Genomic DNA, 103,891 nt, shown 5'->3' with positions numbered 1-103,891 from the left:
GTAGAGCTCGATAAACTTGGGCAGAGACAGACCCGACTGGAACTGGATCCGATTCATAGCCATGGCAATCAGAGCTGGTACATGTGTATCAGTCTAGGCGACAGGCAGCAGGCGGCGGATCTTGCTACCTAATCAAGAGACAAGAAAGGCGGTGAGGAAGGAGAAGGCGGTGAAGGTGGTGAAGGCGGCGAAGGCTGACCCAGCACCGATGGTGATGGCACAGCCGGAGGAGCAACCGGTCGATCGGACCCAGGATGATTTTGATAACTATTATCGTTTTTTGCACAGTCTGAGCAGGCCGGCCGCGGTGCCTGTTCCACCAACCTGGATCTCCCCCTTGATGACCCTCTCCCTGGCCCGCCTGATCGCTCCCGCCGCCTTCGGCCTGCTGCTGCCGGTGGCTCCGCTGGGCGCAGCCGCTGCACAGCTCAACCTCGATGGCATCAACCGCTATGCCGCCAGTGGCGCGGCGATCAGCCAGCCGCAGGTCACCAGCATCACCCAGTTCTCCGATGTGCAGCCCACCGAGTGGGCTTACCAGGCGCTCGCCAACCTGGTGGAGCGTTACGGCTGCGTGGCTGGCTATCCAGATGGCAGCTTCCGTGGCAAGAAGCCGCTGAGCCGCTGGGAAGCTGCCGCCCTGCTCAACGCCTGCCTCGACCGGATCACTGAGGTGACCGACGAACTCCGCCGCCTGATCAAGGAATTCGAAACCGAGCTGGCCGTGCTGAAGGGCCGCGTCGATGGTCTCGAAGCCAAGGTGGGTGAGCTGGAGGCGAGTCAGTTCTCCACCACCACCAAGCTCAGCGGCCTGGCCACCTTCGTGGTGGGAGCCAACGCCTTTGGCGGCAGCGCCGATGCCCTGCTCGATCAGACCCGGGCCGAGGTGGGCTCCACCACCTTCAACTACGACGTGCAGCTGGTGCTTGACACCAGCTTCACCGGCAAGGATCTGCTCCGCACGGTGCTTCGGGGCGGCAACTTCGGCAGCAGCGCCTTCGGCGGCGCCGGACCCACCGGCAATCTCTCGATCATGGAGATCGCGTTTGAGGAGGATGCCGGCCCCGATGCGCTGGGGATCGACAAGCTCTATTACCAGTTCCCGCTCAGTGCCAATTTCACCGCCACGATCGGCGGGAGGCTCGGCCAGGAAGACATGTTGGCGGTATGGCCCACCGCCTACGTGACCGATCCGATCCTCAACTTCTTCTTCCTGAACGGCATCCCATCCAGTTACAACAAGAACGCCGGACCTGGCGCGGGCCTCTGGTGGCAGAGCGAAGGCTGGAGCCTCAGTGCCGCCTATGTGGCCGCCACAGGCTTCCTGGGGGATTCCGGAATCGGAGGGATCGGCAACGGCAACAGCCAGGGCACCGCAACCGCCCAGCTTGCCTATGCCAGCGAACGCTGGGCCGTGGCTGCGATCTACAACTACATCCAGCAAGGTGTCGCCATCTCCGGTGCCACCCCATTGACAGCCGCTGTGTTCGAGGACAATCCCTCCAGCAGCACCAACGCCTTCGGCCTCAGTGGCTACTGGCAACCGGCTGCATCCGGCTGGCTGCCCTCGATCAGCGCCGGCTGGGGGATCAACAGCACGAGCTACGACGACACCCAGCCCGATGGCAGCGTCAGTACCAGTCAATCCTGGATGGTGGGTCTGCAGTGGAGCGATGTGTTCTGGAAGGGCAACGCCCTGGGCATGGCGGTCGGCCAGCCGATCTTCGCCACCGCCCTGGAAGGAGGGGGCAGCCCGAACGACGGCAATTTCGTGTGGGAATGGTGGTACAAGGTTCAGGTCACCGACAACATCTCGGTAACGCCGGCTCTGTTCTATCTGAGCCGGCCACTCGGCCAGGAGACGCCATCGGGAGACAGCTTCAACCAGCTGGGCGCCCTGATCAAAACCAGCTTCAGCTTCTGAGCGAACGGCCCCACGCCGATCAGGATGGAACGACGTCTCCGCCAACCCCATGAGCCTGCTGCGCGAAATCATGCAGACGTTCGGGCGACAGAGGCGCCGCGATCCGGCCACCAATCCGGCCTACACCGCACAGCTGGCCTGCTGCTCCGACGACGAGCTGCTCTACGAATGGACCTGGCTGGAGCGCCGCCTGGAGGAGTCTTCCCTGGCCAGCGGCCCGGAAGCCCTGCTCCAGCGGCAGGAGGCCAGCCTCTGGCGCGGTGACCTGGTCCGTGCCATGGACCACCGTGCCCTCTCGCCGGTGCCGCAGCGGGGGCCGATCGACCCCGCCCACCACGCCTGGGAGGTCAGGGACGAGGCCATCCGCCTGGCCTGGCGCCTTGGGCGCAGCCAGGCTCCAGACTGATCCGATCCGATCTCCCGCCATCTTCCCCAGGCCATGAGCAGCATCACCAGCCGTCCCAGCCCATTGCCGGTCACGATTCTCACCGGGTTCCTGGGAGCCGGCAAAACCACCCTGCTCAACCACATCCTCGCCAACCAGGAGGGGTTGAAAACAGCCGTGCTGGTGAATGAGTTCGGTGAGATCGGCATCGACAACGACCTGGTCATCGCCACCGGCGAAGACATGGTGGAACTCAGCAACGGCTGCATCTGCTGCTCGATCAACGGCGAACTGCTCGAAGCTGTGGAGCGGATCCTGCAACGCCCCAACCCGGTGGATTACCTGGTGGTGGAAACCACCGGACTGGCCGATCCGCTGCCGGTGGCGATGACCTTTCTGGGCAGTGAACTGCGCGACAGCACCAGGCTCGATTCGATCATCACCCTGGTCGATGCCGAAAATTCTGACCAGGCCCTGCTGGGCAGCGAGGTGGGCCGGGCCCAGGTGGTCTATGGAGACATCCTGATGCTCAACAAGGGAGATCTGGTATCCGAGCAACAGCTCCAGGCCCTTGAGCAGCAGCTGCTCAGCATCAAACCGGAGGCCCGCATCCTGCGTTCCGTGAAGGGGGTTGTGCCGCTGCCACTGCTGCTGAGTGTCGGGCTGTTCGAATCGGATCGGGTGGTGGCCCAGCCAGCCACCGTGCCTCACCACGATCATGACCACAGCCACGATCACGGGCACGATCCCAATCACGGGCACAGCCACGATCACGGCGATCACCATGGCCACGACCATGCGGACTCCAGCCATCCGGCCGATCACCTGGCGATCGAAGGCTTCACCTCCCTCTCGTTTGCCGCCGATGGACCGTTCGGCCTGCGCAAGTTCCAGAACTTCCTGGACAATCAGCTCCCGGCGGGGGTGTTCCGGGCCAAGGGGATCCTCTGGTTCAACGAGAGCGAGCGGCGCCATGTGTTTCATCTGGCCGGCAAACGCTTCTCGATCGACGACAGCGACTGGACCGGTGCCCGCAAGAACCAGCTGGTGCTGATCGGCAAAAACCTCGATCACACCACCCTGCGGCAGCAGCTCAGGGCCTGTGTGGCCAAGGATGCCGGCAAGGGTTTTTCCTGAGTCAGCCCCTCTCCGGGGCAGATCCGCCGCCATCGACACAATTCAGCCGTGGAACCTGGTTACGCTGAGACGACATTGAGCCGGGGCCATGGTCGATTTTCTGCTCTTCGCCGGGGTCCTCGCCCTGTTCGGTCTCGCCTTCTGGCTCACCGCCAACTCTGACGACGACAATTCCGGTGGAGGGTTGATGCAGCCAGCCCTGGTGCCGGTGCGGGTCAGATCCCGCCGGTGAGGGCTCCAGGGGGCCTGAGCCGCCCCAGGCTTCATCCCTTCGTCACATTTGTCACGTCAAGCCGAACCCTTTGGTCGCAGACGTTGATCACACGATTCCTACGCTCCGGAGATTGATCCAGCGCCCTCAAAGCGCATCAATCTCAGGATGAATCGATTTCCATTCACGTCCCTTCAGATTGCCACCACCGGCCTGTTGGCCGTTTCCATCGGCGGCGCCATCAGCGCCGGCCTCGCCCAGCAATCCCCGGCCAACCGCAAACCGGCTGAGATCGGCGTCTACTCCGGTCGTCACTACAACACCGACAAGGAGCTCTACCGCCAATTCACCGCCCGCACGGGCATCAAGGTGAACGTGCTGGAGGCCAAGGACGACGCCCTGCTGGAGCGGCTCAAGAGTGAAGGCAACAAGAGCCCCGCCGATGTGCTCGTACTCGTCGACGCTGCCCGCCTTGACGCCGCCACCGATCAGGGCCTGTTCCAGCCCAGCCGCTCGGCCGCTCTGCAACGGGATGTGCCGGCCAACCTGCGGGACTCCAAGGGTCGCTGGTATGGCCTCACCCGCCGCGTGCGAGCGGTGGTGGTCAACCCCAAACTGGTGAATCCCGCCACGATCCGCACCTATGCCGATCTGGCCAGGCCGGGCCTGAAAGGCAAGCTCTGCCTGCGGGAACGCAAGAGCCCCTACAACCAGTCGCTGGTGGCCAGCCAGATGATCCTGCGCGGTGATGCGGCCACCCGGACCTGGATGCGCGGCATGGTGGCCAACGTGAAGCAGCCCTTCTTCACCTCCGACACGCCCCTGGCGCGGGCTGTCGCCAGGGGGGATTGCGGCGTGGGGGTGGTGAACTCCTACTACGTGGCCCGGATGCTCTCCGGTGAAGGCGGCGCCGACGACAAGCGTCTGGCCGAGCAGCTCAAAGTGGTTTACCTCAATCCGTCCCACGTCAACATCAGCGGTGCCGGCGTCACGCGCCATGCCAGGAACCCCCAGGGAGCGATCAGGCTGATCGAATTCCTGGCTTCCCCCACCGGCGGCCGCGGCTACGCCGAAGCCAACAACGAGTATCCGCTCAAGGGCTTCGGGGACAACCCCATCCTCAAGCGGTTCGGCACATTCCGGGCCGATGGCGTCTCGGTTGAGCAGATCGGATCGAGGAGCAAGGCGGCCACCTTGATGATGGAATCGAACGGCTGGAAGTAGAAACAGCCGATGGTGTCACTGACAGCAGCTTGGGTCTCGGCCCCGCCCCGGCGATCACCCCTGGTGGTGGCTGTGCTGCTGGTCTGTGCGCTGGCGTTGCTGCCGGTGCTGGTGCTGCTGGGTTATGCCCTGCTCGGCACCGGCCTCGGCAGGCTCAGGCTTGGTGCGGAGGGGGTGGAGCAACTGCTCAACACCCTGGCCCTGCTGGTGGCGGTGGGGCTGATCGGCGCCGCCCTGGGAACGGCCAACGGCTGGCTGACCGCCTGCTGCCACTTCCCTGGCCGGCGCTGGCTGCGGCTGGCCCAGGTGATTCCCCTGGCGGCACCGGCCTTCGTGCTTGCCGCCGTGCTGGTGGACCTCGGCAGCCGCTGGGGCCTGCGGGTCCATGGCCTCGGCTGGGCCGTGCTCTTGCTGAGCCTCACCACTTACACCTATGTCTTTTTGCTGTCCACCGAGAGCTTCTCGGTGAGTGGCCGCCGCCAGCTGGAGGCCTGCCGCAGCCTCGGGGTGGGACCCTGGGGCAGCTTCCGGCGGGTGGCTCTGCCGCTGGCCCTGCCATCGATCGGGGCCGGCGTTGCCCTCAGCGGCATGGAGGTGGTCAACGAGCTGGGTGCGGTGGAACTGCTCGGCGTCCCCACCCTCTCGCGGGGCATCCTGCAACGCTGGCAGGGGGAAGGCGACCTGCAGGGCGCCGTGGGGCTGGCGCTGCTGGCCCTGGTGATGGTGAGCCTGCTGGTGGGAGCCGAACGCTGGCTGCGCCAGCGCAGCCGACGCTGGAATCTGGGCAACGAGGGCGCCAGCCCCCTGCAGTGGCAGCTGCGGGGTTGGCGACGGGCCACCGCCCAGCTGCTCACCCTCCTGCCACCCCTGGCCAGCCTGGCGATTCCGCTCACCTGGGCCTTCGTGAGCCGGGACCAGCTGCAGAGCGATTCCCTCGACGACCTGCTGGCCCTGAGTCTGCGCAGCTTTGGCCTGGCCCTGGCGGCAGCCCTGGTCACCGTGGCGGCCGCCCTGCTGCTGTCGATCGCCCGGCGCTGGATTCCCCAGCCCATCCTGCGGAAGCTCACCTTCGCGGCGGGCATGGGCTATGCCATCCCCGGCACCGTGCTGGCCCTGGCCCTGATGCTGATCGGCGGTCCACTGGGATTCAGTCCGCTGCTGCTGCTGCTCTGGGGCTATGGCGATCGCTTCCTGGCCGTCTCCAAGGGGGGGCTGGACGCTGCTCTCGAGCGCATCCCGCCCAGCGTCGATGAAGCCGCCACCGGGCTGGGCTGCAGCTGGCTGCAGGTGCTGCGGCGCGTGCATCTGCCCCTGCTGCGGGGTCCCCTGCTGGTGGGTGGGCTGCTGGTGTTCGTCGACACCGTCAAGGAACTGCCGCTCACCTTTTCCCTGCGTCCCTTCGACTTCGACACCCTGGCGGTGCGGGTCTACCAGTACTCCAGCGACGAGCGGGTATCCGCCGCCCTGGTGCCGGCCCTGCTGATCCTGGCCCTGGGCCTGCTGGCCTCCCTCGCCCTGATGCCCAGCCTCGAAGATCCCGATTCAGGTGTTCAGCAACGCTGAGCCATCCAGCCGGCGGATCACCACCACGCCGGGCCGGGGGGGACGGCCGGGGGCGCCGGTGGGCCAGTTCGAGCCGAGTGACACCTGGCGCAGCTGGGGAAAGCGGACGCCCTCGCGATCGACCAGCTCGAAGGACTGAAACTCCTCCATGCCGGCCCGATGGGTGCCATTGGCCTCGCCAGGGTGCTGCACAGCCAGCAGCAGGCTGCGCTCGGCCGGATCGAGGGCGAGACCGCAGAGCTCACACTCGTTCGGGCCGATGGCGAAGCAGAGGGCCTCACCGGCGCCGCCCCCCTGGCGGGGCAGCAGCCAGCAGCTGTTGTTGCCGAACAGATCGGTGGAGGAGGAGCCACTGCTGCGATCGGTCACCATCCAGAGGTTGCCGGCCCGATCGAGGGCCAGGTTGTCGGGGTTGGTGAAGCCCATGCCCCCCGCCCAGGGTTCACCGCCGGTGGCCACCATCCGCCAGCGGAATCGCCCCTCGCTGGCGGGCCCGGCTTCACTCAGCCGCATCACGAAACCGTGGGGCCAGGTCATCTCCCCCTGCGGCCCCTGGAACATCGCCGGGTCAGCGCCGCCCTCGCTGTCGGAGCTGCCGGAGGTGAAGGCGATCAACAGGTCACCCGTCACCGGATCGAGATCGGTGTCCTCCGGCCGGGCCGTGGGGGTGGCGCCCACCGCATTGGCCGCCAGGTGAGCATCGATCAGGATCGCCCCCTGTTGCTCCTCACCATGACCTGGATAGAGGGCGGCCAGGGTGGGGAAGCGCCGCACGTACGCCCCCACCCCGGCATCGTCCAGGAAGGCGACGCCGCCGGCCTGGAGCCGGTCGGGGTTGGGAAGCATCACGGGCACCGACAATCCGGCGTTGCCGAACCCCGAAGGCAGGAAGGGATCGAGGGGAGTGGAGGGCAGCAGCGGAATCCAGCTGCCGCTCCCATCGGCGAAGAATCGGGCCACCTCCAGCCGCCCCTGGCCGAACAGACGGGAATTGCGCTTGTCGCGCCGATCCTTGACCAGCCCGGCACTCACGAACCGGTAGAGGTGGCCGCCGCGGCGGTCGCAGCCGGAGTAAACCACAAGCGGCTGCTCCGCCTCGGCCCGCACCGCCACCGCCTCATGGCGGAAACGGCCGAGGGCGGTGTGCTTGGTGCCGGGGTCGGTGGGATCGGCCGGATCGATCTCCACCATCCAGCCGTATTTGTTGCCGGCCAGGCCATACACGTTGCCCAGTCCACTGAAGGATCCGGGCCGGCAGGCCAGGGGCCGCTCGCGGGGGTGCTGGGAGCTGCCGTCGGCATACACCGGCTCGACAACATGGGTCTGGAAGTTTTCCTCGGCGCTCAGCACCGTGCCCCAGGGGGTGGTGCCGCCGGCGCAGTTGGCAAATGTGCCGATCACCCGATCGGCGAGGCCGTCGTCGTAGCCGAGCCGCTGGCGGCGGCGGAACACGCTGGCCGCAGGCCCGCTCACCTTGAGGCGTTGCTCCGGCCGGCTCAGGCCACTGATGCCGGTGATCCGACGATCGAGGGGGCCGGGGGAGCGCAACCAGCCCCCGCCGGGTGCCGCCGTCAGGCTGGCCACGCCGATGCCGAGGTCGGTCATCGCCTGGTCCACAACGCCACGCAGCAGGGGCCAGAGGGGGTCCGCCGCCGCCAGGTCCGTGCAGTCGATCCGCCCACCGCGGGGCTGAAGTGCTTCAGCAAGCTCCGCAAAGGGCAGCGGCTGACCCACCACCTCAGCGAACCCCTCCAGCCAGGGGCGCTCGCTGATGTACTCGAAGTTGATGGTGAGCAGGGCCCGGCCCGGGCCCTGGGGGGTGAGGGCCAGGAAGTCGTTGTTGTAGCCCACCCGGCTGTCACCGAGGGGATCACCCCAGGCCAGCAGCAGGTCGGAGCGGAAGCCCTCCGGCACCACCAGCCGGTCCTCAACAACCTGGCGCCCATGGCGCCGGCGCTGCTCAGCGGCGGTGAGGCCATCGCTGGCCAGGGGGAGAGGGGCCAGAACCGGCTGGAAAGGCAAGACGGCAGCGGTAGGGCTGCGGGCAACGACAGGGCCTGATCGCAGCGGTCCTGGAGCCGCCAGGGCTGCACCGCTTAAGCCGAGCAGAGCCAGAAAGCGGCGGCGGGGAAGGGTCATCGGGGCGCCCGGCAGCGGGGGGCGATGCGGGCCAGGCGGTTCGCCTGGAGTGGATTGAAATTGTCATCGCTGACCAGCAACAACGTCGGTCGTCCATCCGACAGCGGCGGGCCAGCGGCGAGACCTTCCCAGTTCTCTGGAGTGAGACCGGCAGCCAGCAGGTCCCACTGCTGCAACGGGCCCGGAGCGGGGACGGCGGGCCCAGGGGTGGGCAGCAGCACCAGACGGCTCCACCAGCGCGCCGGGGCCTCATAGCCGCGGATCAGTCCGAGCAGACCAGCCGGAACTCCAGCCCGGCCACTCTCTCCGCGGAAGGCGAGCAGGTCGGTGAGGCCCCAGCGGGGGCCGCCGAGGGGAAGGTCGAACGACCCAAGCGGCTGAAAGCCAGGCGTCTGCGGCGACAAGCCAGCCACGGCGCCCGCCAGGGGGCCGAAGCCCAGCAGCCGGACCTGGCCGGGCGGATCCTGGAGCAAGGGCCGCTCTGCAGCCAGCAGCAACGTGTGGAACTGGGGCGGCAGCAGGGTGAGCGATTCCGGTCCCTGGTTCACATCCAGCCCCCGTCCCGGCTGGGCACGCCAGTCGTCCGGGAGCTCCAGGGACTGGAGCAGCCGGCCGCTGCGCCGATCGAAACGCATCAAGCGGGCGGGTTGCTCCGTGGTGCGGCGCCCCTCACTGACGATCCAGAACTCCCGGTCCCGCAACACCAGCCCCTCGCCGTCCAGGGGTTGCTCGAAGGGCTGACCGTTGGCCGCGCTGAGCGGCAGGCGACGACCGAAGACAGGCGGCGGCGCAGCGGGAGAGCCCAGGCGATCAACGCCGTGAAGCGGAACCAGAAAAGGAAGCGGCGCATCACTGAGCAGCCAGAGGGTGGTTCCGTCTGAATCGAGGGCAGCGGCGGAAAAACCACCCAGCGGTTGGCCGTCACGGCCTTCGCGCGGCAACGGCACGTCGCCGATCAGCTCCCAATCACTGGGTGCAGGGCAAGGCATCACCCAGACCATGGCGGCGGGCTGAGGCGGCAAGGGAGACGGCGTGATGGGAACCAAGGGAAAACACACCGGACCGGTTGTTCACGATGGCCGAAATCCCCTGAACAGGAGGCGGGGGATCGCCAGGAATCCAGCACCGAACAGGCAGTACCGAACAGGCTTCACCGATCAGTCATCAGAAGCTGGCCCACTGATCCGGCTTCAGGCTGGCCTGGACTGTGAAACCTCCCTTGCCGTCGGGCGTGAGCACGTAGGCGATTCCCTGGGGATCTGGATAGATGCCGGTTGCCGCCTCAAAGAGATCATCATGGCCAACAACCACGGTATTGGTGCCCGGCCTGGGAGGCGCCATGAGGAAGGGCAGCAGATTGGCCTTCATCTCAGCCATCTGAGCGTCGGTGTAATCCTCGAAGGGAAGAAAATCCAACTTGGCAGACTGTTGATGCCGTCCGAAGGCCAGATCAGCCGTCTGCCAGGCGCGGCAATACTGGCTGCTGTGGACAGTGCCGACCGGAATCATCAGCGTCTGGAGGGCCTTGCCAATCTCTCTGGCTTGTTCGATGCCGGCTGCGCTGAGTTTGCGCTGGGTTTCGCAACTCGCCAGGCTCATCTTCGGATCGGCCTGGTCTGCGTAGTCTTTGGTGGTCTGGGCATGGCGGAAGTAAATGATGTTCCCGCCCGAGCGCAATGCCGCCAGCAGCTGCTGGGAGCCGAGCCTGTTCACGAAGGCGGCATTGGCCTTTTCACCGGCACTCATCTCCTCAACCTTGGCCGCAGCCTCAACACCTTCGCCGCCCTGGCTCAGAAGCCAGCCGTCGGACTCGACAGGGAGGCCAACAATTGCTCCACTGCCGAATGATGCTGTTTCAACTGGAACCCTCATAGTGGCAGAAAAGACCGGAGTGGCAGCGCCAACGATGCCAAGCCCAAGAAACAAGGCGATTGAAGTGTTTACTGGATGCATGACAAAGGGAAAGTTCTTAATTCTAGACAATCGCGGCAATCGCGGCAATCGCTCCAATCTCAATACTCAAAAGATACCCAATCGCTTGAGCAATGATACAAGATGTGTTACCGCTCAGTGTTACGTGGTTCCCTGATGCCGGGACACTCAGTTGTCAGAGCAGAGCAATGCCGTGCCGAGCCCGGGCTCGAACGGAGCAATGCCTCCACGCCTCGGTGTTCAGTTCGCTACTCCAGACGGTTACATACTTTCGTTCAGGCATACCCGCAGCCGAGACAATGATTATCCAGAAGCAAGGCAGACAGGATGGATGGATTTGCAGAGGAGCAAGAATTCGTAAACCGAATTCTCCAACTCACCCAGCTCCGGGATTGGTGCATGGAAAGGCTATCGGTTCTTTCACTCAGAGCCGACCCGGATGATGCGCGGTGCCTCACCAGTGAACATCTGGAAATGCTGGTGGAAACAAATGCCTGGAAAACACTGTGGGTTGATGCGAGATGGCGAGGACAAAATCACCAGGGGTGAGCTAGAACATGCGAGGAGCTTCACGCCTCAGTTGAGCCAACCAGCTGATCAGTCGCTCATCTGTCAGGTCCGGCTCACTGTCTTCATCAAGTGGAAGCCCGCAGAACAGGCCATTCACAAGGCTCTTCGATTCAGAGTAGATATAGCCTGAAGGAGATACTTTGCCAACAATTGTTGCCCCAGACTGAAGAAATGCTGTGTACAACTCTTCCATGGCATCACAGAAATAGGCAGGATAAGATAACGAATCACCCAATCCCACGATGGCCACGAAGCGTCCTGCCATCTGCAGATCAGGAATCAACTCCAAGTGACTGTCCCAGGCTGTACCTGAACGCATCGAATCGGCTGCTGTATTCCAGGTGGGCACACAACAGATCAAATCTGACCCTCCGGCCAGATCCTCAGTGACCGCGAGATCATCCACATCCTTCAGCATGGCCGTTGAGCCGATCAGCTCCGCCGGGCGGGTGGCGACAGCTTCCGTTTTCCGGTGGTGGTAGCGAAGAAAATGCAAACAGCCATTGAGTTGAATCAGCACCTGTGAAGTTCCAGTCGTTGAATCTATGCCTTGGCAACTGAAACAAACAATATCGAGCGACATCTACTCCATCGATGTGACATCATTCAGTTTCATGAAGAGAAGACTGAAGGACAGGCCGCAAACACTGCCCCTAGAGCCATGATCGCCTGCATCTATCAATCCACAAGCTCAGATTCGATCATCCAGATCTGAATAGTTCTCTAGGCAATCTTGGCAAAATGGAGACAAGCCCTGGGTGGATGATCCAGGGCATCACCAATACTGGATTCACTGAATGCCAGTCAAGCCTGATGTCAGGCAGGTTCGCCTGGGAGTCGTAGGCCTGAATCCAGCTGCCAGATCCACTGAAGATGGGGTTACCTGGGTCTGTGACATTGCGCTGGGCCTGGGGTTTGGGATGACCAAATACATCCCTTGGGAGTTGACGGCTCAACATCAGCAGATGATCCATCTCTGTCAATTGAGCAGGTGATTCTGGCTCTGCAGCCAGGGCAGTCCCGACCGTAAGCGGCTATGACTCATCCACTTGCTTGCTGGCATCACCGGCCCGGCGTGAGGCCCGCTAGATCCGCTACTCATCATCACAGCCCTCAGCCTCTGAAGCCTTCAGCTCAGCAGCCTTTACCTCAAGCTCCGCTTGAGCCTTGCGGATCCACTCCAACAGAGTGGAGCGGCCGTGCATCTCTTCCGGGAGTTCATCGACCCGCCTGCCCTAGCGATAATGCCAATTCTCCTTGTCATCGATGAACTCGAACTTGCACAGCGGCCCACACATCTCGCCATCCTGCTGCCGCTCACATCTGGGCATCCGCTCGTGGCTTGTGGCCCTTAAAATGCTGGCACTGGCTTACAACTTGGTATGGTCAGGCACCACTTGGCCAGGTTCGCCATCCCCGGCCTTTGACAGAGCCGACCTCGTAAAAGGCATTTTCGAGACTGGACGCCGAGTTGACATTGGTAGAAATCGCTCATTAGGGTGCTAGTTGCCTGTGAGAACCCATAAGCAAGCGGCAACCCAGCAGGCATTCTCGATCTGGTGCCTCCTACAAGCAGGCATGGGACCAGGTAGGTGGGAACTGGGAAGCCAGGTGCAGTAGGCGTACAGGAGTAGCAGAACGATCATCCTGGGGCGTACGGCTTCTGCAGACGTTGATCCTCCTGCCGGTTGACTGCGTGAATAGTCTCGAGATGAAGTTTAGCGGCCTGATCCGGAAAAAAAAGTGCAGTGAGTTGTCAGTAAGCCACTCGACAGCTATCGGCGTGAAGTGCAGCGTCTGGTCGGGATTCCAGGGGGGGGGAGGAGGTGGACTTGACCAGCGCCATTAGTCCTACTGAGAACAATGCAGCGACAGGGGGTTTAGGCGGAATTGGGAGCGGCTGTGGAGGGCCTGGGCGCTGATCAATACGCAACAGCCTCCTGACCGGGTGCCCGCAGCTGGGCTTGGATTGTGTAAAGTGTCTCCGATGAAACCTGGTATGCCTGCGTGGCCATTCTTAACGGCGACAATCTTAATAATATCCTGTTCGGCACCGCCTTCATGGATGTTATCAAAGGCTTTGCCCTTAACGATTTAATCAACGGAGCAGGCGGCACCGACTTCATCGAAGGCGGAGCAGACGATGACATCCTTCTCGGCGGTGGCGGCAACGATACCATCTATGGCGACAATGAAGCAGGAGGCGCTGTAACAGGCAACGACCTCCTCGATGGCGGGGCCGGCGATGACTTGATCGATGGCGGCAGGGGCAACGACACCATCTATGCCAACGAGGGCAGCGACAGAGTGTTTGGTAGCGAGGGCGATGATGAATTCTATTTGCATGGCGACGGCCTCGGCGGAGATGTTTTTCTCTCCGACTCGGGTGGCATCGATACAGTGAATTTTTCGCTTGCAGGGGCCGGCGTCAGCGCAGAACTATCCAGTGCATCGTCTGGTGTCATTCGGTCTTTCAATGTTGATGGGCGGACGATTCGTTTGGGAGCCCTTGGTGTTGGAGGTCTGCCGTTCATCCAACCCAGCACGTTTGAAAACGCAGTCGGCAGCGCTTTTAACGACAGGCTTGTTGGCAACGAAGTTGCGAACATTCTTCAAGGTGGCGATGGCAACGACCGGCTTTTCGGCGAGGGCGGCGACGACATGCTGTTTGCGGGCGCTGGGACGGACTACCTAAGCGGCGGGATTCAGTCCACGCTTCACGAAATAACTGTCAACTCTTCTATTGATGTTGCTCCTGAATTTGCGCCGATAGATAACTTCAAGCTACAGTTCGAGTCGTTCGATCCGGGCGGCGACCAAGCGCCGGGGTCTGGAACAAGCACCCGTGTCCGCGTTTCGTTCGACATCTTCACGAACGACAGCGTCGATATTTCAGATACGACATTCTTCTTTAATGTCTCTGTGAATGGGGTCAATACCCCCTTTTCCTTCGAAAGCACCCCAGCCTTTGTCCTTAATGAGTATAGCGAGGTCGTCGCCACGGGCACGCTTGGAGGCAAGTTTGCAAAGACATTCGACCTGATCGTGCCTGGCCTTGTTTTGGGCGGCAGCAATGTGATTGGGATACAGGTTTCGGCGTCAAATAATTATAACGATGTCATAGATGGACCTCAAAACGTAAGCGACCTGCTCGCCCAGCAATTCACGGTCGACAGCAGCGTGACGCCCTTCTCCGGCAACGATACGTTGGACGGCGGCGCCAACGGGGCAGGCGTGACGACCATGCGTGGCAGCGACGGAGACGACACCTATATCGTGCGCGACGCAGCTGATCTGGTTCAGGAAAACACGGACGACGGAACAGACATCGTACAGACAGATATCAGCTATACGCTTCCCTTCGCAGTGGAGAATCTGGTTCTGCTGGCCGACGCGAACATCAATGGAACTGGTAACGACTTAAACAATACGATTACGGGGAACAACGGCGACAACGTATTGCTCGGGGGCTTTGGTAATGACACGCTGATCGGCGGATTGGGCAACGATGTATTGGGCACCAGCGATCTGAGCAGCGAGTTGGGCGACGACGTGATGATGGGCGGCGGCGGCAACGACCTCTATTTCCTCCGCGATGCCGGAGATGCCGTGATTGAGTCGCTGGCGGGACCAGCGGGTGGTGTCGATACTGTCATTTCAACCATTTTCAATTACACGCTCGGCGCGAACATAGAGAATGCCGAGCTGTTTCCAACGTTCGGGTTAAATCTCACGGGTAACGCGCTGGACAATCGCCTCACTGGAAATCTGGGCAACAACGTCCTGAATGGCGGTCTGGGCAATGACACCATGACTGGCGGCGATGGCAACGATACCTATTTCGTTGGGCAGACTGGTGATCTGGTTGTCGAAGCCAACGGGAGCTTTTCGGCCGGATCGAGGGATTGGGTGCAGTCGTCCCTTGCGACCTATACGTTAACGAACCATGTCGAGAACCTGACCCTGTTGACCGGAGCAGTTACGGGCATTGGCAATACCCTCGACAACGTCATTACCGGCAATTCTGCGAACAACTCACTCAGCGGTGGCAACGGCAACGATACCTTGAACGGTGGACTTGGTGTCGACACGATGAACGGCGGAGCCGGCATTGATACCTATGTCATTGATACGCTGGGCGATGTCATTTTTGATTCGTCTGGTATCGATGCTATCCAGGCCAATTTCAACGCGACGCTGAGCATCTTCTCGCAGATTGAGAACCTCACCCTGACAGGCTTTGCCTTCCAAGGCTCTGGCAATGGGTTGGCGAACCGCATTGTGGGCACGTCGCTTGCGAATTCCCTCATCGGAGAAGCTGGCAATGACACGTTGGAGGGCGGCTCGGGCAACGACCTCTTGACCGGCGGGATCGGCAATGACCGGCTCGATGGCGGGATTGGCAACGACACGATGACCGGCGGCGACGATAACGACGTCTATCTCGTGGATGCGACCGGCGACACGGTTGTCGAACTGCCAGGCGGTGGCACCGCCGATCGAATCGAGAGCACAATTACCATCGCGGCGCTGGCGGCGGAGGTGGAGCAGCTGACGCTCTTGGGAGCAGCAAACCTCAACGGCACGGGCAATGCGCTAGCCAATCGGATAGTCGGCAATACCGGGAATAACATCCTGGACGGCGCTGCCGGTGTGGACATCATGGTCGGCGGTGCGGGCAACGATGTCTACAAAGTTGATGTGACTGGCGAATCGGTCGTTGAACTTTCAGGCGAAGGCATTGACCGGGTTGACAGCCTGGTGTCCTATGCACTGACTGCCAATGTTGAGAACCTCACTCTGCTTGGTCTGGCGAACATCAACGGCACGGGCAACACGCTCGCTAACACGATTGTCGGCAATGGCGCGGATAACGTGCTGAACGGCGGCGTGGGCGGCGGCGACGTTCTGCGGGGTCTGGGCGGTAACGACACCTATGTCGTTGACGAACTGTCCGACACTGTTACCGAGGTCAACGCGGTCGGCGTCGATCTGGTGCAGTCCTCGATCAGCTTCACGCTCGGCAATTTCGTCGAGGATTTGAGGCTTACAGGATCGGCGGCGATCAACGGCACGGGCAACACGCTCGCTAACGTCATTACTGGCAATGCGAGCGACAACATTCTCGACGGGAAGGCTGGCGCGGATACGCTCTCGGGTGGAGCGGGCAACGACGTCTACGTTGTTGACAATGTGGGTGATGCGATCGTGGACTCGAGCGGCACGGGTGACGAGGTCACGGCGAGTGTCACACGGACTCTCGAAACGACAATTGAAAAGCTGACGCTAACGGGTGCTACCGCAATCAGCGGGACCGGCAACACGCTTGCCAACACGATCGTAGGGAACAGCGCGGCCAATACGTTGGACGGCAAGGCGGGAGCGGATACGTTGACTGGCGGATTGGGTATCGATAGGTTCCAATTCTCCGTTCTTCAGAACCTACCTGACAGGATTACTGATTGGGTAAACGCAAATGACGTGATTGCCATCTCCGCATCCGCGTTCGGCGGCGGACTTGTTGCTGGGGGGGCCGTCCCCTTCGCATTCGGTAACGGCATTCCTGCCACGTTTGGAACCAACGGTCAGTTTCTGTTCGATGACATTAGCGAAAATCTCTTTTTCGATCAGAACGGTTCCAATCCAGGCGGTCTGTTTCACATCGCCGTCGTTGTCGGCGGCGGCGGGTTCTTGGGTGACTCAAACTTCAGCATCATCGCTTAGGATAGTGACCGGGTGATTACGTGCTCCGGGCAACAGACTCCTGGGGATTCCTGACAAAGTTAGGTCAACTGCGACACAACTTGTTTCAGAATTCGAACCCCGACAAACTGGCTGCGCGCTGGGCAATCGATGATTGCTGCACCTGCTGATCAGTACAGATATACCGTTAATATCATACCGACAGGTCTCAATCGATGAATTCCGCGTGCATTTTGGGGGCACCTTGGACCTTGGACCCGGACAACCGCTGAGTGCGCTTCTTTTCTCAGGTGCCCTGGGCAGAGCTGGGAGAAACAAATTGTAGCTAAGTTCACCCCCACGATTGGTGCCCCCGCAAAGCCTGTAAGGCTGGCGTTTGGAGTGCTGCTCATCAAGCAACGGCTCGGCTTCTCCTATGAGGCGTACCGGCTGCACCGGTTGGTGTGCCCCTGCTGCTCCACCAGCACCTGCGCGGCGTTGCCGGTGGATGTGGAGCTCAGTCGCCGCTAGCCTCGGCTCATTGCCTTGGTGGTTTTGCTGGGTTGCGCCTTCCCCCCTTGAGTTTGAGCAAGACCCAGGCGCTGCTGGTTCAGCTGCTGGGAATAGAGAGCCGTCGCGTCGCCATTGCGGCAATCCGCCAGTGCCTGAGCGCTGCACTGGAGCAGCCCATGCATCAGGCCACCGCTTTCGCCCGTCAGCAGCCGGTGGCCTACGTGGATGAAACCGGCGCACCCACAGGCAACGCCGACGGATGCAATCCCACCGGAAAGCGCGGCTGGCATTGGGTCATGGTGACAGCTGTTGTGACGGTTTTTGTTCAGGGCCTGAGCCGCTAGACGTCCGCTGCGTTCGAGCTGAATACCCCCACCATGTGTGGGCAATCGACTTCCAGTTCAACCAAACAATGGATGGCCGCACGCTCAAGCTTCTGAACGTGGTGGTTGAATTCAGCCGCTTCTGTCTGGCCACTCGAGTGGGCCGGCGCTGCAAGGCTGTGGATGTTGTCAATCACAACTTCTCTCAATCGCACCTGGCATGGGTGCCTTTGCCGACAGAGCTGGGAGTTATCGGCGACAGACCTCTGCCGGCTCCATTCCAGAATGGCCATGGTGACGGACTCCCTCACCTGGTGGGGTCAGGGAGTTTTTCTTGTTCAATCTGGAAGTGAATGTGCCCCACTGCACTTCCGGGCAGGACAGGTGTGCACCACGGCGACAGGTCGCAAGTGCAGGCCACAGCGCTGACCCAGCGGCAGGGAGGTATCGATGGGCTGGCGCACCCGCAGCCGTATCCCTCCCTGGCCCACCTGATCGAGCCAGTGCCGGCCGAGAAACTGCCTTCCCACAATGATGGTCACTCCTCCATTGCCAGGGCAGAGATCAAGATCATCTGGGCTTGCCAGCCCCTCCAGAGAAACGTCTGACGCCACCGGGAGCGTAAGAGAGGTTGATTCGTTCACTGACTGAGTTGGCCCCAGCAGGGTGTGCAGGACGCAACCCTGCCACCAGGCAGGCAACACGTTGCACTGCAGCACGGAGCTCCCAACAAAGGACGTGACGGGCCCACTGACCAGTTCTCGCGGGCTGGCGCATTGACGGAGGCGACCATCCTTCAGCACAGCGACACGATTGCAGATCGCCAGGGCCTCCTCAGGATCGTGGGTGACAAGCAGACCGCTGGTGCCGCACTGCGCCAGAACAGCGGGAAGCGCGTCCCTTGTTCTGGCGATGCGGAAGACCGAAGCAGACGGTCTCCCAGGCGATCAGATGGGGAAACAGGGCGTAATCCTGGAAAACCATGCCGACACCTCGCCGTTCCGGTGGCAAACAGCGGCTGGGTCCCACCACTTCGCGTCCGCCCAGACGGATCACGCCTCGCTCCGGTCGACCAACTCCAGCGATCAAGCGCAGAAGTGTCGTTTTTCCGGAACCAGAGGGACCAAGCAATCCCACCAACTCACCAACACCAAGTTATGGTTCAACGCCCTGGAGAACCCAATCCGTGGACCCTAACTGGCTGGGAAAGCGATGCCAGAGACCCTCAAGTTCAATTGAATGTCGACCAGCATGGCAGGCCGATTGGGAGTGGTCGATGGATGACATCCAGGCAGAGAAGGAGTTTTGTTTCCTTACCACTGGAGAGGACCAATCAGATCCCAGAGACAAACTGCTGAGCACTGACGCTGCCTGGAGCCGAGCTCGGAGCCGGAAGCAGAACTGAGGGTGGGCTCAGTCGCGGCCACAGCGGCAACAACCGCCCTTCCAGTGGGAGCATTTCGACTGCTTGCAACCCTTCTTCTTGGAAACCCGAATCAGATCCTGGCGCAGGGCGCGAACAGCGGCAGGTTCGGGAGGGGGGGCAAGATCGGCCATGCCATCGGAGGTGGTTGGTTCAACCCTAGAAGGCCATCACCCCCCAGCCGCAACCATGATCACCCCCGGCTGTAACCAATCGAACATCGAGCCAGGATGGATCTCCCATCTGGGCCTGGTGCCCGCTTGGGTCCCTACGCTGAGTTCAAACCAACGATCAGCACAATGACCCTGAGCACCCAGCCCGTTGCCGGCAGCCTGCAGAGTGGTGGGAGGCCTGTGGCTCAACCGATCCAGGAGTCGCTGCTGGAGGCACTGCAGCAACATCTGGCGATGGAACTGAACGCCAGCGCCTCCTACTGGGCCCTGGCGATCTGGTTCGCCGAGCGTGAATTACGCGGCTTCTCCCATCATTTCAAGCAGGAATCCGATCAGGAACGCAACCATGCCGGCCTGTTCGCCGACTACCTGATTGCCAGGGGACAGCCTGTGGCACTGGGAGCGACCCTGGCGCCACGACAGGTGTGGAGTGATATCGAAGACATCCTGGCGGCTGTTTTTCAGATGGAAGTGGATGTCACCACATCACTCCATCAGCTCTATGCCATGGCGGAGCAATCCGGTGATGTGCGCACCACCGTCTATCTCGATCCGTTGATCGACAAGCAGACGGCTTCGGAAGATGAAGCCGCCCATCTTCTCGGTCGTCTGCGGCTGGCCGCCGGTAATCCTGCCGCTCTGTTGATTCTCGATACCGAACTGGCAAACGGTCAGGCGGCACCGTCCAAGATCGGGGAGTAACTCAGCCTCAGGCCTCCTGCTCCTGAAGCGCTGTCGCTCAGGCCAGGCTGGTGCGGCGGGTGAGTTCAAGCAGGAAGGCGATCCCGACGGGATCGAGTCCGGGCCGGCCCTGCCAGGCCCTGACCACGGTGCGCAGTTCAGCCTGGCGCTCGGCGCAGCGGTCGAGTTCGCCGTGCAGCCGGCCGATCAGATCGGCATCACGGCAACGGGACACCTGGGCCTGGATCTGGCTGCGCCGGCTCAGGAGGCGGCCCATCTCGCGGCAGAGGCTTCCAAGCAGGCTGTCGGCCACGTGAACCGGCTGCCGCGGACAAGCCAGAACCGCAGGGCCCGCCGGGGACAGGGAAGAAGAAGGAGAAGAGGAAGGAGAAAGAGTCATGGGGCAGGGATTCCGTTCAGCCGAGCGCAAGGGGAGCCGATTCCACCAGGGACGGCGCCAGACGCAGGCCGCTCTGGCCGCTGGGAGCCTCCAGCAGCTCGGCCTGGCGAATCCGGGAAATCAGCCGTGTGGTGGTGACGCGGGTGGTGCCGATCAGCTCTCCGATCCGCTCATGGGTGAGGCGGAATGGCAGATCACACCAGGGACCGCAACGGCGGCCCAGCCGACGGACCAGCAGGCCGAAGAGGGCATGGAGCCGCTGTTCAGCACTGCCGAGATGGCGAATGCGAAGCAATTGCAGAGTCCATTCGTTGACAGGATCGAAACCATCGCTCTCGCCGGCTTCTCCGTCGCTGCGGAAACGGAGCGGAGTGAGCGCCTCGACGCAGACCCCTTCACTGCAGAGACGGTCGGTACGCAGCCGGTCGCCGGCCTGAAGGAAGGCAAGGGTCATCCCCTCGGTTTCCTCGCAGGGGCAATAGACCCTGGCCACCCCTTCGAGCACCTCAAGGCAACAGCCGCCGGGACGGCCAGCGGGATCGAGCAGAACGGTCTGACCGACAGGCATGCGCACGGCGGTGGAAGGCGAATCAGGCAGGAAGCGAAAGGCCACGGACCCAGCACTGTTGCGAATGACTCGCAATCTAGACAGTCAACCCGCTTTCTTGCAAGTGGTTCTCAATAGCAACTGGTTGTTGCAAGTCGGTCGGCCGGCGATCGACCGGCGGCGGCACCGACAGCGGTGTCATTTGGGCTCAACGCCGGTGCCATCAACTCCCGGGCTCGCCTGGAATCCCCGCAGGATGGAACCCGTCCCCCACCCGACCAGGCCATGATCCGGATCCTTGGCGATCGTGCCTCCCTGCTGGCAGCCCTCACCGCCCACTGGGCCGACCAGCAGCATGGCCTCAGCTCTCCCCCTGCCAGGCGCCGGGCCATCAACCCGGGCCAGGCCATGGCCGCTCCGCCCAGACTGAGCAGCCCCCCTCAACCGTTCTGAACCGCGGCGCAGCCAGGGCACAGCGCCCGCACATTCAGCACGCACTCAATCAGGCGAAATCCTTGGCCGAGCGCCGCCTGCTCTCCCGCCGCGAGAACCGCCGAACTCTCGAATTCCTCGGTACGACCGCAACCGACGCAGACCAGATGATGGTGGTTGCGGTGGGTGTCACCGGCCAGTTCGAAGCGTCTGCCCCCCTCCGGCAGTTCCAGCTCCCGCAGCAGCTCCATCGAACTCAACAGCCGCAGGCTGCGATACACCGTGGCCAGGGAAACCTTCTCCTGGGAGCCGAGCAGTCGCTGATGCACCTCTTCGGCACTGAGGTGGCTGCCTTCCCCGATCCGCTTGAACAGGGCCAGCACCCGCTGGCGCTGGGGAGTGAGCCGCTGGCCACGGCCATGGAGGCTGGCGCGCAACTCGCCCGCTGCCAGCGGAGCGGCCAGGACCTCGGTTGACGGAGCTGCGGAGTCGATCAAAACGGACAAGGGCACAGCGCCAGGCCGGGCGTTCTCAATAATAGGCCTTGTTGCGAAGATCGGAACCGGTGGTGCCTCCGGGGATGGTTCAGCTCGCCAGCGATCGGTTCCGAGCCGCCGCCGCCACCAGCAGGCCATCCAGGCGGGCCAACAGGGCCGCCAGCAGATCGGCCAGGGTGGCCACGAGCCGATAACTCAGGGCCACCGCGAGCAGGGGAGCCTCAGCCAGTTCGGCGCCGAGCAGCAGCAGCAGCATCGCCTCGAACACCCCCAGGCCGCCTGGAGCACCCGGCACCACCAGCCCCACGGTCCAGGCGAGCAGGAAGCCGCCCAGCCAACCGGGCCAGCCCAGGCTCAGCTGCTGATCGAAGGCCAGCACACAGCAGGCGAAACCGCCGAAGCGCAGCAGCACGAAAACGAACTGGGGCAGCAGGGGCAACAAGGGATACCCCGGCAGGGAGAAAGGCGCCGGGGCCGGGGTATCCCCCCCAGGCTCCTCCAGCTTCAGCTGCCGAGCCCGGCGCCGCTCCAACCGCCCCAGCAAGGGATTGAGCCAGCGCGGCAACAACAGCACAGCCGGGAGAAGGGCGAGCAGGGCCAGGCCGTTCTGCCAGCCAGCAAAGGGCACCAGCAGCAAGGCAGCACTGGCTGCCAGAACCGGATCGAGCATCACGGCCACCACAGCCTGAGGAGTGGAGAGCGCGACGGCCAGCAGCGGCAGCTCCCCGGGGAGGGCAGCCTCCTCCCTGCGACGCAGCAGCTGCACCCGGGCTGCCAGGTGCCAGATGCCACCTGGCAGGTACTTGTAAAGATTGCTGCGCAGATAGAACCGGACACAGGCGGCCCAGGCCGGCCGAAAACCAAGCCAGCGCAAGCCCACCGCCCAGGCCATCCCGCAGATCACCAGGCTCAGCAGGCTGAAGCCGATTCCCATGGTGAGCCAGAGCCAGCCCTGGGGATCGAGGCGCAGGGCCAGCAGCTGCTCGCCATTGCCCAGCAGAGCGGCGAAAACGAAGCCGAAGCTCAGCAGACTCACCCAGACCCGCGCCCCCCCCGGCAGAGCCAGCTTGGGCACAGCCAGCCTGGGCAGAGCCAGCTTGGGACGTCTGATCATCGGGCCGCGTCGCTGCTGGGATCTGGATTGTCGCCGGCCAGGGCGCGCAGCGCCGCTTCCCGCACCTCCTGCAAGCTCAGGCCATGGGCCCTGGCCAGGGAGGCCAGGTCGTCGTGTTCAGGCTTGGAACGGTGGCTGCCATCCGGCAGGGTGACCCACTTGATCCGCACCTCTCCCCAGGCCGTACTCACCTGTCGCTGCAGGCGCGGCAGACACCAGCGCTGCTCCAGGTGCTCACGCACCCCCAGGCTGCTGCCATGGCGCCACCAGATCGCCCGCAACGCAGCAGCCCGCTCCGGCTGGGCCACAACCGTGAGCAACACGCCGCATCGGCCCTTTTTCATCTGCACCGCCTGGCTGTAGACCTCCAGTGCTTCTGCCGCACGCAACTCCTCAACCAGAAAGGCGAGATCCTCGGCCGTGGCGTCGTCAATCTGGGCCTGCTGCAGCAACACCGTTTCCAGAATCGGCCGGGCAGCCGGGACCAGCTCCGCTCCCTCCGGTTCCATGGCTTCCGCTGCCAGCCAAAGCCGGAGCAGGTTTGGACGATCCAGCTGACGGTGGCCGAGGCCGATCCCCACAGCCGACGGCACCATGGCGGGGGCCGGCCCGAAACCGTCCACCCAGGCTGCGATCAGTGCCATTCCCGTGGGCGTGGTGAGTTCACCGGCGGGCCGGCCATCCCCGCCGGCCAGGGGAACGCGATGGCGGCGGGCCAGCTCCAGCACCGCCGGCGCCGGCAGGGGCAGCAGGCCGTGGGCTGTCGCCACCACACCATGACCGGCCGGCGGCGGGGCACAGATCAGGCGGTCCACCTGGAAATGGAGCAGGCCGGCGCAGACCCCCACCACATCAACCAGGGCATCCACGGCCCCCACTTCATGAAAATGCACGCGCTCAGGCGGGTGGCCATGCACGGCGCCCTCCGCCTCGGCCAGCAGCCCGAACACCTCCAATACCTTCTGACGCAACGGCGGCTCGATCGCACTGGAATCGATCTGGCCTCGGAGCTCCAGCCAGCGACGATGCTCCAGCTGGGGCTCCAGAAGATCCACGCTGAGCCGGCGGCCGCGCAGCCCACCGCTGCTGGCCTCCTCGATCCGCAGCCGGTAGGCACCGCTCAACCCCAGGGCAGCCAGGGGGGCTTCCACCGTCGAGGCAGGCAGTCCCAGATCGAACAGGGCCGCGAGCACCATGTCGCCGGCCACACCCGTGGGGCAATCGAGATAGGCCAGGGTCATGGCGTCAGCGCAACAACCGGGGGGCGCCGGAGAGCAGATGCTCGGCGCGCTCCTCAAGGCGAGGCTGCTCCCGTCGCAGCCATTGCACCACTTCCCGCCGGGCCCGGCGTTGTTCCAGCTGGGCGGTGGCCACATCAAAGCCCGACAATCCCCAGAGGCGGCCGAGCAGGGCCCGGTCATCACCGCCACCGCGGGAGCGGCCGTAGATCAGGCTTTCGGCTGCCATGCCGGCCTGCAGCACCCGGCTCCAGCGGCGCAGATCTTCAGCGGCCAGTTTGGCGTGGGCGGGAATCTCGAACTCCGTGCTGCCGCTGGCCCGCAATCCAGCCTGCAGGCAGGCGAGGCTGCCGACAAGCACCCGTCGAATCGGCAGGTCGTTCTGCTCGGCCAGCAGGGAATGGCCCGCCTCGTGGATCGCAATCCGCCGCAGCCGCTGCCGGCCACCGGGCAGGGCTTCAGCCAGCAGATGGCCGCCCCTGCCACCGAAACGGGCCGCATCCACCGTGAGACCAACCAGTCCAGCACCGACCGCCAGACTGGTCAGCCAGGGGGAGATCCCCAACACCGGCCCGAGCACCGCCAGGCCTGTGCCAGCAGCCACCACGATCCCCGCCGTCAGCGTGCTGATCGAGCCATCGCCGGGATCCGGAGCTGGAACCCTTCGCGTGGAGCTGGATTCGGGATGGTCCACAGAACGACCTCAGCTCCCCGGCCGAATGATCGCCGTGCGGCGGCCGCCAGGGGGCAGGGCCTCACCCCGGCTGATCGGATTCCTCGGTGGCTTGCGCTCGCTCCGGTCGGCGCTGCTGCGACCAGAACCGCTGCGATCCTTGCCGCCCCGGTTGCCGCGCTGGGCGACCGGACCGATCACTTCGAAGCGCTCCACCTCCAGCTGACTGGCCTGACGTCGCAGATCGAGGGAGACGAAATGGCGCAGATGCTCCAGGGGGATCTGGCCGCGCAACTGCAGCTTGAACGGTTGCACCCTGGTGCCATCGGCCCGGGGTTTCTGACGCACCTTGATCACCAGGTCACCACTCTCGGGCCGGGTGAAGATCAGCTCGCCGCGCACGGAGAAGTAGTCATCCCCTTCCGGAAGGCTGTCCTCTGGGGGCTGGTCATCGGCCGGGGGTGACTCGACGGCATCGAGGGTGCTGGGCTCCCACACCCCCACCATCTGGAGATGGAGGCTGCCAGGCTCGCGAATGCGGGGATACACCACCCAGAGATGGGGGCTGGCCATGTCGAGATGGCGACGCACCAGGCTGAGAACCCTGCCCAGCACAACCGCTTCGATCGCTGTGCCATCGGCGGTGTGGATCAGGCCACGGGTGGGCTGCTCCGCATCGGTTGGAACGTACTGGCCGCGAACCACGCCAATGGCCCGGTACTGCATCGGTTCGGTGACCGGGGAAATCGGATGGTGACGCATCTTCAGGGGGGGCAACCATTGGCCCGTGCCGCAATCTAGCCAGGCCTCCAGGGGCCAGACTTGACTGAACTCCGATCGATCCATGGCTTCCCGACTGAGTGTCGGCCGCATCGTTGCCGCCCGCCGGGGGCTCTGGCTTGCTGCGGCAGGCCTGGCCCTTTCGCTCGGCGGACTGGGGGCGGGCTGGTGGCTGGCCCAGCGTGACCCTGCCCCCGCCAATGCCGATCGATCCCGGCTGGAGGCTCAGAAGCAGGTGGCCCTGCTCAAGGCCGACCTTGCCCGGGGCAACGCCACCCAGGGGCAGCAGCAACGGTTGCTGGAACTCCTGCTGGCCCTGCAGTCCAATGCCGAAGCCACCGTTCTGCTGGAGCGGATGGCCGATCAGCAACCCGACCGCTGGCCGCTGCGGCTGATGCTGGCCGAATTGCGCCGTGCCCAGAATGACCGCAGCGGTGCCGAGCGGGAAGTGCGGCAGCTGCTCAACATGAATCCTGAGCGGATCGAAGCCCTCCAGTTGATGGCCCTGCTGCAGTGGGAGCAGGGCCAGGGAGAAGCGGCCCAGGCGCAGCTGCAGGCCCAACTGCAGAAAGCCTCGTTGCCCCAGCTGAAGCCCCAGGCCCTCCCGATCGGCCTGCTGCTTGGAGACCTGCGCCAGCGGCGCGGCCAGCTCGCTGAAGCCGACGCCCTCTACCAGAGCCTGGCCAGAAGCTTCCCGAGTGACCCCAGACCCGTGCTGGCCAGGGCCTTGCTGAAGCAGCAGCAGGGGCAGACCCAGGCCGCTCTCGCCATCCTGGCCGAAGCGCGGCGACGGCAACCGGATCGCCAGGATGCCCGCCTCGATCAGGTGGCCGCAGCCTGGGGGCTGGCGCCCTTGCGCAGCCCCGCCAGCGGCCAGCCTCCTAAGGACCCTTCATCCCCGCCGATCCAGGGGTCTGGCCTGCCGGCACCGTCTTCACCTCCAGCTCCCTGAGCGCCCGATCAATGGCATCGCCGGGGTCGGTGGCGTTATCGAGTGCCTGACCGCGGCGGATCCGGTTCATCAGCTCGATCGGGTTGGTGGTGTTGAGAATTCCCTTGTTCTGATCGGGGCCGTAGTCGTAGAGCTGCTTCTCCTGCACCGACTGACCGGCTCCGAACCCATCGGCGCGCACGATCCCCGGCACCACGATCACAGCGGCGGCCAGCAAGGCAACAGCACGGAAGGCCAGGGGAGGCGCCATGGCGGGGCAGGCATCAACGGGATCCGATGCTAGGGCTCATCGCCAGCCGCTCTCGTTCAGGCCATGCGCATCGCCACCTGGAATGTGAACTCCGTCCGCACCCGGCTGGCCCAGGTGCTGGCCTGGCTGGAGCGGCAGAACCCTGATCTGCTCTGCCTGCAGGAAACCAAGGTGGAGGACCGGCTGTTTCCCACCGAGGCCTTCCGGTCCCTGGGTTACGACGTGGCGATCAGTGGCCAGAAGGCCTACAACGGCGTGGCCCTGCTCAGCCGGTTGCCCCTCGAGGATGTGCAGGTGGGTCTGGCGGCCCTGTTGCCCGAGGATGCTGACGCCAGACGGTTGAGCGAGCAGAAGCGGGTGATCAGCGCCCGGGTGGCGGGCGTGAGGGTGCTCAACCTTTATGTCCCGAACGGCTCAGGACTGGGCAGCGAAAAGTATGGCTACAAGCTGGAGTGGCTGGCCTGCCTGGGCCGCTACCTGGCCGTCCAGGCGGAGCGGGGCGAAGAGCTGTGCGTGCTTGGAGATTTCAACATCGCCCTCGAAGACCGCGACATCCACGATCCGGCCCGCCTCAGCGGCGGGATCATGGCCAGCACGGCCGAGCGCCAGGCGCTGCAGGCGGCCCTGGGTGGAGATCTCCATGACGTCTTCCGGCTGTTCGAGCCAGCCGGCAACCACTGGAGCTGGTGGGACTACCGCAGCGGCGCCTGGGACCGGGACCGGGGCTGGCGCATTGATCACATCTATCTCAGTGAGAGCCTGCTGGCCTGGGCCACCGGCTGTGCGATCGACAAGGTGGTGCGGGGCCAGGAGCAACCCAGCGATCATGCGCCGGTGCTGGTGAATCTCCAGCTCCCCGAGGATGACGACGACAACGACAACGACAACGACGGTGACGGTGACGGTGACGATCACGGGGCCGATCTGGACGGCGGCTTCAGCTTCCAGACCAGCCCGATGGCAGGGTGCTGAGCGCAGACAGGGGCGGCTCGGCGCCTGCTGAGAGCCCTAAGGTTGGCGCCAAAACAATCCCGATGCTCAACAGCGATCTGAATCGTCGTTCACAGCGGCTCAGGCCGAATCAATCCTGGCTGAGCCTGGCGGCCGTGCTGGCGCTGGGCTGGTCGACGGGCGCCCAGGCCGAACCCGTCTGCAGCTTCCTGATGCCCCTGGGCGGCAGCGGCGATCCGGTGGTGGCGAAGCGGGTGGGGCCAGGTCGGTTGCTGGGCCGTACCAACTGGAACACCGACTTCATCGTGGACAGACCCTTCACGAGCTATCGGTTCTTCTTCACCGCCACCTCCACCGACCCCGCCACCTACCCGGTTCGGGGCTACATGCGCTTCACCGATGGCGCCAGCCTGCGCCTGTTCGACGTGACGATTTCACCGCCGGAGGGGACAGGCCGCATGTTCGGCCCCTTCCCGGCGATCCCCGGTCGCCGCACCAGCCTGATGAACTTCCACATCGGATCGAGTTCCCAGCCCGGTGCCCTGGGCTTCAGCTATCGCATCTCCGTGCAGGGCTGCAACTGAACGGGTTACCAGTTCCGGAAAACGCCACCGCGGGGGACAGCGTTGACAAAGCCGCCGCCGCCATAGGCCCCATTCACGAAGCCACCGCCGCCGTTGACGAAACCTCGGCTGCCGCCTCCGTAATAGGGGTGACCGTTGACGAAGCCGCCCCCGCCGGGACCGCGTACGGCGCCGCCGTAGCGACCATTGGCGAAACCGGCGGCGAGTTGCTGGTCACCGCTGGGTGAAGCCGGATCATCGATCACACCCTGCCTCTGTCGCAGGGCGGCGGCGATGCGGCTCAGCCGTTGCTCGATCGTGCTGTCGGGGCCAGCGAACGCCGGCGGGCTGCCGGCGGCCTGGCCCTGCGGCGCGCTGAGCACGGTGAGGGAAACCAGCAGGCCGAGCATGCCGGCACGGGAGGTGATCGTCATGGGGCTTGCACCAACGGAGTGGCAGAGGACGTTGCTGGAACCAGGATCTGTTCGTGGTTGAGCAACACGGTCTGAAAGTAATCCTTGATCAGCTGGGGAGGAAGGCCGAGCATTCCCTCGGGGCCCAGCCACCGGTTGACCAGCTGCACATCCGCCTTGTTGTCGTTGAGGTAGCCCTGGATCAGCTTCGCCACGGCCAGATTGGCGAGATTGCGGAACGTGGAATTGTTCTCCGGCAGCATGCACCCCACGGCATAGCGTGCCAGGGGCGCCTCCGGCACGAGTGCAAATCCCTGGGCACCCTTGCGTTGCAGGGCGGCGGCGACCAGGAGCGAATCGCCAGCCACAGCATCGAGCTGACCGGCGACCAACTGGCTGACCCCTTCATTCAGGCCAGCCACGGGCACCCGCACCGCCCTGGGCTGCAGAGCCTTGATCGCCCGATCCCCGAGCGAATCGGCAACAACCCCCACACGCTTGCCCAGCAAGGAATCGGCGCTGCCGCTGAGCCGCCCCTGCGGGGTGAGCATGCGGATGCCGGAAAGGCTGAACGGCAGGGTGAAATCAACGAACATCTCCCGCTCCCAGGTGAACTGGGCGCCGCAGACAAGATCAACTTCGCCTGTCTTCACCTGGCGGAAGAGCGTGGCCGGATCATTCACCGGCTGCACATCAAGGGTGATCGGTTTGCCGAGATAGCGGGACACTTCGGCGGCGATCCGCTCCGCAACGGCGATTCCGTAGCCCGTCGGCTGTTGCTTCTCGTTGAGAAAGGAGTAAGGGGCCAGGTTGGTCGGCCCACCCAGGCTGATCACCCCGGTGCGGGCCGCCCGCTCGATCACCGTTTCCGCCCTGGCGGTGGAAGGGGTCAGCAGCGGCACCAGCAGGGCCGCCAGGGCCAGCACCAGGGCACCCGGAGCCGGAATCGGCAAGCTCAGGATCTTCAGCACACCGAATCAGAGCGGAGAACAACCGACTCAGTATGCCAACCCTTCCAGAGCAGCACTGGAGCGGGATTCAGTACACCTCAACTGTTGCGCCGAGCGCGGCGGCATCGGCACCGTTCCCATCTCCGCTGCCATCGCCGGAGAGTGGCAAGCCATCCAGCTGAAGGCCGATCGAACGGCCGCGCCGCGCCGACTCCCCACAGCTGCGCGGGGTGGGAAAGAGCTTGCCGGGGTTGGCCCTGCCTTCGGGATCAAAGGCCCGGCGCACCCGTTGCATCGTGGCCAGATCCTCGGAACTGAACATCCAGTCGAGGTAGCAGCGCTTATCGGAGCCGACACCATGCTCACCGGTGATGCTGCCACCGGCGTCGATGCAGAGCCGCAGAATGTCGGCGCCGAGATCCTGAACCCGCTGCAGCACCCCTGGGCTGCTGGCGTCGTAGAGGATCAGCGGGTGGAGATTGCCGTCACCGGCATGGAACACATTGGCCACTGAAAGGTCATAGGCCCGGCTGAGAGCTTCGATCGCCGCCAGCGTTCTCGGCAGAGCGCTGCGGGGCACCACCCCATCCTGGACGTAATAGGTGGGCGTGATCCGGCCCACCGCCGCAAAGGCCGATTTGCGGCCCTTCCAGAGCTGGGCCCGATCAGCTGCACTGCGGGCTCGCCGGATCGAGCGGGCACCCGCCTGGAGGCAAAGCTCAATCGAGCGCTCCGCCGCAGCCTGCACTTCCTCTGAGCGGCCATCAAGTTCGATCAGCAGCACCGCTGCCGCATCCCGGGGGTATTCGTCGACCCCGAACAGATCATCGACGGCGTTGATCGTGAAGTTGTCCATGATCTCCATGCCGGCCGGCAGCACCGCAGCGGCCGTCACGGTGCGGACCGCCTCTCCGGCCGCCTCCATGGCGCCGAAATCGGCCAGCAGCACCTCGACGGTCTGGGGCTGGGGCAACAGGCGCAGGGTGATCGCGGTGGCGATGCCGAGGGTGCCCTCGCTGCCGATGAACACGCCCCGCAGATCCAGACCCGGCATCTCCGCCAGCGATCCACCCAGGCTGGTGATGCTGCCGTCGGGCAACACCACCTCCAGCTCCAGCACATGGTTGCTGGTGACGCCGTACTTGAGGCAGTGCACCCCACCGGCGTTCTCGGCCACGTTGCCGCCGATGCTGCAGACCACCTGGCTGGAGGGATCCGGGGCGTAGTAGAAGCCTTCACCACTGACCGCCCGGGTCACCCAGCTGTTGATCACACCGGGCTGCACGGTGATGCGCTGGTTCTCGAGATCAACGGCGAGCACCGATCGCATCCGGCTGGTGACAACCAGCAGGGCCTCCTGCTCCACCACCGCCCCGCCGGAGAGCCCGGTGCCACTGCCCCTGGCCACGAACGGCACCCCCATGGCGTGACAGCAGCCCAGGATGGCCGCCACCTGCTCGGTGGTTTCCGGCAGCACCACCAGGGGCGGCTCATGGCGGTGCAGGGTGAGGCCGTCGCAGTTGTAAGTGAGCAGTTCCTGGCGGCGCGCCACCACGGCCCGCTCCGGCAGGATGCGGCGCAGGTGCCGCTCGATCCGCTTCCAGGGGAGCCTCGATGTGCTGGAGGTTTCCACCAACGGGAGCAGAATCAACCAAGCGGACTTTACCGACCCGGCAACGACTGGACGGAAGGAGCCATTCCTGCGTAAGGATGGGAAATGGCTGTTGCAACGGGGGCGCCCTGCCGTTCCCCTCGACGGGCCGCCCCCAACACCCGCGGATTCAGCTTTGACATCGGCCCCCGTCTCGGTTCCAGCCCTGAACACCACCCGCTCCAAGGAACTTTTCGCCGCTGCCCAGAAGCTGATGCCGGGCGGCGTCAATTCGCCGGTGCGGGCCTTTCGCTCCGTCGGCGGCGAGCCGGTCGTGTTCGATCGGGTCCAGGGGGCCTACGCCTGGGATGTGGACGGCAACCGCTACATCGATTACATCGGCTCCTGGGGGCCGGCGATCTGCGGCCATGCCCACCCGAAGGTGATCGGCGCCCTGCGTAACGCGCTCGGCAAGGGCACCAGCTTCGGCGCCCCCTGCGCCCTTGAGAACCAGCTGGCCCAGATGGTGATCGATGCCGTCCCCTCCGTGGAGATGGTGCGCTTCGTGAACTCCGGCACCGAGGCCTGCATGTCGGTGCTGCGGCTGATGCGGGCCTTCACCGGGCGCGAAAAGCTGATCAAGTTCGAGGGCTGCTACCACGGCCACGCCGACATGTTCCTGGTCAAGGCGGGCTCGGGCGTGGCCACGCTCGGCCTGCCCGATTCCCCCGGCGTGCCCCGCAGCACCACCGCCAGCACGCTCACGGCTCCTTACAACGATCTCGAAGCGGTCAAGCGGCTGTTCGCTGATAACCCCGGTGAAATCGCCGGCGTGATCCTGGAGCCGGTGGTGGGCAACGCCGGCTTCCTGCCTCCCGAACCAGGCTTCCTGGAGGGCCTGCGCGAGATCACCACCGAAAACGGCGCCCTGCTCACCTTCGATGAAGTGATGACCGGATTCCGCATCGCCTACGGCGGCGCCCAGGCCAAGTTCGGCATCACCCCTGATCTCACCACCCTCGGCAAGGTGATCGGCGGCGGTCTGCCCGTGGGGGCCTACGGCGGCCGCGCCGAGATCATGGCGATGGTGGCCCCGGCCGGACCGATGTATCAGGCGGGAACCCTCAGCGGCAATCCCCTGGCGATGACCGCCGGCATTCACACCCTTGAACTGCTGCGCCAGAGCGGCACCTACGAAAAACTCGAAGCCACCACCTCGCGGCTGATCGCCGGCATCCTGGCGGCCGGCAAGGACGCCGGCCTGCCGATCTGCGGCGGCAGCATCAGTGCCATGTTCGGCTTCTTCCTCTGCGACGGTCCGGTGCGCAACTTCGAGCAAGCCAAGGCCGCCGACACCGAGCGGTTCGGCAAGCTGCATCGGGCCATGCTGGAGCGGGGCATCTACCTGGCGCCGAGCGCCTTCGAAGCCGGCTTCACCTCCCTGGCCCACTCCGACGAAGACATCGACGCCACCCTGGAGGCGTTCCGCGACAGCTTCGCCGCCATCGCCTGAGCGGCATGCAGTTCCGCCTTCGCCCGCTCCCCCGCCTGCTGCTGGGGCTGAGCGGCCTCACTCTGGCCTTGGCTGGCTGCGCTTCCACCGGCAGCGACAAACCGCTTGATCTCAGCCAGGGGGTCCCGGTGGGGGCGGTGCTGGCTCTCACCAGCAACGCCAACGTGTATGGACAGGATCAGCAGCTTGGTATGCAGCTCGCTGAGCGCTGGTTCAAGGGAAAAGTGATGCCGATCCGGCTGCGAATCGAGGACTGCGGCGGCGACGAACAGGCGGCCAGTCAGGCCTTCAACCTGCTGATCGATGCGGGAGTGGTGGCGCTGATCGGCCCCACCCTGTCCCAGCAGGCCTTCGCCGCCGACCCGATCGCCCAGCGGCGCGGTGTCCCGGTGGTGGCGCCCTCCAACACCGCCGAGGGCATTCCCCAGATCGGCAGTTTCATCAGCCGTGTGTCGGCCTCCAGCGCCGTGATCGCGCCCCTGTCGATCAAGGCCGCCCTGAAGCGCGACCCATCGATCCGCCGCGCGGCGGTCTTCTTCGCCCAGGACGACGCCTACAGCAGCTCGGAAGCGGCGATCTTCCAGAGTGCTCTGGCCGCCAAGGGGCTGAAACCGGTCACCGTGCAACGCACCCAGCTCAACGACCAGGATTTCCAGAACCAGATCACCGCGGCGCTGCGGTTGAAGCCGGATCTGATCGTGATCTCGGCCCAGGCGGTGGATGGCGGCAACCTGATCCGCCAGCTCCGGGAACTGGGCTACAAGGGCTCGATCGTGGTGGGCAACGGCATGAACACCCCGAACATCTACCCGATCTGTCAGGCCTATTGCGACGGCATCCTGATCGCCCAGGCCTACAGCCCCGAACTGGATTCGGCCATCAACAAGGGATTCGTGACGCTCTACAAGGAGGCCACCGGAGGCGCCATTCCCCCCCAGCTCTCCGCCCAGGCGTTCACCGCTTATCAGGTGGTGGCCGAAGCGCTCACCCGGCTCAACCGCCGCACGCCCATCAACGTAAGGCCGCTGATCGAGGTGCGCCAGGAGCTGATGCAGGAGCTGCTGAGCGGTCGCTACGACACGCCCCTCGGCGCGATCGCCTTCACTCCCGAGGGTGAGGTGGTGCAGGAGCGCTTCCACGTGGCCGAGGTGCAGATGGAGCCGGGCGGACGGAGCGGTCGCTTCGCCCTGCTCGAATGAGCAGCGGCGTTGAGCACCTGCTTCAGGTCCTCTTCAACGGGCTGGCCAGCGGGGCGGTCTACGCCCTGTTCGCCCTTGGCTACACGCTGGTGTTCTCCGTGCTCGGAGTGATCAATTTCGCCCAGGGAGCGCTGTTCACGCTTGGGGCCTATTTCACCTACCTGTTGATCGGCGGGGCGGTGGGATCAAACGGAGCCCTCGCCGGCTTCCAGCTTCCGCTCGCCCTGCCGTTCTGGCTGGCCCTGCTGTTGGCCGGTGCCGGTGCCGCCGGGATGGGGCTGGTGGTGGAGGCCACCGCCTTCGCACCGCTGCGCCAACGGCGGGCGGAGCCGCTCCTCTTTCTGATCTCCAGCCTGGGGGCCGGGGTTGTGATCGTGAATGGAGTGCAGCTGCTGATGGGGGCCGAAAGCTATTCGATTCCAGCCGGCAGCCTGGGGAGACTGCCGGCTGCGGTTCTGATCGGTGGCGCCCAGGTGCGTACGGTGCAGCTGCTGCTGATGGCCGTGGCGGCCGTTGTGCTCGTGGTTCTCACCCTCTGGCTGGAGGGCAGCCGGCTCGGCAAGGCCCTGCAGGCCGTCTCGGAGGATCCTGTGACAGCGAGGCTGCTGGGCATCGATGCCGGGGCGATGATCCGGCTCGCCTTTGCCCTCAGCGGTTTTCTCGCCGGTGTCGCCGGTGGGCTGGTGGCCCTCAGCGTGAGCATCGCCGGGCCCTACTTCGGCATCGGCTTCGGACTCAAGGGGCTGGGAGTGCTGGTGCTCGGAGGGCTGGGCAGTGTGCCGGGGGCCATGCTCGGCGGGCTGGTGGTGGGGCTGGCTGAGGCGCTGGTGCCGGCTGAATTCTCCGGCTACAAGGACGGGGTTGCCTATGGCTTTCTGTTCCTGGTGCTGCTGCTCCGGCCCCGGGGTCTGCTGGGCAAAGCCACGGTCAGCAAGGTGTGAGTGACCTCTCCCTGCTGGTTCAGATGGGGCTCGGCGCTCTGCTCGCCCTTTCGGTGTACCTGCCGTTGCGCTGCGGACAACTCTCGCTTGCCACCCCGGGCTTCTATGCGATCGGCGGCTATGTGGCGGCCCTGCTCTCCACACGCTGGCCCGCCCTGGCCGCTGCTGGTGCAGGTGGGCTCTACCCGTTGCCCGCACTGCTGCTGGAGATGGTCCTGGCCGTGGGACTGGCGGTCGGGCTTGCTCTGCTGATCGGCCGACCGGTGCTGAAGCTGCGGGGCATCTACCTGGCCATCGCCACGATCGCCCTGGTTGAGATCCTGCGGGTGGTGAACCTCAACGCCGGCTGGAGCGGTGGGGCCGTGGGGATCTTTGCGATTCCACAGCCGTTCGATGGTCCCGGCGGCTACCTGGTCTGCACGGCGCTGCTGCTGGCGCTCTGCTGCTGGTTCTGCGCCCGACTGGAGCAGACGCGTCTGGGGCGGGCGATGGCTGCGATCCGGGAAGACGAACTGGCGACGCGCTGCATGGGGGTGCCCACGGCCCAGGTGGCCTTGAGCGCCTTCGTGCTGAGTGCCGCGATCGCGGCCCTCACCGGAGTGGTGGCCGCCCATTTCCTCAACACCTGGAACGCCCGCCAGGGTGGCTTCGATGCCAGCATCACCACCCTGGCCTTCGTGGTGTTCGGTGGATCCCGCACCTGGCTCGGGCCGGTGCTGGGTGGCCTGGTGCTCACAGCCCTGCCGGAACTGCTGCGGCCGGTCGGTGACCTGCGCCTGATCGTGTTCGGCCTGGTGATCCTGGTGGGCTCGATCCTGGCGCCCCAGGGGCTGATCACGCCGGAGAGGCTGGCCGCCCTGGCACGGGCCTTCCCGGCTCGCGCCGCAGGCGGCAACGGAGTTCGCCGGTGACGGCACCACCCCTGCTGGAGCTGGAGGGACTTTCCAGGAGCTTCGGCGGGCTGGTCGCGGTCAACCAGGTTTCGCTGCAGGTGCAGGAAGGCACGATCACGGGCCTGATCGGACCGAACGGGGCCGGCAAGACCACGCTCTTCAATCTGATCTCCGGGCTGACGCCCCCCCATGCCGGTCGCATCCTCTGGCAGGGTGCGGCTATCGGTGGCCTGCCACCGGAGCGGGTGAACCGGCTGGGCATCGCCCGCACCTTCCAGAATCTGCGCCTGTTCGGACCGCTCAGCTGCCTCGACAACGTGCTGGTTGGCCTGCACAGCGCCGACCGATCGCCGCTGCTTGCCGGACTGCTCAACCGGCCCGCCTTCCGTCGCCAGCAGGACCAGCTTCGGCAACGGGCCCACGAACTGCTGGAGCTGCTGGAGCTCGATCGGCTGGCCGATCAACCGGCCGACAGCCTTGCCTACGGCCACAGACGCCGACTGGAGATTGCCCGTGCCCTGGCAACCGGCCCCAGGCTGCTGCTGCTCGATGAACCGGCCGCCGGCATGAACCCCGCGGAGAAAGCGGCGCTGGCCGACCTGATTGAGAGGCTGCGCCAGCGCTTCAACCTCACCGTGCTGGTGATCGAACACCACGTGCCGCTGATGATGCGCCTCTGCGATCGCCTGGCGGTGCTCAACTTCGGCCAGCGGATCGCGGAAGGAACCCCCGCCGAGGTTCGCAGCGATCCGCTGGTGATCGAGGCCTACCTGGGGAGCCAGGCATGACCCCGGCACCCCCTGGCCCCGCCCCTCTGCTCGCCCTGCGGGGGCTCACGATCCGCTACGGAGCGATCGAGGCCCTCAGCAACCTCGACCTGGACATCCACAGCGGCGAGCTGGTGGCGCTGCTCGGTGCCAATGGGGCCGGCAAGAGCACGGCGCTCCGGGCCATCTCCCGACTGGTGGATGCGGCGGCGGGAACGGTGGAGTGGAAGGGGCGCCCGCTCGCAGCGTTGTCCACCGAAGCCACCGTGCGCCTGGGCATCGGCCACTGCCCGGAAGGCCGCCGGGTGCTGGCCCGCCAGAGCGTGGCCACCAATCTGGAACTGGGCGCCTTCCTGCGGCGTGATACCAAGGCCATCCAGACTGATCTGGACTGGTGCTACAGCCTGTTTCCGCGCCTGGCCGATCGGCGCCGTCAACTGGCCGGCAGCCTCTCGGGGGGAGAGCAACAAATGCTGGCGATCGCCCGTTCCCTGATGGGACGGCCCGAAGTGCTGATGCTCGATGAGCCGAGTCTTGGCCTCGCCCCCAGGCTGGTGGAAGACCTGATGGCCGTTCTGCGCGATCTTCACAGCCAGGGACTCACGATCCTGCTGGTGGAGCAGAACGCGCTGGCAGCGCTAGCGATCGCCGACCGGGGCGTGGTTCTCGAGGCCGGCAGCGTGCGGTTGCGCGGCTCTGCCACCGCGTTGCTCAGCGACGACCACCTGCGAGCCAGCTACCTGGGCTCGTGAACCGCAGTGCCCTGAATAGGCTTCAAGCCATCCGGCCTGCATCCCCATGCCCCGCGAGCGCTTCTTTCTGGAGTTGGAGCCGCCGGCTGAAGCGCTGCGCGATCGCCCCCATGTGGTGATCGTGGGCGGTGGCTTCGCGGGCCTGGCCGCCTGCAAGGCCCTGGCCGGTGCCGATCTGCGCGTGACGCTGATCGACAAGCGCAACTACAACCTCTTCCAACCGCTGCTGTATCAGGTGTCCACCGGGCTGGTGGCCCCAGGGGATGTGACCGTGCCCCTGCGGCTGCTGGTGGGTGGCCAGCGCAACGTGCAGGTGCTGATGGGGGAGGTGAAGGAAATCGATGCGGACGCCAAGGAGCTGGTGTTCAACGAGCGCCGCTTGAGCTACGACCAGCTGATCCTGGCGGCGGGCTCCGGCAGCTCCTACTTCGGCCACGACGACTGGCAGGCGATCGCCCCGCCGATGAAGCAGCTGGACGACGCCCTGGAGATCCGCGAGCGCCTGCTGCTGGCGATGGAGGAGGCGGAGCAGACACCCGAGGCAAAGAAGCGGCGCTTGCTGCAGTCGGTGGTGGTGGTGGGGGGTGGACCCACCGGCTGTGAGCTGGCGGGGTCGGTGTCGGAGCTGCTGCGCCACGCCATGGCGCGGGATTTCCGCCAGCTCGATCCCGACGACACCCGCATCCTGCTGGTGGATCCCGGCGACCGCCTGCTGCGCGGCATGCATCCCGACCTGGGCGAAGGCGCCCGGCGCTTCCTGGAATCGATCGGCGTGGAGGTGCTGCTGGGGGGCCGGGTGAAGGCGATCGAGCCGGGCCGCGTCACGATCAGCACCGCTGCCGGGGAGCAGGTGCGGGAGGCGGCCACCGTGTGCTGGACGGCCGGGGTGAAGGCGTCCCCACTGGGCGCCCGGCTGGCCGAGGCCACCGGCGTGCCGCTTGATCGGGGCGGCCGGGTGCCGGTGGACGCCGATTTCTGCGTGCCCGGCCATCCCGAGATCCGGGTGGTGGGTGACCTGTGCGCCTACGCACCCAGCCCCGGAGCCCCTCCGCTGCCGGGGCTGGCCAGTGTGGCCGTGCAGATGGGCAGCTGGGTGGCCCGTGACCTGCGGGCCGGGCTGGAGGGCCGCCGCCAGGTGCCGTTTCGCTTTGTGGATTTCGGCTCGATGGCAATGCTGGGGCGCCTGCACGCCGAGGCTGACCTGCGCGGCTGGCGAGTGGACGGCCCGCTGGGCTGGCTGATCTGGGGCGTGGCCCACCTGGGCTTCATGCCCGCCAACGAGAACCGGGTGAGCCTGCTGACCAAATGGCTCTGGGCGATCGCCGCCCGACAGCGCGGCTCCCTGCTGATCATGGGAGAACCGCGCTTTGAGGAAGCCGAGGCCGTGAGCCCTGCCGCTACAGACCCGGGCTGCTCTGCATGATGCCGCCATCGGCAAAGATCGTGGTGGCGGTGATGTAGCTGGCGTCGTCGCTGGCGAGGAAGGCCACCACGCTGGCCACCTCTTCAGGCCGGGCCATGCGGCCCAGTGGGATGGCGGCATCCAGCTTGGCCATCAGCTCCGGATCCTTCATCGTGGCGTCGTTGATCGGAGTGGCCACGGCGCCCGGGCCCACATTCACCACGGTGATGCCGTGAGGCGCCAGCTCCAGGGCGGCGGTGCGGGTGAGCATGCGCATGCCGCCTTTGGCCAGGCAATAGGGCGTGTTGTTGGGCATCGGCCAGTCTTCGTGAACCGAGGAGATGTTGATGATGCGGCCACCGCCGCCCTGGGCGATCATCTGCCTGGCAGCAAACTGAGTGGCGAAGAAAACACCGCGCAGGTTCACATCCAGCACCTTGTCGTAGTCATCGGGGGTGGTGGTGAGAATGGAGGTGCGGGTTTCGATGCCGGCGTTGTTCACCATCACATCAATGCGCCCGTATTTCTCCACCGCCGCATCCACCAGCCGCTGAAGATCCTCCAGCTTCGCCACATCAGCCTGCACACCGAAGCTGCTGCCGCCGAACGAGCCGATCTCCCGCTCGATCTCCTCGGTGGCCTCCGGGTGAGAGCGGTAGTCGATCACCACCTTGGCGCCGCGGTGGGCGAGGGCTTCGACGATCGCCTTGCCGATGCCGCTGTTGCCGCCGGTCACGATCGCCACCTTGCCCTCCAGCAGCTTGGCCAGGGTGCGGAGGGCGTCGGGATTGACGGTGCTGGTCACGGAATCCATGGGTGACAGGGCCGACTTTGAAGGTAAGCATGGGCCCACCGGGCAGGGTTGAGCGCCGTGGCGAATGTGACTCCATCCACACCCCAACAGGCGGACGCCGCATCGATGCGCTCCCTGCTGCTGGGGGCCGCCCTGCTGGTGCTGGCCTTCCTGGCGAACACCGCCCAGAGCGCCTTCGGCAAAGCGCTCGGCAGTGGCATGGGGCCCGTGCCATTCACCTGGCTCACGTTCGTGATCGCCCTGGTGTTGATCCTCCCCTGGGTGCTGTGGCGTGGTGGCCGTGATCTGCGCACCGCTGTGCCGCTGCTGCACCTGCTGCGCAGTTGCACCGGGCTGGCGGGTTTCTTCCTGTTCATCACCGCCGCGCGGCTGGTGAATCTGGTCAACGCCAATGTGCTGCTCAACACCACGCCGCTGTTCATCCCGCTGCTGAGCTGGCTGGTGCTCGGCCAGCGGGTGCCCCGGGTGCTGTGGGGCTGCCTCGGCATCGGCTTTGCCGGCATGGTGATCGTGGTGCAGCCCAACGCCTCCCTGCTCACCCGTCCCGGCGATCTGCTGGGCCTGGCCGCCGGCCTGCTCTGCGCCGTGGAATTCCTGGCCGTGAAACGGCTCGACCGCAGCGAAGCGCCGCTCACCCAGATGATCTATTTCCTGCTCATCGGCAGCGCCGGCTCCAGCGTGGCGATGCTCGGCCCCCTGCGGCCCGAGGGGCCGATCGCTGCACTGCTGGGCGGGCTGGAGGCCAGCCAGTGGCTCACGGTGCTGGCCTCCGGCTTCTGCCTGGCCTGCTTTCAGTTTCTGCTGATCAAGGCCTACACCTATGCCGAACCTGGTGCGATCGGCGCCTTTCAATATTCCTCGGTGGTGTTCGCCGGCCTGATCGGCTGGATCTGGTTTGCCGAACAACCCACGCTTGCGGTTTGGCTCGGCACCGCCTTGATCAGCCTGGGCGGCGTGCTCAGCATCGTGTTGCAGCGCCCCGGCGGCACCCCCCCAGCAGGCACCACCAGCCCATGACGGCCGCCACCGCCGGCCCCGGCCCCCACATCGAAGCGGTGGCGATCACCTGCAGCAGTGCCGAGCGCAGCGCCTCCTTCTTCTGCGGATCGCTCGGCTTTGTGCGGCTGGGCGACCACCGGCTGGTGCAAGGCCCTGAAGCCGCCCTGTTCGGGCTGCCGGAAGGGCGGCTGCTGCGGGTGCAACTGCAGCTGGGCGAGGAGCGCCTGGATCTGATCGAGGTGCTCGATCCCGGCCCAGGCGAGCGGCCGGGCCGGCCGCTGCCGCCGGACTCACGCAGCTGTGATCTCTGGTTCCAGCACCTCTGCCTGGTCACGACGGATCTGGCGGCCAGCCAGGCGCGCCTGCAACCGTTGCTGGCCGCTGGCGTGCTCACGGCGGTGTCGGAGGCCCCCCAGCGGCTGCCCGACTGGAACACCGCCGCCGCTGGCATCTGGGCATACAAGTTCCGGGATGCCGATGGCCACACCCTGGAGCTGCTGCAGTTTCCCGCCGGCAAGGGAGATCCCCGCTGGCACCGCCCGCGGCCAGCCGGTGCCTGGGAGCTGCTCGGCATCGATCACAGCGCCATCGCCATCGCCGATTCCGGCCGCAGCCGTGCCTTCTACAGCGATGGGCTCGGCCTGATCGCGTTGCCGAGCGGCGAGAACAGCGGCGTGGAACAGGACCGGCTCGATGGGCTGAGCGGAGCGAAGGTGCAGATCACGCCGCTGCGCTGCAGGGCCGGCATGGGCATCGAAACCCTCGCCTACCTGCCCCCCAACCAGGGGCGTCCGCAGCCGGGGAATCCGGCCCCGCAAGACCTTTCCCACTGGCAGATCCGCCTGGCGGCCAGCAACCTCGAGCAGATTGCCGCCACTGCGGCGGCCTTCGGAGCGCAGGTGCTTCCACCTGGTGTGCTGGAGCTGGAGGCGGGGGCCTCACCCTGGACGCGGGGCCTGCGCCTGGCCGATCCCGATGGCCACGAACTGCTGCTGCTGGAGGCGGGCGGCGTCAGCGGCTCCTGAACCCCATCGACGCAGCCGGGCGCCTTGGTTACGTTGATGGCCCGAAGCGTGCAAACTCCCGTGGCTGTGGAGATCGTCGAGGTCCTGGTGCCGATCGGCCCATCTCCCCTGGCCGAAGCGGCGCTGACGCTGCTGCGGCTGTTCACCGGCATCGCCTTCATCCGCCATGGCTGGCCGAAGCTGCGCAACCTCGGCACCTGGGCCGCCGCCATGCGCACGCCCCGCTGGCTCTGTTTCCTCTCGGCGGCCTCGATGTGGGCGGGCGGCATCGCCTTGATCATCGGGCTGCTCACACCGCTGGCCGCCCTGGCGATTCTGGTGTCGATGGCCTATGCAATGGTGCTGGAGGTGTTCGCGGGCACTCCGTTCATCGCCCCGGACCCCTATCAGATTCCGGCTGGAGATTATGCCGGCCCCATGGGTGTGGGGGAACCGCCCAGCTGGGAAAAGGCGGCCATGTATGTGGTGATGTGCCTGGTGCTGATCAGCGCCGGTGGTGGCGCACTCTCCCTCGATGGGCTGCTGATCAGAGATCTCCTGCTGAGCAACTTCGGCTGAGAAGCTCAGCCGCGTCGATGCGGATGGTGTGCCACCGGCCTGATCAGCTCTGCAACCGGGCGATCAGATGATCGCCCACCCGCAGGGCGTTGGCGATCGCGGTGAGCGAGGGGTTCACGGCGCCGATGCTAGGGAAGAAGCTGGTGTCCACCACGTAGAGGTTGTCGAGCTCGTGGGCTTTGCAATCGAGATCCAGCACCGAACTGGCCGGATCGGTGCCGAAGCGACAGGTGCCGGCCTGATGGCCCACGGCGGCAATCGCCATGCTGGATTTCACGTAGATCTGACGCTCCACCAGGTGATTCTTCAGATAAAGAGAATCCAGCAGGCTGCGCAGATTGTGCTCCAGCCTGGCGCTGGCCGTTTGATTGTTGGGGGTGTAGGAGAGCGTGATCGCCCCCTCCTTGTTCACGGTGATGCGGTTCTCTGGGTCGGGAAGGTCCTCGCTGCTCAGCCAGAAATCCAGCGCATGCTCGGCGATCTTGTCCATGCTCCAGCCCGGCATCAGGAAGGTTTCCAGCGGGGCATAGCCCTTCATGATCGTGCCGCTGGTCTTGCCCGTCATCTGGATGTTGCCCATCGGGTAGGGAAACGCCTCAGAGCCCAGATACCAATCGTTGATCGACACCGTTTTCTGAAACACGGTGGTGTTGGGTTCATGGGCCAGCGCCACCAGGGCCTTGCTGTTGTGGAACATGTAGTTGCGGCCCACCTGCCCCGAGCCATTGGCCAGGCCGGCCGGGTGGCGGTCGCTGGCAGACATCAGCAGCAGCCGGGCGCTGTTGGCGGCACCGCAGCTCACCACCACCACATCGGCGGAAAAACGCATCGGCTCGCCATCACGCAGGAGTTCCACCGCCGTGACCCGCCCACCACTGGCATCGGTGAGCAACCGCTGCACATGGGCGCGGGTGAGCAGTGACACATTCGCATCGGCCAGGGCCGGCCGGATGCCCACCACTTCCGCATCTCCTTTGGCATGCACAAGGCAAGGAAAGCCATCGCAGCGGTTGCACTTGCGGCAACGGCTGAAGGGCAGGTTGGCCTCATCGAGCATCACCCCGCTGGGGGCGTGGAAGGGGCGCAGGCCGGCGGCGCGCAGGTCGTCGACCAGCTTCTGCATGCGCGGCTCATGGGCGATCGGCGGATGGGGATAAGGGGCACTGCGGCGGGGTTCGGTGGGATCCTCCCCCTGCTGGGCATGCACATGGAACAGCTCTTCAGCCCGCTGGTAATAGGGCTCAAAGACGTCGTAGGGAAGGGGCCAGGCCGGTGAGATGCCGTCGTGGTGAATCAACTCACCGAAATCCGCCTCGCGCAGGCGGAAGTGGGCGGCCCCATACATCTTGGTGGCGCCGCCCACCATGTAGTGGCTGCCGGGCTGAAAGGCCTTGCCGTGTTTGTCGTGCCAGGTGTCGGCAGACACGTAGCGGCCCTGCTGAAACACCGCTTCGGCGCTCCAGTTCTGCGGTTCCTGGGGGAGCCAGTCGCCGCGCTCCAGCACCAGCACCTTGAGGCCGCTGCCGGCCAGATGCCGCGCCAGGGTGCCACCACCGGCACCACTGCCGATGATCAACACATCCACGTGGCTGCCATCCGGTGGATTCAACTGGCCGGCGCCAGGAAGCGGCGAGAGGGTGATCGGGGGAGCGGTGATCGAGGCCGGTGGGGTGGCAGGCATGGCGGTGTTGGAGGCGGCGGAACAAGAAAACAGACCAGACCGATGCTGCGTTCAGGGAAGTGGATACTGGGCGAGCTGGGTGATCATCTTGCAGACGATCGCGCTCCAGCCGGTCTGATGGCTGGCGCCCACCCCACGGCCGGTGTCGCCGTGGAAGTATTCGTGGAACTGGATCAGATCACGCCAGTGGGAGTTGCGTTGAAACAGCTCCACATCCCCCAGGAAGGCGCGCCGGCCCTGGCTGTCACGGCGAAAGAGATTCACCAGCCGCTGCTCCAGCTGCAACGACACATCCCAGAGGCTGAGCCAGTGGCCGGAGCCGGTAGGGAATTCCACCAGAAAGCTGTCGCCATAGAAATGGCCGAACTTCTGCAGGGATTCGATCAGCAGGTAATTGAGCGGCATCCACACCGGGCCGCGCCAGTTGGAGTTGCCTCCAAACATCGCCACCGGGCTGTCGGCAGGTGAATAGGCAAGGCATTCGGATTCGTCTCCTTCGGTGTAGCAGAAAGGAGCCGTTTCATACACTTTGGAGAGCGAGCGAATGCCATAAGGCGAGAGGAATTCAGCCTCATCGAACAGCCGTTCACAGATGCGGCGCAACCGATCCTCCGGCACCAGCGAAAACAACAGCCGATCGTTGTGCCGGCGGCCCAGGTGCGTTTCCACCCATGAGGGAGACGTGCGCTCGTGGATGTACCACGCCATGCTGCGCTTCACATCCAGCACCGGCAACCGCTCCAGCGTTTCCTGATCGAAGCTGGCCACAGCCAGCAGGGGAATCAGGCCGGCGATCGAGCGGCTGCGGAGATAATCGGAGCTGCCATCCGGCCGCTCGATCACATCGTAATAAAAGCCATCCTGCTCGTCCCAGTTCAGAAAGCCGTTATCTGTGGGTGTGTTGAGCGTGAGGTTGAGCTGCACGAAGTCGTAGACGAAGCGTTCACACAGATCGGCATACTCCGGCTCACTGACACTCAGCTCCACGCTGATGTTCAGCAGATTCAGGCTCAGCGACGCCATCCAGGCGAGGCCATCGCTCTCACCGATGCGGCTGCCATCCGCCAGCGGAAAGCGGCGATCGAACACGGCGATGTTGTCGAGGCCGAGGAAGCCTCCCTCGAACACATTGTCTCCCGAACGGTCGTTGCGGTTGGCCCACCAGCCGTACTCCAGCAGCAACTTGCGCAGCGCGGCGCGCAGAAAGGGCCTGTCCGCCGCACCGTTCTGCTTGCGATCGATCTGAAACACACGCATCGCCGCCCAGGCGCCGATCGGTGGGTTGGGATCGGAGAGGGCCCATTCATAGGCGGGGGTCTGGGCGTTGGGCGCCGTGAAGCGGGGGCTGCGCAGCAGCATGCACTGCTCCTTGGCGGTGGCTGGATCGAAGCCGGCGAACGCCACGGCGTGCACCATCAGATCCCACTGGCAGAAGTAGGGGTACTCCCACGAATCGGGCATGGAGATCACATCTTCCACATGCAGACGCCGCCAGGCCGCATTGGCACTCCTGAAGCGCTCCGGCGGCGGCACCGGCTGGCCGGGGTCCCCCTCCAGCCAGCGCTTCACATCCCAGCTGTAGTACTTCTTGCACCACAGCAACCCAGCGGCGCCTGCGAGGTGAATGCGGCGGTCGTCGTCGGCCAGACCCGGCACGCAGTGCTCGAAGTAGGCACGCCATTCCTGTTCGCGCGCCTGATGCATGGCGTCGAACGCCGCTCCGAAGGCCGCCGGCTGCTCGCCCGCCCAGAGGCGCAGATCCACCACCCAGGTTTCACCCGGCGCCAGGGTGCGGCGCAGCAGCCGGGCCGCCTTGGTGCCCCGCTGGGCGGGATTGATGGCGCCCCCCTCCCCCTCGACCACATAACGGTGGAAACCGTCTTTCTGAAACGGCCGCCGGTTGGGCTGGCGGAACAGCCGCCCGGTGTTGGTCTCGTTGTCGGTGAAGATCCAGGGGCCCGGCTCAGCGCAGGCCAGCCGGTACGAGCCGAGGCCGGGCAGCCCAGGGGCGCGCAGTTGGTCGCCCTCGAGCTCCAAGGGCTGCTCGGCGGCGTCCGCATAACCCCAGCTCCAGGTGTTGCGCAACCAGAGGGTGGGCAGCAGGGTGAGCGGCGCCGGATCGGGCCCCCGATTGGTGAGCTGCAGGCGGATCAGCAGGTCGTCGGCCGCCGCCTTGGCGTACTCCACCTGCACGTCGAAGTAACGGTCGTCGTCGAACAGCCCGGTGTCGACCAGCTCAAATTCCGGGCTGTCACGCCCGCGGCGGGCGTTCTCGTCGATCAGGTGCTCGTAGGGGAAGCGGCGCTGGGGGTATTTGTAGAGCCCCCGCATGAAGCTGTGGGTGGGGGTGTTGGCCAGGTGGAAGGTGTAGTCCTTGATGTCTTCGCCGTGGTTGCCTTCGGGGTTGCCCAGTCCGAAGGGCCGCTCCTTGAGGATGGGATCGAGGCCGTTCCAGAGCGCCACCGAAAAGCAGAGGCGGGCGCGCTGATCGCAGAGGCCCAGCAAGCCGTCTTCCCCCCAGCGGTAGGCGCGCGAGCGGGCATGGTCGTGCGGGAAGGAGCGCCAGGCGTCGCCGTCGGCGGAATAGTCCTCCCGCACCGTGCCCCACTGGCGATCCGGCAGGTAGCTGCCCCAGAGCGCCCAGGGCACCAGCCCCTGATCCCGCTCGGCCATGCGACGCCGTTCGGCGATCGGGCTGGCATCGCTGTCGGGCATCAGAGCGTGAGCAACACCAGGCCATCCTGGCCGCGACCGGCGTTTCCGCAGGCCGCTCTGTGGGTTACCCCACCATCAGGCCGCCATCTTCGCTGAGGCATTCCTGCCAGCTGCGCAGATCGAAGAGCAGTTCTTCGAGCGTGAGCAGGGCCAGTTCCCGCTCCAGCGCCCGTTGCAGGCGCCGCACCAGGGCCTGGGCCACCTGCTCACCTGCCAGCGAAGGGTCGCTCGCCATGACCACCGCGGGCCCCAGCGCCGGCCCCAGCGCCGGATCGGCCCGCACGGCCTGCAGCACCTCAGCGACGGGGATCGCCGCCGGCGGGCGCCGCAACCGGTAGCCACCGCTGCGCCCCCGGCGCGCCTCCACCAGATCGGCCCGCCGCAGCTGCAGCAACACCTGCTCCAGCATCGGCGCCGGGATCGACTGGGCGGCGGCGATCTGGGTCACCGAACACCAGCTGCCAGGCTGCTTGGCGAGCTCCAGCAGCGCCTTGAGCGCCTGCAGGCCGCGGCGCTTGATCAACGCCGCGCCGCCAGCCGCTCCAGCACATGCTCCAGGGTGTAGCCGAACAGGGTGGGATCCGGTTCGGAGGCGTCGATGTCAGCCAGACCCAGCTCCGGCCAGCGGGCATCGAGCCGGTCTTCGATCGCCGCCGGCCGGCCCAGCGGTTCGCCCCACTCGTGCCGTTTCTCCGGCCCGATCTTGGTGGTGGCATCGATCGCCAGGCGTCCGCCCAGCCCCAGCCGTTCGCTGGCGAAATCCAGCGTGTCGAACGGGGTGTCTTCGAGCACGAACAGATCCCGCTGGGGGTCCACCTGGGCGCTGATCGCCCAGATCACCTGGCGTGGGTCGCGGATGTTGATCGACTTGTCGACCACCACCACGAACTTGGTGTAGGTGAACTGGGGCAGCACCGTCCAGAAGGCCATCGCCGCCCGCTTGGCCTGGCCGGGATAGGCCTTGTCGATCGAGAGCACGGCCAGCTTGTAGCTGAGCCCTTCCATCGGCAGGAAGAAATCGATGATCTCGGGCACCTGCTGCCGCAGGATCGGCGTGTAGATGCGGTTGAGCGCGATCGCCAGCATCGCCTCCTCCTTCGGCGGGCGGCCGCTGAAGGTGGTGAGAAACACGGGGTTCCTGCGCTGGGTCATGCACTGGAAGCGCACCAGCGGCGAGGCTTCCACGCCGCCGTAGAAGCCCATGTGATCGCCGAAGGGGCCATCGGGAAGCTCCTCGCCGGGGGTGATCGTGCCCTCCAGCACCACCTCGCTGTGGCTGGGCACCTCCAGATCCACGGTCTTGCATCGGGCCAGCCGCACCCCCTCGCCGGCGTAGATGCCGGCGAACAGCCACTCACTGAGCTGCACCGGGATCGGTGTGGCGGCCGCCATCACCAGCAGCGGATGCACGCCGATCGCCACCGCCACCTCCAGCGGCTTGCCCATGGCGGCCGCCTTGCGCAGGTGGCGGGCGCCACCGCGCACACTCAGCCAGTGCACGGTCATCGTGTTCACCGACTGCCGTTGCAGCCGGTAGACGCCCACGTTGGGCACGCCGGTTTCCGGGTCTTTGGTGATCACCAGGCCGAGCGTGATCACCCCGCCGGCATCGCCGGGCCAGGGGCGCAGCAGCGGCAGGCTGTCGAGGTTCACCTGATCGCCCTTGAACACCTGCTGGTGGCAGGGGGGCAGCAGGTCGAGGTCGGGGCGGGCTTTCACCACATCCCAGAGCACCCCGCCGAAACGCACCGCCTCGCGCAGCCCCTTCGGCGGCCGGGGCTGCTGCAGCAGGGCCAGCCGCGCGCCGAGATCCTCCAGTTCTTCAGCCCGCTCCAGGCCCATGCTCCACACCACCCGCTGCACGGTGCCGAGCAGGTTCACCGCCACGGGCATCGGGCTGCCGATCACGTTCTCGAACAGCAGGCCGGGGCCACCGCGGGCCAGCACCCGGTCGGCGATGGCGGCGAGTTCCTGGTCGGGGTCGACGGGGGCGGTGATCCGCCGCAGCTGGCCGCGTTCCTCGAGAAGGGCAAGAAAGCCGCGGAGATCGCGGGTGGAGCTCCGCGGCAGCGTGGCCGGCATCGAGTGGGTCCTGAGCGTCGCTGCCTACTGTGACGCACGCGACCCGTGCCCTGCGCCGTGCTGATCCATACCTTCCACACCTCTGAAGACGTGCCCGAACGCGGCCCGGGAGCAGCGGCGGGCCCGGATGCGGCCGTGGTGATCGACGTGCTGCGCGCCACCACCACGATCGCCTGGGCGCTGCAGAACGGGGCAGAGGCGATCCAGGCCTTTGCCGACCTGCCCAGCCTGGAAACGGCGGCGGCCGCCTGGCCAGCCGAACATCGGCTGCGGGCCGGCGAACGGGGCGGAGCGATGGTGGCAGGCTTCGATCTGGGCAATTCGCCCCTGGCGGTCACGCCGGAGCGGGTGGCGGGCAAGCGCATCTTCCTGAGCACCACCAACGGCACCCGCTCACTCGACAAGGTGCGCGACGTGCCCCTGCTGCTGACCGCCTGCCTGCCCAACCGCCTGGCGGTGGCCGAACGGTTGCTGGAGAAGAACTGCCGGCAGGTGTGGATCGTGGGCAGTGGCTGGGAAGGCTCCTATTCGCTGGAAGACACCCTGGCGGCTGGCGCGGTGGCGGCGGCGGTGAACGAGCTAGGGGGATCCAGCCAGCCAACCGTTCGGCCCGGCAACGATGAAATGGTGGCCGCCCTGGCCCTCTGGGAGCAGTGGAAGCAGGATCCCGAAGCCTGCCTGCGAACAGCCAGCCATGGTCAGCGGTTGATCGGCCTGGGCGACCATGACGCCGACTTCCAATGCTGCGCCGCCGTGGACAGCCTCCGGGTCGTGCCGCTCCAGACCGAGCCGGGCGTGCTCAGGGCGAGCTGATCGCCTGCGCGCAGCCAGGGAGGGTGCCATCGGGCTCCCCTACAGTTCCGCCGTCCTTTCAGCCGTTTCCGGTGCCGAGCTTCCTTGCAGCCGCTCTGCAGATGACCAGCACACCGGACCCGGAGGCCAATTTCGCCGCCGCCGAAGAGCTGATCGAACTGGCGGCCCGGCGGGGGGCCGAGCTGGTGGGGCTGCCGGAGAACTTCGCCTTCATGGGCGACGACGAGCGGCGGCTTGAGCTGGCCCCGACCCTGGCGGAGCGCTGCAGCCGCTTCCTGGTCACGATGGCGCGGCGCTACCAGGTCACCCTGCTGGGGGGCGGCTTTCCAGTCCCCGCCGGCGAGAAGGTCACCTTCAACCGCGCCGAACTGGTCGGCAAGGACGGCCAGCTGCTGGCCCGCTACGACAAGATCCATCTCTTCGATGTGGACCTGCCCGACGGCAACACCTTCCGGGAGTCGGAAACGGTGCAGCCGGGCATGGCCCTCCCACCGGTGGTGGATGTGCCGGGCCTCTGCCGCGTCGGCCTGTCGATCTGTTACGACGTGCGCTTCCCGGAGCTCTACCGCCATCTGGCCGGGGCGGGAGCCGAGTTGATCATGATTCCTGCCGCCTTCACGGCCTTCACCGGCAAGGACCACTGGCAGGTGCTGCTCCGGGCCCGCGCGATCGAGAACACCGCCTACGTGCTGGCGCCGGCCCAGACCGGACTGCACTATGGGCGCCGGCAGAGCCATGGCCATGCCCTGGTGATCGATCCCTGGGGAACGGTGCTGGCCGATGCCGGCGTGGCCACTGGACTGGCGGTGGCACCGGTCGACTCCAGCCATGGTCAACGGGTCCGGACCCAGATGCCCAGCCTCAAGCACCGCCGTCCATCGCTGTTCTGATCCTGGGGATGCCCTGCCCACCACTGCTGGGGCCGCTGCGCAGCGGACTGATCGGTGGCGTCGCCAGCCTGGCGATGCTGCTGAGCGCCCTGCCTGCCCAGGCGGCCAGCGCCCTGGCCGCCTGGCGGATCAGCCGCGATGGCGTTCTGGAACTGCGCACCACCCCATCCATCAGCCTGCAGGCGTTCTATGAAGCGGGCCAGGGCGGCCAGGGGCCCCGGATCTGGATCGATCTTCCCGGTGCCCCCCAGCGCACCCGCAGCCTGCGCGGCAGTGGCCTGCTGCGGGAGGTCCGCATCGGCAGGCCCGATGGAGCCACCACCCGGCTTGTGCTCGAATTCGCCCCCGGTACCCAGCTTGATCCCAGCGCGATGCGACTGGTGGGGACAGCCCGGGATCGCTGGCGACTGGAGGTGAGCGGGCTCCGTTCAGGCGACATCGAGCCAACGGGAGAAGGGGATGTGGATGCCGCTGCGGTGGCCTGGCGGCCCCGTCCTTCGCCGTGGCGGGCCGAACCCTCCCCTTCTGCGTTTCAAGGGGGCAGCGGCAACCCCCTCAGCGCCGGTGGCCTGCCTTCCGTGCCAAGGGGACGCTTCAAGGTGGTGATCGATCCCGGCCACGGCGGCCCCGACCCTGGCGCCGTCGGGATCGGCGGCCTGCGCGAAACCGACGTGGTGCTGGACGTGAGCCTGCAGGCGGCCAGGCTGCTGCAGGACCGTGGCGTGCAGGTGCTGCTGACCCGGACCACCGAGGTGGACGTGGATCTGCCCCCGCGGGTTTCGCTGGCCAACAGCAGCGGTGCCGATGCCTTCCTGAGCATCCATGCCAATGCCCTGAACATGAGTCGGCCGGATGTGAACGGCATTGAAACCTTCTATTTCCAGAGCTCCCTCTCCAGGGCCCTGGCCAGTGCAGTCCAGGCGGAGGTGCTGGCGGTCTCTCCCGGCAGCCCGGACCGGGGCGTCAAACCCGGCCGCTTCTTCGTGATCCGCCGCACGGTGATGCCGGCGGCCCTGGTCGAAACCGGCTTCGTGACCGGCGATCTCGACTCCCCCAGGCTGGCCGCCGCCGCCCACCGCCAGCAGCTGGCCCTGGCCATCGCCCGCGGCATCCTCAACTACCTGCGGGGGGGCTGAATGCAGGGGCGGATCGGCCTGATGGACAGCGGCCTCGGCGGCCTGACCGTGCTGCGCCAGGTGCTGGAACGCCACCCCCACCAGCCATTTCTCTACCTGGGTGACACGGCCCGGGTTCCCTACGGCCAACGCTCGGCGACTGAGATCCGCACGATCGCCAGGGAGCTGATCGGCTGGTTCCGATCTCAGCGGGTGGATCTGGTCGTGATGGCCTGCAACACCACCAATGCCCTGGCTTTCGACGTGTTCGAGGCGGAGGCCGGCGTTCCGGTGCTGGGCCTGATCGACAGCGTGGCCGCCCAGCTGCGTGCCGATCGGGTCGGGGTGCTGGCCACCCCCGCCACCGCCGCCAGCGGTGCCTACGGCCATGCCCTCCGCGCCGGCCATCCCGGCACCCTGGTGGTGGAGGTGGGTTGCCCCGCCTTCGTCCCGCTGATCGAGGCGGGCAAGCTCGATGACGATCGTCTGCGCCAGGCCGCCCTCCTCTACCTGGAGCCGCTGCTGATCGCCCGCGTCCAGACCATCGTGCTGGGTTGCACCCATTACCCGCTGCTGCAGGACCTGCTGCTGGAGTTGCTGCCGGCCGGGGTGAGCCTGGTGGATCCTGCTGTGGCAACGGTGGAGAGGCTTGGCAGCCTGCTGCAGCAGACGCCGGCAGCACCGGTCACGAGCTGTGGACTTGAGCAACCCCGGTCCCTGGCGAGCAACGGCCGCTTCTGCGTCACCGGCGATCCCCGTTCCTTTGCCGAGGCTGCCACCCCCTGGCTGGGCTGGCAGCCCGCGGTGGAGCAGGTGAACCTGCATGGGGCCGGCCGCTCCTCCTAGGATCCTTGAGGCAGTGCGGTGGACATGGCGACGGTTGCTGACTTGCTCCAGCCGGTCGAGAACGATCTGGAAACGCTGCTCAGCGATCTGCGCAACCTGATCGGTGCCGGCCATCCGATCCTGCAGGCCGCAGCCGAACACCTGTTCAGCGCCGGCGGCAAGCGGATCCGGCCCGGCATCGTGTTGCTGCTCTCAAGGGCTCTCTCCGAGGAGGGGGAACTCGGTTCGCGCCACCGGCGCCTGGCCGAGATCACCGAAATGATCCACACCGCCTCGCTTGTTCACGACGACGTGGTGGATGAGGCCTCCACCCGGCGCGGGGTGGACACGGTCCACAGCCGTTTCAACAATCGCCTGGCTGTGCTGGCCGGAGATTTTCTGTTCGCCCAGGCCAGCTGGCACCTCGCCAACCTGGACGATCTGGAGGTGGTGAAGCTGCTCTCCAGGGTGATCATGGATCTGGCCGACGGGGAAGTGCGGCAGGGGCTCTACCGCTATGACACCGGCCAGAGCTTCGAAACCTATCTGGGCAAGAGCTACTGCAAAACGGCCTCCCTGATCGCCAACAGCGCCAAGGCGGCAGGCGTTCTCAGTGGGCTGGCCACTCCTGAACTCGACCAGCTCTACCGCTTCGGTCGGCAGCTCGGACTGGCCTTCCAGGTCGTCGACGACATTCTTGATTTCACCGGCAGCGACCTGCAGCTCGGCAAACCGGCCGCCAGCGACCTGGCGGCCGGTTACCTCACCGCTCCCGCCCTGTTCGCCCTGGAGGAACGCCCCGCCCTGGCTGGCCTGGTCGAGAGAGAATTCTGTGAAGCCGACGACCTCGACAACGCCCTCGCCATGGTGCGCGGCTGCGAGGCCATTCCCCGCTCCAGGGCGCTGGCCGAGGGTTTCGCACGGGAAGCGCGGCTCTCGCTTCAATGGCTTCCTCCATCAGAAGCCTGCTCCGCCTTGCTGGCCCTGCCTGAATTTGTGCTCAGCCGCCTGTCCTGAGGGCCTGGCCCTCAGCTGCGGGCTGGTTGGCCACCAGCAGCAGGCCCCCGATGATCGCCACGTTCTTGAGCAGCTGAATCCGCTCGCCCGGATCGGTGATCTCACCGTGGAAGATCAGGCTTGTGGGGATCAGGAAAATCAGCAGCAGCAAGGCACCCAGCCGGCTCTGCCACACACTGATCAGCAGCAGGGCGCCGACCGCCAGCAGCAGCATGGCCGCGGCCAGCAGCAGTGGGGCGAAAGGCAGACCCTTGACGCTGATCCTGGCGGCGACGGCGCTGAAACCAGTCAGCTTGCCGAACAGCGCATGCAGAAAGACCAGACCGAGCATGGTGCGGGCCAGGCCATCAATCAACCGATTGGGAACGATCATCGGAGCGAGGCGGATCACCAGGAGGATGGACAGGGCCAGTCTGTGGCCCAGCTCACCCACTGGTGGCAGCACCGCCCTGGACAAGGCCGTGATCGCCGGGCTCCGTTTGTGTGCCCATGGGCAGGGACTCAGGCGAGAAAATCGAATACCCTCGGCTCGCCGATCACGATCCGATGGGACAGCAGCACGCCGTATCGGGGCCTGAGCAGGACACCCCGTACCAGAAAGCCCTCACGACGCTGGGAGCCGGCCTCAGGCAGCAGCGTGAAGCCAGATCCATTGATCTACCTGAGCTGGCCACCAGGCTGTTCTTTCCGATCGAGCAGCTCGAAGCGCTTGAAGCCGGTGATCGCAGCCGTCTGCCGGAGCCCGTCTATGTGATCGCCCAGGCCCGCCGGGTTGGGCTGGCCCTCGGCCTCGGCGATGACGGCCGGATCCAGGGGCTCGAAGCGGTGATCAGCAGCTCCAGGCATCCGCAGCTGCTGCATCCCCTCACCCATCAGCCCGAGCCCCCTGGCAGACACAAGACCGGAGCGAAGCGGCTCTTCAGCCACACCACCGAACGCAGCCACCCGCTGAACAGACGGATGATCGGAGTGGCGATCGCCTGTGGGGCGGCTGCGGTGCTCGGCTTCACCCTGAACGATCGGGCGCGTCACCAAACGACTCCCACGCCCAACCGGCAGGAGGCGGCTGGGCAGGCCCTGGTGGCCGCCAGCCCCACTCCCAGAGCAAGCGCTGAAAACGTTCAGACCACGGCAGCGGGCCAGATCAGCCTGAGCAGCGCCGAGCCCAGCTGGCTGGAGGTGAGGGATCTTGCTGGCCAGTCGCTTTTCAGGGGCACCCTGAACGGATCCAGGCAATTCCCGCTGGGATCCGGAGTGAAGGTGATCGCCGGCCGGCCGGATCTGGTGCAGGTGCAGGTCGGCCAGGCCCCAGCAAGGCCGCTCGGCAGGATCGATCAGGTGAGCTGGCTGCGCTTCGGCCCGACCCGCTGATTCCAGCTCCATAGGATGGAGTGATTGGAAGCAGGTCGCATGGTGTTTCAGATCGCCCTCTCCACCCTGGTTGCCCGGCTTCGATCCCTGCTCCTGATCAGCGGAATCCTGCTGGCCGCTCCACTCGCCAGCTGGGCCGAATCCTCCACCGCTGAATCGATCTGGGACGAAAGCAACGCCCGGGAGAGAGCGCTGCAACAGGTGCCACAGGGGGCCACGGTGAGCGGAACGAGTTGCGAATCGTTCTCGGTCGGCATGGGCAACACCCGCTATCGCTGCACGGTGACCTACACATCGACTCCAGCACCTGCCCAGGCTCCAGCAACGGCACCGGCTGCCGCCCCCAGCGCCCCGTAGGAGCCAGGTTCCATGAACGGCACAGATCCATGAACGGCACCAGCTGCGGCCCCACGGCTCAGGGCTGGTCTGTGGCGCTGTTGCTGCTGCTTCCAGCCAGCAGCTTGCCGGCAGCGGCGGCCCTGATCCAGGTCAGGGGTATTCCCCTGGCCGGTGGCATCGTCACGGGCCAGGTTTCGGTACCGCTTGAGAGGGCCGAAGGCGGAGACGCACCGGTGCTGCGGTTTCGCACCGAACGGGGCGCGATGGTGGCACTTCTGGTCGATACCGGTGCCTCCTCGACCCTGGTCAGCCCGGACCTGGCCAAGCGGCTCGGCCTGCGTTCCCAGCTGGTGCCACCTGAAGCCTTCGGCCTGGCAGGGGCCGGTGCCGACTGCGCCGAGCTCCAACCCCGCCGTGCCCGGTTGCCCCTGCTGCGGCTGGACGGCCAGGGCGGTCAGCTGCAGATCAGAGGCAGCGATGCCCTGGTGTTGGCGGTGCCGGGGCTGCCAGCCGGAATCGATGGGGTGCTCGGAGCGCCCCTGCTCCGCCAGCTTCCCCTCTGGATCGATCCCACCACCAACCAGCTCAGCCTCGGCGGGGCGGCACTGCGGGCAGCGGAGCGGAAGGCCAGAGCCCGCGCCCCGCTCGAGCTGCCGCTGCGCTGGGAGAAAGGGGTACCGCTGCTGGTGCTCTGGGGCGCCAGCGGTCCACTCCCCGCCCTGGCCGACACCGGCGCTGAGGGCCTGTTCGTGACCCCTGAGCTGGCAGCCCGACTCCAACCTCTCGGCAGCGTCCAAGCGGTGCGTCTGAGCGGGTTCTGCGGGGAACAACCGGCCAGCCTGGTCCGCCTGGCCGGCCTGCGGCTGGAACCTGGCCCGCCCGGCGCCGCCCCCCAGGCGCCGTTCGCGCCGCTCGAGGCGATCGTGACCCGCAACCCGGTGTTCGCCGCCCTGGGGGTGGAGGCGATCGTCGGGCAGGAGCTGCTGAGGGATCGCATCCAGCTCTGGCGGCTTGAGCAGATGCCGCCCGTGCTCAGCCTCTGGTGAAGCCCTGCTGCCTGACCAGGGCAGTCAGCCGAGGTTGGGCGGCGGGGCCTGAGTCACCGGTGCGGCAGCCGCGAGCAGCGCGGCCGGATCCCCGGAGAGAGGAGGAACGATCCGTTGGCGGTTGATCAACTGCTTGGTCTGCTTTGCCGCCGCCCCGCTCGAAACGAGCCGCCGCTCCCAGCCTTCGGTGTAGAGGGCCCCCCAGGCTCCGAGGTCCAGAACCGTCACGTAGTCGGCCAGCTGCAACGGCAGCAGCGGTTGACCGAAGAGATCGCAGACCGCGTTGTGGCCGGCGAAGCGTCCCATCGGGCGGCTGTGCTGACAGGACATCACCGAGCTGTGGCCGGCGTCGATCGGAACCGAGGCGCAATCTCCCGCCGCAAACAGGGCCTCGACGCCCTGAACCCGCAGGCAGCCGTCCACGGGAAGACGCCCGAGCCGGTCGCGCTCCAGCGGCAGCTGCCCGGTCAGCGGGCTGGCCTGCATTCCGGCGCACCACACCACGGTGGCGGCATCGATCGCTTCGCCGGAGCTGAAGGTCACCCCGGCCGGGGTGATCGCCGCGACGCCTGCGCCCAGGCGGGTTTCGATGCCCAGCGCAGCGAGGGCCGCCTCGATCACCGGCTGGGCGGATTCGCCCATGGCCGAGCCGACCCTGGGGCTGTGATCGACCAGCACGACGCGTCCAGATTCAAGCCTTGACGGCAGTTCGCTCGCCACTTCGATGCCGGTCAGGCCGGCGCCGACCACGACGACGGTGGAGCGCCCTGGAAAATCAGGCCGGCCGGCCAGCCCCTGAAGATGCTGCTGCAGTCGGCTGGCGCCGTTCCAGGTATCCACATCGAAACCATGCTCGGCCAGACCGGGAATGGCCGGTCGCCGCAGTTCACTGCCCAGGGCAAAGACGAGACGGTCGTAGGCCAGGCTGCTGGCCCCATCCGGTGTGGAGACAGCCACGCTCCGGGCGGTGGCATCCACGGCCAACACATCAGCTTCGACGAACCGGATGCCGACGGGGCCGAGCAGGTCGGGCAGGGGAATGCGCAGGGCGCTCAGGTCGGCTTCGTAGTTGCGCACACGGATGGCGTGAAAGCGATCGCGGTTTACGAGGGTGATCTCGAGGGCCTCGGCGGCAAGCCCCAGGAGGTCCCGCTGGCGGGCCGCGGCCAGTGTGCTCCAGAGGCCGGCGAATCCACCGCCGAGCACCAGCAGTTTCTTGGCCGCCATCGATCTCCTGCTATCGGGTCTGGGCTGGAGCGGTTGCGCTGGGGTCGAGCCGAGACGCCGGTTCGCACCACCTCTTTACCGGAACCTGCCTGCAGCCGCCAGCCTCGCCGACACCGCCCCGATGGTGGACGATGGCGTCGATCTGCCCGGCCTGTCCCATCGTTCGCCTTGTCCTGCTGCTTTCGCTGCTGGCCGGCCTCGGCCTCGGTGGCATCGGAGCGCCGGCGTGGCTGGCCAGGGCTGCGGAACCTGCCCAGCCCTCCAGCTACGCGCTGGCCCAGCGGGCTCCGTTCAACCGCCCAGCCTTCTATCCGATCACCGTTCAGCCGGATCCCGCGCTCTACCGGCCGAATGGCGCCTGGATCGGCCGCCTGATCCTGCCGGAGGCGGCCACGCAGGGCTCCGTTGACTGGGTGTGGATCGAAATCGAGCACGCCCCGAGCGATTGGCAGCAGCTGGTGGGGGAGCGGCTGCGGCTTCACTGGCAGGACCGTCCGGAACTGAAGGGACTGGTGCGCGCCGTGAGCACCGACCTGAACCTCAGCCCTGCCGCCCGCCGGGCCAGCGCCGGCGGCGACCTGGTGCCCGAGCGGCTCGATGGCCGCCGCGCCGTCGGGCCCTTGCAGTCCCTGGCCGGTGCCCGCCCCAACGACGACCTGCAGGTACGCCTGGAGGATGTGGCCGTCTCCCGGGAGCCGAACGGCGGCGTCCTGCTGCGGATCGGCAGCCCACCGGTCCAGATCAGCGGCCGGTATGTGGCCCTGGTGCGCCTGCTCGGCCCCGCCCCCCCTGCTGAAGCGGGAAGCCCAGAAGCCAACGACCGCTTCCTGGTGCAGCACTACGACCGCCGCCGCCGCGGCTTCGAGGGGGCGATCGAAACGGTGCGGATCCCTCAGCAACCGCCTGATCGCTATGGCCGAACCCTCTCCAGCCCGGCCGGTCTCGCCGCCAGCAGCACCGGGGAGCAGGGCTGGTACCTCTACGGCGCCCCCGATGCCCGGGGTCTGTTCACCGCCCAGGCCCTGCTGCCGCGCCGGCTCACCCAAGCCGATGCCGACAGCAGCGTGGCCGGCCGGGCGGCCGGGCTCCGCTACATCCTCAATCGCAACTGGTCGGACGTGCCCGGCCGCCGTGGCCAAAGCGAGCGGGTGCAGGTCTCCACGGCAGGGGGGAACCAGGCCTGGCGCCTTGGCCAGCATGGCCTGGTGATTCACACCTTCGGCGGAATCGGCGGCAGCCGGGGCGAAGCCGCGGCCGGGTTCACCGTGACCGGCCATTTCGCCTTCGGCGAGGTGGAGGTGATGACGGACCCATTCAGTGGCGAGCCCCGCTTCGAGATCCGCTATCACCAGATCTACGCCAACAATCCGAACGGGATCGTCGCCGGCACCCAGGACGCCAGCGCCTATGCCGGTGACCTGCAACGGGGCTGGATCTGGCTGCGGCCCTTCTCCGATGTGCTGATCAACCAGCCCCTCTTCGCCGAGCTGTCGCTGGGCGGCCGCAATCTCTCCCTGTTGCGGGAGCTGGCGGTGCAGGCGGAGCTGATCATGGCCCGCTACCGCAGCGGCGACGGCACCGGCCTCGCCTCGGTGACCCCGGCCACCTCCTGCGTCCAGGATTCGAGCCAGGCTCTGTTCATCTCCATCCGACGCCTGCGGGAACGGGTGCAGTCGGACCCGGCGCTGGTGCGCTGGCTGAAGAACCATCCTCGCCACCCGGACACGCTTCGCTTCAACGAACTCAACGGGCTGGCCCGCTCCCTCGATCAGCTGCTCACCCCCTTCGGCATGGTGCGGGCCGACTGGAAGCGGAACGCGGCGGTGGCGGGAAACCCGGGGACGGGAGCAGGGGGCGGCGACCCATCCACCACCGCCCTGTTCCAGCGTGGCCAGAGCCTGGCGGATGTCCTGCTGAGCTGGCGTTCGATGCTGCCGCGCCGCGCCCACGACGACACCGCCCGGGTGTTCCTCCAGAACGGTGCCGGCCTCTGGTTCCTGCGCAGCAACCAGATCCCCGGAGACGATCCCAGCCTGGTGCCCCTGGCCCCCACCCTGCTGCTGGGCCAGCTGCCCCAGCTGTCCACCCTGCTGCGTCGCTTCAGCGATGCCCTCTTCACCCCCCTGGGAGGCAGCGGTTCAGCGGCCAGCCTGGCGGTACTGCTGACCTACGCCGGTGTGGCCCTGGAGCAGGGCCGGCGCTCCGGGTTTCTGCCGAACGGGTGGAAGCGACGAACCTGGCGGTTCCGGCCCCTGGGCCCATTGCTGCGCCAGAGCGCCTGGTTGCTGCTGATGCCCTCGCTGAGCGAGGAACTCGTCTTTCGGGTAGCCCTCCTGCCCCACCCCCTCGAAGGCAGCGGCCCTGGCGGCAGCCTGGCCTGGGGTGCCCTGAGCGTGGGCCTGTTCGTGCTCTACCACCCCCTGGCGGGCGCCAGCTGGTACCCACGGGGCCGCGCCGTGTTCAACGACCCCCGCTTCCTGGTCCAGTGCACCCTGCTGGGGGTGGCCTGCGTGCTCACCTATGGCCTCACGGGCTCGCTTTGGGCGCCGGTGCTGGTCCACTGGCTGGCGGTGAGTCTGTGGCTTGGGCCCCTCGGCGGGCGCCGACAGCTGGGTTGAACCGGCGGCGCGAGACTCAGGCTGTTCCAGGTGGCAAGAGCATGGCCCTCGATCGCTTCAAGCAAGCCCTGACCGCCTTGATGATCGCGGCACCCAGTGATCCGCTCGATCGCGACGAGTACTTCGAGGTGACACCCCTGCCTGCCGCCGACGGCCCCTTCGAGCTGGTGGTGGTGGACGAGGAGAACGGCATCTTCGCCGCCCTCTACCTCGATCGCCTGTTTCAGGAGGACGAAGCGGGACAGGAGGAGGTGGCACTGCTCTTGCCCGGCTACCTGGAGGAGACCTTCGGGTTGGAGCCCAGTGAGTGGGTACCCACCGCACCGTTCGATCTGGGCTGGCGCTCGCGGGAGTTCCTCTGGTTCCTGGAGTTCAGCCTGCCGGGGCTGACGCCCGCCTGCCACAGCGACGCCTGAAACAGGCGCCCCCGATCAGCGGCGGCCGTTGACGATCACCGACGTGCCGCCGCCGGGGGCGGTGCCGGGCAGGGCCGGCACAACGGAGGTCTGGCCGTCCCACTTGTCGAGGAACAGCTTGTAGAGCACCTGGTCATCGAGGCTGGAATTGAGGATCTGGTAGCGCTGGGCTTCCTGGTCGGCGATCTTCACTTCGGTCTGGGCCCGCAGCAGCCGCTGGTCGGCGATCTGCTTCTGCTCGATCGCCGCTCGATACTCCTCGGCAATCTGCAGACCGGTGAGGTCGAGGCCCTGCACGATCACATAATCGAATTTCTTGAGTTCCTCGGCCACCTTGTCCTGGACCAGCTCTGAGATGCTGTTCCACTCCGTGGCGATCGTGACCAGTTCATACTGCGAAAACACCGATTTCAGCGCCTTGAGCAGTGACGGCTGAATGATCCGCGCATAGATCTGGGAGTTGTCGGTGGCGATCGTCTCGAAGATCCGCGCTGCCTCACTGGGCTTCACCGCATACTTCACGGTGGCCGTGGCCTCAATCACCTGCAGGTCCTTGGTGAGAGTGGAGAACTGCTCGGGCCGCACCTGGGTGCGCACATCGAAGAGCGAGGTGGCCTGAATCAGCGGTGCCTTGATGTTCGGCCCGGGGCTGCGCTGGCCGCCGGTCACCTTGCCGAGGGTGGTGACCACCGCCACGTTGCCGGCCGGCACGATGAAAATCGTCTGGGTGAGCAGGATCAGCACCGCCACCGCCGCGATCACCTGGAAGGAGGCTCCAGGCCCATCCCCACCGGCAGGGCGCATCGAGCTTTGCATGGGTGATCTGAATGCCTTGGTGGGCACGACCCTAGGCACCGGGCGAGAATGGCGGCCCTCCACCAGAGCCTGACGATGACCGGCAACCTGCAGGCGATCGGCTTCATCGCCAGCTGGGTGCTGGGCTGGGGGATCGGCGGCTCCCTGATCGATGCCGGCCTGATCAACGCCGGTGTCTATTCGATCGACACCAACCAGCTCGGCACCCTGGCCACCTTCACGGTCTGGTCGGTTCTGTGGGGAGGGCTGGGCTACCGGCTCTACCAGCGCTTCACCGCCTGAGTGGCAGCGGCCCTCAGACCTCCACCTCCAGCAGGGAGCGCAGGCAGCGCACCTGCGGCGGGTAGCTTTCGCTGCCCACCCCCGCCGGCAGAAGCACCAGCACCTTGCAGCCGGCCGCCAGGGCCGCCGCCGTGCCGGCGTGGGAATCTTCGAACGCCCAGCAGGCTTCAGGTTCGACGCCAAGCCGGCGGGCGGCCAGCTGAAAGCCGTCAGGCGAGGGCTTACCGCTGGAAACACCCGGATCGTCGCCGTAGACCCGCAGATCCAGCAACGCAAGCCAGGGATGGGGAGCACTCTTCACGGCAACGGCCTCACGGCTGCTGCTGGTGACCAGCGCCATCGGGATCGCCAGCTCGCGGCACCGGGCCAGCAGCTCGGGCGCCCCCTCCATCGCCGGCGCTGACGGCAACAGGCGACGCGCGATCGGTTGCTGAACCGCCAGCAGCTGGTCGACACCCGGGCCCGCCGCCCCTGACGCCTCGATCCAGGCGATCACCTGGTGGGCGTTGTCGAGCCGCCGCCGACCCCGCAGCCCCAGCAGCTGGGCCTCATTCAGGGCCAGGTCGAACTGGGCCGCGGCCTGGCGCCAGGCCAGGCCGTGCAGAGGCTCGGTGTCCAGCAGGAGGCCATCGAGATCGAACAGACAGGCGGCTGGGCGGGTCATGGCGGCATCCTCTCAGTCCACAATGGGGGCCGCCTCCCTGCCGCCGCGATGAGCCAGGACACGATCGAATCGGTGCTGCAGGAGGACCGGGTGTTCGAGCCCCCCGCCGCCCTCGCCGCCACCGCCCGCATCGGCAGCCTGGACGCCTACCGCGCCCTGGCCCAGCAGGCCGAGACCGACCCCGACGGCTTCTGGGGCGAGCAGGCCCGCCAGAGCCTGCACTGGTTCGAGCCCTTCCACACCGTGCTCGATTGGAGTGGGGCTCCCTTTGCCCGCTGGTTCGAGGGGGGCACCACCAACGTGGCCTACAACTGCCTCGACCGGCACCTGAACGGTCCACGTGCCCACAAGACGGCCCTGATCTGGGAGGGGGAACCGGGTGACGGGCGCCGCTACACCTACACCGAGCTGCACGCCGAGGTCTGCAGGGCCGCCAATGCCCTGCAGGAGCTCGGCATCGGCAAAGGCGATCTGGTGGCGCTCTACATGCCGATGGTGCCGGAAGCGGCCATCGCCATGCTGGCCTGTGCCCGCATCGGCGCGCCCCATTCGGTGGTGTTCGGTGGCTTCTCGGCCGAGGCCCTGCGGGATCGGCTGATCGATGGCCAGGTCAAGGCGGTGATCACCGCCGATGGGGGCTTCCGCAAAGACAAGGCGGTGGCGCTCAAGCCGGCGGTGGACCAGGCCCTGGCCGAGGGCTGCCCCACGGTGGAGCATGTGCTGGTGGTGAAGCGCACCGGCGAACCCACCGCGATGACGGCGGGCCGCGACCACTGGTGGCACGAGCGGGTGGATCCCGCCAGCGCCGAGCACAAGGCCGAGCCGATGGCCAGCGAAGACCGCCTGTTCGTGCTCTACACCTCCGGCTCCACCGGCAAACCCAAAGGGGTGGTGCACAGCACCGCCGGCTACAACCTCTGGGCCCAGCTCACGTTTCAGTGGATCTTCGACATCCGTGAAGACGACATCCACTGGTGCACCGCCGACGTCGGCTGGATCACCGGCCACAGCTACATCGTGTACGGCCCGCTCTCGGCCGGCGCTACCACGGTGATGTACGAAGGCGCGCCGCGGGCCTCCAAACCAGGCGCCTTCTGGGAGGTGATCGAGAAGCACAAGGTGAGCATCTTCTACACCGCCCCCACGGCGATCCGGGCCTTCATGAAAAACGGCCGCGAGGTGCCCGACCACCACGACATGAGCTCGCTGCGCATCCTCGGCACGGTGGGCGAGCCGATCAATCCCGAGGCCTGGATGTGGTACCGGGAGGTGATCGGCGCTGGCCGCTGCCCGGTGGTCGACACCTGGTGGCAGACCGAAACCGGCGGCGTGATGATCAGTCCCCTGCCAGGCGCCACCCCCACCAAACCGGGATCGGCCACCCTGCCCCTGCCGGGCATCGCCGCCGACGTGGTCGACCATGACGGCAGCTCCCAGGCCGCCGACCAGGGGGGCTACCTCGCCATCCGGCGGCCCTGGCCGGGGATGATGCGCAACGTGCATGGCGATCCGGAGCGCTTCCGCAAGAGCTACTGGGAGGAAATCCGCCCGGCCAACGGCAGCTGGCTCTACTTCGCCGGCGATGGGGCCCGCCGCGATGCCGATGGCTACTTCTGGGTGATGGGCCGGGTCGACGATGTGATCAGCGTGTCGGGCCACCGACTCGGCAGCATGGAGATTGAATCCGCCCTGGTGAGCCACCCGGCCGTCGCCGAGGCCGCCGTGGTGGGCCGGCCCGACGACCTCAAGGGCGAAGCGATCGTGGCCTTCGTCACCCTCGATGCCGGCACCAGCGGCGACGACGCCCTGATCGCCGCCCTGAAGAAGCATGTGGGCATTGAGATCGGCCCGATCGCCCGTCCCGACGAGATCCGCTTCACCGATGCCCTGCCGAAAACCCGCAGCGGCAAGATCATGCGCCGCATCCTGCGCGCCCTGGCGGCAGGCGAAGAGGTGAGCGGCGACACCAGCACCCTGGAAGACCGCTCCGTGCTCGATGCCCTGCGGGTCTGACGGGGATGCGGATCGCCAGCAGCCGGGCCGAAGCCCTCGCCATCCTCGCCGCGATGGCGGATGTGGGCGCCGGCGGTGGTGAGCCGCCGCCGGCCGCCGCGGCAGCGGTGGCAGCGGCCGGCCACTGGATCTTCCAGCTGCCGGAGCACGAAGGGCTGGACCAGCTGCCGGCCACCGGCCCGGCCCAGCTGGCCGCTGCCCTGGGCACGGGGGCCCTGCGTCAGGAGGCGATCCGGTTCCTCACGGTGATGGCCTTCCTGGGTGACCAGCTCGATCCGGCCCGGATCAGCCGCGTGCTCGCCTACGCCGCCGCGCTCGGCATCCGGTCGAGCTCGATCGAGGAGATCGCCGCCGTGGCCCGGGGCCAGCTCCAGGAGGCGGTGGCGCACATGGTGCGCGACAACATGAGCTCGCTGACCGGATCGCCATGGCGCCCGGAGCAGGATGTGGCGGCCTGGCTGCTGCCCTATGGGGGGGAGGGGGCGGATCCGCAGCTGGCCGCCCGTTATCGGGCCCTGGCCAGCCTGCCGAGCGACCGGCTCGGACGCGCCTTCCACGACCACTTCCAGCGCAACGGCTACGCCATGCCGGGGGAGCCGACGGCCCTCAACGAACGCTTCACCACCCCCCACGACACCTGCCACGTGCTTGCCGGGTACGACACCACACCCCATGGCGAAATCCTGGTGTCCACCTTCACCGCCGCGATGCACCCGGTGCATCCGATCTCCGGCCATGTGCTGCCGGCGATCATCTCCTGGCAGCTCGGCATCCCGCTCAATGCGGTGGCCAGGTCGGCGCGGGGTGAGCTGGATCCGGTGGCGTTCTGGCGGGCCTGGGCACGGGGGGAGGCCATGCCGATCGATCTGTTCGCTCCCGGCTGGGACTTCTGGGAGTGGGTGGACCGGCCACTGGCTCAGCTGCGAACCGCCTGGCTGGGCGAGCCCAGCCACCAATCCAGCAGCTGATCAGCCAGTCGGTCGATCTGCCGCTGCCGGGCCGGATCATCGGCCCAGGCCCCCAGCAGGTTCTGGCGCAGGCCGGCACTGGCGGGGGTGAGGTGATCGCCGGGCCGCTCCAGCAGGAGCGAGGCATCCTCCGGGCGCTGCTGCAGCACGCCGATCAGCCGCCGGCTCTGGTCGAGCGCATCGGTGCCGAAGCGGATCAGCAGGTTGCGGGGCTGGCGGTAGTGCAGCCCCACCAAGCGCAGCGTTTCCTCCGGCGAGGGACTGAACTCGGTGCGCAGCCCCAGCCGGGGGGCGAGATCAGCCAGCAGGGGGATGGAGCGATCCGCCGAGAAGTTGTTGAAGCTCATCGCCGCCAGACCACTGCAACCCCGGCCGCCATCAGGCGCCAGCAGGTGCAGCTTGCAGCCCAGGCTGTGGCCGAGCCGCAGCACGGGGCGCGAGCCGGCCTGCCCTGCAAGGGAAGCCTGATCAACGGCACTCTCCCGGGCGGCGCGAAAGCAGCGCCAGGCCTCGGTGGCCTGGGCCTGGTGATCGAAACCGGGCACATAGCTCCAGGCCCGCACCAGCAGACCCCGCAGCGCCAGCGCCTCCAGCAGGCGGCGGTAGCTGAGCTGGGGGGTGGCGGCCAGCACGGTGCCACCGATGAACTCCACCACGCCGATGGCTGAAGCGGCCGCAGTGGGCGGGGTCAGGGTCCAGAGGCTGCCCTGCTGCTGCCAGCGGTTCATGGCGATCGGGGGAATCGGCGTTCAGGCCGGCAGCCGCCGGAGGGCTGCGAGGGCCTCGCGGGCGTGGGCCGCGCCGTCGAGCAGGTTGCTGAAGATGTGCCGCACCACCCCATCGCCATCGATCACGTAGGTGACCCGGCCGGGCAGGAGCCCCAGGGCCTTGGGAACCCCGAAGGCCTGGCGCAGGGCATTGCCGCGGTCAACCAGCAATGGATAGGGAAGTTGATGACGGGAGGCGAACCGGCTGTGGCTGCCGGCGTCATCGCCGCTGACACCCCACACCTGGGCGCCAAGGGCTTCGAGCCCGGCGTGGTTGTCGCGGAACGCACAGGCCTCGGCGGTGCAGCCGGGAGTGTCGTCCTTGGGGTAGAAGAACAGCACCAGGGGCTGGCCCTGAAGCTGATCGCTGCGGCGCTCCACGCCGCTCTGATCGGTGAGGGCAATCAGGGGGGCCCGCTCTCCCAGTTCGATGGCGTTGGCCAAACAGGCTCCATTCGCTGTGACACGAGCCTAGAAACCCCTGGGCTTGCGCCGCCCCCTTGCACGGCTGGGATCATGGAGAGGTCGGAGCAGGCGGGCATGGAGCTGGAACCAGGCAGTGGCGAGGAGCGGAACCGCTGGCAGCAGACCAGCCTGCTGAGCCTGGTCGCACCCGCCCAGCTGTGCGATGGCACCGCTGAGAAGGCTGTTGAAGCAACCGATGGGGCCGCCACTCCCTCCACCCCATCACATCAGCCGCCCCCCCCGGCCCGGCTGTTGATCCTCGATACGGAAACCACCGGCCTCGATCCGCTGAAGCACCGCTGCATCGAAGTGGGAGCTGTGCTGTTTGACGTGCCCCAGCGGGCCGTGCTCAGCCAGATCTCCTTTCTGCTGCCCTGCCAGACCAACGAGGCCGAAACCGTCAACGGCATCGCCGCGGCGGTGACCCGGCTCAGCCAGCCCTGGCCCGAAGCCCTGGCCTATTTCCAGACCCTGGTGGCCGCCTCCGACCTGATCCTGGCCCACAACGCCGGATTCGACCGCCAGTGGTTCGGCCACGGCCCGCTGCCGGCGATCGAGAAGCCCTGGCTTTGCAGCATGGAGGACCTGCGCTGGCCGCCGGATCGCAACCTGCGGGCGAACCCCTCGGTGCGCGATCTGGCCCTGGCCTACGGCGTGCCGGTCTGGGCGGCGCACCGGGCCCTGACCGACTGCATCTACCTGGCCCAGGTGCTGGAGCGCTGTGACGATCTCGAGGGTCTGCTCTGCGCCGGGCTTGAACCTCGCCAGCTTTATCGGGCCCGGCTGCCCTACGAAGAGCGGCACCGGGCCAGGCAGGCGGGTTTTCGCTGGAACGACCCGGTTCCGAAGGCCTGGAGTCGGCGCCTGAGTGCCCGCGAGGCCGCCGCAATCGGCTTTCCGGTCAGCCTGGAGCAGCTGAGCGCGTGATCTGCCATGCCTGACGCGGTCGCCCAGATGGCAGAACGAAGCGGGGGCCACACCTGAAATCATGGGCCCCGCTGCTCTCGCCATGGCTGGTCTGCTCTGGAGCCACCGGTCCCAGGTTGGTTGCTGTCTGCTGATCCAGGCGGCGCTGCTCAGCGTTGGGCTGGGGCTGGAGCGCTTCATGCCCCAGCCGTCTCCGGCGCCATCGCCAACCAGCCTGGGTCTCGCTAGAACTCGGGGATGATCCGCACCGCACCGGCTAGTCCGGTTTCTAGACGGTTGAAGATACGGCCCGGCCAGATGCCGGGTCAGTTGTTCGTCCATGGCGGACGGGCTCCCACCAGCCTCTCCGTGCTCCGCTTCAGCGCACTGGGGATGATCCATCAGCACGCCCTGGCCGGGCCGGATGGCCTCCAGCCACTGATCGTCAGCGGCGATCCGCTCTGGGTGCGGCTGAAGGGGCTGGGTGATCCGGGCCTGATCGCCGCGGTGCTGCACAGGCTGGCGGTTCCCGAGATCTTCCACACCCCGCTGATCGAAACGCCCCAGCGCACCCGGGTTGACTCGGTGCGGGATGCGGTGCTGGTGGTGATGCACCGCCTGAGCTTTGCCAACTCTCCCGCTCATCTGATCAGTGAACAGGTGGGGCTGCTGTTGATGCCCAACCTGCTGCTGACCGTGGAGGAATCGCCCAAGCCCCACTCCTTCCCCCAGCTCACCCAATGGCTGGATTGCCTCGACCCCCCACCCGGCCGCGAGGACCTCGACGACATCCTCCACTTTCTGATCGACGAGATGCTCGACGAGCTCTTCCCGATGCTCGAGCATCTGGCCGAGCTGCTGGATGGCCTTGAGGAATCAGCGCTGCGCGATCCAAAGCCGAAGCTGCTCAACCGCGCCTACCAGGCACGGGGCAGCCTGCGCCAGATCCGCAGCCAGGTGTGGCCCCTGCGGCACCAGATCCTGATATTGCTGCGCCAGAACCAGCGGATCCTCGGCCCCGATGCCCGCAGCGGCTTCGAGGACATGGCCCAGCATGTGGGGTTGATCTTCGAGAACGCGGAGCTGCTGCGTCATCAATGCGATGCCGTGTCTGATGCCTACATGGCAAGCACCAGCAACCGCATGAACCAGGTGATGAAGACACTGACGATCGTGTCGAGCATCTTTGCTCCGCTCACCTTCATTGCCGGCATCTATGGCATGAACTTCAAAGTGATGCCGGAGCTTGATCTCCCTTTGGGCTATTACTTCGCCCTCGCCTTCATGGCCCTGGTGGCGATGCTGCAGACCTACTTCCTCTGGCGCCGGGGCTGGTTTCAGGACTGGACCGCGACACGGCGCTGAGCAGAAAAAGGTCGGGATCGTGGCGAATCGTTTCAAGATCTTGACGAGCACAGCTCCTTAATTGAGCGTTAAACATGTCAAGACTTCGTTTCTATGGCCATACTGCCGATCGATCTGTTTCTGGACCAACTGAGCGTGGACCAGACGCTTCAACAGAAGACCAAGATCGCCACCACAGCGCAGGACATTGCAACGATCGCGGAAGAAGCAGGGTTTTCGATCACGGGAGGCGATGTGATCAAGTTCTTTGCAACCCAACTGCTCAACAGCGACGATGCTCTGGCCGAGAGACGCTTCGACAGCCTCGGCTGGGACATGGGGGAACTTCTCTGGGCGCTCAAATCGTGGCGCTGATTCCGCCAGGAACAAGCTGAGTGCAGGGAATCAGATCAAAGCCCTCAGGCCAAGCAAAACCAGCTTGATCAAAACAAGCGTGAGCCGCCACCGCTACCAACAGGTAGACAGAGGGAATCCCCTGAGCTCCAATCCTCGAGAGGAACAGGGCATTGGCTGAGGTGAGCGTCAGGATCAGAACGCAACCGATCAGCGCCGAGTGCAGCAAGAGTGCGCCGACCAGCCCCTCTTCGCCTGAGTTGACCCCCAAAGACCGAAGGCCAATGCCGTCGAAATTACCCCTCTGTCCCACCCGGCTTACGGCGCCGGCGCGAGCGACTGATCCGCGAGCGGCAGGTGCTGGAGCAGTAGAGCGCGTCCTGGCGGCGGGCCTTGAAGGGGGTGCCGCAGCAGCCACACAGCTTGAGGGCAGGCTCGGCTGGGCGGCTGTTCAGCAGCAGCGGCAACCAGCGCTGGGCCCTGTCTCCAAGAACCAGATCGAGTCCATAGCCGTCTTTGAGCAGGGCCGTGGCATCGGCGTAACCGAGGGCTTCGGCCAGCAGGGGCGCTTCATCGGCGATCCGCTCCAGAAGCTGAAACACTCCGTAGCCATCGCTCCACAACCAGCGGCGGCGTTCCCGCACCAACTCCGCCAGTCGCTCAGGGGGCAGCTGATCGGCGCGGTCCTGGGGGTGAATGGGGCCTGGGTCCGACGTCATGGGGCAGTGAATCTGGGGAGTCGATCACGACGAAGTCCTAACCGCCACTTAACCAAAGCCAGCTCCCGTTCGGCGCAGAGTGTTTGTGCAATGCGACTGTGGCATGGTTCAGCGCGATCGTTCCCTCCGCAACTGCTGGGAAAAGCGGGGTTGCGTCGGCCTTGCCACCACGATGCTGCTCGGCATCGTTCCTGCGATGGTGGCCCGGGCCCAGTCCGCACCGGCCACGATCACGATCAGTGGATCGAGCACCGTCTTCCCGATCACCACCGAAGCGATTCGGGCCTTCCGCCAGACCGGAGCTGGTAAGGATCTGCGCTTCGACCTCAAGGAAACGGGCACCAGTGCCGGCTTCCGTGATTTCTGTTCCGGCAGGGTGCCGATCAGCAACGCCTCCCGGCCGATCAGCAGCAAGGAACTCAAGGCCTGCGCCGCCAAGGGCATCACCTTCATCGAACTGCCGATCGCCTTCGACGCCCTCACCGTGGCGGTCAACCCGCGCAACAGCTGGGCCAAGGCGATCAGTACCCAGGAGCTCTCCATCCTGTGGAGCCGCAAGGCCCAGGGCAGGATCCTGCGCTGGAATCAGGTGAACAGCAGCTGGCCGGCCAGCCCGATCAAGCTCTGCGGACCGGGCAAGGATTCGGGCACCTTCGAATACTTCAACAAGGCAGTCAACGGTTCAACCGATAACTCCCGCAGCGATTTCACCAGCAGTGAAGACGACAACGTCGTGGTGAACTGCGTGGCAGGAAACCCACAGGCCCTTGGCTATGTTGGCTTCGGCTGGTATGCCGCCAACAGCGCCAAGCTCCGCGCCCTGGCGATCAAGGGGCCCAAAGGAGCGGAGTTGCCCTCGATCGAGGCGGTTCAGAAGGAACGTTACATCCCCCTGGCACGCCCGTTGTTCATCTACGTGAACAACGAAATGATGCTGAAACAGGAGAATGTGCGCCGGTTCGTCACGTTCTACCTCCAGCAAGGACCCAAGATGGTGAAAGCGGCTCGCTTCATCCCGTTGCAGGATTCCACCTACCGGCTGGTGGAATCGAAGCTCTACCGCCATGTGCTGGGCACCTCGTTCGGCGGTGATCTGCCGATCGGCCTCACGATCGGCCAGGCTCTCGACCGCAGTTTTGATCAAACCAAGCAGCCCCAGTTCCGCGTCCGCTGATTCTGGCGAGCCTCCGGCGAGGTCCCTTGCGGAACAAGCAGAGTTCCCTGCTGAGGTTTCATTGCAGGTCTCATTGGAGGTCTCATTAGTCGTCTCATGGGAGGTTGTGGCCCAGAATTCATTCCATGCTTGATCTCAGCGCCCCCCTTCTCAGCAGCGGTGACTACGCCCGCGAGCTGATCCAACGCCAGACCCGTCGGCTGGGCAAACTGCAGGCTGAGGTGCTGGCCGACCAGGACCCCGAAGCCCTGCATCAGCTGCGGGTGAGCCTGAGGCGTCTGCGCACGGCCTTGAACCAGTTCGGCGCCGCCCTGGTGATTCCCGATGCGATCAGTGACCGCCGCATCGCCAGGGTGGCAGGCCGCACCGGGCTCACCCGCGATCTCGATGTGATGCGGGCAAGGATCACCTCCACCTGGCTGCCGATGCTGCCGGGTGCGGAACAAAAGGCGCTCAAGCCGGTACTCAAACAACTCGATCGCGACCGGCAGGTGGCTTTTGACGGCCTGGCCGCCAGCCTGCGGGAAGGTCCCTACCTCAAGTTGCTGGCGCGGTTGCACAAGTGGCAGCAGTCGCCCCGCTTCACAGCGATCGGTCAGCGTCCCCTGCGCGGCTGGCTGTTCGAGTGGCTGGCTCAGTCGATCGGCGCACTCTTCCTGCAGGCGGGCTGGTCCGCGGTCGATCCTCACGACGGGGCCCTGCATGACCTGCGCAAGACCATCAAGGGCGTGCGGTATTCCCTGGAGGTGCTCGAACCCTTCGCTTGCCCAGCCCTGGGCGACTGGGTTGCCGACCTGCGCAAGGCCCAGGATTGCCTTGGTGATCTCCATGATCTCCAGGTGCTCTCCGAAGCGCTCAGCGACCAGCTCGAGCGAGACCTCGCCAAGGCGGTGCCGACCTTGCACCAGGCGATCGAACTGCAGCAGGCCGAACGCTGGGGCCAGTGGCTCAGCTTCGCCGAGCTGCTGCTCAGCGACACCAGGCGGCAGGCACTCAAGACCAGCCTGATCGAAGCGGCCTGACTGGAGCCAACCCATGAAAAAAGACCCCTGACGGGGTCCTTGAGTGCCGATGGGCCTCTTGACTCCAGATCAGGAGATCAGACGAGTGCGTTGATGGCGTAGTCGATGTAGTTGTTAGCGATCACACCGGGATCACCAGCGATGCCGTGGTTGGCCTTGATGTAGCTCAGGGCTTCCACATACCAGGAGGGGGAGAGCTCGAAGGCGCGGTTGATTTCATCCAGCCCGGCGATCAGGTACTCGTCGAGGGGGCCGGTGCCACCAGCGACCAGGGAGTAGGTGATGTGACGGAGGTAGTAACCGATGTCACGGGAGCACTTGGCCTTGCCTTCTGGGGTGGAGGCGTAGTTAGGGCCCTGCTGCTGGGTGGTGTAGGGGTACTTGTTATAGACGGCCTGGGCGGCGCCGTTGACGAGCTGGTCAGCGTTGGCGGTGAGGGCCTTGGCGGCTTCCAGGGCGTTCTTGGCGCGCTCGAAGCGGCCAAAGGCGGCATTGAGCTCGGTGTTGCTGAGGAACCGACCCTGGGAGTCGGCGGCGGCAACGGCCTCGGTGAGTGGAGTCTTCGACATGGTGGAAGGAGAAGAAGGGGGAACCGAAGGAAAAGACGGATCAATCGATCAGCGGTGCTGACCAGTGGTGCCGATCAGCCGACAGCAGCGGCGGCGCGATCGAAGTAGGTGCCGATTTCAGACACCAGGGCGGAGCAGTCACCGGGGGTGATGCCGTTGCGGTCGTTGACGAGGCCGAGGGCGGCATCCTTCATCTTGCGGACACCTTCAGCCACCGAAGCGCCAGGCACGCCGAGGGCCAGGTAGGTTTCACGCAGGCCGTTGAGGCAGCGGTCTTCCAGGACGGAAGCGTCGCCGGTGAAGACGGCATAGGTGACATAGCGAAGGATGATCTCCATGTCACGCAGGCAGGCGGCCATGCGGCGGTGGGTGTAGGCGTTACCACCGGGAGCGATCAGGGCCGGCTGCTGGGCGAAGAGCGAGCGAGCGGCGTTGGTGACGAGGCTGGAAGCGTTGGAGGTGATGCGGTTCACGGCATCCAGACGCTTGTTGCTGTCAGCAACGACCGACGCCAAGGCGTCGATCTGGGATGGGCTGAGGAATTCGCCGCGGGCATCAGCCTGAGCAACGACCTTGGTGAAGGCGTCGAACAGTCGGGGGGGTCTCCAGGTTCCGATTGAAAGGAGCGAGCAAACCTTGGACCATGGCGGCTTGGCTGTGTGGGTCGCTTGACAAAAGGTCATTGATTCGGCTCCAGCGCCTGGGCATCAAGATGGGTGAACGGTGGACCAAAGAGATGCTGATCCGGATCCACCACACCCTGCAGTTCCACTACGACCGGCCGGTGTTCCTCGAACCGATGACCGTGCGGCTCTCGCCAAGACAAGACGCCACCCAGCAACGGCTGCTTCACTCCCTCAAGGTTTGCAGCGCACCCGCCGGCACGGCCTGGATCATTGAGCCCGATGGCAATGAGGCCGCCGTGCTCTGGTTCAGCGAGGAGCGCGAGAACCTTCAGCTCACGGCGGAATCGGAGGTGAGCACCCTGCGGGTGAACCCCTTCGACTGGATCCTCACCGATCCTCGGGCCCAGCGGCTGCCGCTGGACTACGAGCCTGCCCTGGCCGCTTCGCTGGCTCCGGCGCGCCTGGATGAGGCGACGCCAGCCGTGCGGGCCTGGGCCGAGGGCCTTGCCCTCGCCGTGGATCGCTCCACCACCGCCTTCCTGACCCACCTGGTTGATTCCATCCACACCACCTTCCACCACATCGGCCGCTTGGATGGGGACCCCCAGACACCGGATCAGACGCTCGAAACCCGAACCGGCGCCTGCCGCGACACGGCGATGCTGTTCGTGGCGGCCAGCCGCACTCAGGGACTGGCCGCACGGTTCGTGAGTGGGTATTCGATTCACCATCCGCCCGAGGTCACCGAGCAGGAGCTGCACGCCTGGGCCGAGGTGTATCTGCCGGGGGGCGGATGGCGGGGTTATGACCCCAGCCTTGGTCTCGCCGTCGCCGATGGGCACATCGGCCTCGCCGCCGCACCGGACCACCGGCTGGCCGCCCCGGTGGTGGGAACCTACCGGGGCACCGGCGTGGGCTCAACGATGCGCTACATGATCAACCTGGCACCGATCGAAGCAACGTCCTGAGTTCACCGGCCCCTAATCTGCCGCGCCCCTGGGCTCAGGACAATTGCCATAAAAAAACCCCGCCGAAGCGGGGCTGAATGGGGGAAAAAGCTGGAAGAAATCGGTCTGAATCGGAGCGGCGGGATTTGAACCCACGACCCCCACTACCCCAAAGTGGTGCGCTACCAAGCTGCGCTACGCCCCGTCAAAAGGGAAGCTATCACAGCTCCCGCGGCAGCCAATCCTCCCAGCGTCGGCTGCGTTTGAGCCGCTTCAGAATCCTGGCGGTGAGACGCTCCCGGCTGAGGCCGGCATAGCCGCACAGACGCAAGCGACGGGCCAACAGCCGCAACTCGGCCTGGTTCAGCCCCGCCAGGCGAAGTTCGGGCTGTCGCCGCCAGGCACTGGCGGTCACGGGCATCGAATCGCCCCGCCGCTGGCCCAGCCAGCCCTGCAGCGCCCCATCCGCCATCCACTCCGGCACAAGCACGAACAAGACCGCCAGCAGGCCATAGAGCTCGACAAGACCCTTCGGCAAAGGGTGCAGGTGGCGGCGCTTGACTTCGGGGCGAACGGGGGGCTCCAAGGTGGCTCAGAGCAGGGTGCCTTTCGGCTGGGGGATCCGCTGCTGGGGAGCTTGGAACCCAGGAGCCTCCTTCCACAGAAAGGGGGTTTCCACGGGAGCGTTCAATCGGGAATACCAGAAGACAACGGCGAACACAAGTCCGAGGGTGACGGCGAGCCAGAGCAGCACGGTGCGGTCGGGGAGGGGGCCCATGCCGTTCAAACCTGATTCGTACGCAGGCAGACCACCCGCTGGGGCAGCCGCTCCACGGTGAGTTCATCACCCCGCAGGATCAGCCGCAGGGCGTCATTGCTATAGCGAAGCCCCGGCAGGTCGGAGTGTTCTCGAAACAGGGTGGTGCTCGATCGGCCCGAAATCAGGGCCGCCTGGGCGTCGTTGCGCTCCAGCACAAACTTGTTGTTGTCGCGGCAGAGGAAGCTCTCGCGGGTGTCGTAGTTCTCCCACCACGGTGAACCCATCGCCCCAGCCGACTGACCCGCCAGCAGCGCGCCGCAACCGAAGGCCGACGATGCCAGCAGCGCCGTAAAGGCGGCTCGCGGCTTTGGGAACGGAAAAAGCCGGGATGCCATCTAAGGGGCCATCAGGACAAACGGGACATCAGAGGCGGATCGGTTGATTGGAACTGCGCAGCACGCAGTGCTGCACCGACCAGTCGTACTGCTCCCAGACCTCCGGCGCCAGCAGGAAGGAACTGCCGGGGAACGGGGTGAGCCGCACGCCGCTGGGGCGGGCGGAACAGTAGGGACGGCTGCCGGGGCGGGCCAGATACTGCTGATGATGGGTTTCGGCAAAATAGAACGGAAGGTCGGCCACGATCTCGGTGGTGATCGGACCAAAACCGGCAAGCTCCAGCTGCTGCTGGTAGTGAAGGCCACTGGCTTGGGCGAGGGCAAGCTGCTCGGCACTGGTGGCGATGATCGCCGAGCGGTACTGGCTGCCGGTGTCATGGCCCTGGGCCAGACCCTGGGTGGGGTCGTGGCATTCCCAGAACAGCTTGAGCAGATCGCTGAAACTGACCTGGGCGGTGTTCCAGACCACCCGGACCACCTCCGTGTGGCCAGTGCGGCCCGAGCACACCTCGTCATAGGTGGGGTTGGGGGTATGGCCAGCGGCGTACCCCACCGCAGTGGTCACCACGCCAGGCAGCCGCCAAAAGCCCTTTTCCGCCCCCCAGAAACAGCCACAGCCGAAAACGGCCTCCTCCTGTCCCGCCTCCAGGGGAGCCTGCAGGGCCGTGCCGAGCACCTGGTGACGGGGGGCGGTGACGATCGGGGCGGCACGGCCAGGCAGCGCCTCAGCGGCCGTCACAATTCGGTGCTTGGAACTGTTCGCCGTTGTGTTGGATGCTGACGTGAAGAGACCAAACACCGATCCAATGCCGCTTCCACCAGCCTAGGCAAGGGTTCCCGGCGACGCTGTCGGCTCCAGGGCGATGTGGTTCAGCAGGGTGGTGGTGAAGGCGAACAGCAGGAATGGCAGTGAGAGCACCAGGATCATCCCCACCCCCACCAAGGCGAAGAGTGGCTTGCTCGAGCCCATCAGGGCAAGACCGGCTGCCAGGCTCACAAAGATCACGACCATCCAGATCAGCACCTGGCCGTAGATGTCACCGAAGGTGAGAGTGCAACGGAGTTTGTAGGCCTTGGAGGGCTCCATGGTGAGCACACGGGGGGTTCCTCAGCTAAGTGCCCCCTGGCTGGATTGGGGCGGTGGTTCAACAACTCGTTTGATTTCACCGATGATTTCACTGAAGCGTTCAGGCCAGCTGCAACTGCTCTTCAGCCTGCTGCCGCTCCCAGAGGCGCCGGTAGGTGCCCGGCACGGCCAGCAGGTCTTGATGGCGGCCCTGCTGGACCAGCTTGCCGTCTTCAAGCACCAGCACCCTGTCGCAGGCCGCGGCCGCCGAGAGCTGGTGGCTGATCATCAGGATCGTGCGGCCATGCTGCGACCGGATCGAGGCCAGGATCGCCGCGGCGGTGTTGTTGTCCACGCTCGCCAGGGCATCGTCGAGCACCAGCAGGGGAGCCTCCACCATCAGGGCGCGGCCAAGGGCAGCCCGCTGCCGCTGGCCGCCGCTCAGGGTGATGCCCCGCTCTCCCACCAGGGTCTGGTAGCCATCGGGGAAACCGCGGATGTCACCCTCCAGGCGAGCCTCCCGGGCCGCTGTTTCCACCTGCGGCAGGGGAGCGTCGGGAACGCCATAGCGGAGGTTGTCGGCCAGGGTGGCGGTGAACAGATAGCCCTCCTGCGGAACCAGGGCCACCTGGCGCCGCAGCGCTTCGAGCGCCAGGGCGGTGACATCGACCCCATCGAGGAAGAGGGTGTGCTCCGGTACCTCGACCATGCGACCGAGGGCCCGGGCCAAGGTGGTTTTACCGGATCCCACCGGCCCCACCACCGCCACCAGTTCACCGGGTTGGAGCTGAAAGCTCACGTCCCTAAGCGCATCACGCTGGGCCCCGTCGTAACGGACGCAAAGGCCGCGGGCTTCGACGGCGCCGCGACCGCCGACCGCCACCGGTTCGGGGTGCTCCGGTGAGACCACACTGGGCTGCCTGGAGAGCAGCTCCTCCACCCGCTCCAGGCTCACCTGCCCGGTCTGAAAGGTATTGAGCGTGAAGCCGAGCAGGGCCGTGGGGAACACCAATCGCTCGACGAACAGGATCAGGGCCACCAGATTGCCGATGCTCAGCTGGCCGCTCTCGAGCTTCCCGCTGCCGAAGGCCAGCAGCAGCAGCAGGCTGACCGAGGAGATTCCCTCCAGCAGCGGGAAAAGGGTGCTGCGGGTGCGGGCCAATGAAAGAGCTGAATCGCGATAGGTGCGATTGCGCTCGGCGAAGGCCTTCTGCTCGTTGCCTTCCTGGCCGTAGATCTTGATGGCGCTGATGCCGGAGAGATCCTCCTGGATCAGATCACTGAGGCTGGCGAGGGCCTCCTGCTGACGCCTCTGCTGACGCATCATGCGGCCGCCGAATAGACGTACCACCATCAACATTCCCGGATAGAGGCCGAGCGCCGCCACGGTCAGCAGCGGATCGATCGCCAGCATCGCCGGCACCGTGAGGGCATAGGCCAGCGCGGTATTGGTGAGGCTGAGCATGGCGAAGCCGAGCAGGCGCCGGACGTTCTCGACATCGCTGGTGGAGCGGCTGATCACATCGCCGCTGCCGGTGGTCTGCACCCAGCCGGGCTCCTGGCGCAGCATGTGGTCGAACACCTGCTGGCGCAGGCTGGCTTCCACCTGGCGACCGACCCCGAACACCAGCATCCGCGAGACCAGCCGGGCCACCCCCATCAACGAGGCCAGCAGAACAATCAAGCCGGCCTCGCGCAGCAGGGCCGACACGGCGAAACCATCCTGAAGATCGTCGATCACGCCGCGAACCATCAACGGGATGGTCACGCTGAGCAGGTTCACCACCAGCAGAGCCGCAATGCCCTGAAGCAGCACCCGGCGGTGAGGGCGAAGGTACTTCCAGAGCAGGCCGGGTCGGATGGCGGCCATGGACATGGGCAACAGAGTCCAACCTACGAATGGAGGCGGCGATGCGAGAGGAGGCGATGCGATGCGATGCTCAGCGAGTGCGCGCGCCTGTGAACGGCCTCGATGACCGAACGCCACCAGGGCGAACCCCAGACCCATCCGCTATTTGCCACCGACCGCAACGTGGTGGATCGACTGCTCGCCCTTGATCAGCCCGGCGATGGTGACTTGGTCGATCTGGCCAGGCTGCTGAGGCGCTACGACAGCTTCCCCGGGGCTGATGATCTGCAGCAGGATCTGGCCAAATGCCTGGGGCACTGGGGCCTCAGCCTGGATCAGTTGCACCAGCGCACCCGGGCGATCTGGGCCACCGGTCACCGTCCCGGTATGGCACCCGGGGTGGAGGCGGTGGGCAGCGGCTTCGACACTGCCACCCAGGACACACCCTGACTGAGACGGGCCCTGCGCCGAGGTGGTATTGGTCAGATTCGCCCTTCCCGGGTGATAGTGGGAATGTCCCCATCACCCGGCCCGGCGTGCCTTGCACCCGGGCTTTTTTTTGGCGGCCTGGCAGCTGCGACTGATTACGCTCGGGATCCTGAGCTCCGATCGATGGCCCTATCCACCCCCTGGCCTGGCCTGCTGGAGTCGCTGCTGGAGGGAGTGTCCCTGGGCGAGGCCGAAGCCAGTGCGCTGATGCGGGGCTGGATCGACGGGCTGATCGAGCCAGAGCTCACCGGGGCCCTGCTGGCCGCCCTGCGGGCGAAAGGGGTGAGCGGCACTGAGCTGGCGGCGATGGCGCGGGTGTTGCGCGATGCCGTTGTTCTGCCCTGCGCGCGGCCGCCTCTCCCCTTGGTGGACACCTGCGGGACCGGAGGGGATGGCGCCGGCAGCTTCAACATCTCCACCGCCGTGGCGTTCGTGGCCGCCGCCTGCGGTGCGAGCGTCGCTAAACATGGCAACCGCAGCGCCAGCGGCAAGGTGGGCTCCGCCGATGTACTCGAAGCCCTCGGCCTCAACCTGCAGGCTCCCGCCCAAACGGTGGTCGGCGCCCTGCCCAGCAGCGGTGTGACCTTCCTGTTCGCCCCCGGCTGGCATCCTGCCCTGGTCGGCCTGGCGCCCCTGCGCCGCCGCCTCGGCATTCGCACCGTGTTCAACTTGCTGGGGCCCCTGGTGAACCCCCTTTCCCCCGAAGCCCAGGTGGTCGGCGTCGCCCGCCCTGAGTTGCTCGAACCGATGGCCGAGGCACTGAGCCAACTGGGCCTGGAGCGGGCCGTCGTCGTCCATGGCCATGGCGGCCTCGATGAGGCCTCCCTCTCTGGCCCCAGCGAGCTGAGGCTGGTGGAGAAGGGCGTGATTCGTGGCCTGCAGATCGACCCGCTCGCCATGGGGCTGGAGGCCGCTCCACTCGAAGCCCTGGCCGGTGGCGACCTCGAGACCAACCGGCGGATCCTCGAAACCGTGCTCCGCGGTGGCGGCAGCGCCGCCCATCGGGATGTGGTGGCCCTCAACACCGCCCTGGTGCTGTGGGCTGCCGGCAGGGCTCCTTCTCTCCAGGAGGGCCTGGATCAGGCACGCGCCAGCCTGGCCTCCGAAGCCGCCTGGCACAGGCTGCTGGCCCTGCGCCAGGCCCTGGATCCCTTGTCCGCCGAGACAGCTGCACAATGATCGAAGCCACCAGCCTGGCCCCCTTGACCATTGCCCCTCCCCCTGCCAGCAGCGAGGCCCTGCTGGTGCTGGCCGATGGCACCGTGCTGCGCGGCAAGGGCTTCGGAGCGCGAGGGACGGCGATCGGCGAAGTGGTGTTCAACACCGGCATGACCGGCTATCAGGAGGTGATCACCGATCCCAGCTATGCCGGCCAGCTGATCACCTTCACCTATCCGGAGCTGGGCAACACCGGGATCAACCCCGAGGACCAGGAGGCCGATGGGCCCCAGGTGCGGGGCGTGATCGCCCGCCAGCTCGCCCCCCGCCCCAGCAGTTGGCGTTCCAGCGCCAGTCTCGACAGCTGGCTGGCCCAGCATCACGTCGTGGGGATCGAGGGAGTCGACACCCGTGCCCTGGTCCGCCGCTTGCGGGAGGGCGGCGCCATCAACGGGGCGATCAGCAGCGACGGCAGCGATCCTCAAGTCCTGCTGGAGCAGGTTCGCAGCAGCCCCTCGATGGAGGGGTTGAACCTGGCGGAGCAGGTGAGCACCAAAGCGGCCTATCGGTGGGACCAGCTCTGCCCGGCCGGATTCGACCAGCGCCTGCAGCCGCGGCCGAAGCGGCCCTACCGGGTGGTGGCCATCGATTTCGGTATCAAGCGTGCCATCCTCGAGCGCCTCTCGGCCCATGGCTGCGCGATCGATGTGCTGCCAGCGACCAGCTCGATCGAGCAGGTGCTGGCGCTCGATCCCGAGGGCGTCTTCCTCTCCAACGGTCCTGGCGATCCGGCGGCGGTCCAGGCGGGCATCCACCTGGTGGAGGGGCTGCTCAAACAAGCCGACCTTCCCCTGTTCGGGATCTGTCTCGGCCATCAGATCCTCGGGCTGGCCCTCGGCGGCAGCACCTACAAGCTGGTGTTCGGTCACCGGGGCCTGAACCATCCCTGTGGTGGCAGGGGGGTGGTGGAGATCACCAGCCAGAACCACGGCTTCGCCATCGAGGCGGCTTCCCTGCCCGGCGACCGGGTCGAGATCACCCACCACAACCTCAATGACGGCACGGTGGCTGCCCTGCGCCACCGCCACCAGCCGGTCTTCGGTGTGCAATATCACCCGGAAGCCAGCCCCGGGCCCCACGACGCCGACCACCACTTCAGCCGCTTCGTGGCGTTGATGGCCGAACGGCGCAGCCTCTGAAGCGGGCCTTTCTGGGTGGCAACGATCCCAGCTTCCGTTGACTCTCTACACTTCGGTCGCCGTTTCGCATCGAGGCCTGCGGAGATTCCTGAACTGCAGCGATTGACCGTGTCCCTGCGGGGTGGCTTCGAGAAGCAGGCCCTCTGCCTGCTGTTCAGCTTCACGGGCCAACTGGATGCCTATTCGGACAAACAGTTCAAGGACTTCATCGTTCTCCACCAGGGCAACAGCACACTGCCCATTGTTCTCGATCTGACCCACATCGATTTCATCGACTCCTCCGGCCTTGGCGTGCTGGTGCAACTCGCCAAGCTCTGCAGCGATGCGAGCATCCGGTTCCTGGTGGTGGGCAATGCCCGTGTTGTTCAGACGGTCAAACTGGTGCGGCTTGAGGAGTTCCTCCATCTGCAGAGCGATCTGAACGCGGCCCTCCGTGCCCTCACCACCAGCTGATCCGGCCTCTTCCGACTGGCTGCGTCAGCGCCAGGCGATGCGGGGCAGCGAGCTGGGCCCCCTCCAACTGGCCTGGCTGGGGGATGCTGTCTGGGAGCTCCATCAGCGCCTGCGTCAGTGCCGCGAGGCCGGGCGCAGCGACACCCTGCATCGGGCGGTGGTGGAGGAAGTCCGCGCCGGGGCCCAGGCCGCCGCCCTGGTGCGGCTGGAACCGCTGCTCAGCGACATGGAACGGGACTGGGTCCGCCGGGGAAGGAATCGGGCCGGACGGGGACCAAGGCGTGGCGATCCGGCCACGTACGCACAGGCCACGGGATTTGAGACAATGGTGGGCTGGCTCTTTCTGCGGAACCCCGGACGGCTCGCTCAGCTGCTGGATCATCTTGAACAGCCCGGACCCGACCCATTGCCTGAACGTCCATGACCCAACGATTTGAGCGCCGCAGGCCGAAGGGGTCAGATGGAGGCGGCGAGCGGTCCGCCCAAGGTCCACGCGGAGGCAAACCTGCCCGCTTCAGTGGTCCAAGGCCCGACTGGCGGAGCGCTCCTCCGGATCGCGACGGCCGTGATGGGCGTGAAGGGCGTGAAGGGCGCGGCGAATCCAGGCCAGTTGAGCGTCGCGAGCGCTTCTTGAAACCCAGCGGTGAGGGACGCCCCACCCGAGTGATCCCGGCCCGGCCCGGCGCACGCCGCAGCGATCCAGCCGGCAGGCCCACCGGAGCCAAGCCCGCCTACGGGAAACCCAGCTTCGGCAGGCCATCTTTTGGTGGAAAGCCCTCCTTTGGGGGCAGGCCCTCATTCGGTGGCAAGCCAGCCTTCGGAGCAAGGCCAGCGGCGGCGAATCGCTCGATCGAGGGCAAGCCACCCTTCGGCAAGCCGAGCTTCGAGCGATCCCGCTTCGGGGACAGGCGTCCAACCACCTCCCACCGGTCCGTGAGCGAACGGGAGGACAACCTCGAACCCAGCGGTGAATCGGAGCGGTTCGGCGCCGAGCCTGCCGAAGACATGATCTGGGGCCGCCATTCAGCCCAGGCCACCCTGGAGAGTGAGCGACCCATTCATCGCATCTGGTGCACCCCAGAGCTTCGCTTCGCCCCGCGCTTCCTGCAGTTGCTGCGCGAAGCCAAGGCGGGCGGTGTGCTGGTCGAAGAGGTGAGCTGGGCCCGCCTCGGCCAGCTCACCGGCGGCGCGGTCCACCAGGGGATCGTGCTCCAGGTGGCCGCCGCCGACACCCTGGATCTCGAGAGCCTGATCGAAGGGTGCCGTGACATTGGCGAACCGCCCCTGCTGATGGCCGTCGACGGGCTCACCGACCCTCACAATCTGGGGGCGATCGTGCGCAGCGCCGAGGCCCTCGGCGCCCATGGGCTGGTGTTGCCCCAGCGGCGCAATGCCGGACTGACTGGATCGGTGGCCAAGGTGGCCGCGGGGGCGCTGGAGCATCTCCCTGTCGCCAAGGTGGTGAACCTCAACCGATCCCTCGAGCAGCTCAAGGACGAGGGCTACCGCGTCGTCGGCCTGGCCGAGGAGGGCACGGTCAGCCTGATCGAGGCCGATCTCGACGGCCCCCTGGTGGTGGTCACGGGCTCGGAATCCCAGGGGCTCTCGATGCTGACCCGCAAGCACTGCGACCAGCTGATCCGCATCCCGCTGCGCGGCGCCACGCCGAGCCTGAACGCTTCGGTGGCCACCGCCCTGCTGCTCTACGAAGTGGCCCGCCGCGGCTGGATGAAGCCGATCACCGGCACGGCACCAGCTCCCCGGATCGTGCGGCCCCAGTTGCCCCACCAGGCCGCTTCCGTGCCGGAATCGGCTGCGATCGACCTTGAGCTCGATCCTGATCCCAGCCTCAACTCTGATCCCCTACTCGATCCTGAGACAGAGACAGAGACAGTTGCAGAGGCAGAGACAGTTGCAGAGGCAGAAACAGCGCCCGACCCGGCGGCGGCGGATCCTGCCGTGGCCGAGGCGGTGGCCCCAGAACCTGAAGAGCTGCCCGCCAGCTTTGCGGGGGACATCGAACTGTGAGCGACGACAAGCGCGGCCCGGTCAGGCAGGTCAAGGGCACAATGGGCCCAGACGATCGTCTTCCATGAACGCGCTCCTTCAACCCCTGCGCAGCCTGGCCAATGGTCTTGGCCTGGCCTGGTGGGCGAAGGTCCAGACCGAATCCCCGGACGTCATCTACTGGTTCGGTCCCTTCCTCAGGCGTCGGGAGCTGGAGAACAAGCTGCCGGCCTTTCTGGCCGATCTGCAGGCCGAGGCACCCGCCTCGCTCAGCCATGAGGTGGTCCGTCTCAACCGGGGCGAACCGCTCACCGAACTGCTCGGGCCTGGCTGATAGCGTCGGCCGATCGCCGCAACAGATGCAATGGGGATCGCCGAATGGCGTGAGCGGCTGCAGAGCGGAGAGCTCTCCGCCCGGGAGCTCACCGATCAGCATCTGGCCCGGATCGCAGCGGTGGAGCCCACCGTTCATGCCTTCCTGGAGGTCACCACCGAGCGGGCCCGCGCCGATGCCGACCGCATCGATGCGGCCCGCGCCGCCGGCGAGGCACTGCCACCGCTGGCCGGCATCCCCCTGGCCATCAAGGACAACCTCTGCACCAAGGGCATCACCACCACCTGCTCCAGCCGCATGCTGGAGCACTTCGTGCCGCCCTACGAATCCACCGTCACCGAGCGGCTGTGGCAGGCCGGCGCCGTGCTGCTGGGCAAGACAAACCTCGACGAGTTCGCCATGGGCAGCTCGACGGAAACCTCCGCCTTCGGGCCGAGCCGCAACCCCTGGGATCCCGAGCGGGTGCCGGGCGGCAGCTCCGGCGGCAGTGCGGCGGCGGTGGCCGCCGGTGAAGCGGTGGCCGCGCTCGGCTCCGACACCGGCGGCTCGATCCGCCAGCCCGCCGCCTTCTGCGGCGTGGTGGGGCTCAAACCCACCTACGGCCGGGTGAGCCGCTGGGGGCTGGTGGCCTTCGCCAGCTCGCTGGATCAGGTGGGTCCGTTCAGCAGCAGCGTGGCCGATGCCGCCGAGCTGCTGCAGGTGATCGCCGGCGCCGACCCCCGCGACAGCACCTGCCTGCAGGCCCCCGTGCCGGATTACCGGGCCGCGCTGCGGCAACCCATCACCGGTCTGCGCGTGGGTCTTGTGCGCGAATGCTTCGAGCAGGAGGGGCTGGATCCCCAGGTGAAGGCGTCGGTGCTGGCGGCCGCCGCCCAGCTGGAGGCGCTCGGCTGCGAGCTGGTGGAGGTGAGCTGCCCCCGCTTCAACGACGGCATCGCCACCTATTACGTGATCGCTCCGTCGGAGGCGTCGGCCAACCTGGCCCGCTACGACGGCGTGAAATACGGCTTCCGCTCCGGGCAAGCCGGCAGCCTGGCAGAGATGACCGCCCGCAGCCGCGCCGAGGGCTTCGGTGATGAGGTGCAGCGCCGCATCCTGATCGGCACCTACGCCCTCTCGGCTGGCTATGTGGATGCCTTCTACAAAAAGGCCCAGCAGGTGCGCACCTTGATTCGCCGCGACTTCGACGCCGCCTTCGGCCAGGTGGATGTGTTGCTCACCCCCACCTCGCCCACCACCGCCTTCCGCTTCGGCGCCCACGCCGACGACCCCCTGGCGATGTACCTGGCCGATCTGCTCACGATTCCAGCCAACATGGCGGGCCTGCCGGCGATCAATGTGCCCTGCGGCTTCGACGACGGCGGCCTGCCGATCGGCCTGCAGCTGATCACCGGTGTGCTGGAGGAGCCGCGCCTGCTGCAGGTGGCCCACCACTACGAACAGGCGGCGCGGGTGATGGACAACCGGCCGGTGGCGGCGCTGGTGGCCTGAGCTTGTGGGCTGAGCAGCCTTCCGCCAGTTCGAAGGTGGTCTCCTTGGTGTGCCACTAGGTGTGCCACTTGATGTGCGCCTTTTTGGGGGCCGATGCCAGCCCTGCCGAGCCAGAGATCCACAGCCCCCTGAAGCTCTCTGAGGAGCTGGTCTGACTAAGTTAGTGTGGGAGGAAACGGGCTGTTTGCCCATGCGACAAGCCAACCTCTACGCAGCAAAAGCCCAGCTCTCCGAGTTGGTTCAGGCCGCCCTCGACGGTGAGGAGGTCTGGATCGCCCGGGCGGGCAAACCACTGGTGCGGCTGGTGCCGGGCAGCCCCGCCCACCGGTTGGGCGGGCGGGGATCGCTGGATCTGGAGGCAGGTTGCATCGATGCCGCCTTCGCCCCGGAGGTTGAGGGCGCGGTGGCGGCCTTGCTCGGTGGCGAATCCGAGGGATGGCTCTGATGGCCGCTGGAGGCGGCTACCTGCTCGACACCTGCGTGCTGCTTTGGTGGCTGAGCGGGGACCAACGCCTCTCCAGGGAATGGGAGGAACGGTTGTGTGGGGCCCGCTGTCTGGTCAGCGCCGCCTCGATCTGGGAGGCAGCCATCAAACATCAGCTGGGCAAGCTGCCGGTGTCCCCTCAGGCCCTGGTCAAAGCAGCCCAGCAGGCGGGTTTCGCGTTGCTGGCGATCACCCCCGACCATGCCGCCGCCACGGCGCTCCTGCCTCCCCACCACAAAGACCCGTTCGATCGCCTGCTGATCGCCCAGGCCCGCTCAGAAGGGGTGCTCCTGCTCAGCGACGACCGTGCCCTGAAGGACTACGGACCTGGCGTGATGCTCCTGTGAGATCACGATCAACGTACGCAGGGAAACTCTGCTGGATCGGCAATAGGACCAGCTGCCAATCGCCTTGATCGGCATCATCACCTGAGCGCAGCGGCTGCACACCCCAGATCTGGTGTCTGCAGCCCCGCACGGCCCGGCAGAGAGCCTGGATCTAGTGGTTTTCCCCTAGGCTGGCGGCAGCGACCCACTGCCCTTGGCCTTCGTTCCGCTCCACAACCACAGCGACTACAGCCTGCTGGACGGGGCCAGCCAGTTGCCGCAGATGGTGGAGCGGGCCGTGGAGCTGGGCATGCCGGCCCTCGCCCTCACTGATCACGGGGTGATGTATGGCGCAATCGAGCTGCTGAAGCTGTGCACCAAGGCAGGCATCAAGCCGATCATCGGCAATGAGATGTATGTGATCAACGGCTCGATCGAGGATCCGCAGCCGAAGAAAGAACGCCGCTACCACCTGGTGGTGCTCGCCAAGAATGCCACCGGCTACCGCAACCTGGTGAAGCTCACCAGCATCAGCCACCTGCGCGGCATGCGCGGCCGGGGCATCTTCTCCCGCGCCTGCGTCGACAAGCAGCTGCTGACGCAGTACAGCGAAGGCCTGATCGTGGCCACCGCCTGCCTGGGCGGTGAGATTCCCCAGGCGATTCTGCGCGGCCGCCCGGATGTGGCCCGTGATGTGGCCCGTTGGTATCAGGAGCTGTTCGGCGCCGATTTCTACCTGGAGATCCAGGATCACGGCTCGCCGGAAGACCGGATCGTGAACGTGGAGATCGTGCGCATCGCCGCTGAACTCGGCATCGAGCTGATCGCCACCAACGACGCCCACTACCTCACCAGCGGTGATGTGGAAGCGCACGACGCCCTGCTCTGCGTCCTCACCGGCAAGCTCGTCACCGACGTCAAGCGCCTGCGTTACACCGGCACCGAATACATCAAGAGCGAGGCGGAGATGGGCCGCCTGTTCGCCGATCACCTCGAGCCAGCGGTGGTGGCCCGTGCCATCGCCAACACCGCCGCGGTGGCCGAAAAAGTGGAGGCCTACGACATCCTCGGCCGCCAGCAGATGCCGCGCTTCCCGATCCCGACCGGGCACACGGCGGTGAGCTATCTGCGCGAGGTGAGTGAGCAGGGCCTGCGGCAGCGGCTGGGGCTCTCGGCCGCTGATCCGTTCGAGCCCGTGTATGGCGAGCGGCTGGCCTTCGAGCTGCAGGTGATGGAGCAGATGGGCTTCCCCACCTACTTCCTGGTGGTGTGGGATTACATCCGCTACGCACGCGAGCAGGGCATTCCGGTGGGTCCGGGCCGGGGCTCGGCGGCAGGCTCGCTGGTGGCCTATGCGCTTGGCATCACCGCACTCGATCCGGTGGAGCACGGGCTGCTGTTCGAGCGCTTCCTCAACCCCGAACGCAGGTCGATGCCGGACATCGACACCGACTTCTGCATTGAGCGGCGCAGCGAGGTGATCGATTACGTCACCCAGCGCTATGGCGACGACAAGGTGGCCCAGATCATCACCTTCAACCGCATGACCTCCAAGGCGGTGCTGAAGGATGTGGCCCGCGTGCTCGACATCCCCTACGGCGATGCCGACCGCCTCGCCAAGCTGATTCCGGTGGTGCGCGGCAAACCCGCCAAGCTCGCCGAGATGATCGGGCCGGAGTCACCGGCGGTGGAGTTCCGCGAAAAGTATGAAAACGATGCCAATGTGCGCCGCTGGGTGGACATGGCCCGCCGCATCGAGGGCACCAACAAAACCTTCGGTGTGCACGCCGCCGGGGTGGTGATCGCCGCCGAACCGCTCGATGAGCTGGTGCCGCTACAACGCAACAACGACGGCCAGGTGATCACCCAGTACTTCATGGAAGACGTGGAGGCGATGGGGCTGCTGAAGATGGACTTCCTCGGCCTCAGAAATCTCACCATGATCGATAAAACGGTGGATCTGGTCGAGCAGGGCAGCGGTGAACGCATCGACCCCGATGCCCTGCCGGCCAATGATCCCGGCACCTATGAGCTCCTGGCCCGCGGGGATCTCGAAGGCATCTTTCAGCTGGAATCCAGCGGCATGCGCCAGATCGTGCGCGACCTCAAACCCTCCTCACTGGAAGACATCTCCTCGATCCTGGCGCTCTACCGCCCCGGCCCGCTTGATGCCGGACTGATCCCTAAATTCATCAACCGCAAGCACGGCCGCGAAGCGATCGATTTCGCTTGCCCGGCCCTGGAGCCGATCCTCAAGGAAACCTACGGGATCATGGTGTATCAGGAGCAGATCATGCGGATCGCCCAGGATCTGGCCGGCTATTCGCTCGGAGAAGCGGATCTGCTGCGCCGCGCCATGGGCAAGAAGAAGGTGTCGGAGATGCAGAAACACCGCAGCCAGTTCGTGGAAGGTGCCACGGCGCGGGGCGTGAACGCCACGGTGGCCGAAGCCCTGTTCGAGCAGATGGTGCTGTTCGCCGAATACTGCTTCAACAAGAGCCACTCCACCGCCTACGGCGCCGTCACCTATCAGACCGCCTACCTCAAGGCCCATTACCCGGTGGCCTATATGGCCGCCCTGCTCACGGTGAATGCCGGAGCCACCGACAAGGTGCAGCGTTACATCGGCAACTGCCAATCGATGGGCATCGAGGTGATGCCACCCGATGTGAATGCCTCCGGCATCGACTTCACCCCCACCGGCGATCGCATCCTGTTCGGTCTCTCGGCGGTGCGCAACCTCGGTGATGGCGCCATCCGCCAGCTGCTGGAGGCTCGCCTCACCGGTGGGCCCTTCACCTCCCTCGCCGATCTCTGCGACCGGCTGCCGGCCGGCCTGATCAACCGGCGGGCGCTGGAATCGCTGATCCACTGCGGCGCCCTCGATGCCCTCGAGCCCAACGCCAACCGCGCCCAGCTGATGGCCGATCTCGATCTGGTGCTGGATTGGGCGGGCAGCCGCGCCCGCGACCGGGCCAGCGGCCAGGGCAATCTGTTCGATCTGCTCGGCTCCGCTGCCGCCCCTGAACCGGCCACAGCCCCCCGGGCCGCTGCGGTCGCCGACTATCCCCCCAACGAGAAGTTGAAGCTGGAGAAGGAACTGGTGGGCTTCTACCTCTCCGATCACCCGCTCAAGCAGCTGAGCCGGCCGATGCGGCTGCTCACCCCGATCTCCCTGGCCAGCCTGGAGGAGCAGCCCGACAAGGCCCGCGTCAGCGTGGTGGCGATGGTGGCGGACATCAGGGCCCTCACCACCCGCAAGGGCGATCGGATGGCGGTGCTGCAACTGGAAGATCTCAGCGGCAGCGCTGAAGCGGTGGTGTTTCCGAAAACCTTCGCCCGCCTCGCCGACCATCTGATGCTGGATGCCAGGTTGCTGGTCTGGGCTTCGGTGGACAGGCGGGACGAGCGGGTGCAGCTGATCCTCGATGACTGCCGCGCCATCGATGCGCTGCAGTTCCTGATGGTGGAACTGCAGGCCGAAGACGCCGCCGACATCGGTGTGCAGCATCAGTTGCGCGAATGCCTGGTGCGCCACCGGCCCGACCAGGAGGAAGCGGGGGTACGGGTGCCGGTGGTGGCGATGGTGCGCCAGGCCAGTGAGTCGCGCTATGTGCGGCTGGGCTATCAGTTCTGCGTGCGCGATGGCGCTGCCGCCCTGGACACACTCACCGCCGCATCGTTCACAGCCCGGCTGCGCTCACCGCTGCAGCTGGTCTGAGGGGTGATATCACGGAATCATGGCAAGCACTCAACGCTGTGATCAGAGCCTGTACCTGCGGACTGCCTCCTGCTTGCAGTTCACCTGAGCCGCATTCAGGGAGCGACCAAGGTCGAGATGCCTGAGAAAGCATTGACAGGTGAACTGGGTCAACCCTGCCGGCACAGCCAGGCCGGAACGCTCCACTTCCGTATTGACGGCAAGCTGACAGAAACGCATCACGATGTTGCTCTGATCGAGGGTTCTGGCCTGGGTGGCCATCGGAGAAGCCGAGATCAAACCACAACCGGCTATCCCAGCAACAGACCTGATCGCATGCAGCAAGGCAATACCTGATAACGAAAAACGACGCGAGCGCTGAAGATCAACCGCAGGCTTATCAGCGCTGAACAGCCGCCCCGCAGGGCGAGGGGAAGCTGCACAAGCCTGGATGCACTGTGGCCGGGATCGTCTGGCCAAAAGGGCTTGCCTCGCCAGAGGCCAGCTGTTCAGGCGGGGATCATTTGATCTTGTCGGCTGCCTTTGCTGCCGAATCCGCCAATGAGTCAGCCGCAGACTTCACACCTTGCTTGAGATCGGACCCAGCCTGCATCGCTGCAGCCTGCACCTGCTTGGCCTGTCCTTTGATCGTTTCGCCGGGATCACCCATGAGTTCTCCGTGGGCGGCCTGGAGCCGGCCTTCCACTTGCTTGGCGGAGGCGGAGAGATCTTTGGACTTGATGTTGGCAGCAAACGGTGCGTTGGCTGGGTGGCTGGTCATGGCAATGGCCGGGGCCTGAAAAACCAACGAGCCGATCAGGACGATCACCGCAAGAATCAAGCCCATCGGGTTTCCCTTGTTCGTAGTCATGGCTGGGTGGCTCTGCAAGAACACCCCACCACTAGCCAGCCATGCCGAAGCCCGCCACACAAAGTCGACAGAAACCCGCTTGCAGTCGCAGCAAGCCCGGCCATCGGACATCCGTCCGTCTTCCGTCAGTCGGCCCCAACGGCCTGGGCTGGGCCTCAGGCCTTGCCCCCCTGCCGCATCGCCTTGAGCGAAGCACCCACCCGCCGCAGGTTCAGCCCGATCTGCTCAGCACCGAACCAACTGCCGGCCGCTTCCTCCCAGCTGGCCGACAGCACCCCGTAGCTCAGCCCGAGCAGGCCAAGCAGAAAACAGCCACCGGAAGCGGCCAGAGTGGCCACGGTGGGGATGGCGAGGATGTCACGGCTCACCAGCAGGTAGCTGGCCACGAAAACGGCCATACCGAGGAACGAGGGCACCCCGGTGGCGATCGCGATGCGGCGGGCCATGCGGTTGGCCACCGCCGATGGGATCACCTGGGAGCCTGAGGTCCTGGCGGCTTTGGACGTTGCCGGTTTGGCCTTGGGCTGCGGCTTGCCCCCACCGGCAGCCCTGGCGGCCGCAGCTCGGTCGGGCTTGAACGGCAGGGGCTTGCGCTTCGCTGCCATGGCGAGAGATCAGCCCCGGATGCCGAGCTTGGCGATCAGCTGGCTGTAGCGCTCTTCGCTCTGGGCGCGGAGGTAGCCGAGCAGCCGCTTGCGACGGCCGATCATCTTGAGCAGCCCCTGGCGGGAGGAGAAGTCGTGCTTGTTCTGCTGGAGATGGCCGGTGAGCTGGACGACCCGCTCGCTCAACATCGCCACCTGGACCTCAACGGAGCCGGTGTCGGTGCCGTGGGTCTGATGGCCGTTGATCAGCTCCTGTTTTTTGGTGGTATTGAGCGGCATGCCGACGTTGAGCCCTGACGGTGCAAACCGACAACCTACCGTCCCGGCGGCCCTCAGGCGACCTGCTGGGACAGCCAGCGCAAACTCTCCCGCAACCAGTCATCGGCTCCCAGCTCCGGTGCCAGTCCCTGGCGGCCCACCGCCCGCAGGGCCCGGTTGATCTCAAGGGGCTCGTAACCAAGCGCCGTCAGGGTGATCTGAACATCGTCGCGGGTGGTTGACGCCGGCTGGCTGGCGGCATCGACGGCCAGCTCACCGGGATCCGTCTCATCGAAATCCACCGCCTCTGCCAGCTTGCTGCGCAGTTCCACGGACAGCCGCTCGGCGGTGCGCCTGCCCACCCCGGGCGCCTTGGCCAGCAGCCGCAGATCGGCCTGCACGATCGCCCTGACCAACTCCTCGGTCGGCATCGCCCCGAGCAGCGCCAGGGCCATCTGGGGGCCGACGCCGCTGACCGCCACCAGCAGACGGAACAGGTCACGTTCATGGCGGGCCCCGAAGCCGAACAGGGTCCAGCTGTCCTCGCGGATGGCCTGGTGGATGTAGAGCACCAGGCTGCTGCCGGCCGGCGGCAGGCCATCCCAGTGGCGCCGGGTGAGCTGCACTTCGTAGCCCACCCCCTGGCAGGCGAGCAGCAGACCGCAGCGATTGCCCTGCTGCCACTGCTCCGCCACGGTGCCCTGCAGCCAGCCGATCATGGGGACACGTTGAAGATCTCCCATGCTGCCCGCTCTGCCCGTTGACGCCAGTCGTCGGTTGCGGCCGCTGCCGGCGCTGCTGGTGCTGCTGCTGGCCCTGCTGCTGAGCCTGACGGGCTGCCAGGGCGTCGGCCAGCCGCCCCGGCAGGTGTTGCTGGATGCCCTGGAGTTGCAGATCGCCCTGACCCAGCAATCGATCGCCCAGGCACTCGACCTGCCGCCGCCGGGACCGCCCCAGGTGAGCCGGGTGCGGGTGGCGCGGCAGGAGGCCATCACGATCGGGGAAGCCAGGGGGCTGCACCTCACCGGCCAGTTCGACTGGCGGCTGGCGGAGGACCCCTACCGGGTCGACAGCGGCTTCGAGTTGTTTCTCCAACGGGGTGAAAAGGGCCAGAGCTGGCGCCTGGCCCGGCCCAGGGACCAGAACGGCAGCCCCGGCTGGGTGAGCGATCCTCTGCCGCTCAAGGGATAGGCGCCCGGCTCACCAGTGTTTTCACGGTGATGCCGCTTCAGCGGCCGCTGGCGCCAGCTCCATGTCGACTTGCTGACGGAATCGCAGCCGCTCGGTCAGGAGTCAGCCTTCTGGCTAAGACGACAGAAAAGTTCTTCCTCCGCCTGGTCGTCCGATCGTTCCGAGCACCCCACGATGATCCGAGGCCGCTGGCTGCTGGTGCTGGGCGGCCTGCTCGTGGCCGGGGGAGGCGCTGGCTTCGCCGTCTGGCAGGCCTCCAGGCCGACGCAGCTTCCTGACAGCTTCGCGCGTGGCAACGGAAGGATCGAGGCGGTGGAAATCGACGTGGCCACCAAAGCGGCAGGCCGGATTGATCAGGTGCTCAAGGACGAGGGGGACTTCGTCGTGCGCGGCCAGGTCCTGGCCAGGATGGATACCGACGTGCTGACGGCACAGCTGAGGGGAGCGCAGGCGGATCTGCGCAAGGCCACCAGGGCCGTCGAAACGGCCGAGAGCACCGTGTTGCAGCGGCGCAGTGAACGCACCGCCGCCGAAGCCGTCGTTGTGCAGCGCAGCGCCGAGCGCGAAGACACCCGCCGCCACCGGCGCCGCCAGGAGCAGCTATTCGTCAGCGGTGCCGTCTCGGCCCAGGACCTCGACGATGCACGCGCCAGCTTCTACGGTGCCGATGCGGTGGTCGCCGCAGCCCAGGCGACCGTGGCGGCCAGCCGCGCCGCGATCAGCACGGCAGGTTCCCTGGTGATCGAAGCGGAGTCGTCGGTGACGGCCGCCCAGGCCCGGATCGAAGCGATCCGGGCCGACATCACCGACAGCCAGCTGAAGGCTCCCCGCGATGGGCGGGTCCAGTACCGCGTCGCCCAGCCCGGTGAAGTCCTGAGCGCGGGGGGGAAGGTGCTGAACATGGTCGACCTCTCCGACGTTTCGATGACCTTCTTTCTGCCAACGGACCAGGCCGGGCGGGTGCGGCTCGGCTCCGAGGTCCATCTGGTGCTGGATGCCGCTCCGCAGCTGGTGATCCCGGCGCAGGTCAGCTTCGTTGCCGACGTGGCCCAGTTCACCCCCAAGACAGTGGAAACGGCGATCGAACGCCAGAAGCTGATGTTCCGGATCAAGGCCCGGATCGATTCCGCCCTGCTCAAACGCCACATCCGCAGCGTCAAGACCGGGCTGCCCGGCATGGCCTATGTGCGGCTTGATCCCAGAGTCCCCTGGCCCGCGAATTTGACGGTGAAGGTGCCGGGTTGACGCCACCGGTCATCCAGTTGTGCGAGGTGCGGTTGCAGTTCGGCGCGACCTGCGCCCTCGCCGGCGTCAGCCTCGACGTGGCCAGCGGCATGCTCAGCGGCCTGGTCGGCCCGGATGGGGTGGGGAAGTCGAGCCTGCTGGCGCTGGCGGCCGGAACCCGGCGGGTGCAGCAGGGCCAGGTGCTCGTCCTCGGCGGTGACATGGCCAACCCACGCCACCGCCGCCAGGTGTGCCCCCGCATCGCCTACATGCCCCAGGGCCTCGGCAACAACCTCTCCCCGACGCTCACCGTCAACGAGAACGTGGATTTCTTCGCGCGCCTGTTCGGCCTCGGACGCACGGAGCGTCGCAGCCGCCGCGCCGCCCTGCTGGAGCGCACCGGGCTGGGCCGCTTCGGCAGCCGCCCTGCCGGCCAGCTCTCCGGCGGAATGAAGCAGAAGCTCGGCCTCTGCTGCGCCCTGATCCACAACCCCGACCTGCTGATCCTCGATGAACCCACCACCGGGGTCGATCCGCTCTCGCGCCGTCAGTTCTGGGACCTGATCGCCGGCATCCGACGCGAACACACAGCGATGAGCGTGCTGGTGGCCACCGCCTCGATGGAGGAGGCGGCCAGCTTCGACTGGCTGGTGGCGATGGACAACGGCCGCGTGCTCAGCAGCGGCAGCCCAGTGGAGTTGCTGCAGCGCACCGGCACCACCACGCCGGAGGCCGCCTTCATCGCCCTGCTGCCGGAGGCGAGGCGCCAGGGACACCACCCGGTCACCATTCCGGCCCGCCCACCGGGCGATGGCCAGGTGGCGATCGAGGCCATTGAGCTCAGCAAACGCTTCGGCACATTCCTTGCCGTGGACCGCGTCAACGTGCGGATCGAGCGTGGCGAGATCTTCGGCTTCCTCGGCTCCAACGGCTGCGGGAAGTCGACCACGATGAAAGTGCTGGCAGGGCTGCTGCCGGCCAGCTCCGGCCAGGTGCGCCTCTTCCAGCGGCCGCTCAACGCCGACGACCTCCGCACCCGGCGCCGGGTGGGATACATGTCGCAGGCGTTCTCGCTGTACAGCGAGCTGACGGTTCATCAGAACCTGGTGCTGCACGCTCGGTTGTTCCAGGTACAGGCGGCGGAGATCACCGCCCGTTGCGCCGACCTGATGCAGCAGTTCGGCCTGGGGGATTTCGCTGACGCCTTGCCGGGGACCCTGCCGCTGGGGGTGCGCCAGCGGCTGTCGCTGGCGGTGGCCCTGGTGCACCGGCCCGAGCTGCTGATCCTCGATGAGCCCACCTCGGGGGTCGATCCGATCGCCCGGGACATCTTCTGGCAGAAACTGATCGATCTCTCGCGCAGCGATCACGTCACGATCTTCCTCTCGACCCACTTCATCAACGAGGCACAGCGCTGCGATCGCCTCTCGCTGATGCATGCCGGCCGGGTCCTGGTCAGTGACACCCCCGCCGGCCTGATGGTGCGGCGGGGCGCCGCCACGCTCGAGCAGGCCTTCATCGGCTACCTGGAGGAGGCGAGCGGAGCCACAGACGCCAACCCCTCTGCCGCCGCGATCACCGCTGCCGCGCCCCCTCCGGCCGGCCTGGAGCGTTCGCCATGGGAGGGGAAGGGCTTCAGCCTGCAACGGCTGGGCAGCTACACCAGGCGCGAAGCCCTGGAACTGAGCCGCGACCCGATCAGGATCACCACGGCGGTGCTCGGCAGCCTCTTCCTGATGGTGGTGATGGCCTTCGGCATCAACATGGATGTGGAGGATCTGCCCTACGCCGTGCTCGACCGCGACGACAGCACGGCGAGTCGGGAGTACGCGCTGAACCTGGCCGGATCGCGCTACTTCATCGAACATCCACCCCTGGATGGCTACGACGCCCTTGATCGACGCATGCGCTCCGGGGAGCTGAGCGTGGCGATCGAGCTGCCACCGGGCTTCGGGCGTGATCTGAAGCGCGGCGACCCGGCGGCGATCGGCGCCTGGATCGACGGTTCGATGCCGCTGCGGGCTGAAACGGTGCGCTCCTATCTGCAGGGCGTCCATGGCCAGTGGCAGACCGACCGGGCCCGGCGTCAGCTGGGCCAGTCCAGCGCACCGGCCGCCGCCAGCATCGAGACACGATTTCGATACAACCCCGACATCCTCAGCCTGGTGGCGATGGTGCCGGCCACGATCCCGATCCTGCTGCTGCTGATCCCGGCGATCCTGGCGGCGCTCTCGGTGGTGCGGGAAAAGGAGCTGGGCACGATCGTCAATTTCTACGCCACCCCCGTGACCCGGCTGGAGTTCCTGCTCGGCAAGCAACTGCCCTACGTGGCCCTGGCCATGGTGAACTACACCCTGCTCACCCTCTTGGCGGTCACGCTGTTCGCCGTGCCGCTGACCGGCAGCGTGGCGGCGCAGGCCAGCGGTGCCCTGATCTATGTGACCTGCGCCACCGGTCTTGGGCTGCTGATCTCGACCCTGGTGCGCACCCAGATCGCCGCCCTGTTCACCACCGCGGTGCTGACGATCCTGCCGGCCACCTCCTTCTGCGGACTGCTCGATCCGGTCTCCTCCCTCCAGGGGGCCGGTGCACTGATCGGGGCGATCTACCCCACCGCCCATGCACTCACCATCTCCACCGGCACGTTCTCCAAGGAACTGGGCTTCGGCGATCTGCTCCGACCTTTCACCGCCCTGCTGATGACGGTGCCGGTGCTGCTGGGGTTGTCCGTTCTTTTCCTGAACAAACAGGAGACCTGAGCCATGCGCGGCGCCAACATCTATCACCTGGGCCTCAAGGAGCTGTGGAGCCTGGCCCGAGACCCGATCATGCTGATGATGATCGTCTTCGTCTTCACGATGTCGGTCTATGCGGGGGCCACGGTGTTGCCGGAAACGCTCCATCTGGCGCCGATCGCGATCGTCGACGAGGACCGCTCGCCTCTCTCTGAACGCATCATCGCCGCCTTTGAAGCTCCCTACTTTCTGCCGCCGCAGCTGATCGAGCAGCCGCTGATGGACGAGCGCATGGATGCGGGCCTGGACACCTTCGCCCTGGTGATCCCCTCCGGCTTCCAGCGCGATGTGCTGGCCAGGCGCTCACCGGCGATTCAACTCAATGTGGATGCCACCCGGGTCAGCCAGGCGCTCACGGGCAGCGGCTATGTCCAATCGATCGTCAGCACCGAGGTGCAGACCTTCGTTCAGCACAGCCAGGCAACACCGCCAGCGGCGGTGGACCTGGTGATGCGCATGCGCTTCAACCCCGAACTCACCAAGACCTGGTTCGGTGCCGTGAACAAGTTGATCGACAACATCACCCTGCTCGCCATCGTGCTCACCGGAGCGGCCCTGATCCGGGAGCGCGAACGGGGCACGATCGAGCACCTGCTGGTGATGCCGGTCACCCCCTTCGAGATCATGGCCAGCAAGGTCTGGTCGATGGGCCTGGTGGTGCTCAGCGCCGGGTTGCTCTCCCTGCGGATCGTGGTGAGCGGCTGGCTGGCGGTGCCATTGGCCGGCTCCCTGCCGCTGTTCGCCGCCGGAGCGGCTCTCTACCTTTTCGCTGCCACCTCACTGGGAATCTTCCTCGGCACCTTCGCCCGTTCGATGGCCCAGTTCGGCCTGTTGCTGATGATGGTGTTGCTGCCGCTGCAGATGCTTTCAGGCGGTGTCACCCCTCGCGAAAGCATGCCGGAACTGGTTCGCACCCTGATGCTGGCAGCACCAAGCACCCATTTCGTGATGCTGGCCCAGGGCATTCTTTTCCGTGGAGCCACGTTCATGGTGGTCTGGCCTCAGTTTCTGGCCTTGCTGCTGATCGGATCGGTGTTCTTTGCTGTGGCCCACGCCCGCTTCCGCAGCGCGATCACGGCGATGGCCTGACGGCCTGACGCTTCAGCGGCCCAGGCTCAGCAGGGTGGAGCCGAGCACCAGGCCGGCGGCGGTGAGGATGTCGGGATCGAGGGATTCGCCGAACCAGAGCAGCCCCCAGAGGGCCGCGAGCGGCACCTGCACGTAGCTGAGCGCCGTGGCGCGGGCCGCCGGCATGGCCATCAGGCCGCGGGTCAGGGCCAGCTGGCCCAGCTGGGTGAACACCCCCACCCCCAGCAGCCAGCCCCATTCCGCCGGCCTGGGTGCCACCGGATTCAGCAGCACCAGCGGCAGGCTGAGCGGCAGGGCCATCAGCGGGAAATAGAACACCACCACCAGCGGGTGTTCGCTGCGGCGCAAGGCGCGCACGCTCACGTAGGCCAGGGCCGACAGCAGCGCACCGGCCAGGGCGAACAGCAGCGGCCCGGTGGGCAGAGCCACGCCGGCCGCTGTGCCCACTGGCTGGAAGACGGCCAGGGCGGCGGGATCGGTGAGCAGCAGCACGCCCAGCCAGCCCAGGGCCACCGCCAGCCACACCCGGGCGCCGGGCCGTTCGCCCAGCAGCGGCCAGGCCAGCAGGGCGGTGAAGGTGGGATGCAGGTATTGCAGCACCGTGGCCACCGCCAGCGGCAGGCCGGCGATCGCCAGAAACACGCAGTAGAGGCCGGCGGTGCCGAGCACGCCGCGACTCACCAGCAACCACCGGCGCTGTCCCCAGGGCGAGAGGCCCGCCCGGCGCAGCAGCCACCAGCTGATCAGCAGGCTCACCACCGAACGGGCCAGCACCACCTGAGCCACTGGCAGCCGGCCGCCCAGCGCCTTGACGCACACCCCCATCAGGCTGAAGGCCAGGGCGCTGAGCAGCATGTCCATGCCGGATCCCAGCCGAGCCGGCTCAAGGCCAGAGTCGTTGACCCTAGGCAAGGCAACGCCGGCAACGGTGGCCATGGCATCTCCCCACCTCTGGTGGCGTCAGGCAGAATGGCTGCCATCAAGCCCCTACAGGTAGCGCCGTTCCTTGAGCCCACCGGCACCTCAGGCCCGCCTTCACCCCCGCACGATCGAGGCCGTCAAGGAGCGCGCCGACATCGTCGATGTGGTGGGCGAGCACGTGGTGCTCAAGAAGAAGGGCCGCGAGTTCGTGGGGATCTGCCCCTTCCACGACGACAAATCGCCGTCGATGACGGTCTCGCCCGCCAAGCAGTTCTATTACTGCTTCTCCTGCGGCGCCGGCGGCAACGCGATCAAGTTCCTGATGGAGCTGCAGCGCAACAGCTTCAGCGATGTGGTGCTGGAGCTGGCACGCAAATACCAGCTGCCGGTGGAAACGGTGGAGGGGCCGCAGCAGGAGCGCTTGCGCCAGCAGCTCTCGCGCCGCGAAGCGCTGCTGCGGGCCCTGGCGCTGGCCTCCGGCTGGTTCCGCAGCCAGCTGCGCAGCCCCGCCGGTGCCGCCGCCCTCGCTTACCTCAAGCAGCAGCGGGGCCTGAGCGAAACCACGCTGGAGAGCTTTGAACTCGGCTACGCGCCCGAGGCCTGGGATGGGCTGCTGAAGCACCTGCAGCAGGTGGAGGGGCTGGCACCGGAGCTGCTGGAGGCCGCCGGTCTGGTGGTGCCACGCAAGGGCGGCGACGGCTTCTACGACCGCTTCCGCCACCGGGTGATGGTGCCGATCCGCGACCGCCAGGGGCGGGTGATCGGCTTCGGCGGCCGCAGCCTCGATGGCGGTGAACCCAAATACCTCAACTCACCGGAAACGGAGGTGTTCGAGAAGGGCAAGCATCTTTTCGGCCTCGACCGCGCCACCAACGCCATCCGCAAGGACGACCAGGCGGTGGTGGTGGAGGGCTACTTCGATGTGATCGCCCTGCATGCCGCCGGCATCACCAATGCGGTGGCGGCGCTCGGCACGGCGCTCAGCAGCCAGCAGATCACCCAGCTGTGCCGTTGCTGCGACAGCCGCCGCCTCGTGCTCAACTTCGACACCGACGGCGCCGGTGTGCGGGCGGCGCAGCGGGCGATCGGCGAGGTGGAGCAGCTGGCCCTGCAGGGGCAGCTGGAGCTGCGGGTGCTGCACCTGCCCGCCGGCAAGGATCCCGACGACTTCCTCAAGGAGCATGGAGCGGGCGAGTACCGCGCCCTGCTGGAGCAGGCGCCGCTCTGGCTCGACTGGCAGATCGAGCAGGCGCTGGAGGGCAAGGACCTGGCCCGCTCCGATCAGTTCCAGCAGGCGGTGTCGGCCCTGGTGGCGCTGCTGGGCAAGCTGCCCCAGAGCGCCGTGCGCAGCCACTACCTGCAGCAGGTGGCCGAGCGCCTCTCCGGCGGCCAGGCACGCCTGGCCCAGAAGCTGGAGGAAGACCTGCGCCAGCAGGTGAAGGGCGAGCGCTGGCACGGCCGCGCCAGCCGCTGGGAAAAGCCCGGTGAGATCGGCCTGCGCGAGCGGGCCGAAGCGGAGCTGCTCCGCCTCTATCTCCATGCCGCCCGCCATCGCGGCGCGATCCGGCGCGAGCTGCGCCTGCGTGAGCTCGATGATTTCGCCCTCCAGCACCACCGCCTGCTCTGGGCGGCGATCAGCGAACGGGAGGAGGACAACCTCGGCGTCGGCCGGCTGGAAGCGATCAACCGTGGCGAGGATCCCGGCGACGACCTGGCCGATCTCGATCTGCCCCGCCTGCTGGCCGACCAGCTGCTGATGGAGCAGAGCGAGCTGCTCAACCGGCTCACCCCCCTGCTGGAGCCCGATGAGCTCCAGACCATGAATCTCTCGGCACCCCTGCTCCAGCTGCGCGGCACCGCGGCGGTGCTGGAGCGCCAGCGTTGCCTCAAGCGCTGTCGCCATCTGCTCGATGCCTGGCGGGGTCAGCGACTGGAAACCCTTGAACGTTGCATCGCCCTGCTGCTGGAGCAGGAAAAGACCGAAGCCGCAACAACGGTGGCCGTGAACATGGAAACCCGCATCGACGCCCTGTTCGCCGCGCTCAACGCCGATGCCCTGCGATTCCAGGAGCTCTATTACAACGAGCGGAAGCACATCTCTCACCTCGACCGCCAGCGTTGTCCCGGCCTGGCCGAGGCCCTCGCCGCCACCCCGACCGCCGCCTGATCGATAGCCCCGCCGGCCCTGCCAGCATCGGCAGCACCCAGTGCTTCCGCGGCGCCATGCCCTCCCTGTCTCACTCGTCCTGGCATCGCGCCTGGTACCCGGTGGCCTATCTCAAGGACCTCCGGCCAGACCGTCCCACCCCCTTCACCCTGCTCGGCGACGACCTGGTGATCTGGCGGGACCGACAGGCCAGCCAGTGGCGTGCCTTCGCCGATGTCTGTCCGCACCGGCTGGTGCCCCTTTCCCAGGGCCGCCTCAATGGGCGGGGCGAGCTGGAGTGCCCCTACCACGGCTGGAGTTTCGATGGCGAGGGGCATTGCACCATCATCCCCCAGGCCGAGGCCGGCAGCACGATCGACACACCGCGCAGCCGCTGCCACGCCTACGCCACCGCCGAAGGCCAGGGGATGCTGTTCGTCTTCGCCGGCGATCCCGCCGCAGCTGCCGCAGCGCCCCTGCCGCTGCTGCCGATGCTGGCGGAGGAGCCGGAGCAGTGGACGGTGCAGGACACCTTCCGCGACCTCCCCTACGACGCCCTCACCCTGCTGGAGAACGTGCTTGATGTGAGCCACGTGCCGTTCACCCACCACGCCACGGTGGGCAAGCGCGAGACGGCCGGACCGGTGAACCTGGAGCTGACCAGCAGCGGGCCGGAGGGCTTCACCGGCGTGTGGCCCGAGGGGCCGCGCCGCGGCACGCTCGGCACCCAGTTCACCACCTTCCAGGCCCCCTGCCTGATGTGGCACGACCTCACCGCCAAGGGGTTCGCCCGCATCCTCACCGTGGTGTACGCCACGCCGATCCGGCCGGGGGAGTGCCGGCTGTTCGCCCGCTTCCCCTTCCGCTTCGAATCAGCCCTGCCCCGCCGGCTGCTGAAGCTGCGGCCGGAATGGCTGCAGCACCTGGCCAACCACGTGGTTCTGGAAGACGACCAGGCCTTCCTGCACTGGCAGGAGCGGGTGCTGGAAGCCCGGGGCGGCAGCGACGGGCTGGCCCGCTCCTGTTATCTGGCCACCAGCTCCGATGCTTACGTGCGCGCCCTGCACGACTGGATCAGCGCTGGCGCTGGCAAGCCGTTCGGTGATGCCACGCTGCCGGAGCGGCTGGGGGAAACGCCGCTGCTGGAGCGCTACGAGAGTCACACCCGCCATTGCCGCAGCTGCTCCGGCGCCGACCGGCGCCTGGCCCAGCTGCAACCCATGCTCGCCGCCGTGCTGCTGCTGGCACTCGGCGGCGCCGCCTGGTGGGGAGCTTCAGCGGCGGCGGCCGGTGCGCTGGGGGTGGCGGTGCTGGCAGCGGCGGCCTGGTTCCAGGCCGGGCGCTGGCGGCGGCAGTTGCGCCATGGCCGGCCGGTGCCGCCGCGCAACCTGACCTGAGGCTCAGGCCAGCACCACCGGCAGATCGGCCAGCCGGGTGGTGGTGGCGCCTGAGAGGCGCTCCCGTTTCATCGCCCAGCTGGGGCGCAGACCGCAGGCCGCCCACTGCACCGTGCCGCGGCCGTAGCGGCGGTTGAGGCCATCGATCGTGGCCATCAGCGCCTCGCGGCGCTGCTGCTGCTCCGGCGACAGGGGAACAAGCAGATGGTGCTGCAACTGCTCCACCGGCTGCAGGTTCTGCAGCAGCACGCCGGCCTTCTGCAGGGGCTTGTGGGGGCGAAACAGACGCGCAGCCAGGGGCAGGGCGGCGGCCAGCAGCACGGCGGTGTCCTGGCTGGCCAGCGGCAGCGAGACGGTGGCGGCATTGGCGTAGAAGCTGGTGCCGTTGAAGGGGCTGCTGCGCACGAACACCGTGATCGTGCCGGCCCGCTGGCGCTGGCGGCGCAGCTTCTCGGCGGCGCGGCTGAGGTAGGTGGCGATCGCCTCCCGCAGGGCCGCCAGGCTGGTGACCGGCTCACTGAAGCTGCGGCTGACGCAGGTTTCCTGTTTGGCCGGCACCACGCTCTGCAGCAGCAGGCAGCTGTGGCCGCGCAATTCCTGCTGCAGACGCAGGCCCACCACCCCACAGCGGGCCCGCAGCTCGCCACTGGGCAGATCGCGCAGCTGGCGGGCATTGGCGATGCCGCGCAGACGGCACCAGCGCGAGAGCTTGCGGCCGATGCCCCAGACCTCTTCCACCGGCACCTGCTCCAGCCAGAGGTCGGGATCGGCCACGGCCCCCAGATCGAACACGCCCAGCGACTGCCCCGCCCGCTCGCCACCCGCCGGGTACCCGGAGCGCTTGGCCAGCCGGTTTGCCAGCTTGGCCTGGGTCTTGCTGGCGGCGATGCCCACCGCCACCGGCAGACCCAGGTGGCGCCGCACCTGCCGGCGCAGCGCCTGGCCCCAGGCCGTGAGATCTCCGCCGGCCGGCCGGTGCAGGCGGCCGAAGGCTTCGTCGATCGAATAGATCTCCAGCTCCTCCACCCAGGGCTCCAGGGTGGCCATCAGCCGCTGGCTCATGTCGGCGTAGAGGGCGTAGTTGGAGCTGCGCACCACCACCCCCTGGCGCTCCAGCTGGCGGCGCACCTGGAAGTAGGGGGTGCCCATGGCGATGCCGAGGGCGCGGGCCTCGGCGCTGCGGGCCACGATGCAGCCATCGTTGTTGGAGAGCACCACCAGCGGCCGGCCGATCAGGACCGGATCGAGGGCCGCCTCACAGGAGGCGTAGAAGTTGTTGCCGTCGATCAGCACGGTGGCGAGCGGCATCGGTTGGGCAGGGCGAGGGGTTCAGGGCGGCTGGATCAGGGCCACTGGATCGGGGCCACTGGATCAGGGCCACTGGATCAGAGCGGGTGGATCACCTGGATGGCCACGCCCCAGAGGCGGGTGTCGTCGGCGTCATGGAGCTCCAGGGGGGGGTAGGCCGGATGGGCCGCCTCCAGCCGCAGGCGGCCCTGGTGCCGCACCAGGCGCTTGAGCGTGAAGGCACCCTCCAGCACGGCCACCACAATGCGGCCGGGGCGCGGCTCGACGCTGCGATCAACGATCAGCAGGTCGCCGTGGTGGATGCCGGCGCCCGTCATCGAATCACCGCTGACGCGCAGAAAAAAGGTGCTGCTGGGATGCGCGATCAGTTGCTCATTGAGGTCGATGCCCACCTCCACGTAATCGTCGGCGGGGGAGGGAAAGCCCGCCGCCACGGATTCCACCGCCAGGGGCAACCGCACGGCACGGCGATCAGGCCGCAACGGCAGGG

Annotated in this window: 105 protein-coding genes and 1 tRNA gene (1 of these 106 cut by a window edge); 61 read left to right on the top strand and 45 right to left on the bottom strand. The window is 66.5% G+C overall.

Going from position 1 to position 103,891, the window contains the following annotated elements; translation table 11 throughout:
• Positions 1-340 precede the first annotated feature (340 nt).
• The 6 genes from KQ307_RS11260 (at position 341) to KQ307_RS11235 (ending at position 6,444) form a co-directional block, all read left to right on the top strand.
• Positions 341-1,924 (top strand): iron uptake porin, encoded by a 1,584-nt coding sequence (locus KQ307_RS11260; protein ID WP_259727984.1) that lies wholly within the window; start codon positions 341-343, stop codon positions 1,922-1,924.
• A gap of 49 nt (positions 1,925-1,973) precedes the next feature.
• A complete protein-coding gene (locus KQ307_RS11255; RefSeq protein WP_259727983.1) occupies positions 1,974-2,330 on the top strand; it encodes a hypothetical protein in 357 nt (118 codons plus the stop codon).
• Positions 2,331-2,363: 33 nt separating this feature from the next.
• On the top strand, positions 2,364-3,446 hold the full coding sequence (locus tag KQ307_RS11250; RefSeq protein WP_259727982.1) for a GTP-binding protein: 1,083 nt from the start codon (positions 2,364-2,366) through the stop codon (positions 3,444-3,446).
• 88 nt (positions 3,447-3,534) lie between these two features.
• Positions 3,535-3,678 (top strand): hypothetical protein, encoded by a 144-nt coding sequence (locus KQ307_RS11245; RefSeq protein ID WP_259701579.1) that lies wholly within the window; start codon positions 3,535-3,537, stop codon positions 3,676-3,678.
• A gap of 147 nt (positions 3,679-3,825) precedes the next feature.
• Positions 3,826-4,881: an extracellular solute-binding protein gene (locus KQ307_RS11240; RefSeq protein ID WP_259727981.1), complete on the top strand. Its 1,056-nt coding sequence runs from the start codon at positions 3,826-3,828 to the stop codon at positions 4,879-4,881.
• Between the two features lie 9 nt (positions 4,882-4,890).
• A complete protein-coding gene (locus tag KQ307_RS11235; RefSeq protein ID WP_259727980.1) occupies positions 4,891-6,444 on the top strand; it encodes an iron ABC transporter permease in 1,554 nt (517 codons plus the stop codon).
• Here KQ307_RS11235 and KQ307_RS11230 read toward each other — a convergent pair.
• The 4 genes from KQ307_RS11230 to fldA form a co-directional block, all read right to left on the bottom strand.
• Positions 6,424-8,583, bottom strand: a complete 2,160-nt coding sequence (locus KQ307_RS11230) for a PhoX family phosphatase (protein WP_259727979.1) — start codon at positions 8,581-8,583, stop codon at positions 6,424-6,426. The two genes, KQ307_RS11235 and KQ307_RS11230, sit on opposite strands and share 21 nt — an antisense overlap.
• A complete protein-coding gene (locus KQ307_RS11225) occupies positions 8,580-9,629 on the bottom strand; it encodes an esterase-like activity of phytase family protein (protein ID WP_259727978.1) in 1,050 nt (349 codons plus the stop codon). The genes KQ307_RS11230 and KQ307_RS11225 overlap by 4 nt, the downstream gene beginning before the upstream one ends.
• A gap of 118 nt (positions 9,630-9,747) precedes the next feature.
• A complete protein-coding gene (locus KQ307_RS11220) occupies positions 9,748-10,593 on the bottom strand; it encodes a histidine phosphatase family protein (RefSeq protein ID WP_259727977.1) in 846 nt (281 codons plus the stop codon).
• Positions 10,594-11,065: 472 nt separating this feature from the next.
• Positions 11,066-11,668 carry a flavodoxin FldA gene (gene fldA / locus KQ307_RS11215; protein ID WP_311133758.1) on the bottom strand — a complete coding sequence of 201 codons (603 nt, stop codon included), beginning with the start codon at positions 11,666-11,668 and terminating at the stop codon, positions 11,066-11,068.
• 1,424 nt (positions 11,669-13,092) lie between these two features.
• Between fldA and KQ307_RS11210 the strand changes: the two genes are divergently transcribed.
• The 3 genes from KQ307_RS11210 to KQ307_RS11200 all read left to right on the top strand — a co-directional run bounded on the left by KQ307_RS11210 (position 13,093) and on the right by KQ307_RS11200 (position 17,624).
• On the top strand, positions 13,093-16,809 hold the full coding sequence (locus tag KQ307_RS11210; protein ID WP_259727976.1) for a calcium-binding protein: 3,717 nt from the start codon (positions 13,093-13,095) through the stop codon (positions 16,807-16,809).
• Positions 16,810-17,169: 360 nt separating this feature from the next.
• Entirely contained in the window at positions 17,170-17,298 is a 129-nt protein-coding gene (locus KQ307_RS11205) for a hypothetical protein (RefSeq protein WP_259701570.1), read from the top strand.
• 32 nt (positions 17,299-17,330) lie between these two features.
• Positions 17,331-17,624, top strand: a complete 294-nt coding sequence (locus KQ307_RS11200; RefSeq protein WP_259727975.1) for a transposase — start codon at positions 17,331-17,333, stop codon at positions 17,622-17,624.
• 813 nt (positions 17,625-18,437) lie between these two features.
• Here KQ307_RS11200 and KQ307_RS11195 read toward each other — a convergent pair.
• Complete coding sequence (locus KQ307_RS11195) at positions 18,438-18,740, bottom strand: ATP-binding cassette domain-containing protein (protein WP_259727974.1); 303 nt, start codon at positions 18,738-18,740, stop codon at positions 18,438-18,440.
• 276 nt (positions 18,741-19,016) lie between these two features.
• Positions 19,017-19,160 (bottom strand): hypothetical protein, encoded by a 144-nt coding sequence (locus KQ307_RS11190; protein WP_259727973.1) that lies wholly within the window; start codon positions 19,158-19,160, stop codon positions 19,017-19,019.
• A gap of 165 nt (positions 19,161-19,325) precedes the next feature.
• Between KQ307_RS11190 and KQ307_RS11185 the strand changes: the two genes are divergently transcribed.
• Positions 19,326-19,901, top strand: coding sequence for a ferritin (locus KQ307_RS11185; protein WP_259701567.1), 576 nt, complete (start codon positions 19,326-19,328; stop codon positions 19,899-19,901).
• A gap of 37 nt (positions 19,902-19,938) precedes the next feature.
• On the opposite strand, the gene KQ307_RS11180 is transcribed toward KQ307_RS11185, so the two are convergent.
• Together KQ307_RS11180 and KQ307_RS11175 are read right to left on the bottom strand one after the other, a co-directional pair.
• Entirely contained in the window at positions 19,939-20,157 is a 219-nt protein-coding gene (locus KQ307_RS11180; RefSeq protein WP_259701566.1) for a hypothetical protein, read from the bottom strand.
• 139 nt (positions 20,158-20,296) lie between these two features.
• Positions 20,297-20,893 (bottom strand): Crp/Fnr family transcriptional regulator, encoded by a 597-nt coding sequence (locus KQ307_RS11175; RefSeq protein WP_259701565.1) that lies wholly within the window; start codon positions 20,891-20,893, stop codon positions 20,297-20,299.
• Positions 20,894-21,112: 219 nt separating this feature from the next.
• Between KQ307_RS11175 and KQ307_RS11170 the strand changes: the two genes are divergently transcribed.
• Positions 21,113-21,280, top strand: a complete 168-nt coding sequence (locus KQ307_RS11170; protein ID WP_259701564.1) for a hypothetical protein — start codon at positions 21,113-21,115, stop codon at positions 21,278-21,280.
• On the opposite strand, the gene KQ307_RS11165 is transcribed toward KQ307_RS11170, so the two are convergent.
• The 5 genes from KQ307_RS11165 to KQ307_RS11145 all read right to left on the bottom strand — a co-directional run bounded on the left by KQ307_RS11165 (position 21,268) and on the right by KQ307_RS11145 (position 25,543).
• On the bottom strand, positions 21,268-21,756 hold the full coding sequence (locus tag KQ307_RS11165) for a Fur family transcriptional regulator (RefSeq protein WP_259727992.1): 489 nt from the start codon (positions 21,754-21,756) through the stop codon (positions 21,268-21,270). The two genes, KQ307_RS11170 and KQ307_RS11165, sit on opposite strands and share 13 nt — an antisense overlap.
• A gap of 88 nt (positions 21,757-21,844) precedes the next feature.
• Positions 21,845-22,870 (bottom strand): lysylphosphatidylglycerol synthase domain-containing protein, encoded by a 1,026-nt coding sequence (locus KQ307_RS11160; protein WP_259701563.1) that lies wholly within the window; start codon positions 22,868-22,870, stop codon positions 21,845-21,847.
• Positions 22,867-24,111: a nickel pincer cofactor biosynthesis protein LarC gene (gene larC, locus KQ307_RS11155; protein WP_259701562.1), complete on the bottom strand. Its 1,245-nt coding sequence runs from the start codon at positions 24,109-24,111 to the stop codon at positions 22,867-22,869. The genes KQ307_RS11160 and larC overlap by 4 nt, the downstream gene beginning before the upstream one ends.
• Positions 24,112-24,115: 4 nt before the next feature.
• A complete protein-coding gene (locus tag KQ307_RS11150; RefSeq protein ID WP_399242061.1) occupies positions 24,116-24,802 on the bottom strand; it encodes a hypothetical protein in 687 nt (228 codons plus the stop codon).
• Positions 24,803-24,811: 9 nt separating this feature from the next.
• Entirely contained in the window at positions 24,812-25,543 is a 732-nt protein-coding gene (locus KQ307_RS11145) for a hypothetical protein (protein ID WP_259701620.1), read from the bottom strand.
• Positions 25,544-25,625: 82 nt separating this feature from the next.
• Between KQ307_RS11145 and KQ307_RS11140 the strand changes: the two genes are divergently transcribed.
• Complete coding sequence (locus KQ307_RS11140; protein ID WP_259701561.1) at positions 25,626-26,513, top strand: lipopolysaccharide assembly protein LapB; 888 nt, start codon at positions 25,626-25,628, stop codon at positions 26,511-26,513.
• Here the strand turns inward: KQ307_RS11140 and KQ307_RS11135 are convergent.
• Positions 26,443-26,763 (bottom strand): hypothetical protein, encoded by a 321-nt coding sequence (locus KQ307_RS11135; RefSeq protein ID WP_259701560.1) that lies wholly within the window; start codon positions 26,761-26,763, stop codon positions 26,443-26,445. The two genes, KQ307_RS11140 and KQ307_RS11135, sit on opposite strands and share 71 nt — an antisense overlap.
• Before the next feature lie 63 nt (positions 26,764-26,826).
• On the opposite strand from KQ307_RS11135, the gene xth reads away from it, so the two are divergent.
• Positions 26,827-27,735 (top strand): exodeoxyribonuclease III, encoded by a 909-nt coding sequence (xth, locus tag KQ307_RS11130; RefSeq protein ID WP_259701559.1) that lies wholly within the window; start codon positions 26,827-26,829, stop codon positions 27,733-27,735.
• A 62-nt stretch (positions 27,736-27,797) separates the two neighbouring features.
• Positions 27,798-28,298, top strand: a complete 501-nt coding sequence (locus KQ307_RS11125) for a hypothetical protein (RefSeq protein WP_259701558.1) — start codon at positions 27,798-27,800, stop codon at positions 28,296-28,298.
• 5 nt (positions 28,299-28,303) lie between these two features.
• Here KQ307_RS11125 and grrA read toward each other — a convergent pair whose 3' ends face one another.
• The 3 genes from grrA to KQ307_RS11110 all read right to left on the bottom strand — a co-directional run bounded on the left by grrA (position 28,304) and on the right by KQ307_RS11110 (position 31,273).
• A complete protein-coding gene (grrA, locus tag KQ307_RS11120) occupies positions 28,304-28,711 on the bottom strand; it encodes a GrrA/OscA1 family cyclophane-containing rSAM-modified RiPP (RefSeq protein ID WP_259701557.1) in 408 nt (135 codons plus the stop codon).
• The gene (gene grrP / locus KQ307_RS11115) at positions 28,708-29,643 is read right to left on the bottom strand and encodes an extracellular substrate binding-like orphan protein GrrP (protein ID WP_259727972.1); all 936 of its coding nucleotides are present in this window, start codon (positions 29,641-29,643) and stop codon (positions 28,708-28,710) included. The genes grrA and grrP overlap by 4 nt, the downstream gene beginning before the upstream one ends.
• 85 nt (positions 29,644-29,728) lie before the next feature.
• Complete coding sequence (locus KQ307_RS11110) at positions 29,729-31,273, bottom strand: FAD-linked oxidase C-terminal domain-containing protein (protein ID WP_399242056.1); 1,545 nt, start codon at positions 31,271-31,273, stop codon at positions 29,729-29,731.
• Between the two features lie 184 nt (positions 31,274-31,457).
• Here KQ307_RS11110 and hemL point away from each other — a divergent pair, with 184 nt between their 5' ends.
• Genes hemL through KQ307_RS11075 form a run of 7 tightly spaced genes read left to right on the top strand, consistent with a single transcriptional unit; the run spans position 31,458 to position 38,719 of the window.
• Entirely contained in the window at positions 31,458-32,744 is a 1,287-nt protein-coding gene (hemL, locus tag KQ307_RS11105; protein WP_259701619.1) for a glutamate-1-semialdehyde 2,1-aminomutase, read from the top strand.
• Positions 32,745-32,749: 5 nt separating this feature from the next.
• The gene (locus KQ307_RS11100) at positions 32,750-33,943 is read left to right on the top strand and encodes an ABC transporter substrate-binding protein (RefSeq protein ID WP_259701554.1); all 1,194 of its coding nucleotides are present in this window, start codon (positions 32,750-32,752) and stop codon (positions 33,941-33,943) included.
• On the top strand, positions 33,940-34,884 hold the full coding sequence (locus tag KQ307_RS11095) for a branched-chain amino acid ABC transporter permease (RefSeq protein WP_259701553.1): 945 nt from the start codon (positions 33,940-33,942) through the stop codon (positions 34,882-34,884). The genes KQ307_RS11100 and KQ307_RS11095 overlap by 4 nt, the downstream gene beginning before the upstream one ends.
• On the top strand, positions 34,881-35,795 hold the full coding sequence (locus tag KQ307_RS11090) for a branched-chain amino acid ABC transporter permease (protein ID WP_259701552.1): 915 nt from the start codon (positions 34,881-34,883) through the stop codon (positions 35,793-35,795). Before KQ307_RS11095 ends, KQ307_RS11090 begins: the two co-directional genes overlap by 4 nt.
• Entirely contained in the window at positions 35,792-36,565 is a 774-nt protein-coding gene (locus KQ307_RS11085) for an ABC transporter ATP-binding protein (protein WP_259701551.1), read from the top strand. Before KQ307_RS11090 ends, KQ307_RS11085 begins: the two co-directional genes overlap by 4 nt.
• Positions 36,562-37,296 (top strand): ABC transporter ATP-binding protein, encoded by a 735-nt coding sequence (locus KQ307_RS11080; protein ID WP_259727971.1) that lies wholly within the window; start codon positions 36,562-36,564, stop codon positions 37,294-37,296. Before KQ307_RS11085 ends, KQ307_RS11080 begins: the two co-directional genes overlap by 4 nt.
• Positions 37,297-37,342: 46 nt before the next feature.
• Positions 37,343-38,719, top strand: coding sequence for an NAD(P)/FAD-dependent oxidoreductase (locus tag KQ307_RS11075; RefSeq protein ID WP_259727970.1), 1,377 nt, complete (start codon positions 37,343-37,345; stop codon positions 38,717-38,719).
• Here the strand turns inward: KQ307_RS11075 and KQ307_RS11070 are convergent.
• The gene (locus tag KQ307_RS11070; RefSeq protein WP_399242051.1) at positions 38,694-39,503 is read right to left on the bottom strand and encodes an SDR family oxidoreductase; all 810 of its coding nucleotides are present in this window, start codon (positions 39,501-39,503) and stop codon (positions 38,694-38,696) included. The two genes, KQ307_RS11075 and KQ307_RS11070, sit on opposite strands and share 26 nt — an antisense overlap.
• A 66-nt stretch (positions 39,504-39,569) precedes the next feature.
• Between KQ307_RS11070 and KQ307_RS11065 the strand changes: the two genes are divergently transcribed.
• The 3 genes from KQ307_RS11065 to KQ307_RS11055 are packed head-to-tail and all read left to right on the top strand — an operon-like array spanning position 39,570 to position 42,094.
• On the top strand, positions 39,570-40,529 hold the full coding sequence (locus KQ307_RS11065; RefSeq protein ID WP_259727968.1) for a DMT family transporter: 960 nt from the start codon (positions 39,570-39,572) through the stop codon (positions 40,527-40,529).
• Positions 40,526-41,536: a VOC family protein gene (locus tag KQ307_RS11060; protein ID WP_259727967.1), complete on the top strand. Its 1,011-nt coding sequence runs from the start codon at positions 40,526-40,528 to the stop codon at positions 41,534-41,536. The genes KQ307_RS11065 and KQ307_RS11060 overlap by 4 nt, the downstream gene beginning before the upstream one ends.
• Positions 41,537-41,572: 36 nt before the next feature.
• Positions 41,573-42,094 carry a DoxX family protein gene (locus KQ307_RS11055; protein WP_259701545.1) on the top strand — a complete coding sequence of 174 codons (522 nt, stop codon included), beginning with the start codon at positions 41,573-41,575 and terminating at the stop codon, positions 42,092-42,094.
• Between the two features lie 43 nt (positions 42,095-42,137).
• Here KQ307_RS11055 and KQ307_RS11050 read toward each other — a convergent pair whose 3' ends face one another.
• The 4 genes from KQ307_RS11050 to KQ307_RS11035 all read right to left on the bottom strand — a co-directional run bounded on the left by KQ307_RS11050 (position 42,138) and on the right by KQ307_RS11035 (position 48,572).
• On the bottom strand, positions 42,138-43,775 hold the full coding sequence (locus KQ307_RS11050) for a GMC family oxidoreductase (RefSeq protein WP_259727966.1): 1,638 nt from the start codon (positions 43,773-43,775) through the stop codon (positions 42,138-42,140).
• Between the two features lie 51 nt (positions 43,776-43,826).
• Positions 43,827-46,490, bottom strand: coding sequence for an MGH1-like glycoside hydrolase domain-containing protein (locus KQ307_RS11045; RefSeq protein ID WP_259701543.1), 2,664 nt, complete (start codon positions 46,488-46,490; stop codon positions 43,827-43,829).
• 64 nt (positions 46,491-46,554) lie between these two features.
• Positions 46,555-47,013 carry an Rrf2 family transcriptional regulator gene (locus KQ307_RS11040; protein WP_259701542.1) on the bottom strand — a complete coding sequence of 153 codons (459 nt, stop codon included), beginning with the start codon at positions 47,011-47,013 and terminating at the stop codon, positions 46,555-46,557.
• Complete coding sequence (locus tag KQ307_RS11035) at positions 47,010-48,572, bottom strand: UbiD family decarboxylase (RefSeq protein WP_259701541.1); 1,563 nt, start codon at positions 48,570-48,572, stop codon at positions 47,010-47,012. The genes KQ307_RS11040 and KQ307_RS11035 overlap by 4 nt, the downstream gene beginning before the upstream one ends.
• A gap of 57 nt (positions 48,573-48,629) precedes the next feature.
• Between KQ307_RS11035 and KQ307_RS11030 the strand changes: the two genes are divergently transcribed.
• The 5 genes from KQ307_RS11030 (at position 48,630) to sds (ending at position 53,232) form a co-directional block, all read left to right on the top strand.
• Entirely contained in the window at positions 48,630-49,385 is a 756-nt protein-coding gene (locus KQ307_RS11030) for a 2-phosphosulfolactate phosphatase family protein (RefSeq protein WP_259701618.1), read from the top strand.
• A gap of 71 nt (positions 49,386-49,456) precedes the next feature.
• Positions 49,457-50,275 carry a carbon-nitrogen hydrolase family protein gene (locus tag KQ307_RS11025; RefSeq protein WP_259701540.1) on the top strand — a complete coding sequence of 273 codons (819 nt, stop codon included), beginning with the start codon at positions 49,457-49,459 and terminating at the stop codon, positions 50,273-50,275.
• Positions 50,276-50,283: 8 nt separating this feature from the next.
• Positions 50,284-51,411: an N-acetylmuramoyl-L-alanine amidase gene (locus tag KQ307_RS11020; protein ID WP_259701539.1), complete on the top strand. Its 1,128-nt coding sequence runs from the start codon at positions 50,284-50,286 to the stop codon at positions 51,409-51,411.
• Positions 51,412-52,236: a glutamate racemase gene (murI, locus tag KQ307_RS11015; RefSeq protein ID WP_259701538.1), complete on the top strand. Its 825-nt coding sequence runs from the start codon at positions 51,412-51,414 to the stop codon at positions 52,234-52,236. It abuts the gene before it with no gap.
• Positions 52,237-52,260: 24 nt separating this feature from the next.
• The gene (gene sds / locus KQ307_RS11010; RefSeq protein WP_259701537.1) at positions 52,261-53,232 is read left to right on the top strand and encodes a solanesyl diphosphate synthase; all 972 of its coding nucleotides are present in this window, start codon (positions 52,261-52,263) and stop codon (positions 53,230-53,232) included.
• Here the strand turns inward: sds and KQ307_RS11005 are convergent.
• Positions 53,216-53,605, bottom strand: a complete 390-nt coding sequence (locus tag KQ307_RS11005) for a DoxX family membrane protein (RefSeq protein WP_259701536.1) — start codon at positions 53,603-53,605, stop codon at positions 53,216-53,218. The two genes, sds and KQ307_RS11005, sit on opposite strands and share 17 nt — an antisense overlap.
• 173 nt (positions 53,606-53,778) lie before the next feature.
• Between KQ307_RS11005 and KQ307_RS11000 the strand changes: the two genes are divergently transcribed.
• The 3 genes from KQ307_RS11000 to KQ307_RS10990 are packed head-to-tail and all read left to right on the top strand — an operon-like array spanning position 53,779 to position 55,988.
• On the top strand, positions 53,779-54,603 hold the full coding sequence (locus KQ307_RS11000) for a helix-turn-helix domain-containing protein (protein WP_259701535.1): 825 nt from the start codon (positions 53,779-53,781) through the stop codon (positions 54,601-54,603).
• Between the two features lie 39 nt (positions 54,604-54,642).
• Positions 54,643-54,960 (top strand): hypothetical protein, encoded by a 318-nt coding sequence (locus KQ307_RS10995; RefSeq protein ID WP_259727965.1) that lies wholly within the window; start codon positions 54,643-54,645, stop codon positions 54,958-54,960.
• A gap of 29 nt (positions 54,961-54,989) precedes the next feature.
• Entirely contained in the window at positions 54,990-55,988 is a 999-nt protein-coding gene (locus KQ307_RS10990) for an aspartyl protease family protein (RefSeq protein WP_259701533.1), read from the top strand.
• Positions 55,989-56,012: 24 nt separating this feature from the next.
• On the opposite strand, the gene KQ307_RS10985 is transcribed toward KQ307_RS10990, so the two are convergent.
• Positions 56,013-57,215: an NAD(P)/FAD-dependent oxidoreductase gene (locus KQ307_RS10985; protein WP_259701532.1), complete on the bottom strand. Its 1,203-nt coding sequence runs from the start codon at positions 57,213-57,215 to the stop codon at positions 56,013-56,015.
• A gap of 131 nt (positions 57,216-57,346) precedes the next feature.
• Here KQ307_RS10985 and KQ307_RS10980 point away from each other — a divergent pair, with 131 nt between their 5' ends.
• Together KQ307_RS10980 and KQ307_RS10975 are read left to right on the top strand one after the other, a co-directional pair.
• Complete coding sequence (locus KQ307_RS10980) at positions 57,347-59,833, top strand: type II CAAX prenyl endopeptidase Rce1 family protein (RefSeq protein WP_259701531.1); 2,487 nt, start codon at positions 57,347-57,349, stop codon at positions 59,831-59,833.
• A 41-nt stretch (positions 59,834-59,874) separates the two neighbouring features.
• Positions 59,875-60,249 carry a hypothetical protein gene (locus KQ307_RS10975; RefSeq protein WP_259701530.1) on the top strand — a complete coding sequence of 125 codons (375 nt, stop codon included), beginning with the start codon at positions 59,875-59,877 and terminating at the stop codon, positions 60,247-60,249.
• Positions 60,250-60,264: 15 nt separating this feature from the next.
• Here the strand turns inward: KQ307_RS10975 and KQ307_RS10970 are convergent, their stop codons facing one another.
• Positions 60,265-61,065 carry a prohibitin family protein gene (locus KQ307_RS10970; RefSeq protein ID WP_259701529.1) on the bottom strand — a complete coding sequence of 267 codons (801 nt, stop codon included), beginning with the start codon at positions 61,063-61,065 and terminating at the stop codon, positions 60,265-60,267.
• Positions 61,066-61,113: 48 nt separating this feature from the next.
• Here KQ307_RS10970 and KQ307_RS10965 point away from each other — a divergent pair, with 48 nt between their 5' ends.
• Positions 61,114-61,347: a hypothetical protein gene (locus tag KQ307_RS10965; protein ID WP_399235942.1), complete on the top strand. Its 234-nt coding sequence runs from the start codon at positions 61,114-61,116 to the stop codon at positions 61,345-61,347.
• A 13-nt stretch (positions 61,348-61,360) separates the two neighbouring features.
• On the opposite strand, the gene KQ307_RS10960 is transcribed toward KQ307_RS10965, so the two are convergent.
• A complete protein-coding gene (locus KQ307_RS10960; protein WP_259701528.1) occupies positions 61,361-62,011 on the bottom strand; it encodes an HAD family phosphatase in 651 nt (216 codons plus the stop codon).
• Positions 62,012-62,059: 48 nt separating this feature from the next.
• Here KQ307_RS10960 and acs point away from each other — a divergent pair, with 48 nt between their 5' ends.
• Entirely contained in the window at positions 62,060-64,024 is a 1,965-nt protein-coding gene (acs, locus tag KQ307_RS10955; RefSeq protein ID WP_259701527.1) for an acetate--CoA ligase, read from the top strand.
• Positions 64,025-64,029: 5 nt separating this feature from the next.
• Positions 64,030-64,992, top strand: coding sequence for a hypothetical protein (locus KQ307_RS10950; protein WP_259701526.1), 963 nt, complete (start codon positions 64,030-64,032; stop codon positions 64,990-64,992).
• Here KQ307_RS10950 and KQ307_RS10945 read toward each other — a convergent pair.
• Complete coding sequence (locus KQ307_RS10945) at positions 64,941-65,720, bottom strand: DUF1350 family protein (RefSeq protein ID WP_259701525.1); 780 nt, start codon at positions 65,718-65,720, stop codon at positions 64,941-64,943. The two genes, KQ307_RS10950 and KQ307_RS10945, sit on opposite strands and share 52 nt — an antisense overlap.
• Positions 65,721-65,741: 21 nt before the next feature.
• The gene (locus tag KQ307_RS10940) at positions 65,742-66,203 is read right to left on the bottom strand and encodes a peroxiredoxin (protein WP_259701524.1); all 462 of its coding nucleotides are present in this window, start codon (positions 66,201-66,203) and stop codon (positions 65,742-65,744) included.
• Positions 66,204-66,275: 72 nt separating this feature from the next.
• On the opposite strand from KQ307_RS10940, the gene KQ307_RS10935 reads away from it, so the two are divergent.
• The 4 genes from KQ307_RS10935 to KQ307_RS10920 all read left to right on the top strand — a co-directional run bounded on the left by KQ307_RS10935 (position 66,276) and on the right by KQ307_RS10920 (position 68,849).
• Positions 66,276-67,151 (top strand): 3'-5' exonuclease, encoded by an 876-nt coding sequence (locus tag KQ307_RS10935; RefSeq protein ID WP_259701523.1) that lies wholly within the window; start codon positions 66,276-66,278, stop codon positions 67,149-67,151.
• 61 nt (positions 67,152-67,212) lie between these two features.
• Entirely contained in the window at positions 67,213-67,392 is a 180-nt protein-coding gene (locus KQ307_RS10930) for a hypothetical protein (RefSeq protein ID WP_259727964.1), read from the top strand.
• 35 nt (positions 67,393-67,427) lie between these two features.
• Positions 67,428-68,495 carry a magnesium/cobalt transporter CorA gene (corA, locus tag KQ307_RS10925; protein WP_259727963.1) on the top strand — a complete coding sequence of 356 codons (1,068 nt, stop codon included), beginning with the start codon at positions 67,428-67,430 and terminating at the stop codon, positions 68,493-68,495.
• A 93-nt stretch (positions 68,496-68,588) separates the two neighbouring features.
• Complete coding sequence (locus KQ307_RS10920) at positions 68,589-68,849, top strand: Nif11-like leader peptide family RiPP precursor (protein WP_259727962.1); 261 nt, start codon at positions 68,589-68,591, stop codon at positions 68,847-68,849.
• 275 nt (positions 68,850-69,124) lie between these two features.
• On the opposite strand, the gene KQ307_RS10915 is transcribed toward KQ307_RS10920, so the two are convergent.
• Complete coding sequence (locus KQ307_RS10915) at positions 69,125-69,547, bottom strand: hypothetical protein (RefSeq protein ID WP_259727961.1); 423 nt, start codon at positions 69,545-69,547, stop codon at positions 69,125-69,127.
• A gap of 103 nt (positions 69,548-69,650) precedes the next feature.
• Here KQ307_RS10915 and KQ307_RS10910 point away from each other — a divergent pair, with 103 nt between their 5' ends.
• Positions 69,651-70,721 carry a PstS family phosphate ABC transporter substrate-binding protein gene (locus KQ307_RS10910; RefSeq protein ID WP_259727960.1) on the top strand — a complete coding sequence of 357 codons (1,071 nt, stop codon included), beginning with the start codon at positions 69,651-69,653 and terminating at the stop codon, positions 70,719-70,721.
• Between the two features lie 125 nt (positions 70,722-70,846).
• Positions 70,847-71,743 carry a CHAD domain-containing protein gene (locus tag KQ307_RS10905; RefSeq protein WP_259727959.1) on the top strand — a complete coding sequence of 299 codons (897 nt, stop codon included), beginning with the start codon at positions 70,847-70,849 and terminating at the stop codon, positions 71,741-71,743.
• Positions 71,744-71,820: 77 nt separating this feature from the next.
• Here KQ307_RS10905 and cpcA read toward each other — a convergent pair whose 3' ends face one another.
• Positions 71,821-72,312, bottom strand: coding sequence for a phycocyanin subunit alpha (gene cpcA, locus KQ307_RS10900; RefSeq protein WP_259727958.1), 492 nt, complete (start codon positions 72,310-72,312; stop codon positions 71,821-71,823).
• A gap of 74 nt (positions 72,313-72,386) precedes the next feature.
• Positions 72,387-72,905: a phycocyanin subunit beta gene (locus KQ307_RS10895; protein WP_259727991.1), complete on the bottom strand. Its 519-nt coding sequence runs from the start codon at positions 72,903-72,905 to the stop codon at positions 72,387-72,389.
• A 143-nt stretch (positions 72,906-73,048) separates the two neighbouring features.
• Here KQ307_RS10895 and KQ307_RS10890 point away from each other — a divergent pair, with 143 nt between their 5' ends.
• A complete protein-coding gene (locus KQ307_RS10890) occupies positions 73,049-73,906 on the top strand; it encodes a transglutaminase family protein (protein WP_259727957.1) in 858 nt (285 codons plus the stop codon).
• Between the two features lie 110 nt (positions 73,907-74,016).
• Here the strand turns inward: KQ307_RS10890 and KQ307_RS10885 are convergent.
• The 7 genes from KQ307_RS10885 to KQ307_RS10855 all read right to left on the bottom strand — a co-directional run bounded on the left by KQ307_RS10885 (position 74,017) and on the right by KQ307_RS10855 (position 77,976).
• Positions 74,017-74,090 (bottom strand) — tRNA-Pro (locus KQ307_RS10885).
• A gap of 15 nt (positions 74,091-74,105) precedes the next feature.
• Positions 74,106-74,471, bottom strand: a complete 366-nt coding sequence (locus KQ307_RS10880) for a hypothetical protein (protein ID WP_259727956.1) — start codon at positions 74,469-74,471, stop codon at positions 74,106-74,108.
• Positions 74,472-74,477: 6 nt separating this feature from the next.
• Positions 74,478-74,663, bottom strand: a complete 186-nt coding sequence (locus tag KQ307_RS10875) for a hypothetical protein (RefSeq protein ID WP_259727955.1) — start codon at positions 74,661-74,663, stop codon at positions 74,478-74,480.
• 5 nt (positions 74,664-74,668) lie between these two features.
• Positions 74,669-75,040, bottom strand: coding sequence for a hypothetical protein (locus KQ307_RS10870; protein WP_259727954.1), 372 nt, complete (start codon positions 75,038-75,040; stop codon positions 74,669-74,671).
• A gap of 28 nt (positions 75,041-75,068) precedes the next feature.
• Positions 75,069-75,779 (bottom strand): peptide-methionine (S)-S-oxide reductase MsrA, encoded by a 711-nt coding sequence (gene msrA, locus KQ307_RS10865; RefSeq protein WP_259727953.1) that lies wholly within the window; start codon positions 75,777-75,779, stop codon positions 75,069-75,071.
• 84 nt (positions 75,780-75,863) lie between these two features.
• On the bottom strand, positions 75,864-76,127 hold the full coding sequence (locus KQ307_RS10860) for a hypothetical protein (protein ID WP_259727952.1): 264 nt from the start codon (positions 76,125-76,127) through the stop codon (positions 75,864-75,866).
• A gap of 100 nt (positions 76,128-76,227) precedes the next feature.
• Positions 76,228-77,976, bottom strand: coding sequence for an ABC transporter ATP-binding protein (locus KQ307_RS10855; RefSeq protein ID WP_259727951.1), 1,749 nt, complete (start codon positions 77,974-77,976; stop codon positions 76,228-76,230).
• 102 nt (positions 77,977-78,078) lie between these two features.
• Here KQ307_RS10855 and KQ307_RS10850 point away from each other — a divergent pair, with 102 nt between their 5' ends.
• From KQ307_RS10850 to KQ307_RS10800, 11 genes are all read left to right on the top strand, one after another.
• Positions 78,079-78,405 carry a DUF3288 family protein gene (locus tag KQ307_RS10850; protein WP_259727950.1) on the top strand — a complete coding sequence of 109 codons (327 nt, stop codon included), beginning with the start codon at positions 78,079-78,081 and terminating at the stop codon, positions 78,403-78,405.
• A 162-nt stretch (positions 78,406-78,567) separates the two neighbouring features.
• Complete coding sequence (trpD, locus tag KQ307_RS10845; protein ID WP_259727949.1) at positions 78,568-79,623, top strand: anthranilate phosphoribosyltransferase; 1,056 nt, start codon at positions 78,568-78,570, stop codon at positions 79,621-79,623.
• Entirely contained in the window at positions 79,620-80,801 is a 1,182-nt protein-coding gene (gene carA, locus KQ307_RS10840; RefSeq protein WP_259727948.1) for a glutamine-hydrolyzing carbamoyl-phosphate synthase small subunit, read from the top strand. Before trpD ends, carA begins: the two co-directional genes overlap by 4 nt.
• A 102-nt stretch (positions 80,802-80,903) precedes the next feature.
• Positions 80,904-81,254, top strand: coding sequence for an STAS domain-containing protein (locus KQ307_RS10835; RefSeq protein ID WP_259727947.1), 351 nt, complete (start codon positions 80,904-80,906; stop codon positions 81,252-81,254).
• Between the two features lie 37 nt (positions 81,255-81,291).
• On the top strand, positions 81,292-81,678 hold the full coding sequence (locus KQ307_RS10830; RefSeq protein WP_259727990.1) for a ribonuclease III domain-containing protein: 387 nt from the start codon (positions 81,292-81,294) through the stop codon (positions 81,676-81,678).
• Positions 81,679-81,884: 206 nt separating this feature from the next.
• On the top strand, positions 81,885-83,282 hold the full coding sequence (gene rlmB, locus KQ307_RS10825; protein WP_399254062.1) for a 23S rRNA (guanosine(2251)-2'-O)-methyltransferase RlmB: 1,398 nt from the start codon (positions 81,885-81,887) through the stop codon (positions 83,280-83,282).
• A 64-nt stretch (positions 83,283-83,346) separates the two neighbouring features.
• Positions 83,347-83,595: a DUF1816 domain-containing protein gene (locus KQ307_RS10820; RefSeq protein ID WP_259702326.1), complete on the top strand. Its 249-nt coding sequence runs from the start codon at positions 83,347-83,349 to the stop codon at positions 83,593-83,595.
• Between the two features lie 30 nt (positions 83,596-83,625).
• On the top strand, positions 83,626-85,086 hold the full coding sequence (gene gatA / locus KQ307_RS10815; RefSeq protein WP_259702325.1) for an Asp-tRNA(Asn)/Glu-tRNA(Gln) amidotransferase subunit GatA: 1,461 nt from the start codon (positions 83,626-83,628) through the stop codon (positions 85,084-85,086).
• 190 nt (positions 85,087-85,276) lie between these two features.
• The gene (locus tag KQ307_RS10810) at positions 85,277-85,531 is read left to right on the top strand and encodes a type II toxin-antitoxin system Phd/YefM family antitoxin (protein WP_259702324.1); all 255 of its coding nucleotides are present in this window, start codon (positions 85,277-85,279) and stop codon (positions 85,529-85,531) included.
• Positions 85,531-85,917 carry a type II toxin-antitoxin system VapC family toxin gene (locus KQ307_RS10805; protein WP_259702323.1) on the top strand — a complete coding sequence of 129 codons (387 nt, stop codon included), beginning with the start codon at positions 85,531-85,533 and terminating at the stop codon, positions 85,915-85,917. The genes KQ307_RS10810 and KQ307_RS10805 overlap by 1 nt, the downstream gene beginning before the upstream one ends.
• Before the next feature lie 193 nt (positions 85,918-86,110).
• Positions 86,111-89,617 (top strand): DNA polymerase III subunit alpha, encoded by a 3,507-nt coding sequence (locus KQ307_RS10800; RefSeq protein ID WP_259702322.1) that lies wholly within the window; start codon positions 86,111-86,113, stop codon positions 89,615-89,617.
• Between the two features lie 499 nt (positions 89,618-90,116).
• Here KQ307_RS10800 and KQ307_RS10795 read toward each other — a convergent pair whose 3' ends face one another.
• From KQ307_RS10795 to ruvA, 4 genes are all read right to left on the bottom strand, one after another.
• Entirely contained in the window at positions 90,117-90,467 is a 351-nt protein-coding gene (locus KQ307_RS10795; RefSeq protein WP_259727945.1) for a CsbD family protein, read from the bottom strand.
• Between the two features lie 155 nt (positions 90,468-90,622).
• Positions 90,623-91,072, bottom strand: a complete 450-nt coding sequence (locus tag KQ307_RS10790) for a PAM68 family protein (RefSeq protein WP_259702319.1) — start codon at positions 91,070-91,072, stop codon at positions 90,623-90,625.
• A 9-nt stretch (positions 91,073-91,081) separates the two neighbouring features.
• A complete protein-coding gene (rpsO, locus tag KQ307_RS10785) occupies positions 91,082-91,351 on the bottom strand; it encodes a 30S ribosomal protein S15 (protein WP_259702318.1) in 270 nt (89 codons plus the stop codon).
• Positions 91,352-91,404: 53 nt separating this feature from the next.
• The gene (gene ruvA, locus KQ307_RS10780) at positions 91,405-92,049 is read right to left on the bottom strand and encodes a Holliday junction branch migration protein RuvA (protein ID WP_259702317.1); all 645 of its coding nucleotides are present in this window, start codon (positions 92,047-92,049) and stop codon (positions 91,405-91,407) included.
• 22 nt (positions 92,050-92,071) lie between these two features.
• On the opposite strand from ruvA, the gene KQ307_RS10775 reads away from it, so the two are divergent.
• The 4 genes from KQ307_RS10775 to KQ307_RS10760 all read left to right on the top strand — a co-directional run bounded on the left by KQ307_RS10775 (position 92,072) and on the right by KQ307_RS10760 (position 97,629).
• Positions 92,072-92,521, top strand: a complete 450-nt coding sequence (locus KQ307_RS10775) for a hypothetical protein (protein ID WP_259702316.1) — start codon at positions 92,072-92,074, stop codon at positions 92,519-92,521.
• A gap of 174 nt (positions 92,522-92,695) precedes the next feature.
• The gene (locus tag KQ307_RS10770; protein WP_259702315.1) at positions 92,696-93,766 is read left to right on the top strand and encodes an HlyD family secretion protein; all 1,071 of its coding nucleotides are present in this window, start codon (positions 92,696-92,698) and stop codon (positions 93,764-93,766) included.
• The gene (gene rbbA / locus KQ307_RS10765) at positions 93,763-96,504 is read left to right on the top strand and encodes a ribosome-associated ATPase/putative transporter RbbA (protein WP_259702314.1); all 2,742 of its coding nucleotides are present in this window, start codon (positions 93,763-93,765) and stop codon (positions 96,502-96,504) included. Before KQ307_RS10770 ends, rbbA begins: the two co-directional genes overlap by 4 nt.
• 3 nt (positions 96,505-96,507) lie before the next feature.
• The gene (locus tag KQ307_RS10760) at positions 96,508-97,629 is read left to right on the top strand and encodes an ABC transporter permease (RefSeq protein ID WP_259702313.1); all 1,122 of its coding nucleotides are present in this window, start codon (positions 96,508-96,510) and stop codon (positions 97,627-97,629) included.
• 12 nt (positions 97,630-97,641) lie between these two features.
• Here KQ307_RS10760 and KQ307_RS10755 read toward each other — a convergent pair whose 3' ends face one another.
• Complete coding sequence (locus tag KQ307_RS10755) at positions 97,642-98,565, bottom strand: DMT family transporter (RefSeq protein WP_259702312.1); 924 nt, start codon at positions 98,563-98,565, stop codon at positions 97,642-97,644.
• A 70-nt stretch (positions 98,566-98,635) separates the two neighbouring features.
• Between KQ307_RS10755 and dnaG the strand changes: the two genes are divergently transcribed.
• A complete protein-coding gene (gene dnaG, locus KQ307_RS10750; RefSeq protein ID WP_259702311.1) occupies positions 98,636-100,717 on the top strand; it encodes a DNA primase in 2,082 nt (693 codons plus the stop codon).
• 56 nt (positions 100,718-100,773) lie between these two features.
• Complete coding sequence (locus KQ307_RS10745) at positions 100,774-102,093, top strand: Rieske 2Fe-2S domain-containing protein (protein ID WP_259702346.1); 1,320 nt, start codon at positions 100,774-100,776, stop codon at positions 102,091-102,093.
• A 3-nt stretch (positions 102,094-102,096) separates the two neighbouring features.
• On the opposite strand, the gene KQ307_RS10740 is transcribed toward KQ307_RS10745, so the two are convergent.
• Both KQ307_RS10740 and KQ307_RS10735 read right to left on the bottom strand, forming a co-directional pair.
• Positions 102,097-103,401 carry a Y-family DNA polymerase gene (locus KQ307_RS10740; RefSeq protein ID WP_259702310.1) on the bottom strand — a complete coding sequence of 435 codons (1,305 nt, stop codon included), beginning with the start codon at positions 103,399-103,401 and terminating at the stop codon, positions 102,097-102,099.
• Between the two features lie 77 nt (positions 103,402-103,478).
• On the bottom strand, positions 103,479-103,891 hold the 3' portion of the coding sequence (locus tag KQ307_RS10735; RefSeq protein WP_259702309.1) for a LexA family transcriptional regulator. The gene runs 22 nt beyond the window's last position; 413 of the gene's 435 nt are visible here — the last part of the coding sequence; its start codon lies off the right edge, out of view; its stop codon occupies positions 103,479-103,481.

The organism is Synechococcus sp. CS-1326 (genome assembly GCF_025128115.1).
In the GTDB taxonomy this organism is placed as follows: Bacteria; Cyanobacteriota; Cyanobacteriia; order PCC-6307; family Cyanobiaceae; genus Regnicoccus.
Note: the sequence above shows the minus strand (reverse complement) of the source record. Positions and strands in the feature narration are given on the sequence as shown.

Excerpts from the sequence above, each read along its gene's own strand:
- KQ307_RS10875 (WP_259727955.1), bottom strand. The coding sequence starts at position 74,663 with ATGGGCCCCCTCCCCGACCGCACCGTGCTGCTCTGGCTCGCCGTCACC.
- larC (WP_259701562.1), bottom strand. The coding sequence starts at position 24,111 with ATGACCCTGGCCTATCTCGATTGCCCCACGGGTGTGGCCGGCGACATG.
- ruvA (WP_259702317.1), bottom strand. The coding sequence starts at position 92,049 with ATGATCGGCTGGCTGCAGGGCACCGTGGCGGAGCAGTGGCAGCAGGGC.
- gatA (WP_259702325.1), top strand. The coding sequence starts at position 83,626 with ATGGGGATCGCCGAATGGCGTGAGCGGCTGCAGAGCGGAGAGCTCTCC.
- fldA (WP_311133758.1), bottom strand. The coding sequence starts at position 11,668 with ATGTCGCTCGATATTGTTTGTTTCAGTTGCCAAGGCATAGATTCAACG.
- KQ307_RS11000 (WP_259701535.1), top strand. The coding sequence starts at position 53,779 with ATGGGACAGCAGCACGCCGTATCGGGGCCTGAGCAGGACACCCCGTAC.
- cpcA (WP_259727958.1), bottom strand. The coding sequence starts at position 72,312 with ATGTCGAAGACTCCACTCACCGAGGCCGTTGCCGCCGCCGACTCCCAG.
- KQ307_RS11035 (WP_259701541.1), bottom strand. The coding sequence starts at position 48,572 with ATGCCGGCCACGCTGCCGCGGAGCTCCACCCGCGATCTCCGCGGCTTT.
- carA (WP_259727948.1), top strand. The coding sequence starts at position 79,620 with ATGATCGAAGCCACCAGCCTGGCCCCCTTGACCATTGCCCCTCCCCCT.
- KQ307_RS11005 (WP_259701536.1), bottom strand. The coding sequence starts at position 53,605 with ATGATCGTTCCCAATCGGTTGATTGATGGCCTGGCCCGCACCATGCTC.
- KQ307_RS10850 (WP_259727950.1), top strand. The coding sequence starts at position 78,079 with ATGACCGAACGCCACCAGGGCGAACCCCAGACCCATCCGCTATTTGCC.
- KQ307_RS10790 (WP_259702319.1), bottom strand. The coding sequence starts at position 91,072 with ATGGCAGCGAAGCGCAAGCCCCTGCCGTTCAAGCCCGACCGAGCTGCG.
- KQ307_RS10805 (WP_259702323.1), top strand. The coding sequence starts at position 85,531 with ATGGCCGCTGGAGGCGGCTACCTGCTCGACACCTGCGTGCTGCTTTGG.
- KQ307_RS11230 (WP_259727979.1), bottom strand. The coding sequence starts at position 8,583 with ATGACCCTTCCCCGCCGCCGCTTTCTGGCTCTGCTCGGCTTAAGCGGT.
- KQ307_RS10920 (WP_259727962.1), top strand. The coding sequence starts at position 68,589 with ATGGCCATACTGCCGATCGATCTGTTTCTGGACCAACTGAGCGTGGAC.
- KQ307_RS11095 (WP_259701553.1), top strand. The coding sequence starts at position 33,940 with ATGAGCAGCGGCGTTGAGCACCTGCTTCAGGTCCTCTTCAACGGGCTG.
- KQ307_RS10890 (WP_259727957.1), top strand. The coding sequence starts at position 73,049 with ATGCTGATCCGGATCCACCACACCCTGCAGTTCCACTACGACCGGCCG.
- KQ307_RS11045 (WP_259701543.1), bottom strand. The coding sequence starts at position 46,490 with ATGCCCGACAGCGATGCCAGCCCGATCGCCGAACGGCGTCGCATGGCC.
- KQ307_RS10945 (WP_259701525.1), bottom strand. The coding sequence starts at position 65,720 with ATGAACCGCTGGCAGCAGCAGGGCAGCCTCTGGACCCTGACCCCGCCC.
- KQ307_RS10910 (WP_259727960.1), top strand. The coding sequence starts at position 69,651 with ATGGTTCAGCGCGATCGTTCCCTCCGCAACTGCTGGGAAAAGCGGGGT.
- KQ307_RS10960 (WP_259701528.1), bottom strand. The coding sequence starts at position 62,011 with ATGACCCGCCCAGCCGCCTGTCTGTTCGATCTCGATGGCCTCCTGCTG.
- KQ307_RS11185 (WP_259701567.1), top strand. The coding sequence starts at position 19,326 with ATGACCCTGAGCACCCAGCCCGTTGCCGGCAGCCTGCAGAGTGGTGGG.
- KQ307_RS11260 (WP_259727984.1), top strand. The coding sequence starts at position 341 with ATGACCCTCTCCCTGGCCCGCCTGATCGCTCCCGCCGCCTTCGGCCTG.
- KQ307_RS11255 (WP_259727983.1), top strand. The coding sequence starts at position 1,974 with ATGAGCCTGCTGCGCGAAATCATGCAGACGTTCGGGCGACAGAGGCGC.
- KQ307_RS11235 (WP_259727980.1), top strand. The coding sequence starts at position 4,891 with ATGGTGTCACTGACAGCAGCTTGGGTCTCGGCCCCGCCCCGGCGATCA.
- sds (WP_259701537.1), top strand. The coding sequence starts at position 52,261 with ATGGCGACGGTTGCTGACTTGCTCCAGCCGGTCGAGAACGATCTGGAA.
- KQ307_RS10820 (WP_259702326.1), top strand. The coding sequence starts at position 83,347 with ATGAACGCGCTCCTTCAACCCCTGCGCAGCCTGGCCAATGGTCTTGGC.
- trpD (WP_259727949.1), top strand. The coding sequence starts at position 78,568 with ATGGCCCTATCCACCCCCTGGCCTGGCCTGCTGGAGTCGCTGCTGGAG.
- KQ307_RS11075 (WP_259727970.1), top strand. The coding sequence starts at position 37,343 with ATGCCCCGCGAGCGCTTCTTTCTGGAGTTGGAGCCGCCGGCTGAAGCG.
- KQ307_RS10935 (WP_259701523.1), top strand. The coding sequence starts at position 66,276 with ATGGAGAGGTCGGAGCAGGCGGGCATGGAGCTGGAACCAGGCAGTGGC.
- KQ307_RS11160 (WP_259701563.1), bottom strand. The coding sequence starts at position 22,870 with ATGATCAGACGTCCCAAGCTGGCTCTGCCCAGGCTGGCTGTGCCCAAG.
- rpsO (WP_259702318.1), bottom strand. The coding sequence starts at position 91,351 with ATGCCGCTCAATACCACCAAAAAACAGGAGCTGATCAACGGCCATCAG.
- KQ307_RS10905 (WP_259727959.1), top strand. The coding sequence starts at position 70,847 with ATGCTTGATCTCAGCGCCCCCCTTCTCAGCAGCGGTGACTACGCCCGC.
- KQ307_RS11170 (WP_259701564.1), top strand. The coding sequence starts at position 21,113 with ATGATCCGGATCCTTGGCGATCGTGCCTCCCTGCTGGCAGCCCTCACC.
- KQ307_RS10950 (WP_259701526.1), top strand. The coding sequence starts at position 64,030 with ATGCGGATCGCCAGCAGCCGGGCCGAAGCCCTCGCCATCCTCGCCGCG.
- KQ307_RS10830 (WP_259727990.1), top strand. The coding sequence starts at position 81,292 with ATGCGGGGCAGCGAGCTGGGCCCCCTCCAACTGGCCTGGCTGGGGGAT.
- grrA (WP_259701557.1), bottom strand. The coding sequence starts at position 28,711 with ATGACGATCACCTCCCGTGCCGGCATGCTCGGCCTGCTGGTTTCCCTC.
- KQ307_RS10995 (WP_259727965.1), top strand. The coding sequence starts at position 54,643 with ATGGTGTTTCAGATCGCCCTCTCCACCCTGGTTGCCCGGCTTCGATCC.
- KQ307_RS11245 (WP_259701579.1), top strand. The coding sequence starts at position 3,535 with ATGGTCGATTTTCTGCTCTTCGCCGGGGTCCTCGCCCTGTTCGGTCTC.
- KQ307_RS10915 (WP_259727961.1), bottom strand. The coding sequence starts at position 69,547 with ATGACGTCGGACCCAGGCCCCATTCACCCCCAGGACCGCGCCGATCAG.
- acs (WP_259701527.1), top strand. The coding sequence starts at position 62,060 with ATGAGCCAGGACACGATCGAATCGGTGCTGCAGGAGGACCGGGTGTTC.
- KQ307_RS10860 (WP_259727952.1), bottom strand. The coding sequence starts at position 76,127 with ATGGAGCCCTCCAAGGCCTACAAACTCCGTTGCACTCTCACCTTCGGT.
- KQ307_RS11250 (WP_259727982.1), top strand. The coding sequence starts at position 2,364 with ATGAGCAGCATCACCAGCCGTCCCAGCCCATTGCCGGTCACGATTCTC.
- KQ307_RS10745 (WP_259702346.1), top strand. The coding sequence starts at position 100,774 with ATGCCCTCCCTGTCTCACTCGTCCTGGCATCGCGCCTGGTACCCGGTG.
- KQ307_RS11145 (WP_259701620.1), bottom strand. The coding sequence starts at position 25,543 with ATGCGTCACCATCCGATTTCCCCGGTCACCGAACCGATGCAGTACCGG.
- KQ307_RS10965 (WP_399235942.1), top strand. The coding sequence starts at position 61,114 with ATGGCGGCCCTCCACCAGAGCCTGACGATGACCGGCAACCTGCAGGCG.
- KQ307_RS10975 (WP_259701530.1), top strand. The coding sequence starts at position 59,875 with ATGGCCCTCGATCGCTTCAAGCAAGCCCTGACCGCCTTGATGATCGCG.
- KQ307_RS11180 (WP_259701566.1), bottom strand. The coding sequence starts at position 20,157 with ATGGGCCGCCTCCTGAGCCGGCGCAGCCAGATCCAGGCCCAGGTGTCC.
- KQ307_RS10855 (WP_259727951.1), bottom strand. The coding sequence starts at position 77,976 with ATGGCCGCCATCCGACCCGGCCTGCTCTGGAAGTACCTTCGCCCTCAC.
- KQ307_RS10870 (WP_259727954.1), bottom strand. The coding sequence starts at position 75,040 with ATGGCATCCCGGCTTTTTCCGTTCCCAAAGCCGCGAGCCGCCTTTACG.
- KQ307_RS11060 (WP_259727967.1), top strand. The coding sequence starts at position 40,526 with ATGACGGCCGCCACCGCCGGCCCCGGCCCCCACATCGAAGCGGTGGCG.
- KQ307_RS10775 (WP_259702316.1), top strand. The coding sequence starts at position 92,072 with ATGCTGCCCGCTCTGCCCGTTGACGCCAGTCGTCGGTTGCGGCCGCTG.
- KQ307_RS10760 (WP_259702313.1), top strand. The coding sequence starts at position 96,508 with ATGCGCGGCGCCAACATCTATCACCTGGGCCTCAAGGAGCTGTGGAGC.
- KQ307_RS10770 (WP_259702315.1), top strand. The coding sequence starts at position 92,696 with ATGATCCGAGGCCGCTGGCTGCTGGTGCTGGGCGGCCTGCTCGTGGCC.
- KQ307_RS10795 (WP_259727945.1), bottom strand. The coding sequence starts at position 90,467 with ATGACTACGAACAAGGGAAACCCGATGGGCTTGATTCTTGCGGTGATC.
- KQ307_RS11140 (WP_259701561.1), top strand. The coding sequence starts at position 25,626 with ATGGCTTCCCGACTGAGTGTCGGCCGCATCGTTGCCGCCCGCCGGGGG.
- KQ307_RS10985 (WP_259701532.1), bottom strand. The coding sequence starts at position 57,215 with ATGGCGGCCAAGAAACTGCTGGTGCTCGGCGGTGGATTCGCCGGCCTC.
- KQ307_RS10930 (WP_259727964.1), top strand. The coding sequence starts at position 67,213 with ATGGGCCCCGCTGCTCTCGCCATGGCTGGTCTGCTCTGGAGCCACCGG.
- KQ307_RS11190 (WP_259727973.1), bottom strand. The coding sequence starts at position 19,160 with ATGGCCGATCTTGCCCCCCCTCCCGAACCTGCCGCTGTTCGCGCCCTG.
- KQ307_RS11125 (WP_259701558.1), top strand. The coding sequence starts at position 27,798 with ATGCTCAACAGCGATCTGAATCGTCGTTCACAGCGGCTCAGGCCGAAT.
- KQ307_RS11050 (WP_259727966.1), bottom strand. The coding sequence starts at position 43,775 with ATGCCTGCCACCCCACCGGCCTCGATCACCGCTCCCCCGATCACCCTC.
- KQ307_RS11100 (WP_259701554.1), top strand. The coding sequence starts at position 32,750 with ATGCAGTTCCGCCTTCGCCCGCTCCCCCGCCTGCTGCTGGGGCTGAGC.
- KQ307_RS10755 (WP_259702312.1), bottom strand. The coding sequence starts at position 98,565 with ATGGCCACCGTTGCCGGCGTTGCCTTGCCTAGGGTCAACGACTCTGGC.
- KQ307_RS10980 (WP_259701531.1), top strand. The coding sequence starts at position 57,347 with ATGGCGTCGATCTGCCCGGCCTGTCCCATCGTTCGCCTTGTCCTGCTG.
- KQ307_RS11020 (WP_259701539.1), top strand. The coding sequence starts at position 50,284 with ATGCCCTGCCCACCACTGCTGGGGCCGCTGCGCAGCGGACTGATCGGT.
- KQ307_RS11080 (WP_259727971.1), top strand. The coding sequence starts at position 36,562 with ATGACCCCGGCACCCCCTGGCCCCGCCCCTCTGCTCGCCCTGCGGGGG.
- KQ307_RS10990 (WP_259701533.1), top strand. The coding sequence starts at position 54,990 with ATGAACGGCACCAGCTGCGGCCCCACGGCTCAGGGCTGGTCTGTGGCG.
- KQ307_RS11240 (WP_259727981.1), top strand. The coding sequence starts at position 3,826 with ATGAATCGATTTCCATTCACGTCCCTTCAGATTGCCACCACCGGCCTG.
- KQ307_RS10740 (WP_259702310.1), bottom strand. The coding sequence starts at position 103,401 with ATGCCGCTCGCCACCGTGCTGATCGACGGCAACAACTTCTACGCCTCC.
- murI (WP_259701538.1), top strand. The coding sequence starts at position 51,412 with ATGCAGGGGCGGATCGGCCTGATGGACAGCGGCCTCGGCGGCCTGACC.
- KQ307_RS11055 (WP_259701545.1), top strand. The coding sequence starts at position 41,573 with ATGGCCCGAAGCGTGCAAACTCCCGTGGCTGTGGAGATCGTCGAGGTC.
- xth (WP_259701559.1), top strand. The coding sequence starts at position 26,827 with ATGCGCATCGCCACCTGGAATGTGAACTCCGTCCGCACCCGGCTGGCC.
- KQ307_RS11135 (WP_259701560.1), bottom strand. The coding sequence starts at position 26,763 with ATGGCGCCTCCCCTGGCCTTCCGTGCTGTTGCCTTGCTGGCCGCCGCT.
- KQ307_RS10970 (WP_259701529.1), bottom strand. The coding sequence starts at position 61,065 with ATGCAAAGCTCGATGCGCCCTGCCGGTGGGGATGGGCCTGGAGCCTCC.
- KQ307_RS10810 (WP_259702324.1), top strand. The coding sequence starts at position 85,277 with ATGCGACAAGCCAACCTCTACGCAGCAAAAGCCCAGCTCTCCGAGTTG.